This is a genomic window from Pseudomonas sp. 1 R 17, assembly GCF_900067035.1.
Classification (GTDB): domain Bacteria; phylum Pseudomonadota; class Gammaproteobacteria; order Pseudomonadales; family Pseudomonadaceae; genus Aquipseudomonas; species Aquipseudomonas marginalis.
The window spans coordinates 103,531-205,267 of record NZ_FKLB01000058.1; the positions used below are offsets into that span (position 1 = coordinate 103,531).

Here is a 101,737-nt window from a genome sequence, read left to right on the forward strand (position 1 = left end):
GGCCCAGGACGGCTAACCCGGCGTCCTGCCGGGTTACCCACGGATTCAAGCCTGCGTTCGGCCAGCGTGTTTGACGGGGCGCCTGAGATCAAGATCAAAAGCAGAGCCAGAGCAACAGCCAGAGCAACAGCAACAGCAACAGCAACAGCAACAGCAACAGCAACAGCAACAGCAACGCGATCCGTTGTGTAGCCCCCCACACCCCAAGCAACCACATGCGGCGTCATGCCACGGGCGAATGTTGATCGCGGTCAAGGGATAACTTCGTGGTAGTTCCCACACTGTGGCGAACTTTCTGGAGGACTGCGCCATGCCCCTGTCTCTTGCGCAATTGCGCCGCAACTACACCCTTTATGGCCTGCGTGATGACTTGGTGCAGGACGATCCCCTGGTGCTGTTCGGTCAGTGGCTGGATCAGGCGCGCAAAACCGAGGTGCCTCCGGCGGAGGCCAATAGCATGGCGCTGGCCACCGTGGACAGCCAGGGCCATGCGCATTGCCGCATCTTGCTGCTCAAGGGTTTCAGCGCCGAGGGTTTTTTCTTTTTCGGCCATTACCAGAGTGCCAAGGGCCAGGAGTTGGCGAGCAACCCTCATGCGGCCATGACGTTTTTCTGGCCGGGGCTGGAGCGTCAGGTGCGTATCGAAGGCCCGGTGGTGCGGGCGGATGCGCAGTTGTCGGACGATTATTTCGATGCGCGTCCGGCCGCCAGCCAGTTGGGCGCCTGGGCGTCGCCGCAAAGCCAGCCCCTTGGCCATCGCAGCGAGCTGGAAAGCCGCTTGCGAGAGGTCACCGAGCGTTTCGCCGGGCAGCAACCGCCACGCCCCGAGCATTGGGGCGGCTACCGCCTGCAGCCGCAGCGCATCGAGTTCTGGCAGGGCCGGCCCGACCGTCTGCATGACCGTCTTGACTACCGCCTGCACGCGGGCATTTGGCAGCGCACGCGCCTGGCCCCCTGAACGAGATACCTCCTTGGAGGAATAGGCCCTGCGCCCGTTGCGGCGCAGGCTGACGGCAACTTTCTTGACGCCTGGAGCCTTGATCATGGCCCATTTGAAACAACGCAATTTCGTGCCCCTGAACATCGCCGTGCTGACCATCAGTGACACCCGTACCCTCGACACCGACACCTCCGGCCAGACCCTGGTGGACCGCCTCGAAAGTGCCGGGCATGTGCTCATCGACCGTGGCCTGGTGATCGACGATATCTACCAGATTCGTGCGCAAGTCTCCCTATGGATCGCCGATCCCGAGGTGCAAGTAGTGCTGATGACCGGCGGTACCGGTTTCACCGCCCGTGACAACACGCCCCAGGCGGTGTTGCCGTTGCTGGACAAACATGTCGAAGGCTTCGGTGAGCTGTTCCGCCAGGTGTCCCTGGCCGAGATCGGCACTTCCACCGTGCAGTCCCGCGCGTTGGCCGGCATCAGCAACGGCGTGCTGGTGTGCTGCATGCCGGGCTCGCCGGGGGCGTGTCGCACCGGCTGGGACCAGATCCTGGCGGGGCAGTTGGACAGCCGCACCGGCCCGTGCAACTTCGTGCCGCACCTCAAGCCCCAGCCTGAGCAAACCCTGCAAGCCTGCGAGTCGCGTTCATGAGTGTCTCGGTGTGTGACAGCGGCCACCTGATGCCGGTGGACGAAGCCATCGCCACGCTGCTGGCCCAGGCGCCGCCGCCGCCGAGCAGCCAGGTGATTGGCCTGGAGCAGGCGCTGGGGCGGGTGGTCGCTGAAGAGCTGTTCTCGCCCCTGGATTTGCCCGGTTTCGACAACAGCGCCATGGACGGCTACGCCCTGCGCGCCGAGGACGTGCCGGCCGAAGGCGGCTACCTGATGCTCGCCGGGCGCATTGCGGCGGGGCAGCACAGCAAGGTGAGCGTGCAGGCCGGGCAGGCCGTGCGCATCTTTACCGGTGCGCCGCTACCGCCTGGCGCTGACACGGTGGTGGCCCAGGAGCGTTGCCGCCTGTACGGCCAGCGCATCTGGTGCCCGCCGGTACGTCTCGGCGAGCACGTGCGCAAGCAGGGTGAAGAGCTGCAGCGCGGGCAGACCCTGATCGCCGTCGGCAAGCGCCTGCGCGCCCAGGATATCGGCTTGCTCGCCTCGGCGGGCATTCCTCGGTTGAAAGTCTATCGCCCGTTGCGGGTGTGCCTGCTCAGCAGCGGCAACGAGTTGCGTGATCCGGGCGAGGCGCTGGTGCCGGGGCAGATCTACAACAGCAACCGCTATGCCCTGGCCGCGTTGTTGCGTGGCTGGGGCGTGGACGTGCACGACTACGGGGTGATGGCCGATGAGTTGGCCGCCAGCCGTGATGCCCTGGCCCTGGCCTCGTCCGAATGCGACCTGTTGCTGACCTCGGCGGGTGTGTCGGTGGGGGAGGAGGACCATCTCAAGCAGGCCATCGAAGCGCTCGGTCGCGTGGACTTCTGGCGCCTGGCGATCCAGCCCGGCAAACCCCTGGCATTTGGCGAAGTGGCGGGCAAGCCGTGGCTGGGCCTGCCCGGTAACCCGTCGGCGGCGCTGATCACCGCGCTGGTGGTGGTGCGTCCGTTCCTGCTGCGCGCCCAAGGGGTGGAGCGGGTGTTGCCGGTGCCGATCCAGGTGCCGGCCGCGTTCGAATGGCTCAAGCCCAACAAGCGCCGCCAGTACCTGCGTGCACGCCTGAGCCCTGGCGAGGACGGGCAATTGCGCGCCGTGCTGCACCCCCAGCAAAGCTCGGCGATGCTCACCGCCGCCTGTTGGGCCGATGGCCTGGTGATCGTCGAGCGTGAGCATCAGGTGCTCAAGGATGAACCGGTGCCGTTTGTGTCTTTCGCTGAATTTCTCTGAGGAGCCCCCATGCAACTGGTCTGCCCGGCAGGCAACCTGCCTGCGCTTAAAGCCGCTGTGCGTCAAGGCGCCGATGCGGTGTATGTCGGTTTTCGCGATGACACCAATGCCCGGCACTTTGCCGGGTTGAACATGGACGACAAACAGTTCGACGGTGCCGTCGCCTTTATTCGCCAGCACCAGCGCAAGCTGTACGTGGCGGTCAACACCTACCCGCAACCGAAGATCTGGGCGCGCTGGCAACGCGCCGTCGACCGCGCGGCGGACCACGGCGTGGACGCCCTGATCGCCGCCGACCCCGGCGTGCTCGACTACGCCAGCCGCCAGCATCCGCACATGGCCTTGCACCTCTCGGTACAGGGCTCGGCCACCCACGCGGCGGCGCTGAAGTTCTATGCCGAACGCTATGGCATTCGCCGCGCGGTATTGCCCCGTGTGCTGTCCCTGGCCCAGGTCAAGCAGGTGGCTGCGAGCAGCCCGGTGCCCATCGAAGTGTTCGGTTTTGGCAGCCTGTGCATCATGGCCGAGGGGCGTTGCCACCTGTCTTCCTATATCACCGGCGAGTCGCCGAACCTGTGCGGCGTGTGCTCGCCGGCCAAGGCGGTGCGCTGGAGCGAAGATGCCGAGGGCTTGAGTGCGCGCCTGAGCGAAGTACTGATCGACCGCTATACCGCCGACGAACCCGCCGGTTACCCGACCCTGTGCAAGGGCCGCTTCCTGGTCGGCGGCAAACGCTTCCATGCCCTCGAAGAACCCACCAGCCTCGACACCCTCGACCTGCTGCCGGAGCTCAGCGCCATCGGCGTCGAAGCGGTCAAGATCGAAGGCCGCCAACGCAGCCCGGCGTATGTGGAACAAGTCACCCGGGTCTGGCGCGCCGCGCTCGACGCCCACCGCAGCGCACCGGCCAGCTTTGTGGTCAAGGACCAATGGCGCCAGGTGCTGGCCGGGTTATCCGAAGGCAGCCAGACCACACTCGGCGCCTACCATCGTGCATGGCAGTGAGGAGACACAGATGAAACTCAGCCTGGGACCGGTGCTGTTTTATTGGGATAAGGAACACCTGGGGCGCTTCTACTCGGACATGGCCGGCTTGCCCCTGGACGTGATTTACCTGGGCGAAACCGTGTGTGCCAAGCGCCGCGCGTTTTCCCTGGACCGTTGGTTGGGCCTGGGGCGGGAGCTGCAGACCTGCAGCCCGGCGCAGATCGTGTTGTCGAGCCTGACCTTGATCGAAGCCGCCTCCGAACTGTCGAGCCTGCGCCGCCTGTGCGACAACGGCGAGTGGCTGGTGGAGGCCAACGACATGGGCGCGGTGCAGATGCTGATCGAACGCAAATTGCCCTTTGTCGGCGGCCCGGCGCTCAACCTCTACAACGGTCACGCCCTGGTGCAACTGCTCGACGCCGGCATGCAGCGCTGGGTGCCGCCGGTGGAGTGCTCCCAGGGCTTGATCGCCGACGTGCTGGAACAGGTGCGCGAATTGGGCCGGCCATTGCCCGACGTGGAGATCTTCGCCTACGGCCATTTGCCCCTGGCCTACTCGGCGCGTTGCTTCACCGCCCGCGCGGAAAACCGCCCCAAGGACGATTGCCAGTTCTGCTGCATCAACTACCCCGACGGCATGCCACTGACCAGCCAGGAAGGGCAGGCGCTGTTCACCTTGAATGGCATCCAGACCATGTCCGCCGACGTTACCAACCTGCTGGCCGATTACCCCGGCCTGGTGTCCAGCGGTGCCGATCTGTTGCGCCTGAGCCCACGGGCCGAGGGCATGGTCGAGGTGGTGCGTGCCTACGACCAGGTACGCCAGGGCGCTACGCCGCCGCTGTATGTCGAAGGCTGCAACGGCTACTGGCACGGCCAGGCGGGCATGTTGCGGGTTGAGGAGGTGGGCCTGTGCTGAGTCGTAAACCATGGCTGCTCAAGGGTGCCGACCGGTTGTTGCCATTGATTCGCCGTGTGCCGTTTGGCGTACAGCGCCTGGTCTTGCAGCAGGCCCTCAACCGCTGCCTGGCCGAACCCCTGCGCGACGGCGGGTTTGACCTGCTGCGCGGGCGTTGGCTGTGTTTGCGTATTCCTGACCTGGGGTTGTGCTGGTACCTGACCCTGGGGCGGGATGGGTTGCGGATTGCGCAAAAGGCTGAGGCGCAGGTCAGCATCAGTGGTAATTGGCGGGAGTTTCTGTTGCTGGCCAGCCGCCAGGAAGATCCGGATACGCTGTTCTTTCGCCGCCGATTGGTGATTGAGGGGGATACGGAATTGGGGTTGGGGTTGAAGAATCTGATCGACAGTTTGGACCCGGATGTGTTGCCGCCTTGGTTGTGGCGGAATCTGGAGCGGGCGGGGCGAGCGTCAGCGGGCCATAGCGGGCACTGATCAGCCGGCCTGATAGCCCATCAACTGTTCTTCGCAGAGGATTCGAATGGTGCGCCGCTGCACCTCGATCAACCCGCCTTCCACCAGCCGGTGCAGGATCCTTGAAAAGGTCTCCGGCTGGATCCCCAGCTTCGACGCCACCAGGCGCTTGGGCACTTGCAGCACCACCTCGCCACTCAGCGCATCGCGCTCCTGGAACAGGAAGTTGATCACCCGACGGCTGGCGTTGGCCAGGGTCAGGGTGTCGATGTCCTTGAGGCGCTGATGCAGGTGGATGCTCATGCTGGCCAGGATCGCCAGGCAGATTTTCGGCTGGTCCTCCAGGGCCCGGCGGTAGTGCTGGCCTTCGATGCTGACCAGCACGCTGTCCTTGAGCGCGGTGGCGCTCACCGGATAGGCCTTGGCCTGGGTGAACAGCAGCGCTTCGGCAAAGGTCTGGCCGGGCTGGATGACTTCCACCAGATGTTCCTGGCCTTCACCCGTGACCCGGTGCAGCTTGATCTGGCCGCTGACCAGCAGGAAAAAACGCTCGGCCGCGTCGCCCTGATGCATCAAGGGCGCATGGCCGGGCAGGCGCTTGAGATTGGCCAGGGTGCAGACGTCCTGGAAGGTTTTTTCCGGGAGCTGGCTGAACAGGTGATGGCGACGCAGGGTGAGCACGATGTGGGGATGGGTGAGCATGGTTGGGCCTCCGCAATGGGCTAGCGTAGAGGGCTTGGGGCGGGGTTGATATGCCTCTGTGGGGGTACCTCTTGCGGGGTTTGTGTAAACGATGTCTACGGTTCTACACCCCGATGAGCAAGGGTATCTACACAACTTTTCAGACCCAGACAAATCTCCCTGTGGTGAGCGGGCTTGTCCCGCGCTGGGCTGCGTAGCGGCCCCAAAACCAGTGTCTACAGAGTGTCTGATACACCGCATTCTTCTGGACTGGGGCTGCTACGCAGCCCAGCGCGGGACAAGCCCGCTCACCACAACAGCCCTATCTGCCGCGCGTTCAGCGTTAAACAGCCTCACCCCGCCTGCCGCAAATGCTCCATCGCCCAAACCGCCGCTTCCACCCGCGACCGCAACCCCAGCTTATGCAGCAAATTCTTCACATGCACCTTCACCGTGCCCTCGGTAATCCCCAGCTTATGCCCGATCACCTTGTTGCTGTGCCCACTGGCAATCGTCCTCAGCACCTGGCGTTCGCGCTCGGTCAATTCCACTGCCCCATGGGGCTGCGGCGAGCGCAGGGCCTGGGCCAGTACGCGGGTCAGGCCGGGGCTGATCACCAACGCGCCATGCAACGCATCACGGATGTACTGGATCAACAACTCCGGCTCCATGTCCTTGAGCAGATAGCCATTGGCATCCAGGCGCAACGCATCACGAATATCGTCTTCAGCGTCGGACACGGTAAACAGCAACACCTTGCCGCCATAGTTCATGGCGCGCAGGCGGCGCAGGGTTTCGAGGCCGTTCATGTGCGGCATGTTGTTGTCCAGCAGCACCAGGTCCGGTTGCAGGGTGTCGATCTTGTCCAGGGCTTCCTGGCCGTTGCCGGCTTCGCCGACCACTTGCAGGTCGTCTTCCAGTTCAAGCATCTGGCGCATGCCGTGGCGCATCATCGGGTGATCGTCGACCAGCAGGATACGGTGGCGGGTGAGGGTGTTCATGAGGCGGTGCCTTGTAGGGAGTGGCCGAGAAATTCCGGTTGGAAACGCAATTGCACGCGGGTGCCCTGGGGCTCGCGGGGGCTGATGTCGAGGCGGCCATGCAGGCTGCGGGCGCGCTCGTCCATGATGGTCAGGCCGTGGTGTTCGCGGGTGTCGACCTCACCGCAGAAGCCCCGGCCGTCGTCCTCGATGCTCAGGCTCACGGTCTCGCCTTCCTGGCGCAGTTGCAGCCAGGCGTTTTGCGCATGGGCATGGCGCAGGCAATTGGACAGGGCCTCGCGGGTGACCTGCAACAAGTGGATCTGTTCGCTGGCCGACAGTTGGAAGGCCAGGGCGTCCACATGCAGGTGCACCTGGAACTCGCCACGCCGCGAGAACTCTTCGGCGGTCTCCTGCAGTTCCTGCACCAGCCCGGCATCGTGGATTTGCAGGCGGAATGTGGTGAGCAATTCGCGCAGTTGGCGGTAGGCGTTGTTCAGGCCATCGCGCAGTTCGGCGGTGACGGTGGCCAGGGTTTCCACCGGTTCGCCACGGCGGATCAGGGTTTGCATGCGGCTGACTTGCAGCTTCATGTACGACAGCGCCTGGGCCAGGGAATCGTGCAGTTCGCGGGCGATGATGGTGCGTTCGTCGAGTAGCAGCAGGCGGTGGTCCTGTTCACGCTGGCGCTTGAGCGACAGCGAGGTGCCGATCAGGTTGGCCAGGGCCTGGATCAGTTGTTTTTCCCAATCCTGGGGGGGATGGCCATCGTCGAAGTGGGCCTTGAGTTCGCCCAGTTCCGAGCCCTGGTTGCTGATGCTGAATACCTGGGGGAGCGCCACTTTCTGTTTTTGGCACGTCGCGCAATCACCGATGGCGCAGACGTTGCGGCTATCCCCTCCATTCAGGGAGAGCATCTGCTGGGCCGGCGCCAGGAAGTGCCCTTGCAGGCACAGCGACAGGCGCAACCCCGGCAGGCGTTTCTGGAAGCGCCGGATCAGTTCATCCAGGCCCTCGGCGTTCGCCAGGCGCGTGGCCAGGCTGCGGCTGCTCTGGTAAAGCAGCTCCAGGGCGGCGTTGGCTTGTTGCAGGTTGAGGGTTTTCTGCCGCACCTGGCTCTCGAGGGTGCGGTGGGAGTGTTCAATGGTCTCGGCCATGGCGTTGAAGCTCAGGGCGAGTTGCCCCAACTCGTCTTCGGAGCGGTGATTGACCCGGGTCTTGAAGTCACCATCACGAAAGCGCCGGGTCGCGTGCACCAGTTCTTCCAGGGGGTTGACCACGCCGTACTGCAATTCGTACAGGCCGATCAGCAGGATGATCAGCGTGCTGAACAGTGCCAGGCCCTGGATGCCTTGCTGCCAGCCCTGTTTCTGTTCGCTGTGTTGTTGCAGGAGGCTGACGAATTGGTTCAGTTGCTCGACGAACTCCGGTGCGCTGGCCTGGAACAGCACCGCGTCGCCACGGGCCAGCGCCGGGCGCAGATCGGTGTCCCAGCGCTGCTGGATCTGTTGGTAGCTCTGCAGCAGGGCGCTGCGCGGGCCGTCTTCGAGCACCGCCTTGAGCGATTGGCTGTCGAGGCGCCCTTGCAGGCTGTGGGTGATGGCGTCGATCTCGTCGGCAGGGGCCCCGGCGGCGAGTTTCCAGCTGAGGTGGTAGGTCTCCATGCGCACCGAGCCGGCGGTGTTGATGGCGGCCGCGTCGCCCTGGCTGAACCAGGCGATCAAGCCGGCGCTCAAGGAGCTGGCGAGGGCGAGAATGGCGATCAGGATTACCGCCAGGCCGGCGCGAGCGGGCAGGGAGCTGCGCAGCCAGTTAAACATGGCGGCGTGATCGAAGGGGGTTGAGAGCCTGCATGGCGGCACCTGCAAAGGGAAAAGGGCTGAAAAACCGCAATCCCTGGCGCACTACCTCTAAAGAGTTGCCGGCCAACCCTCCCACGGGAAAACGCCGGCACAAGAGACCAATCCATTGATAAATAAAGACTTTCTCTTGTTGTTAGGACTACCTCCTTAGAGGTATGTGGGGCCAGCATAGCCCCATACCCCCCAGGCGGACGTTGACCTGGGTCAAGTTCCACGGGGGTGTCGCCCCTAACCTGCGCCCATGGAATCACTTTCTGGAGCGCATACCGTGACTCAACCCCGTATGAGACAAGGCCTGGTGCTGGGCATGAGCACACTCGCCTTCACCGTCTGCTTTATGGTGTGGATGATGTTCGCCGTGTTGGGCGTACCCATCAAAGAGCTGCTGCAACTCAACGAAACCCAGTTCGGCCTGTTGGCCGCCACGCCGGTGTTGACCGGCTCCCTGGTACGCCTGCCCCTGGGCCTGCTGACTGACCGCTTCGGCGGGCGCATCGTGTTCTTCCTGTTGATGCTCGCCTGTGTGCTGCCGCTGTACCTGATCACCTACGCCACCGCCTATTGGCAGTTCCTGGTGCTGGGCCTGTTCGTCGGCCTGGCCGGCGGTTCGTTTTCGGTGGGCATCGCCTACGTCGCCAAGTGGTTCGACAAAGAGAACCAGGGCTTTGCCATGGGCGTGTTCGGCGCCGGCAACGCGGGCGCCGCCGTCACCAAGTTTCTGGCCCCGGCGCTGATCGCCCTCGGCACCTGGCACCTGGTGCCCAAGGTGTTCGGCGCGATCCTGTTTATCACCGCGCTGCTGTTCTGGTTCCTCACCAGCGAGAACAAGACCCACCGCAGTGGCGGCGGCGCCAGCCTGCGCCAGCAGTTGCTGTGCCTGAAAGACCCGGCCGTGTGGCGCTACTGCCAGTACTACTCGATTGTATTCGGCGGCTATGTGGCCCTGGCGCTGTGGATGACCAAGTACTACGTGCAGGAATACGGCTTCAGCCTGCAAAGCGCCGCGCTGCTGGCCGCGTGTTTCTCCCTGCCCGGCGGCGTGCTGCGTGCGGTGGGCGGCTGGATGTCCGACCGCTGGGGCGCCCAGAGCGTGACCTGGTGGGTGCTGTGGGTGAGCTGGATCTGCCTGTTCCTGCTCAGCTACCCGCAGACCCAATTGCAGGTGCAGACCGTCAACGGTCCCCTGGATTTCCATATCGGCCTCAACGCCACCCTGTTCACCGTGCTGTTGTTTGTGATGGGCATCGCCTTCGCGTTCGGCAAGGCCTCGGTGTTTAAGTACATCGCCAATGACTACCCACAGAACATGGGCGCGGTGTCCGGCATCGTCGGCCTGGCCGGTGGCCTGGGCGGCTTTGTGCTGCCGATCCTGTTTGGCGCCCTGGTGGACCTCACCGGCGTGCGCTCGTCCTGCTTCATGTTGATGTACGGCGTGGTCTGGGTGTCCCTGACCTGGATGTACTTCAGCGAAATGCGCAAGCAACCGCTGTTGGGCAAAACCGCCCAACCTCTCCAAGGAGAATGAACATGTCCATCGCGCAAAAGCCCGGCTCGGGGCCGGTGATCCACGACTGGCGCCCTGAAGACCCGGCGTTCTGGGGCGCCAGCGGCAAGAAGACCGCGACCCGCAACCTGTGGATCTCGATTCCCGCGCTGTTGCTGGCCTTCGCCGTGTGGATGGTGTGGAGCACGGTGATCGTGCGCCTGAACGCCATCGGCTTTACGTTCACCACCGACCAGCTGTTCTGGCTGGCGGCGTTGCCGGGCCTGTCCGGTGCCACCTTGCGGGTGTTCTACTCGTTCATGGTGCCGATCTTCGGCGGCCGCCGCTGGACCGCCCTGAGCACCGCGTCGCTGCTGCTGCCGTCGCTGTGGATGGGCTTTGCGGTGCAAGACCCCAACACCCCCTACAGCGTGTTTGTACTGATCGCGCTGCTGTGCGGTTTCGGCGGCGGCAACTTCGCCTCGAGCATGTCCAACATCAGCTTCTTCTACCCCAAGTCGCAGCAAGGCACGGCCCTGGGCCTGAACGCCGGCCTCGGCAACCTGGGGGTGTCGGTGATGCAGTTCTGCGTGCCGCTGGTGATCACGTTCGGCGTGTTCGGCCTGGTGGGCGGTCAACCGCAGACCTTGGCGGATGGCAGTCAACTCTGGCTGCAGAACGCCGGTTTCATCTGGGTGCCGTTTATCCTCACCGTCACCGTGGCGGCCTGGTTCGGCATGAATGACCTGTCCAGCGCCCGCGCTTCGTTCAGCGAGCAGGCGGTGATCTTCAAGCGCAAGCACAACTGGCTGATGTGCTGGTTGTACCTGGCCACCTTCGGCTCATTCATCGGCTTTTCGGCGGCGTTCCCGCTGCTGATCAAGACCTCGTTCCCCGATGTGGTGGCGCTGAAATTCGCCTTCCTCGGCCCGCTGGTCGGTGCCCTGGTGCGCCCACTCGGCGGCTGGCTGGCGGACAAGCTGGGCGGCGCACGGGTGACCTTGTGGAACTTCGTGCTGATGATCGTGATGGTGTTCGGCGTGCTGCACTTTTTGCCGCAGAACGGGCAGGGCGGCAGCTTCTACGGTTTCCTCGGCATGTTCATGCTGCTGTTCATCACCACCGGCGTCGGCAACGGCTCCACCTTTCGCATGATCCCGGTGATCTTCCGCACCCAGCACGAGAAGGCCAGTGCCGGTAAATCCGCCGCCGATCGCGAGCAGGCGATCAAGGATGCCGGCAAGGAATCCGCCGCCGTGCTGGGCTTCAGCTCGGCCATGGGTGCCTTCGGTGCGTTCTTCATTCCCAAGTCCTTCGGCACATCCATGGCCGCCACCGGCAGCCCGGCGATGGCCTTCTACATGTTTGTCGGTTTCTACCTGAGCTGCATTGTCGTGACCTGGTGGTGGTACGCCCGCAAAGGCTGCGCCACACCCTGCTGATCGACCACGAATTCGCGGGGCAACGCACCCCACGGCACGCCTGATGAGGAAAGCATCATGAGTCACTTACTGGATCAACTGCGGTTCTTCAACCGCAAGCAAAACGAATTCTCCGACGGTCACGGCGAGACCCGTAAGGAGTCCCGCGACTGGGAGAACGTCTACCGCTCGCGCTGGCAGTACGACAAGATCGTGCGCTCCACCCACGGCGTTAACTGCACCGGCTCGTGCTCGTGGAAGATCTACGTGAAGAACGGCCTGATCACCTGGGAAACCCAGCAGACCGACTACCCGCGCACCCGCAACGACCTGCCCAACCATGAGCCACGCGGCTGCCCACGGGGTGCCAGCTACAGCTGGTACATCTACAGCGCCAACCGCCTCAAGTACCCGAAGATCCGCAAGCCGCTGCTCAAGCTGTGGCGTGACGCGCGCCAGACCCTGTCGCCGGTGGAGGCGTGGGCGAGCATCGTCGAGGACAAGGTCAAGGCCGACTCGTACAAGAGCAAGCGCGGCATGGGCGGTTTCATTCGCTCGAACTGGGAAGAGGTCAACGAGATCATCGCCGCCTCCAACGTCTACACCATCAAGCAATACGGCCCGGACCGCATCGTCGGCTTCTCGCCGATCCCGGCCATGTCCATGGTCAGCTACGCGGCGGGTTCGCGTTACCTGTCGCTGATCGGCGGCGTGTGCCTGAGCTTCTACGATTGGTACTGCGACCTGCCACCGGCCTCGCCGATGGTGTGGGGCGAGCAGACCGACGTGCCCGAATCGGCCGACTGGTACAACTCCAACTACATCATCGCCTGGGGTTCCAACGTTCCGCAGACCCGCACCCCGGACGCGCACTTCTTCACCGAGGTGCGCTACAAGGGCACCAAGACCGTGGCCATCACCCCCGACTACTCGGAAGTAGCCAAGCTCACCGACCTGTGGCTCAACCCCAAGCAGGGCACCGACGCCGCGTTGGCCCAGGCCTTCAACCATGTGATCTTCAAGGAATTTCACCTGGATAAACCGAGCGCCTACTTCACCGACTACGCCAAGCGCTTTACCGACTTGCCGGTGCTGGTGATGCTCAAGCCGATGACCGGGTTCGCGCCCGGCGCCGGCTTCCAGCCCGACCGCTTCTTGCGCGCCTCGGACCTCACCGGCAACCTCGGCCAGGACAACAACCCGGAATGGAAAACCATCGCCCTCGACGAGAGCGGTGAACTGGTGTCGCCACAAGGCTCCATCGGCTACCGCTGGGGCGAGAAAGGCAAGTGGAACATCCTTGCCAAGGAGGGCGGTGAAGGCCGCGCCATCGACCTCAAGCTCAGCCTGATCGGTGACGACGTCGCCGAAGTGGCCTTCCCGTATTTTGCCGGCGAAGCCCACGAGCACTTCCAGCACGTGGCCGGCGATGCCGTGCAGTTCCGCCGCGTGCCGGTGCACAGCGTGACCCTGGCCGACGGCAGCGTGGCCAAAGTGGCGACGGTGTTCGACTTGTCCGCCGCCAACCTGGCCATCGACCGTGGCCTGGGCGGCCACAACGTGGCCAAGGACTACGACGACGCCAGCGTGCCGGGCACCCCTGCGTGGCAGGAAGCGATCACCGGCGTCAGCCGCGAGAAAGCCATCCAGATCGCCCGTGAGTTCGCCGACAACGCCGACAAGACCAAGGGCCGTTCGATGATCATCGTCGGCGCGGCGATGAACCACTGGTACCACATGGACATGAACTACCGCGGGCTGATCAATATGCTCATGCTCTGCGGTTGCGTCGGCCAGACCGGCGGCGGCTGGGCCCACTACGTCGGCCAGGAAAAACTGCGCCCGCAATGCGGCTGGCTGCCCCTGGCCTTCGGCCTCGACTGGAACCGCCCGCCACGCCAGATGAACGGCACCAGCTTCTTCTACGGCCACAGCTCGCAATGGCGCCACGAGAAGATGAGCATGCACGACGTGCTCTCGCCCCTGGCCGACAAGTCGCAGTTCCCGGAACACGCCCTGGACTACAACATCCGCGCCGAACGCGCCGGCTGGTTGCCGAGTGCGCCACAGCTCAACACCAACCCGCTGCACATCTGCCGTGATGCGGCTGCCGCCGGCATGACGCCGAAAGACTACGTGGTCAAGTCCTGGCAGGACGGCAGCCTGCGCTTCGCCTGCGAACAGCCGGACAGCCCGGTGAACTTCCCGCGCAACATGTTTATCTGGCGCTCCAACCTGCTCGGTTCCTCGGGCAAGGGCCATGAGTACATGCTCAAGTACCTGTTGGGCACCAAGAACGGCGTGATGAACGAAGACATCGGCCACAGCACCGAATGCAAGCCCACCGAGGCCGAATGGGTCGAAGACGGCGCCATCGGCAAGCTCGACCTGGTGACCACCCTGGACTTCCGCATGTCCTCCACCTGCGTGTATTCCGACATCGTCTTGCCGACTGCCACCTGGTACGAAAAAGACGATATGAACACCTCGGACATGCACCCGTTCATCCACCCGTTGTCGGCGGCCATCGACCCGGCGTGGGAGTCGCGCTCCGACTGGGAAATCTACAAGGGCATCGCCAAGGCGTTCTCGGCCATGTCGGTCGGCCACCTGGGCGTGGAGCAAGACCTGGTCACCGTGCCGTTGATGCACGACAGCGTCGGCGAACTGGCCCAGCCGTTTGGCGGCACCGACTGGAAAAGCGCCGGTGTGACGCCGGTTCCTGGCAAGAACGCGCCGAACATGGCGGTGGTGGAGCGGGACTACCCGAACATCTACAAGCAGTTCTCGTCCCTGGGTCCGATGCTGGAAAAACTCGGCAACGGCGGCAAGGGCATCAACTGGAACACCGATGAAGAAGTCGAGTTCCTCGGCGAGCTGAACCATCACGAAAGCGCTGCGGGCATCAGCCACGGCCGGCCGAAAATCGACACGGCCATCGACGCCGCCGAAGTGATCCTGTCCCTGGCCCCGGAAACCAACGGCAAGGTCGCCTTGAAAGCCTGGGCCGCGCTGTCGGAATTCACCGGCATCGACCACAGCCACCTGGCGATCTCCAAGGCCCACGAAGCGATTCGCTTCCGCGACATCCAGGCGCAGCCGCGCAAGATCATCTCCAGCCCGACCTGGTCAGGCCTGGAAGACGAGCACGTGAGCTACAACGCCGGCTACACCAACGTGCATGAAAACATCCCATGGCGCACCATCACCGGCCGCCAGCAGTTCTACCAGGATCACCCGTGGATGCAGGCGTTCGGCGAGCAGTTGATGAGCTACCGGCCACCGGTCAACACCCGCACCATCGAAGGGGTGAAGGGCAAGCGCAGCAATGGCGAGACCGAGATTGTGCTGAACTGGATCACCCCGCACCAGAAGTGGGGCATCCACAGCACCTACAGCGACAACCTGCTGATGCTCACCCTGAGCCGTGGCGGACCGATCGTGTGGCTCTCGGAAATCGACGCCAAGCGTGCCGGCATCGAAGACAACGACTGGATCGAATGCTTCAACGTCAACGGTGCATTGACCGCCCGTGCGGTGGTCAGCCAGCGCGTCAAGGAAGGCATGGTGATGATGTACCACGCCCAGGAACGCATCGTGAACGTGCCGGGTTCGGAAACCACCAAGACCCGTGGCGGCCACCACAACTCGGTAACCCGCGTGGTGCTCAAGCCGACCCACATGATCGGCGGCTATGCCCAGCAGGCCTACGGTTTCAACTACTACGGCACGGTCGGTTGCAACCGCGATGAGTTTGTCGTGGTGCGCAAGATGGCCAAGGTCGACTGGCTCGATGGCTCCAGCGGCGATGATTTGCCGCGCCCATTGCCGACTGACATCGAGGAGAACTGAGATGAAAATTCGCTCACAGATCGGCATGGTCCTCAACCTGGACAAATGCATCGGCTGCCACACCTGTTCGATCACCTGCAAGAACGTGTGGACCAGCCGTGAAGGCATGGAATACGCCTGGTTCAACAACGTCGAGTCCAAGCCCGGCATCGGCTACCCCAAAGAGTGGGAAAACCAGGACAAGTGGAAGGGCGGCTGGGTGCGCAACGCCAACGGCTCGATCAACCCACGCATCGGCGGCAAGTTCCGTGTGTTGGCGAACATCTTTGCCAACCCCGACCTGCCGAGCCTGGACGACTACTACGAGCCGTTCGACTTCGACTATCAGCACCTGCACACCGCGCCATTGGGCGAGCACCAGCCGACCGCACGCCCGCGTTCGCTGGTGTCCGGCAAGCGCATGGAAAAGATCGAGTGGGGCCCGAACTGGGAGGAAATCCTCGGTACCGAATTCGCCAAGCGCCGCAAGGACAAAAACTTCGACCAGATCCAGGCCGACATTTATGGCGAGTACGAAAACACCTTCATGATGTACCTGCCGCGCCTGTGCGAGCACTGCCTCAACCCGGCGTGTGCGGCATCCTGCCCGAGCGGTGCGATCTACAAGCGTGAAGAAGACGGCATCGTGCTGATCGACCAGGAGAAGTGCCGGGGCTGGCGCATGTGCATCAGCGGCTGCCCGTACAAGAAAATCTACTTCAACTGGAAGAGCGGCAAGTCCGAGAAGTGCATCTTCTGCTACCCGCGTATCGAAGCCGGTATGCCGACCGTGTGCGCCGAAACCTGCGTGGGTCGGATTCGCTACCTCGGTGTGCTGCTGTACGACGCCGACCGCATCAGCGAAGTGGCCAGCACCGCCAACGAGCAGGACCTGTACGAGAAGCAACTGGAAATCTTCCTCGACCCGAATGACCCGGCGGTGATTCGTCAGGCCCTGGCCGATGGCGTGCCGCAGTCGGTGATCGACTCGGCCCAGCGTTCGCCGGTGTACAAAATGGCCGTCGACTGGAAGTTGGCACTGCCGCTGCACCCGGAATACCGCACCTTGCCGATGGTCTGGTACGTGCCGCCGCTGTCACCGATCCAGAACGCCGCCGCGGCCGGCACCGTGGGCATGAACGGGGTGATCCCGGATGTGGACAGCCTGCGTATTCCGCTGCGCTACTTGGCGAACATGCTCACCGCCGGCGATGAAAAACCGGTCAAGCGTGCACTCAAGCGCTTGTTGGCGATGCGCGCCTACAAACGCTCCCAGCAAGTCGATGGCGTACAGGACCTGCAAGTGCTCGAAGACGTCGGCCTGAGCGTGGAGCAGGTGGAAGAGATGTACCGCTACCTGGCCATCGCCAACTACGAAGACCGCTTCGTGGTACCGAGCGCCCACCGTGAAGACGCCATGAGCGACGCGTTCGCCGAACGCTCCGGCTGTGGTTTCAGCTTCGGCAGCGGTTGCAGCGGCAGCTCCGACACCAACATGTTCGGCGCCAAGAAAGCCAACCGCCGTGACGTGCTGAAAACCGTCCAGATCTGGGAGGACTGAGCCATGCGCATTCTTAAAGTGATTTCGTTGCTGCTGGACTACCCCACTGAAACCTTGGTGAACGGTCGCGATGAACTGGAGCAGGCGATTCTCGAATCCCGGGAAATCAGCCCCAAGCAGCGCGGTGCGTTGTTCGAGCTGCTGGAACTGATCTGCGCCAATGACCTGATGGACGGCCAGGAACACTACGGCGCGCTGTTTGGCCGGGGCCGTTCGCTGTCGCTGTTGTTGTTCGAACACGTGCACGGCGAGTCCCGCGACCGCGGCCAGGCCATGGTCGACATGATGGCCCAGTACGAAGAAGCCGGGTTTGCCATCGGCGTCAAGGAGCTGCCGGACTACATCCCGTTGTACCTGGAGTTCCTGTCCACCCGCGAAGACATCGAGGCCCGTGAGGGCCTGGCGGATGTGGCGCACCTGCTGGCCTTGCTCGCTGCGCGTCTGGACGAGCGTGAGAGCGGCTATGCCAGTTGCTTCCGTGCGTTGTTGCAGATTGCCGGCGCCGAGCCGCACCAGGCCGTGGCCGAACTGCGCGCCCAGGTCGCCGCCGAACCGCGGGACGACTCCCTCGAAGCCCTGGACAAAATCTGGGAAGAGGAGGCGGTGGACTTTATGCAGGCTGAGCAACAGGACCGCTGCGGCTCGATGCCAAGCGCCCCCGGCAAGGCCCGCGAAGAAAGCGCGGTGCCGTTGCATTGGGTGGATTTTCAGCAAGAAGGCCGGGCCGCAGCGCCCGCCGGGGAGGTGGGTAATGTCTAAGTGGAATTTGCTGGTATTCGGGGTGTACCCCTATGTGGCCCTGGCGATCTGCCTGTTGGGCAGTTGGGCGCGGTTCGACCTGTCGCAGTACACCTGGAAGGCCGGTTCCAGCCAGATGCTCAACAACCGGGGCATGCGCGTGGCGAGCAACTTTTTCCACATCGGCGTGCTGTTCGTGCTGGCCGGGCATTTTGTCGGCCTGCTGACCCCGGCGTCGGTTTACCACCATGTGATCAGCACTGAGAACAAGCAGTTGCTGGCGATGGTCTCGGGCGGCTTCTTCGGCCTGCTGTGCCTGGTGGGCCTGCTGATGCTGGTCAAGCGTCGCCTGGGCGATCCGCGCGTGCGGGCGACCTCGAGCCCGTCGGACATCCTGATCCTGTTGGTGCTGCTCGCGCAGTTGCTGCTGGGCTTGCTGACCATCGTCGCGTCCACCGGGCATATGGACGGCTCGGTGATGGTGATGCTCGCCGACTGGGCGCAGAACGTGGTGCTGTTGCGGCCGGTGGAAGCGGCCGAGTCGATTGCGCCGGTGTCGCTGATCTACAAGGCCCACGTGGCGCTGGGCTTGACCCTGTTTGTGCTGTTCCCGTTTACCCGCCTGGTGCACATGGTCAGCGCGCCGATCTGGTACCTGGGGCGTCGTTATCAAATCGTGCGGCAGAAGTACTGAGGAGAACGTCATGACTACAGGATGCGGATGTGGTGGCGGTAACGGCGGCAGCGGTGGTTGCGGCTCGTCGGCCAAGGAACCGGTGATGGCCCAGGCTTCTTTCGAGGAAATCAAGGCGCCGGAGTTAATCGCCAGCAGTGAACAGGAATGGCCGATCATCAGCGTCAACGGCGTGGCGGTCACGCCCGAGGCCATGGCCCTGGAGTTGCAATACCACCCGGCCGCCAGCCGCGAGGAAGCGGTGTACCTGGCCGCCCGCGCGCTGGTGATCCGCGAGCTGTTGCAACAGCGGATCGCCGAGCTGGGCCTGGCGGTGGAAATCGCCGCCGGCGAGAACGAAGAAGAAGCCGCCACGCGCCTGCTGCTGGAGCGTGAGGTGACGGTGCCCGACTGCGACGAAGCCACCTGCGTGCGCTACTTCGAGAACAACCGTGGGCGCTTTCACAGCGCGCCGTTGCTGGCGGTGCGGCACATCCTGCTCGAGTGCGCGCCGGACGACGCCGAGGCGCGCCACCTGGCGCACACCCAGGCTGAAGTCCTGCTGCTGAGCCTGGAAGAACATCCGGGCCAGTTTGCCGAACTGGCGCTCAAGTACTCGGCCTGCCCGTCCAAGGCCCAGGGCGGTTCGTTGGGCCAGGTGAGTAAGGGCCAGACCGTGCCCGAGCTGGAGCGCCAGCTGTTCACCCTGGCCCCAGGCCTGGCCGCCAAGCCGCTGGAGAGCCGTTATGGCTGGCACGTAATCAGCGTCGACCAGCGTATCGAAGGCCAGCCGCTGCCTTATGAAGCGGTCGCGGTCGCGATTCGCACCCAGTTGCAGCAAGGGGTGTGGCAGAAGGCATTGGTGCAGTACCTGCAAACCCTGATCGGCGCAGCGGACATCCTCGGCATCGCGCTGCAGGGTGCCGACTCACCGTTGGTGCAGTGACATGAGCCTGGTGGATGGGGTGGGCCGTTCGATCGATTACCTGCGCTTGTCGGTGACCGACCGTTGCGATTTTCGTTGTGTGTACTGCATGGCGAAAAACATGACATTCCTGCCGCGCCAGCAGGTGTTGACCCTGGAAGAACTGCAACGCCTGGCCGCGCTGTTCGTGGGGCAGGGCGTGCGCAAGATCCGCCTCACCGGGGGCGAGCCGCTGATTCGCCCGGGCATTGTCGGGCTGTGCCGCAACATCGCGGCACTGCCGGGCTTGCGTGAACTGGTGATGACCAGCAATGGCTCGCAGTTGGCGCGACTGGCGCGGCCGTTGGTGGAGGCGGGGGTCAAGCGCATGAACATCAGCCTCGACAGCCTGGATGCGCAACGCTTTCGTGGGATCACTCGCAACGGTGATCTGCGCCAGGTGCTGGACGGTATCGAGGCCGCGCGGGATGCGGGGTTCGAGCGGGTCAAGCTCAACTGCGTGGTAATGAAGGGGCGCAACTTTGACGAGGTCCCGGCGTTGGTGCGGTACGCCATCGACCAGGGGATCGACATCAGTTTTATCGAGGAAATGCCCCTGGGGGACGTGGGGCGATCGCGGGGGGAGACGTTCTGCTCCAGCGATGAAGTACGGGCGGTGATTGCCCGTGAGCATGGGCTGATCGATAGCACCGAGAACAGCGGCGGGCCGGCGCGGTATGTGCGATTGGCGGGGCATCCTGGGACGCGGGTGGGGTTTATTTCGCCTAATTCCCATAATTTCTGTGGCAGTTGTAATCGGGTACGGATGACGGTGGAAGGGCAGTTGCTGTTGTGCCTGGGGCAGGAGGATGCGCTGGATTTTCGCGCGTTGTTACGGCGCTATCCGTTGGAGGATGGACCGTTGGTCGAGGCGTTGCACAGGGGGTTGAAGGGCAAGCCGTTGCGGCATGATTTCAGTGGGGCGGGGGAGGTGCAGGTGGTGCGGTTTATGAATATGAGTGGGGGGTGAGGGGAGGTGTGGGGTGGTGTGGTACTGAGTACATATCCGTTTCTTCGGTAACGGCGGCTTAGGGTTCCGCTCTTACAGCGGGTCACTTTTGGAAGAGCGCCAAAAGTAACCAAAAACGCTTCGCCCCAACACTCGGCACCTCGCCTAGGCTCGGTGTGCCCGAACGAAGGCTTTGGAGCGTGGGCCGCCGCGATGGGCCATCCCTGGCCCAGCGCGGCTAACCCGGCGTCCTGCCGGGTTACCCACGCTCCAAAGCCTGCGTTCGGCCAGCGTGTTTGACGGGGCGATTTTAGATCAAGAGCCAAAGCGCGGCGGCCTTAGAGCCGACCGGAGTCGGGTCTGGTGTACTGGGTTAAAAATGTGGGAGGGGCGGTGCGACGATTCGACTTGCCCCCGATGAGGGTGGGTCAGTGATACTTGGGTTGACTGACTCACCGCTATCGGGGGCAAGCCCCCTCCCACATTTGGATCTCCATCCAGCAGGTAGACCTCAGCCTGCTTTTGCTCTGCTTTTGCTCTGGCTTTTGATCTTGATCCTAGGCGCCCCGTCAAACACGCTGGCCGAACGCAGGCTTGAATCCGTGGGTAACCCGGCAGGACGCCGGGTTAGCCGTCCTGGGCCAGGGATGGCCCATGACGGCGGCCCACGGATTCAAGCCGGAGTGAGGGCACACCGAGCCTAGGCGAGGTGCCGAGTGTTGGGGCAAGAGCCCTTTTGGTTACTTTTGGGGCTCTTTTCCAAAAGTGACCCGCCGTAAGGGCGGAACCCTAAGCCGCCGTTACCTAAATAACGGATATGTACCCAATCAAAAAAGCTTGACCCCGATCAAGGGACCCCCACCCCATTCTCCGTAACCTCACTGCATATTGTGTCTGTAAACCTAAAAATATCTACATGTAGTGCCTGGAGCCCGGAAAATGCAAAACACGCTCACCCCGCTGGTCAGCACCCGCCTACACAAACGCGACGGCAGCCTGGTCCCCTTCAACGCCGAAAAAATCCACCACGCCCTGACCGCCGCCGGTACCGCTACCGGCGAGTACCAGGAGGCCGACGTCGACCTGTTACTGGGCGCTGTCCTGGCCCGCCTGAGGGGCATCGAACGCCTGGACGTCGAACAAATCCAGGACAGCGTCGAACGCGTGCTGATGGACGCCGGCTACTTCCTCTCCATGCGCGCCTATATCGTCTACCGCGAACAACACGGCCGCCTGCGTCGCGACCGCAAGACCCTGGTGGAAGTCGCCACCTCGATGAACGAATACCTCGACCGCGAAGACTGGCGCGTGCAAGCCAATGCCAACCAGGGCTACTCCCTGGGGGGGCTGGTGTTGAACGTGTCGGGCAAGGTCACCGCCAATTACTGGCTCGACGAGGTCTACAGCCAGCAGATTGGCCGCGCGCACCGTGAGGCGGATTTGCATATCCATGACCTCGACATGCTCGCCGGGTATTGCGCCGGCTGGTCGCTGCGTTCGCTGCTGCACGAAGGCCTCAATGGCGTGCCGGGCCGTGTCGAAGCGGGGCCGCCCAAGCACTTGAGCAGCGCCCTGGGGCAGATGGTCAACTTCCTCGGCACCCTGCAAAACGAATGGGCCGGCGCCCAGGCGTTCAGCTCGTTCGATACCTACCTGGCGCCCTATGTGCGCAAGGGCCAACTGAGTTACGCCGAGGTGCGCCAGGCGGTGCAGGAGTTCATCTACAACCTCAACGTGCCGTCGCGCTGGGGCACTCAGACGCCGTTTACCAACCTGACCTTCGACTGGGTGTGCCCGGAGGATCTGCGCGAGCAGGTGCCGGTGATCGGTGGTGAGGAAATGCCGTTTGCCTATGGCGACCTGCAAGCGGAAATGGAGCTGATCAACCGCGCCTACATCGAAGTGATGCAGGCCGGCGATGCCAAGGGCCGGGTCTTCACCTTCCCGATTCCCACCTACAACATCACCCACGATTTCCCCTGGGACAGCGAGAACGCCGACCGCCTGTTCGAGATGACCGCGCGCTACGGCCTGCCGTATTTCCAGAACTTCCTCAATTCCGATATGCAACCCAACCAGGTGCGCTCGATGTGCTGCCGCCTGCAATTGGACGTGCGCGAGCTGCTCAAGCGCGGCGGTGGGTTGTTCGGTTCGGCGGAGCAGACCGGCAGCCTGGGCGTGGTGACGATCAACTGCGCGCGCCTCGGCTACCTGTTCAAGGGCGACACCTCGGGCCTGTTGCAACGCCTGGACAGCCTGATGGACATGGCCATGGAAAGCCTGGAGGTCAAGCGCAAGGTGATCCAGCACCATATGGACGCCGGTTTGTACCCGTACACCAAGCGTTACCTCGGCACCTTGCGCAATCACTTCTCCACCATCGGCCTCAACGGCATGCACGAGATGCTGCGCAATTTCACCGGCGACGAGCAGGGCATGCACACCGAGGAAGGCCGCGCATTTGCCCTCAAGCTGCTCGACCATGTGCGCGCTACGTTGCTGCGCTTCCAGGAAGACACCGGCCACCTCTACAACCTCGAAGCCACCCCGGCGGAAGGCACCACCTACCGCTTCGCCAAGGAAGACCGCAAGCGCTACCCGGACATCCTGCAGGCCGGCAGCGACGTCGCGCCGTACTACACCAACTCCTCGCAACTGCCGGTGGGCTTTACCCAAGACCCCTTCGAAGCCCTGGAGCTGCAAGACGAACTGCAATGCAAGTACACCGGCGGCACCGTGTTGCACCTGTACATGGCCGAGCAGATTTCCTCGACCCAGGCCTGCAAGCAACTGGTGCGCAAGGCGTTGGGGCGTTTCCGTTTGCCGTACCTGACGATCACCCCGACGTTCTCGATCTGCCCGGTGCACGGTTACCTCGCCGGTGAGCATGAGTTCTGTCCCAAGTGCGATGAAGTGCTGGCACTGGCCGCTGCGCACTGAACCGATCTTCCAACCCGCAAGGAGATTCACATGCAAGCATCCCAGCCACAACGTCAGCGCTGCGAAGTCTGGACCCGGGTGATGGGCTATCACCGGCCCGTGTCGGCGTTCAATCCCGGCAAACAATCCGAGCACAAGGAACGGGTGCATTTCACTGAAACGGCCGCCGTGGCCGGGCGCCAATGAGTCGAGCGCTACGGGTCGGGGGCCTGGTGCCCCTGACCACCCTCGACTACCCCGGCATGCTCGCCTGTGTGCTGTTTTGCCAGGGCTGTGCCTGGCGCTGTCGTTACTGCCACAACCCGGACCTGATCCCGCCGCGCGGTAGCACGGAGGTGGATTGGCGCCGGGTGTTGCTGTTTTTGCAGCGGCGCAAGGACTTGCTCGACGCCGTGGTGTTCAGCGGTGGCGAGCCGACCTTGCAGGAAGGCTTGCCGGCGGCCATGGATGAAGTGCGGGCGATGGGGTTTCGCGTCGGCCTGCACAGCGCCGGGATCAAGCCGGCAGGGTTTGCCAATGCGTTGCGGCATGCCGATTGGGTCGGCTTTGACGTCAAGGCGCTGGCCGAGGATTGCCAGTTGATTACCCAGGTCAAGCACAGCGGCGCCGCCAACTGGCGCAGCCTCGACACCCTGTTGGCCAGCGGCGTCGAGTACGAGTGCCGCACCACGGTGCATTGGCATTTGATCGACCCGCCTCGGTTGCTGTTGCTGGCCCAGCGTTTGCAAGCCAACGGCGTGCAACGCTTTGCGGTGCAAATGGTGCGCACGGCCAGCATGCTCGATGCGCAATTGTCGAGTTCTCCGGCACAGGCTGCCTTGCCGGAGTTATGGAGCCGATTGCGCGAGTTGTTTCCTGCTTTTGTATTGCGAGGGTGATCGGCGCCCTCAAGCGGATTTTTATAGATGCTGCCCATGACGGGCAGGTTTTCATCAGGGACTATCACAATGAAGCAATTAACCACGGCACAACGCATTGTCGTCGGCTTCGCGATTGCGCCGCTGGCGCTGGTCGGCTTGGTGTTTTACGCCCTTCACGACCTGGCAACCCTCAAGCAGCAGTCCGAACAGATCGTGCAGCAGGACTGGCCACGGATCGCGCCGATCATGGTGATAGCCACCGGTGTGCGCGATAACGGGCGCAACACCCGCGACCTGCTGATCGACCAGGATAACCAGCAGGCCCAGGCCTCCATCGGCACCACGCGCGAACGCATCACCCAGGCGTTCGCCATCCTTGAGCCGCTGCTCGACACCGCCGAAGGCAAGGCCGCCTATGCCACCTTGAAAACCCACCGTGAAACCTACGTGGCGGCCTTCACCCAGGTGCAGGCGCTAATCAGGCAGGGTGCCCGCGAGCAAGGCCTGGCCCAGCTCAAGCAACAGGTGATCCCGGCCGAGCTTGAGGTGTTCAAGAGCCTGGATGCGCTGATGGCCATGCAGGGGCGGCTGTTCGCCGAGCGTCAGCAGGCGGCGCAAACCCTGTATGACGAGGCGCGAGGCACCATGCTCGGGCTGTTCCTGTTGTGCCTGGCCCTGGTGGTGGCGGCGGCGGTGATCGTCACGCGCAGCGTCACCCGCCCGCTGGGCGGCGAGCCGGATGAGGTGGCGCGGGTGTTGAGTCATATCGCCGAGGGCGACCTGACCCTCGAGGTGCCGTTGGGCAACAGTATCGACGGCAGTGTGATGCGCAACCTGCACCAGATGCAGCAGAACCTTAACCAGATGGTCCGGCATATCGCCGCGTCGGTGGACGGCGTGGCCAGCTCGTCGGAAGAGTTGAGCGCGGTCAGCGGCCAGACCAGCAGCAGCCTGCAGTTGCAGGGCCAGGAAATCGAACAGGCCGCCACGGCGGTGAATGAAATGACCGCCGCCGTCGACGAAGTGGCACGCAATGCCGTGAGCACCAGCGAAGCTTCGCGCCTGTCGGAGCAGACCGCCCAGCGTGGACAGGCGCAGGTGCAGGAAACCGTGGCGTCGATCAATACCTTGGCCACCGGCGTGGTGGAAACCTCGGAGCGTATCCAGCAACTGGCCGGCCGCGTGCAAGACATCAGCAGCGTGCTCGAAGTGATCCGCAGCATTGCCGACCAGACCAACCTGCTGGCGTTGAACGCGGCCATCGAAGCGGCCCGCGCCGGGGAAGCCGGGCGCGGGTTTGCGGTGGTCGCCGATGAAGTGCGCGCGTTGGCCCATCGTACCCAGGTCTCGACCCAGGAGATCGAGCAGATGATCGGCAATATCCGCCAGGACACCGAACACGCCGTGGCCGCCATGCACAGCAGCAGCGAGCGGGTACAGGCGACCTTGAACGTGGCGCAACGCTCGGGAGAGGCGCTGGACGAGATCACCCGGTCGATCTCGCAGATCAACGAACGCAATATGATGATTGCCAGCGCCACCGAAGAACAGGCGCTGGTGGCGCGGGAAGTGGATCGCAACCTGGTGGGCATTCGCAACCTGTCCCAGCAGGTGTTGCAGGGCGCGATACATACCGAGACGGCAGGCCATGACCTGGCCGGAATGGCGGGGACGCTGCATCAGACGGTGGCGCGGTTCAAGGTGTAACTTCGGCTGGTGCGGTCAAAACTGTGGGAGGGGGCTTGTTTCCGTGGCGGCCTTCGGGTCGACCATGTCGTTGGATTTGATTGAGTACATATCCATTGCTGCGGTCACGGCCACTTAGGGTTCCGCTCTTACAGCGGGTCACTTTTGGAAGAGCGCCAAAAGTAACCAAAAACGCTTCGCCCCAACACTCGGCACCTCGCCTAGGCTCGGTGTGCCCGAACGAAGGCTTTGGAGCGTGGGCCGCCGCGATGGGCCATCCTTGGCCCAGCGCGGCTAACCCGGCGTCCTGCCGGGTTACCCACGCTCCAAAGCCTGCGTTCGGCCAGCGTGTTTGACGGGGCGATTTGAGATCAAAAGCCAAAGCGCGGCGGCCTTAGAGCCGACCGGAGTTGGGTCTGGTGTACTCGGTAAAAATTGTGGGAGGGGGCTTGCCCCCGATGAGGGAGTGTCAGTTGGTGGATTTGGTACTGAGCCACTGCAATCGGGGGCAAGTCGAATCGTCGCACCGCCCCTCCCACATTTGGATCTCCATATATCAGATGGACCTCGGTCTGCTTTTGCTCTGGCTTTTGATCTTGATCCTAGGCGCCCCGTTAACCACGCTGGCCGAACGCAGGCTTGAATCCGTGGGTAACCCGGCAGGACGCCGGGTTAGCCGTCCTGGGCCAGGGATGGCCCATGACGGCGGCCCACGGATTCAAGCCTGCGTTCGGGCATACCGAGCCTAGGCGAGGTACCGAGTGGTGGGGCGAGAGCCTTTTGGTTACTTTTGGGCTCTTTCCAAAAGTGACCCGCTGTAAGAGCGGAACCAATAGCAGCCGTTACCGCAGCAACGGATATGTACTCATTCCAACCGGTCAACTCCAACGACATGGTCGGCCCGAAGGCCGCCACGGGAGCAAGCGCCCGCGCCACAGATACCCATGCTCATCAGGGGCAAGCCCCCTCCCACATTTGGATCGGTGTGCATCAGCCAGCCCACCCCCAGAACTGCAACCACCAGCCATAGCCCACCAGCCCGTTGCTCAGCAGTACGCACAACCACCCCAGGCAGCGCGGTCGGGTTCCAAGCCCCTGGAGCTGCCGCCAGCCCAACCACAAGCACCAGCCAATCGCCGCGCTCAACACCAGTGCACGAGCCGGTTGCACCCACGTCAATGCCAACCCTTCATAGCGCAACAACTTCACCGTCGTCGCCGACAGCCCCAGGAACAGCCCTGCACCCCCCAGGGGCGTGAGTGTCAGTGCCAAGGGCCGAAACAGTGCGCGGTCGCCGGCCACAGACGCGGCCAGGCGCAGCAGCAGCCAGCAGCCACCGCCGAGCAGCAGTGCGCTGCCAGCCAGGTACAGCACGATGCACAGGCCATCGAGCCAACTGAAGCTGTCGTTGAGTGGCGGGTAGTGGGTGAGCAGCCACCAGGGCGCGTTGTCTTGCAGCAGCCATAGCCAGTCGCGGCTTACCAGCCATTCGGCGAGTGTTTGTTTGAGCGCGATAAACCACGGGCTTACGGTCCATTGGAACGCGCCCATGGCCAGGCCGATCACGCCAAACAGCAGCAGGCGCGCATCCCACGGTGAGCCGGGTTGATGGGGCGCGTGGAGAATCTCCTGATTGCATGAGCGGGCGATCAGTTGCACCGCGCCGCGTTGCCCGCTGCAACGGCCACAGGCGTGGCAGTCGCTGGCGCCTTGCAGGCGGCGGATGTCCAGGAGTGGCGCGCAGTTGGGCAGCGGCAGGCGTGGGGCGTCGTTGGCTTTCCAGCGTTGTTCATCCACGGCGAAATGCACCGGCGCCAGGCGGGCGAGCAGGGCGAACACGCCGCTCACCGGGCACAGGTAACGGCACCACACGCGCTTGCCGCGCACGAACAGCAGGCCGACCGCCACCGCCGCCAACGTCGAGCCGCCGAGGATCAGCAATGCTGCCTGGGCGTAGTCGTACACGCTGATCAACTGGCCGTAGAGCGTGGTGAGGCAAAAGCCCAGGGTCGGCCAGCCGCCCCAACGCAGCCAGCGCGGTATGCCGAGGCCGCGCCCGTGCTGGCTGGCCCATTCGCTCAGCGAACCCTCCGGGCACAGCACGCCGCACCACAGGCGCCCGAACAGCACCATCGACAGCAACACGAACGGCCACCAGATCCCCCAGAAGATAAATTGCGCGAGCAGCGTCAGGTTGTTCACCATGCGCGCTTGGCTATCGGGCAACGGCAGCACGGCGGGCAGCACCAGCAACACGGCGTAGACCAGCACCACCACCCATTGCGCAGCACGGATCAAGCGCCCATGGCGGCGCATGCCATCGCCCAGTTGCTGCAACCAGCTCATGCCGCGTGCCGGGCGCGACGCAGGCCGTTGCCCACCCATAGCCAGTAGCCGAGCAGTACCAACACGGTGATAAGGCTGGGGGCCGCGCGGTAGCCGGCAAAGTCGGCCAGCAGCGCGCCGAGGCCATGGCTGTCGCTGAGCAGCGCGCTGCTGTCCCAGCGGCTGTCACCGATTGCGGCGTAGACCCACTCGGGCATGTCCATGCCCAGCAGTTGCCCACTGATACGGTCCACGGCCGCGATCAGCAAGGCGCCGCCGAGCAGCAACAGCAGCGCCTCGCTGAGGGCGAAAAACAGTGACCAGGAGATAAAGCGCCGACTGCCGCGCAACAGCAGCACGGTGAGCCCCGCCAGTGCCAGGCCGAGCACACCGCCGACGGCGAACAGGCCTTGCGCCTCATCGTGCAGGCGCGCTCCGGCGCCATACAAAAACACCACGGTTTCACTGCCTTCGCGGCTCACCGCCAGCAGCGCCAGTAACAGCACGCCCCAGCCGCCCTGGCGCGCCAGGCGCTCGTCGGCCTCGCGTACCAGGCTGTGTTTGAGCGTGGCCGCGTTGCGGTGCATCCAGAACACCATCTGCACCATCAAGCCGCTGGCCAACAGGGTCAGCGCCGCTTGCAGCCACTCGCCCTGTGGGCCGGTCATGGTGTCACCGGCCCACAGCATCAAACCGGCCAGCCCGGCCGAACACAGCAACCCCAGCAGCACCCCGGTCCAGAGGAAGCGGGCCAGTTGCGCATGGCCGGCCTGGCGGCTGATCCAGGCCTGCAGGATACCGATCACCAGCAGGGCCTCGACGCTTTCACGCCAGACAATAAACATCGATTGATTCATCAACGGCTCCTATTCGGCGAGGATGCTGCCTTCGGGCAACTGTGGGTTGAACTCGTCGAAGAACGGGTACAACCCCGGCTTGAGCGGGTGGATCACCACAAAGGTGGTCACCCCCGCAGACAACACCTTCTCGACCCGCAACGGCGTGCTTTCGAATTCGGCCGGGCCTTGGCCGATGTTCTTGAGCACGATCTTGAAACGCTCATCGGCCTTGACCACCAGTTGTGGCGGGTCGAAGTGGCCGTCCTGCAGGCTCAACTCATAGGTGGGCAACGGCGCCGCCACTGCCGCACCGCTTAGCAGCAGGCCGCCGAGCAACAGGGCGCGGCGCATCAATAGCCGCCTTTTTTGCCGATGCCGGCGTAGACGAATTCGTAGTGCACTTCGCAGCGTTCGAACCACGGGGCGACCCCGGTTTCCTTGTCGGTATGACGGCCCAGGGAGTGGTGGCCGGTGGGCGGCAATACGCTGAAGGTGAGGGTGTATTTGCCCGGGCCTTGCAGCTTGACGTTATCGCCGTAGTGCGGCCCGTCGTTGGCGACCATGGCGTGGAAGTCGCCGCTGATGGGCGTGTCGCTGCCTTGTTTCTTCAGGGTGAAAGACAGGTTGAGGTAGGACACGAAACTGCCTTCCTGAAACCCTTGGGCGTTGTCCGCCGTGGCGCGTACATCGGCCTCCAGGTGCACATCGGAATCGGCCGTGGCGCGCATCATGCCGGCGGGTGCCATCTCGATCGGCTGGAGGTACACCGCGCCGATTTCCAGGCCCGGGCAGTGTTGCGGTTCGCCGATTGGATACTCCTTGGCAACTGCCACGGAGGTGCTCAGCAGCAGGGCAAGGCACAGCAAAGAAGGGGTACGCATGGAGGCTTCCTGATGGATGTGGAGAGAGAACCCGAGTCTAGGAAGATCAGCAGTAAATAATAATGATTCTTGTCAAGTTCCGAGGATATTTCATCTTGGCCAGGCTTGATGCCGGTCAAGGTTGTACAGGCTGTATGGGGGTAGGTTGCAGGGAGTGTTCGTCGCCAGGGAGTCGACTCATGGCCAAGCCTTTTCCGCTGCACCCCAAGCATCCCGAACGTATCTGTTGGGGCTGTGATCGCTACTGTGCTGCCACCGACCTGGCTTGCGGCAATGGCGCCGACCGCACCATGCACCCGGCCGAGATGATCGGGGATGACTGGTACGAGCATGGCGACTGGGGGCTTGCGCCCGAGCCGCCGGTGGCGGATGAGCCGTCAGCTGCCTGAGCGGGGTTTTTCCTTGTCGTCTTTAGGGGTGTCAGCCGGCCTGACGGGTTTGCTCGGCGGTTTGGCGGTGTCCTTGGTTTTTTTGTCGCTGTCCGAGGGGCTGCTGGGGTAGGTCCCCGGTGGCAGGGCGGTGCCGGCGGCGCTGTCGCCACTCAAGGCGTTGGCGGCAGGTTCCGGGTTATCGCCAAAGGCGGCGAGGGCGGGGCCGGAGAGCAGGGCTGACAGGCCGACGATAAGCACAATCCGTTGGGACGATCTGGTCTTCATGACGCTATCCCCTATCGTGTAGATGTATCAGGAGCCTGGATGAATGCCAGGCTCCGGTCCTGCCTCGATCAAGCCGCCATGGGCTTGCTTGATTGCGACTTTTTATGCGCCGCTTTCATGGCTTCCATTTCGGCGCCCAACTCTTCAAGCAGCGCCTTGCCGAGCAGTTTTTTGGCCTGAGGGAACATCTCGGTTTCCTCTTCTTCGATATGGTGCTCGAGCAATTCCTTGACCACCTTGACGCGGCCGGAAAACTCGGTGGTCGACGGTTCGGTCTGCTTCAGGTCGGGCAGCACCAGGGCGTCGACGGTGCGGTGCTCTTCCTTGGCCTCGTGGTACATGATGTCCTGTTCCTTGCCGCCGGCCTTTCTGAACGCCGGGTAGAGGATTTCTTCTTCCAGCCTGGTGTGCAGGCTGATTTCCGCTTCCAGCTTGGCCAGCAGCTCCGTGCGCTTTTTCACCCCGCGTTCGGTGGATTCACTCAATTGAGTCAACAGGGCCTTTACGCGTTCGTGGTCGGCTTTGAGCAGGTCAATGGCATTCATCGGTGACACCTCACGGGAAACTCAGGGCGCGTCGATATGCACGCCTCGTCCCGTGCAGTGGTGCATCAGGCGTACCAACTTGAGCGATTTTAAATTGGCCTTTTAATTCAATTGGTTGAAGAGGATTGGAGAGAGGGCCTGTCGTGCAGGTTGCATGGTCGGCCTGGGGGCCCGTTGCATTCCACCACCCAGGAAAATTTAAATGAACCCTCGCGGCCGATGCTTGAACTAACGCATACGACCTAGGAGGTGAAGCATGGAAATTCAATATATCTGGATTGCGTTGGCGGTAGTTCTGCTGCTTTTGGAATTGTGGGCGATCAATATCGTATTGCGCAGCACCAGTGGCTGGGAGACCAAGGGCTTATGGCTGGTGATCCTGATCTTCGTACCGCTGGTGGGCCTGATTGCGTGGGCTATGTTCGGGCCCAAGCGGGAGATGCCGGAGCAGCGTAAAAGCTGAGTGGCAGGGGTAAAGCAAAACAGGCGCCGAAAGGCGCCTGTTTGCGTTCAACGTTGGCGGTTCAACCAGCGACAGCCTGGGCAATCGACTCGTTGAAAGCAGGCAGATCGTCCGGTGTACGCGAGGTGATCAAGGTCCAGCCATTGGCCTGGCATTGCTTGACTTCGGTATCGACCCACCCGGCCGCGCCAGCGTTTTCCAGGTCGATGCGCACGCTTTTATACGAGGTCAGGGTCTTGCCCTTGATCACGCCGGCGTCGATCAGCGTCCATGGGCCGTGACAGATCGCCGCGATGGTTTTACCGGCTTGGGCAAAGTCCTTGATCAGGCGCAGCGCCGCCGCGTCCTGGCGCAGGGTATCGGCATTGACGGTACCGCCAGGGATCACAAGGGCGTCAAAGTCGCTGCTGGCCACGTCCGACAGTTGCACGTCGGATTCCACGGTTTTGTCCTTTTCGGTGTCGCCGACAAAGGTCTGGGTGGAGCCGCCTTTGCTGGACGCGTGGGTCACCGTGGCGCCATAGCCACGCAGTGCTTCCAGGGGCTTGAGCAGTTCGTCGCGCTCGATGCCGGTGTTGGAGGTGATGACCAGAATCTTCTTGCCGTTGAGTTGCGAACTCATGATCGAATGTCTCCTTGAGTCAGGAATGAATTAATGGTCGTGCTTGGCTTGCAGCTCCTTGGCCATTTTCAAATGGGCTTCAAGGGTTGGCAGCGTCTTGGTGGCGAAGGCTTTCAGCTCGGCATTGTCCGAGGAAGCAGCTTCCTTCTTGAACAGCTCGACGGTTTTTTCATGGGCGTCGACCTGGTTGTTGGCGTAGGCCTTGTCAAATGATTCGTCGCGCAGTTCCAGGATGGCTTTCTTGGCCTTGTCAGTCAGGGCCGCGTCATCCGGCACTTCGATGTCGAGTTTTTTTGCCAGGGCCATCAGTTCCTGATTGGCCTTGGTATGGTCGGTGACCATGTGCTGGGCAAACGTCTTCACGTCGGCCGAGCTGCTTTTTTCGAGGGCCAGTTTGCCGGCTTCCACCTCGGTGATACCGCCTTGGGCTGCGTCATCGACGAAGCTGTTGGAGGTGGCGGCCATGGCGTTGGATATTGCGCCCGCAACCAGTACGAAAGTCAGGCCCATTTGTTTCATCAGCAGAGTGGTCATGATGGAGCTCCTTGAAAGTGGCGGGATGCCGTTACCTGACTGTTGAGCCGAGGCCGGGGCAAAAGGTTTAAATTTTTTTGTTCCTGTTTGTCCGCGGCAATTTCCTTGAACTATCGACATTCACAGGCCTCTGCTGCGTAAGTGCCCGCCGCTTTCGCGAGCCTTCAACTGCCAGGAGATTTCACTGTGACTGCCGATAAAACCCCAGACCCGATCAGTTCCGAACAGGCGCAAAAAGGTACTGATAAAGCCGCCAAGGACCAGCCACTGGAACGCCCGAATCCCAGCACCGAAACCGTCGACAAAGTGCTGACACCCACCTCGATCAAGGACACCGAACGCCAGGCCGACGCCATCAACGAACGGGCGGATGATGCCGAGCGCAAGCTGGGGCACTGAGCATGGCCAAGTCTATTTCAGCGGCTGAACTGGGCATCGATCTCAAGCCTGGGGATGACGCCAGCCTGTTCAAGTGGCTTGTCGCCAGCTTCCTGATGGGCAAGCGCATCCAGGCGCCGATTGCGGCGCAGGCCTACAAGGTGATCGTTGAGGAAGAGGGGCGCGATACGGCGCGCAAGCTGCAACATTGCACCTCCAAGGAATTGGTGGCGATGTTGGGGCGTGGCCACTACGTGCGGTACGACGAAAGCACCGCACAGCGCCTGCTGGACCTGAGTGCCAAGCTGAACGCCGAGTACGCCGGCAAGATCAGCCACATCCGCAGTGCCAGCGAAAACCGCCAGGCGTTCGAACAGCGCCTGGGTGAATTTGACGGCGTGGGGCCCAAGACCATCGAGATTTTCATGCGCGATGCGGCCAAGGTGCTGTCGTGGTGAGCAGGCTTGTTGTGGCTAGTGAGCTTGCTGTGGTGAGCAAGCTTTTTTGGGGTGAGTGAGCTTGTTGTGGTGAGCGGGCTTGCCCCGCGCTGGGCTGCGAAGCGGCCCTAAAACCAGTCACCGCGTTCAGGCAGGCAGGATAATGGCGGTGGCCTTATGAGGGGCCGCTACGCGCCCCAGCGCGGGGCAAGCCCGCTCACCACAAAAAAAGCCTGCCAGCCACACCGCCATTTGATGCCCTGTACCTACTCGACCTCGACCCGCAACACCTCCAACCCTAACTGCTCATACGCCTCCACACTCGGCACATGCCACTCCGTGATCAACGTGTGAATACGGTTGCACGGAGCCACCACAAACGGTTCAACCGCACCCAGTTTGTCGGCCATGGTCACCGCCACCACATGGGAGGCGCTGTCGAGCAGGGCCTGCTTGACCGCCACTTCATCAAAATGCAGCGAGCTGATGCCCACTTGCGGATGCAGTGCGCATACCCCGGTAAACAGCAGGTCGGCCTTGATGCCCTGGATCAGGCGCACCGCCTCGTGACCGCTGGTGGACAAGGTGGCCGGGTTAAGTTGGCCGCCGGCAAGTATCACTTTCACATCGCGGTGGTCGGCCAGGGCGATGGCGATCATCGGTGATGGCGTGACCACCGTGAGGCGGATCGAATGCGGCAATGACTGGGCGATCTGCAAGGTGGTGGAGCCGGAATCGAACAGCACGATCTGGCCGTCTTGCACCTGGTCGGCGGCGAGTTGCGCGAGTTGACGCTTGGCTTCATTGGTCTCGCCGACGCGGGTGAAGAAGTCCTTGCCGGTGTCCTTGGGCCGGGGCAGGGCGCCACCGTGCACGCGCTGCAACAGGCCGGCGGCGGCGAGTTCGCCGAGGTCGCGGCGGATGGTGTCCTGGGACACGGCGAAGTGCTCCACCAGCTCCGAGGCAGTGACTTTGCCGTCGCGTTCCAGCAATAACAGGATCTTTTGTTTTCGCAGGGAAGGCAGGTCGATGGCGTGATGGGTGTTGTGCATGTTTGTGCGCTTTTTTGCGGGTTTGTGCGAGATTAGTCTGCGGTCGATATAAACGCAATGGCTGGTTGCCCACCCGTGGGGCGGTTACTCTCTGCGCTCAGTTCAGGGAGAGGTGACCTAGATGTCGTTGATTACAACCATCGAAGATTTACGCAAGCTGGCGCAAAAGCGGGTGCCACGGATGTTCTACGATTACGCCGATTCCGGGTCCTGGACTGAAAGCACCTACCGCGCCAATGAAAGCGATTTTGCCCGGATCAAATTCCGCCAGCGCGTGGCGCGCAATATCGATGAACGTTCGATCCGCGCCACCATGCTCGGCCAGGACATGGCCATGCCCGTTGCCTTGGCCCCCACCGGTCTGGCGGGCATGCAACATGCCGATGGCGAGATTCTTACCGCCCGGGCCGCCGCCGCGTTTGGCCTGCGCTATACCTTGTCGACCATGAGTATCTGTTCGTTGGAGGACATCGCCGAACAGGTCGGCAAGCCGTTCTGGTTCCAGCTGTATGTGATGCGCGACCGTGGCTTTGTCGAGCAATTGATCGAACGTGCCAAGGCGGCCGGTGTGGACGCACTGGTGCTGACCCTGGACCTGCAGATCCTCGGGCAGCGTCACAAGGATTTGATCAACGGCCTGTCGGCACCGCCCAGGTTGACCTTGCCGAACCTCCTCAACATGGCCACCAGGCCGCGCTGGGTGATGGGTATGCTCGGTACCCGGCGGCGTGGCTTCGGCAATATCGTCGGGCATGTGAAGGGCGTCGCGGACATGGGTTCGCTGTCATCGTGGACCGCCCAGCAATTCGACCCGCGCCTGAGCTGGGACGATGTGGAATGGATCAAGCAGTGCTGGGGCGGCAAGCTGATCATCAAGGGCATCCTCGATGTGGAAGACGCGCGCCTGGCTGCCAATTCCGGGGCGGATGCACTGGTGGTGAGCAACCACGGTGGCCGCCAGTTGGATGGTGCGCCGTCGAGCATCAGCCAGTTGCCGGCGATTGTCGACGCGGTGGGCGAGCGCATTGAGGTGTGGCTGGACGGCGGCATTCGCTCCGGCCAGGACGTGCTCAAGGCGATGGCACTCGGCGCCAAGGGCACCATGATCGGTCGCCCGCATTTGTATGGTCTGGGCGCGATGGGCGAAGCAGGGGTGACCAAGGCGCTCGAGATCATCGCCCGTGAATTGGACGTGTCGATGGCGCTGTGTGGCTATAACGATATACGCGATGTGAATCGCGAGATTCTGCTGCCGGGTACATTTCCAAAAATCGTTTAATCAGCAAAAAAATCGTAAAAAAATAAAAAGAGTTGTCCACGAAAACCGTGGGTATCTCTGTGGATAACTTTGCGAACGCCCGGCAGGGTTGGCGATTTAACCAAAGGTTAATATTTGATCAACTGCCGGCGAGGGCCAGTATGGGCAGGGTTTGCGCTTGACAGCCAAGCGCGAACCCAGTGCCGAAAAACGGATTTATGACTCGTTGTCACGGCCGGTTGCGTGGGTGACAACCTGGGCGGGCATCTTCGCTTGCATCAGGTTGTCGAGTGCCTGGCGATAGCTGCGACCGGCCAGGCTCATGCTGTTGTTGTGGCTGGCACCCGGCACCAATAAGAGGCGTTTGGGTTGCCGGGCCGCTTCAAATAGTTGCTCGCTGAAGCGGGGCGGCACATAGCGATCATCCAGGCCATGCACCACCAGCAATGGCATATGGATATCGGCGATCTTGTCGATGGAGTCGAACTTCTGCGACAGCAACCAACGCACCGGCAGCGAAGTATTGGCCACCGCCGCGGCTACATCGGCCAGGGAGGTGAAGGTGGATTCGATGACCAGCCCACGTACCGGCAGTGGCATTTGCTTGCCCAGTTCGGCGGCCAGGTCGATGGCTACCGCGCCGCCGAGTGAGTGCCCGTAGATCAGGCGCTTGCCGGGGTCCGGTTGCAGCACCTGGAAGCGTTCCCAGGCGATGCGCGCGTCTTCGTAGACCGTGGTTTCCGAGGGCAGCTCGCCGTGGCTCTGGCCAAAACCGCGATAGTCGATGGCCAGCACCGAGTAACCCAGGGCGTGCAATTGCTCGATGCGAAACAGCTGCCCGGTGAGGTTCCAGCGCACGCCATGCAGGTAGAGGATCGCCGGCGCGTCCTTGTTGGCTGCCGGGTACCACCAGCCATGAATGTTCTGCCCCGATTTGAAACTGGCGGGCTTGAGCTCGAATTCCTGCACCGCCTTGGGTAAGCCGCTGTACCAACTGGCGGTGCCGGGCTCGATGCGAAACACCAGCTCGCGCTCCTTGTGTTGCAGCACCGCGCAGCCCACGGGCAGGCCGACGATCAACAGTGCCATGCACAGCAGGGGAAACCAGCGCAGGCTCAGGCGCGATAGAAAACGAGAGGGCATGAAGATTCCAGGGCAAAGGTGAAGTGGGGGTTTTACCAGATGGCCTACACAGGCAGGTATAAATTCGACGGCCGCCCACGGCGATTGCTTGCAAAGTGTTACAGCATTTGACGCCATTGATGCCAGCGCGACATGCTCGCGCTCTTTTGAGCAAAGGACTGACCATGGACAACAGCCCCGTTCGCATCACCGCCGAAGAAACCCTCTCGGACAACTGGTACCTGCTGAAAAAATACAGCTTCGACCTGCGTCGCCGCGACGGCAGTTGGCAAGCCCAGACCCGCGAGGTGTATGACCGCGGCAATGGCGCGACCATCCTGCTGTACAACCGCGAGCAACGCACCGTGTTGCTGATTCGCCAGTTCCGCATGCCCACCTTCGTCAATGACTATCCCGGTTACCTGATTGAAGCGGCGGCGGGGTTGCTGGACAACGCCAGCCCCGAAGAGCGCATTCGCCTGGAGGCGGAGGAGGAAACCGGTTATCGCGTCGGGCATGTGGAGAAGATCTATGCGGCGTTCATGAGCCCCGGGTCGGTCACTGAGCGGATTCACTTTTTCCTCGGCGAGTACCAGCCGGGGGACCGGGTCGGCCATGGCGGCGGCCTGGAAGAGGAGGGCGAGGACATCGAGGTGCTGGAGCTGGGTTTTGAGCGCGCGCTGGCCATGGTGCAGAGCGGCGAGATCGCCGACGGCAAGACCATCATGCTGTTGCAGCACCTGGAGTTGCGCATGCTGAAAGAAGGCTGGTGAGCCCTTTCCAGCCATCCCCCTCAAACAGCACGTACATGCAATTTTCCTGACGCTGTCCTCGGCAAACTCCCCTCATCGCTGAAATTTCAAGGCAGAGGGGCATACCATGGACCCAGCACCACAGACAGGGCCCGACGAAGTCGTCACCCTGGTCGTCAAACACCTGATCAAGGCCGGCCGCGAAGCCGACTACGAAGCCTGGCTACGCCGCACCGTGCGCATCGCCGGCGAGCGTCCCGGCCACCTCGGTGTCGACGTCGTGCGCAGCAAACAGAACGGCCTGGCGCTGTTCACCTGCGTATTGCGCTACCGCTCTACCGATGACCTGGAAACCTGGCTCAATTCCCCTGAGCGCAACACCTTGATCGCCGAAGCCACGCCGATGCTGGCCGACGGCGACAAGACCGAAATCGGTGCACTCAACGAATTCTGGTTCACGCCCCTGGCCGACAGCGCCGCCAAGCCGCCGCGCTGGAAGCAGGCGGTGGTCAGCCTGTTTGTAATTTTGCCGCAGACCTTGCTGTTGCCGTTTATCTGGGGGCCGATCCTGCGTCTGCACCCGTTCCTGTCCAACTACGTGGTCTCCACCTTCCTGGTCACCGTGACCATCGTCCTGCTGGTGGTCTACCTGCTGATGCCGGCCGCCACCCGCCTGTTCGCTCCCTGGCTTGAAGCCTCTGTAAAGGAAACCCTATGAACGCCGATCTGATTCTGTTCAATGGCCAGTTCCACACCGTGGACCGGGAAAACCCGCGGGCAACTGCCGTCGCCATCCGCGAGGGGCGCTTCGTTGCCGTCGGCACCGATGGCGAGGCCATGGCCCTGCGTGGCAGCGGCACCCAGGTCATCGACCTCAAGGGCCGTACCGTGATCCCTGGCCTCAATGACTCGCACCTGCACCTGATCCGTGGCGGGCTGAACTACAACCTCGAGCTGCGCTGGGAAGGCGTGCCGTCCCTGGCCGATGCCCTGCGCATGCTCAAGGAGCAGGCCGACCGAACCCCTACGCCGCAATGGGTGCGGGTGGTCGGTGGCTGGAACGAATTCCAGTTCGCCGAAAAACGCATGCCGACCCTGGAAGAACTCAACCAGGCCGCACCGGATACCCCGGTGTTCGTGCTGCACCTGTATGACCGTGCCTTGCTCAACCGCGCCGCCCTGCGCGTGGCCGGCTACACCAAGGACACGCCGAACCCGCCGGGCGGCGAGATCGTGCGCGACAGCCACGGCAACCCCACCGGCATGCTGGTGGCGCGGCCGAATGCGATGATCCTCTACTCGACCCTGGCCAAAGGCCCGAAACTGCCGCTGGAATACCAGGTCAACTCCACCCGCCAGTTCATGCGTGAACTCAATCGTCTCGGCCTGACCAGCGCCATCGATGCCGGCGGTGGTTTCCAGAACTACCCCGATGACTACGCGGTGATCGAGCAACTGGCCAAGGATGAGCAACTGACGGTACGCATCGCCTACAACCTGTTCACCCAGAAGCCCAAGGAAGAACTCAGCGACTTCAAGAACTGGACCGGCAGCGTCACCCTGCACCAGGGCGATGACTACCTGCGCCACAACGGTGCCGGTGAAATGCTGGTGTTCTCGGCGGCGGACTTTGAAGACTTCCTCGAACCCCGTCCCGACCTGCCGCTGACCATGGAGCAGGAGCTGGAACCGGTGGTGCGCCATCTGGTGGAGCAGCGCTGGCCGTTCCGCCTGCATGCCACCTATGACGAGTCCATCTCGCGCATGCTTGATGTGTTCGAGAAGGTCAACCGCGACATCCCGTTCAATGGCTTGCCGTGGTTCTTCGACCATGCCGAAACCATCACCCCGAAGAATATCGAGCGGGTCCGCGCCCTCGGTGGTGGTATCGCGATCCAGGACCGCATGGCGTTCCAGGGCGAATATTTTGTCGAGCGCTACGGCGCCAAGGCCGCCGAAGCCACGCCACCGATCAAGCGCATGCTGGCCGAAGGCGTGCCGGTAGGGGCGGGCACCGATGCCACGCGGGTCTCGAGCTACAACCCGTGGACTTCGCTGTACTGGATGGTCAGCGGCCGCACCGTCGGTGGCCTGGAGCTGCACGCCGAAGGCCTGCCGCGCCTGACCGCGCTGGAACTGTTCACCCATGGCAGCGCCTGGTTCTCGTCCGAGCAGGGCAAGAAAGGCCAGATCAAGGTCGGCCAATTGGCGGACGTGGCGGCGCTGTCGGCGGACTTTTTCAGCGTCGATGAAGAAGCCATCAAGTGGATCGAATCGGTGCTTACCGTGGTTGGCGGCAAGGTGGTCTACGGCGCCGGCGACTTCGAAGACTTTGCACCGCCGCGGGTGCCCGTGCTGCCGGACTGGTCGCCGGTGGTCAAGGTGCCGGGGCACTGGCGTCCGAGTTCGCCTGTGCAGGCTCAAGTTCACCAATGCAGCGGCCCGTGCGGCGTGCATTCCCACAGCCACGAAAAGGCGCGCCTTTCCAGCGTGCCGGTCAGCGACTTCCAGGGTTTCTGGGGGGCGTTTGGCTGCTCGTGCTTTGCGTTCTGATACCTAAACCCACAAAGGAGTTAACCCATGACTTACAAGCGCTTGAACAAAGATGACGCCGTGGTGCTGTTGGTGGATCACCAGACCGGCCTGATCTCCCTGGTGCAGGATTTCTCCCCCAACGAATTCAAGAACAACGTATTGGCCCTGGCCGATGTGGCGAAGTTCTTCAACCTGCCAACCATCCTGACCACCAGTTTTGAAGGCGGTCCCAACGGCCCACTGGTGCCGGAACTCAAGGCACTGTTCCCGGACGCGCCGTACATTGCCCGTCCTGGCCAGATCAACGCCTGGGACAACGAGGATTTCGTCAAGGCGGTCAAGGCTACCGGTCGTAAGCAGATCATCATTGCCGGTGTGGTGACGGACGTGTGCGTGGCGTTCCCGACCCTGTGCGCCCTCGACGAAGGCTTCGAGGTGTTCGTGGTCACCGACGCCTCCGGTACCTTCAACGAAACCGTGCAACAAGCCGCCTGGGCGCGTATGACCGCCGCCGGTGCGCAACTGGTGAACTGGTTCGCCGTGGCCTGCGAGCTGCAAGTGGACTGGCGCAACGACATGGAAGGCCTGGCCAACCTGCTGTCGCCGCGCATCCCCAACTACCGCAACCTGATGAACAGCTACTCGGCGTTTACGGCCAAGTAAGTTGTTCTCAGCCTCTAGGTGATCAATGTGGGAGGGGGCAAGCCCTAATGCCTAGTCAGTTAAGCGTACATCGCCTCCTGTAGGAGCGAGCTTGCTCGCGAAAAACGTCAACGATAACGCGTGCTTCCTGAATGAACGCGGCGCCTTTGAGTTTTTCGCGAGCAAGCTCGCTCCTACAAAAAGCCTTAACTGACTGGCATTAGGGCAAGCCCCCTTCCACATTTGATTTGTGGTGTTGCGACCATCCAGTTATAAAACAGCCCATCGTCTACCGAGAAGCGACAATGAACCCCTTCGAAGACATGCGCCTGTTCTGCCAGGTCATGGAATCCGGCAGCTTCACCGCCGCCGCCGAACAATTGGGCCTGTCCAAGCAATTCGTCAGCCGCCGCCTGATCCAGCTGGAAGATCGCCTCGGCGTGCGCCTGCTCAACCGCTCCACACGCCGCCTGGATGTCACGCCCCTGGGCCAGAGTTACTACGAGTCCGCCTTGCGCCTGCTCGGCGAAGTCGAGCAAGTGGAGCAGGGCATCGCCGGCCAGAACAGTGAACCGCGCGGCACCATTCGCCTGAGTGCGCCGTTGTCGTTCGCCATGGCGCACCTGGGTTGCCTGTTGCCGGTGTTCTTGCAGCGCCATCCCCAGGTCTCGGTGGAAGTTGACCTCAGCGACCGCCCGGTGGACCTCATCGGTGAGGGCTACGACCTGGTGCTGCGCATCGGCACCCTGGAAGATTCCACCCTCATCGCTCGCCGTATCGCCAGCATCGAGCGCGTGTATTGCGCCAGCCCCGAGTACCTGGCACTGCGCGGTACGCCGCTTAAACCCGAAGACCTCGCCGAACACGACTGCCTGCCCTACGGCCATGGCCGCCAGGTGCAATGGCGCTTCAAAGGCAAGCTGCAAGCACTGAATGTCACCGGCCGTATGCGCGTGAATAACGGCGAGTTGCTGCGCGATACCGCCGTCGCCGGCCTGGGCGTCACCTACCTGCCGACCTTCATCGTCGGCGACGCCTTGAAGGACGGCCGGCTGGTCACGCTCCTCGATGATTTTGCCCCCGAAGCCCTGACCCTGTCGGCGGTGTATCCCCAGCATCGGCAAAGCTCACGGCCGGTGCAGGCGCTGGTGGAGTTTCTGCGCGAACGCCTGGCTAGCGGCTGTTGAACAGCTGGCGGATCAGGTTCGGGGTGCTGCCGGTCCAGCGCTTGAATGAGCGCCGGAAATTCGCCGCATCGTTGAAGTTCAGGTACGCCGCCACTTCATCATTGCTGTAGCCCTTGACCTGGTACAGGTGCAACGCCACCTGCTTGCGCACTCGGTCCACCTGCTGTTGAAAACCGGTGTCGTGCTTGTGCAACTTGCGCTTGAGGGTCGCCGGGCTCATGGCGAAGGCCTGGGCCGCCTGTTCGAGGCTGGGCGGCTGGCGCACCTGGTCGCGCAGGTACTCGTAGAGGCAGTCGAGAAAGCTGCCGGCAAAGCCCAGCTGCTCGATCTGCTCGCGGGCTTGCCGACGTGCAACCTGGCCGGCCGTGGTCGAGGCGCCCGGCCAGGTGCGGGTGAGGTATTCGCGCGGGATCGTCATCATGTCCAGCGGGCGCTCGAAGCGCGTGTCTTCGCCCAGATGCACCCAGTACTGCTCGATATAACGCGGTTCGGCATGGCTGAAACTGCACGCCCACGGCAGGCGTTCGCCGCTGAGCCATTGGCTCATGGCAACCAGCGAGGTCATGCTGGCTTCCAGCAGGAAGCGCCAGTGTTCGCCGGCGCCGCAACTGTCCAGCCAGTACAGGTAGGCGTGGTGCTCATCCAGCTCCAGTTGCAGGGTGGCCAACGGGCTGAGCAGCACCTGTTGCTGGATCAGGATTTCCAGGGCCTGGTGCAGGTTCTGCGCATGCCCAAGGGCGTGGCTGGCGGCGCCGTAATAGCCCGGTAGCAGGCGCTGGCCAAACAGGAAGCTGCTGTCGTCGGCGTCCAGTAACTTGCGGCTGTTGCCGATCAAGCCGAAAAACTGCTGCGGGCTCAGGTGCGCGGTGCCGGCCAGGATGTCCTCGTGAAACAGCCCGGTGCCGCGCAGCAGGCGATGGCTGTCGATGTCGCGGGACAAGGCCAGGTCGATCAGCGTGGCGGGTTGGTAATGCCCTGGGATAAAGCGGCTGTCGGCTTCATACCAGCTGGTTTTCACGGCCATCTCAGGCACTTTTCGCAAGGGGTTGCTTGGCCCTGGCCAATGCCAGGTTCAGGCGCTTGAGCAAGTCCTGGGGCGGTTCTTCAAGGGCCATGACCACGGCGGTGGTCGCCGCCAGTTGCAGGCGTTCGCCCTGTTGCCGGGTCTTGTGGGCCAGGCCGCGCACCGCTTGCTGCAACTCCAGCGCCAGCTCCTTGGCCTGGCGCTCGCCGGTATTGGGCAGCAGCACCACAAAACGGTCGCCGGCCAGGCGGCACAGCAGGTCCTGGCGGCGCAGGTTGAGCAGCAGCAAATGGCTGAGGGCCTGCAACACCGCGTCGCCCTCGGCATGCCCGTAGGCCTGGTTGATCGCGGCGAAGTTGTCCAGGTCCAGGGCCAGCAGCGACAGCGGTTGTTGCTGCTCGCGGCTGTCCTGCAGGCTGTCGGCCAGTTGGCGCTTGAGGTAGTCGGCGCCGGCCAGCGGTGTGAGTTTGTCGAACAGCCGATGCTCACGGAACAGCCGCTCGCGTTTTTCCATCTGAGCGCTGATCGCCAGTTGTTCGCGGTGCCAGTGGTAGATGCCGATGGTCAGCAGGATCATGCCCACCGGCATCGGCCCGGACTCGAGCCAATGGTCCCAGGTGATGCTGTCGGGCAGGCGGATAAATTCGTCGAGGCTGTCGATCCACCAGGAGAAAAAGATGCACGACAGGCCCAGCGCCAGGTAATTGGTGACGCGCCCGGCGGGGCGGCTTTTGAGCACCAGGCCCAGCCATACCAGAGCGAGCAGGGCGGAACCGCCTTCGCCGAAGATATCCAGCCACACCCATTCGCTGACGCTTTTCAACTCGCCGCAGGCCAGGTGCAGGATCAGCCCGAGGTTGGCCGCGATCAGCAGCAACGAGAGTTTCCAGCGGTGGGGCTTGAGCACGGAAAACATGGCCGCAGGTCCTTGGGCAAATGAGTGGTGGGCGCCAGCACAGCAGATGGATGTGACCGTTGGATGACGGTGGAGGAGGGTCGAATCAGCTCAGCTCAAACACACGGGCGATCAAAAAATGTGGGAGGAGCTTGCTGTGGTGAGCGGGCTTGATGTGGTGAGCAGGCTTGCTGTGGTGAGCGGGCTTGCTGTGGTGAGCGGGCTTGCCCCGCGCCGGTCTGCGAAGCAGGCCCCCCGTATCCTCAGTGAACCCGTCGGGGGGATAAGCCTCCTCACCACAGCAAGCCCCCTCCCACAGGGGATCTACACAGGTCATATCAGCTCATTTGCACCTGCAGGACTGCTCTAAACCCGGGTTTACAGGCCTTCGCGCCGACCCCTGTCACAGAACCGTCATCCCCCACCCCTAGCGTGCCCTCCCAGTTGCCGGGCCCCTTGCCTGGCGCCAATGGATTCTTGGGGAGGATTGCATGTACAAGCGCACCGGGCTCGTCAGCTTTACGCTTACCGCCTTGGCCCTGGCGATGGCCAGTGAACGGTTGAGCGCCGCCGAAGCGAGCGCCACCGAGCACGTCGAGGTGGTCGGCCAGGCCGCCGCCATCGACCAGGCGCTCAAGGAGCAACGCAGCGCCGACAGCATCAAGAGCGTGGTGCATGCCGACGGCGTGGCCCAGTTGCCGGATCAGAACGTCGCCGAAGCGGCGCAGCGCCTGCCGGGCATCAGTGTGGAGCGCGACCAGGGCGAAGGGCGTTTTGTCAGCGTGCGCGGCCTGGGCCCGGACCTCAACAGCGTCACCATCAACGGCACCCTGGTGCCCGCCCCGGAAAGCGCGCGCCGCGCCGTGGCCCTCGATGTACTGCCTTCGGAACTGGTGCAATCGCTGTCGGTGATCAAGACCCTCACCCCGGACATGGACGCCAATTCCCTCGGCGGCACCGTCGATGTGCAAAGCCTCTCGGCCTTCGACCATAAAGGTTTGTTCTACACCGGCAGCAGCGAAGCCAGCTACGACAAGAACACCCACCAGACCAGCCCGAAATTCTCCGGCGCCGCCAGTAACCGTTTCAGCCTCGGCGACGGCATCGACAACTTCGGCGTCGCCGCAGCGCTGAGTTGGCAGAAACGCGACTTCGGTTCGGACAACGTCGAAACCGGCGGCGCCTGGGACTTCACCGACGGCGCCCGGCTCAACGAGTTCGAACAGCGCGACTACGACATCAGCCGCGAGCGTGCCGGCGGTGGCCTGAACTTCGACTACAAGCCCGACGACCTCAGCAGCTACTACCTGCGCACCCTCTACAGCCGCTACACCGACACCGAAACCCGCAACTCCACCAGCATCGAGTTTGCCGACCCCCAGGCCCCGGGCCAACTGGGTGATGCCGAGGGCAAGCGCAAGCTGAAAAACCGTGAGGAAACCCAGGAAATCCAATCCTATGTATTCGGCGGCGAACGCATGCTCGGCCTGTGGACCTTAAGCGGCCAGGCCGGCTACAGCCAGTCCAGCGAAGACAGCCCGGCGCATATCGCCGGCGCCACCTTCGACGGCGGCGACTTTGCAGGCAGCGGTTTCTACGACAAGGACAAACCCCGCCCGATCATCGGCAGCGGCTTCTACGACGCCAGCAACTTCAGCCTCGACAAGGTCGACTGGGAAAAACAGAACACCACGGACACCGAGAAAAACCTGCGCCTGGACCTGGCTCGCGACTATGACCTGAGCGGCTATGCGTCCCAGGTCAAGTTCGGCGGCAAGGTCAGCCGCCGCAACAAGGACAACGACCTGGAGGCCTGGGTCTACGAAGACTTCGACACCCTCGGCTTCAGTGCCGACCAACTCAACCTCAGCCGCTTCCAGAAGGGCAGCGTCGACTATCGCCTGGGCAACTACGGCCCCGGCATCAGCCCCGGTGCCATCAAGCAGCTGATTGGCAGCCTCAACCCGGCGGACTTCTATGACGAGACCGAATCGCGGGTCAACGACTTCACCATCCGCGAGGACATCAACGCCGGCTACCTGATGAACACCCTCGACGTTGACGACTGGCGCTTTATCGCCGGGCTGCGCTACGAAGGCACCGAGTTCGAAGCCAAGGGCACGGGTGCCACCGATGGCGTGTTCACGCCCACCGAGACCAAGCGCCGCTATCACCATTGGCTGCCGGGCCTGCATGCGCGCTACAAGATCGACAAGAACACCCAGGTGCGCGCGGCCTGGACCAAGTCGGTGGTGCGCCCGACGTTCGGCCAGCTGGCGCCGGGTTTTGTGATCGACGATGACGAAGCCACCTTCGGCAACCCGGACCTCAAGCCCCTGGAATCGAGCAACCTTGACCTGGGTATCGAGCACTTCATGGGCCGTGCCGGCACCGTGTCGGCGTTCGTGTTCTACAAGGACATCAAGAATTTCGTCTACAACACCGACCTCGCCGGCACCGGCGCCTGGACCAACTTCGCCGAGGCTCACACCTATGCCAACGGCGACAGCGCCAAGCTCTACGGCCTGGAACTGGCCTACTCACAGAAGTTCGACTGGCTGCCCGCACCGTGGAACGGTTTGCTGATCGGCGCCAACAGCACCTTCAGCCGCTCCAGCGCCGATATCGAAGGCTTCGACGCCGCCAGCGGCACGAATCGCAAGCGCAACATCAGCCTGCCCAACCAGTCGGACACCGTCGGCAACCTGATGCTCGGCTGGGAGGACGACAAGCTCAGCCTGCGCCTGTCGGCCAACTACAAGTCGGCCTACCTGTATGAACTGGCCTCGATCAACGACAAGGCCCACGACCTGCACGTCGACGCCCAGACCTTCGTCGACTTCAGCGCGCGCTACTCGCTGACCAAGAACCTGCAAGTCAGCTTCGAAGCCCAGAACCTCACCGATGAGTCGTACTTCGTCTACACCGGCCACCGCAGCTACAACGGCCAATACGAAGAGTACGGCCCGACCTACAAGGTGGGACTGACCTTCACTCATTTCTAACTCACACCTCGATTCCAATGTGGGAGGGGGCTTGCTCTCGATGAGGGGGGCCAGTTGTGCATCCTTCACTGATTGACCGCTATCGGGAGCAAGCCCCCTCCCACATTGGAACTCCATTGTTTTCGAAGGATTTGTTTGTACATGAGAATTTCCAAGCTGTACTTGCTGATATCGGTGTTGACCTGCACTCATGCACTGGCTGCCGATCTGACCCTGACGCCTTGGGCGCCATCCTTGAAGGCTGAAGCCGTGGCCTTCCTGCCCAACACCACCGAGCGCCTGGCCACCAGCACCCGCGACGGCCTGCAACTGCTCGACAGCCAGGGCGCCGAGCTGGCGCGATTCAAGGGTAACTTCAGCAGCCTCGACACCCGCGCCGCAGGTGCCCAGGTGCTGGTCGCCAGCCTCGACAACGAGCGCCAACAGGCGCTGCTGATCAGCCTGGACAGCGCCAGCAAAAGCTGGGGCAAACCGCTGTACCTGCCGACCCGCGACTACCCGGTAAATGGCTTGTGCCTGTACCGCGACGCCGCGGCCAATCTGTTTGTGTTCCTGGTGGGCGAAGAGGGCAAGGGCGAGCAATGGCTGGTGGGCAACGGCGCGACGCTGCTCACCGCCCCCCAGCGTGTACGGGGTCTGCCGCTGCCGCCGTCGGCGCAGTTCTGCCAGGTGGACGATGCCACCCAGCAGTTGCTGGTGAATGAAGAGAATGTCGGCTGGTGGGCCTACCCGGCGCACCCGGAAGCCGAGGTGAAACGCACGCCGGTGGCGCTGTTCGACACTCCCAAACGCGAAGCCGGGGCCATGGCGCTGGTACCCGGTGGTGTGGTTGCCCTGGACCCGAAGACCGCCCGGTTACACCTGTTCCAGCACACCGGCGAGCGCTGGGTGGAGCAACCGAGCCTGGGCCTGCCGGGCCTGAAAGAGCCGGAGCAATTGGCGCTCAATGGCCGCCAGCTGCTGGTGCGCGATGATGACAGCGGCACGCTCTACCAGGCCAGGCTCGACTGGCAGGCCACGCCCGTCGCAGCGGCGCCGGTGCTGCCGGAAGTCGCGGCCTTGCGCCAGAGCGACCCGGTCGGCCGCCAGGGCGATGCGGCGGATGACCCGGCGATCTGGATTCACCCGCAAACCCCGGCCAACAGCCGTGTGCTCGGCACCAACAAGAAACAGGGCCTGCTCGCCTACGACCTCGACGGCAAGCTGTTGCAGGAACTGGCGGTGGGCCGCCTGAATAACGTCGACGTACGCTCCAACTTCAAGCTTGGCGCGCAAACGGTGGACCTGGCGGTGGCGAGCAATCGCGATCACAACAGCCTGAGCCTGTTCAGCATCGACCGCCAGAGCGGCGAGCTGCGAGAGGCCGGTGAAGTGCCCACGCCGCTCAAGGAAATCTATGGCATTTGCCTGTTCCAGCCCGCCAGCGGCGAGATCTACGCGATTGCCAACGGCAAGGACGGCACCTTCCTGCAATACCGCCTCAGTGCGCCGGACGGCCGTGTGCATGGCGAGCTGGTGCGTCAGTTCAAGGTCGACAGCCAACCCGAAGGCTGTGTGGCCGACGACCAGCGCCAGCGCCTGTTTATCGGTGAGGAAGACGTCGGCGTGTGGGCGGTGGATGCGCGCGCCGATCAACCGGCGACGTTGACCAGCGTGATCAAGGTCGGCCCGCAATTGCATGCGGATGTCGAGGGCCTGGCGCTGTACCAAAGCGATAAACATGACTACCTGGTGATCTCCAGCCAAGGCAATGACAGCTACCTGGTGGTGGATGCCGAACCGCCGTTTGCCGTGCACGGCGGCTTTCGCGTCGGCTTGAACGCCGCCGCCGGTATCGACGGTGCGTCGGAAACCGATGGCCTGGAAGTCACCGCCATCAACCTCGGCGGGCCATGGAGCCAAGGCATGCTGGTGGTGCAGGACGGGCGCAAGCGCATGCCCGAGCAAACCCAGAACTTCAAGTTCGTGCCCTGGGCCGAGGTCACCCGTGCATTGAAATTGCCGTGAACCGTCATCAACCGGTCATTACTTTTTAATCGAATGGGAGATTCACCATGCACGCGACGATGGAACATATGACGATCTGGGGTTTGATCAGCGACGCCAGCCTGTTGGTCAAGGCTGTCATGCTCACCTTGCTGTTGGCGTCCTTGCTCAGCTGGTACCTGATTATCCAGCGCGGCAGTGTGCTGCGCCGCCTGGAGCGGCAGTTGAATACGTTTGTGCAGCGCTTTCGCGCCGCGCCGGATCTGCAGGCACTGTGCCGTGAGGTCCAGCTGGCGGGCGAGGGCGGCATTGCGCCGATCTTTATCGCCGGGGTCCAGGAATACCAGCACTTGCATAGCCATGACCCGGCGGTGCTCGAAGGCGTGGAGCGGGCCTTGCAGGTGGCGATCACCGAGCAGGAAATCGAGCTGGAAAAGGGCCTGCAATTTCTGGCGACCGTGGGTTCGGTCAGCCCGTACATCGGCCTGTTCGGCACGGTGTGGGGCATCATGAATTCGTTTATCGGCTTGTCCCAGGTGCAACAGGCGACGTTGTCCACCGTAGCGCCGGGCATTGCCGAAGCCTTGATCGCCACGGCCATCGGCCTGTTCGCGGCGATCCCGGCGGTAATCGCCTACAACCGCTTCGCGGCGCGCGGCCAGACCCTGCTCACCCGTTACTACGCGTTTGGCAATGAGCTGCAGGTACGCCTGCACCGCACCCTGCGCGGTACGTCGATCAACCTGGCCGTCGCCGCCTGAAAGGAGCAACTCCCATGTTAGTCAGGCCGCAACGCAAGCACGGGCCCAAGGCCGAGATGAACGTGGTGCCGTATATCGACGTGATGCTGGTGCTGCTGGTGATCTTCATGGTCACCGCGCCGATGCTGACCCAGGGCGTGAAGATCGACCTGCCCAAGGTCGCCGCCGAGGCGTTGGCCACCGACACCCGCCAGCAGATCCTCACGCTGTCGGTAAAGGCCGACGGTGGCTACTACTGGAACCTCGGCGGCGAACTCGATACCCAGCACCAGACCGACAGCGCCGTGAGCCTGGATGAAATGGGCGCCAAGGTCATGCAGGTGGTGGCGGCGCGCAGCGACACCCAAGTCTATATCCGCGCCGACGACAACGCCGGTTACGGCCGTGTGGTCGCGGCCATGGCGGTGTTGCAGAAGGGTGGTGTCAGCAACCTGGGGCTGGTGACCGAGGCCCCGCAATGACGGCGATGATCATGCACAGTCCCACCCTGACGATGGCGCCCCGGGATGCTTCGGGGTTTTGGAGAAACAGCCTCGCCGCCAGCCTGGCGGTGGCGCTGCACGTCGGCGTGCTGGCCGCGTTGATGCTGGGCTGGTCGACGCAAAAGCCCGTGGTGGATGCCCCTCGGGTGATGCACACGCAGTTGGTCATGCTGCCACCGGCGCCAGCGCCCGAGCCTGAACCGGTGGTGGCTGCCCCCGCACCGCCGGAACCGGTGGTGATACCGGTGCCGGTAAAGCCCGTGGTCGATCCACAGGTCCAGGCGCAAAAACTCGAGAAAGCCGCCTTGGCGCGCAAACGCGTCGAAGACAAGAAGATCGAGCAGCAGCAGGAACGCCTGGCCACCGAACAACGCAACCGCGAGCTGGAACAACAACGCCTCGATCAGCAACGCCTGGCCGCTGAAAAAGCCCGGGCAGCCACCCCCGCGCCAGCCCCTGCACCGGCCTTCGACAGCCGCCAATACCAACCCCTGAGCAAGGAGGCACCGGACTATCCCGAGCGCGCCCTGGACAAGAACATCGAGGGCGACTGCACCTTGGAGTACAGCGTCAACACCCAAGGCCGCGTGGAAAATCCCAAGGTGCTGGACGGCTGCCACCCGTTGTTTATCCGGCCTTCACTGGCGGCGGCGAACACTTTCCGCTACCAGCCGAGGATCGTTGATGGCAAGGCCGTGGCCGTACCGGCGGTGCGCAATACCTTCCATTACCGCATCAAGTAACGCACTCAGAGGTCATAGCGCACCGACAGCAACAGCGTGCGCGGATCGTTGACCGAGTAATAACGGGCGCCGCTGGACGGCACATAGCCCACCGATTGCGGGTAAGCGCGGTCCAGCAGGTTTTTCACCGCCAGGGTGGTGGTCCAGTGGCCGTCGCCGCTGATGTAGCGAGTGTTGGCGTTCCAGAAGGTTTGCTGCGGCACTTCCTGGATGTCGTCGTTCAGCGCGTTGGCGTAGGACTTGGTCTGGAACTGCGCATCCGTGCCCGCCAGCCAGGTGCCCGGCAGGCCTGCGGGAATGGTGTAGTTCAGGCCGACACTGGCGTTCCAGCGCGGCGAGAACACCAGTTGTTTGCCATTGGCATCGACCCCGGCACCGCTGGCGTTCTGGAAGTCGTCGTACTGGCTCTCCAGGTAGCCGAGGTTGGCGCTCAGTTGCAGGTCGCGGCTCAGGGCGGTGAGGGTTTCCAGCTCGACGCCGTAGGTGTGGGCCTGGCCGACGTTGGTGCGCAGGCTCACCCCCAGCGCCGGGTCGTAGGCGTTGGTCTGCAGGTCTTTGTAGTCGTTGTAGAACAGCGCGACGTTGGCCCGCAGGCGCTGGTCGAAGAAGTCGCCCTTGAAGCCGGTTTCCCAGGTGGTCACGTCTTCCGGCGAAAACGCCTGCTCGGCGGCGGCGCGGGTCGGCGCACGGTTGTCGTATCCGCCGGCCTTGAAGCCCTTGGCGACGTAGGCGTACTGGTTGAGGTGCGGCGTCCAGGCATATTCGAAGCCGATTTTCGGGCTGGTGGACTGCCAGGATTTGCTCGACTCGGCCGCGAAGTTGGTGCCGGTAATCTGCCTGTCGGTATTGATCGCGTAATTGGTGAACTCGAAGTTCTTGTGTTCGCGGGTAAAGCGCAGGCCGGCGATCAGCGACAGCTGCGGGGTGATCTTGTAGGTGCCCTGGCCATACAGCGCGTAGCTTTCGGTGTTGGTGGTGCTGTACTGACCCTGGCCGATCACCCGGTTGCGTGCGATGGAGTAGGTGAGGTTGTCGCGGTCGGCATCGAAGCGTTCGCGGTACAGGTACAGGCCGGTGCTGAAGCTGAAGTCGTCATAGTCGCCGTTGAGCTGGAATTCCTGGGTGGCGTAGTTTTGCTTGTAGAGGATCAGGTTGTTCTGGATCAGCGCGGCCTGGCCAGAGTTGTCGTAGTCCACCGGCTGGTTGAAGGACGACCATGCAGTGACCGATTTGACATTCAAGTGATCGTTGATCGCATAGATCGCGCGCAACACCGAACTGCCCTGGTCAAGGCGGTTTTTCGGGTCGAGGCTGCTGTAGCTCTTGAACTTGTCGAAACGGCCATTGGCGTCGAACGGCGAGTAGCTGGTGGTGTCGCCACGGTCAAAAGTGCCGGCCAGGGTCAACTGCACATCCCAAGGTGAATCCTCCGGCTTGTAGCGCAGCTTGCCGCGGTAGGACTGGATATCGACGTTGTTCACATCCTTGCCCCGGGTCGGGTTGGACACCGTGCCGTCGCGGCTCAGGCGGATCGCCGAAAAGCTGCCGAACAACGCGTTGTCCACCAGCGGGCCGCTGATCAGGAAACGGCCGTTCTGCGCATTGTAGTTGCCGGCACCGAGCTCGACGAAACCACGGGTTTCCTGGTTGGGGTCGCGGGTGATCACACGGATCGCCCCCGCGCTGCTGTTGCGCCCGTACAGGGTGCCCTGGGGGCCGCGCAGCACTTCGACGCGCTCGACGTCATTGAAGTCGAGCATCGAGGAAATCGCCCGTGGGATGTACAAGTCGTCGGCGTACACCGCCACGGCGGCTTCCTGGATCGGGTCGGTTTCACCGATGCCGCGAATGCCATAGGTCTGGGCGCTGTAGGAGATCGACTGGCGGCTGAGAGTCAGGTTCGGCACCTGGCCCGACAGGTCGCGCACGCTGCGGATCTGCTTGTCGTCGAGGCTCTTCTCGTCGAAGGCGGAAATCGCCAGCGGGGTTTTCTGCAAGTCTTCACTGCGGTGCTCGGCCGTGACATTGACCACCGGCAGCGCGGCGTCATCGGCGTGGGCGTACGCGCCGAACAGGGCGAGGGAGACAGCAAGGGTGAGGCGATTGGGCGCGGCGATGTGGCTCATGGTAGGACCCTGAGAAAGTGGTGGTTCAGGCAAGGCCTCCACCTGGTCAGGGGTCGGTGCTGGACATAACAATATGGATAGGAAAGGCGTCCGTAAAAGTCCGTTTTGTTATATGTTAATTATTAAAAATATGCAGTTAATATTTGTTTATGATGCGTATATCTGATGATGTTTTTCGCCTGGTCGTATAACCAAATGTGGGAGGGGCGGTGCGACGATTCGACTTGCTCCCGATGGCGGCCTTCGGGCCGACCATGTCGTTGGATTTGACCGAGTACATATCCGTTGCTGCGGTAACGGCTGCTTAGGGTTCCGCTCTTACAGCGGGTCACTTTTGGAAGAGCGCCAAAAGTAACCAAAAACGCTTCGCCCCAACACTCGGCACCTCGCTTAGGCTCGGTGTGCCCTCACTCCGGCTTTGGAGCGTGGGCCGCCGCAATGGGCCATCCATGGCCCAGTGCGGCTAACCCGGCGTCCTGCCGGGTTACCCACGCTCCAAAGCCTGCGTTCGGCCAGCGTGTTTGACGGGGCGATTTGAGATCAAGAGCCAAAGCGCGGCGGCCTTAGAGCCGACCGGAGTTGGGTCTGGTGTACTGGGTTAAAAATGTGGGAGGGGGCTTGCCCCCGATGAGCATGGGTATCTACACAACTTCCAGTGAATACGGAATCTATGGCAATTAGGCTTCTGTGGTGAGCGGGCTTGCCCCGCGCTGGGTTGCGAAGCAGCCCCAAAACCTTCACCTCGATTGATTCTGGCACTCTGCGGTGACCTTATTGGGGCCGCTTCGCAGCCCAGCGCGGGCGGTGCGACGATTCGACAAGCCCGCTCACCACAGAGTTATGTGTCAGCCTTTAAGAGTTGTGCAGATACCTATGCCCCGATGAGGGAGTGTCAGTTGGTGGATTTGGTACTGACCCACTGCAATCGGGAGCAAGTCGAATCGTCGCACCGCCCCTCCCACATTTTTGAACGGCATCAGGCGTTAGCCAGATTCGCCAGTGCGATCCCTGAAACGTAGCGCTCCAGATTCGCCAAAAACGTATCGGCAATCTCGTTGCGGCTATTGGTCGAAATCGCCGACGTATGCGGCGACAACCGCACCCGTGGGTGGCTGTACAGCGGGTGCCCATCCGGCAAGGGCTCCGGCTCGGTCACGTCAAGCGATGCCAGGCCGATCCGGCCGTTATCCAGCGCCTCCAGCAACGCCTCCTGATCGAGCAAGCCGCCGCGCGCGATGTTGATCAGGTGCAGTCCCGGCTTGGCGCTGCCCAGCACATCGCGGTTGATGATATGCCGCGTGGCGTCGGTCAGTGGCGCGGCCACTACCAGATGGTCGGCGCGGGCGAACAGGTCGTGGATGTCGTTGGCGGCCTGCACTCCTGCGCCGAACGGTGCCTGGCTCTGACGCAGGGCCACAACGTTGATGCCCAGGCCCAGGGCTTTTTGCGCCAGGCTTTCACCAATCGCACCAAAGCCGAGGATGCCCAGGGTGATGCCCTTGAGTGGGCGCAGGGCGGTGAAATTCCATTGCGAGTCCTTCACCCAGATGTCCGGTAAATGCTTGGCCGCGGCAAAGATCGCCGCCAGGGCGAACTCGGCGAGGTTGTCGGCGGCGCTGCCCCGGGAGGTGGTCACCGGCGGGCCGTTGAACAGCCATTGCGGGTAGAAGTCGATGCCCGATGAGACCAAATGCACCCATTGCGCGCCGTAGGGCCAGCCCGGTGGCGGGGTGTCCGGGGCGGTGTAGCCGCGCACGTTGATCGGGCGCAGCAGCAGGATATTCGCCTGGGGCGGCAGGTCGCTCGGCACGCCCGCCGGCACGCCGATCACCTGGGCTCCGGGGTGGATCGCAGTGAGGCGTGCGCGGATCACCTCGTTGTAGTCTTCGTCCAACTGGCTGGCAATAATCACCTGAGTCATGTGCGTTCCTTCTGGCGTTGGGCGAACACGGCTTTACCGACACCTTGCAGCACCGCATCGTTCTGCGGGGTATGTACGCGACTGCACAGCACATCGCGGTAGTGGCGTTGCAGCGGGCTATGGCGTGACAGACCGGGGTTGCCGGAGGCCTCGATGGCCAGTTCCACGGCGCGGATCGCGTTGTGGGTGACCAGGTACTTCAACTGCGCGGCGTTGGCGGCCGGGGTGTGGCCGTCGGCGGCGGCGTCGAGCAGGCTGCGGTTGGCGAACAGCAGGGTGTCGATATGGCCGACGGTTTCCTGGAAACGCGGCAATGTCGACAACGCCGCACCGAGGTTGGACGGCGTGCGTTCTTCCAGCCAGTTCACCAGCCAGTCCCGCGCGGCCTGGGCCACGGCGTCATACACCGAGGACAGCAACACTGACATCCACAGGAAGCCGTCGGCATCCAGTTCCGGTTGCGGCGCGCTCCAGGGGCTGACGCTGACGGCGTGGTCCAGCGGCACCAGTACGTTGTCGAGCAGCACTTCATGGCTGCAGGTGGCGCGCATGCCGAGGTGGTCCCAGGTGTCGATGATGCTCACGCCGGGGCTGTCCTTGGGCACCAGCCAGGCGCCCACCAGCGGGTCGGTGTCATCGCTGCGCGCCCATACGCTGAACCAGCTCAGGCCATGGCTGCCGGTGGAGTAGATCTTGCGCCCGCTGATGCGCCAACCCTCGGCAGTGCGCACGGCGGTGGTCGCCGGCAGCCCGCCACGGGCCGGGGTGCCGAGGTCGGGTTCGACGCGCAGGGCGTTGATCAATGCGCCGTTGCGCACCGCGTCCTCGGCCACTTGTGTACGCAGATGGGGCGGCCAGGTCTTGCTGTCTTGCAGGCGGGTATGTTGCAGGTATTGCATCACCAGGATCAGTGCGGTGGACGGTTCGCCCTTGGCAATTGCACTGATCGCCTTGCGCGCCTGCGGCAGGCTGGCACCGCCGCCACCGAGGGCTTTGGGCACGGTGAGGGCGACCAGGCCGTGGTCATGCAGCCGCTGGAAGTTGGCATGGGGGAAGGCGCCGCTCTCGTCATACAGGTGCGCGGTGCCGGCCAGCTCGGTGCTGAGGCGTTCGAGCAGGGCGTCGAAGTTGGCGACTTCCACGGAGCGTAGAGACGGTTGGGTCATGGGGTGATCACCCGTAATTTTGTAGGAGCGAGCTTGCTCGCGAAAAACCGGAGAGCGCCGAGGGGAGTCAGATGTCCCGCGTTATCGTTAACGATCTTCGCGAGCAAGCTCGCTCCTACAGTGAGGGATTCGCTCATGCCAGCGCCTCCTGCGGTTCTTCCACCTCGATGCTGTAACGATTGACCGGTACGGCCAGGCCAAGGTTGTCGCGCAGGGTGTGGCCGGTGTATTCGCTACGGAACAGGCCACGCTGTTGCAGCACCGGCACCACCAGTTCGGTGAAATACTGCAAGCCGTCCGGCAGCACCGAGTTGATGATGAAACCATCGCTGGCACCGCGTTCGAACCAGGTCTGGATCGCGTCGGCGACTTGCTCCGGGGTGCCGACAAAATCACGCTTGGGCCGCGAGAAGCGCAGCGCCACTTCGCGCAGGGTCAGGCCTTCGTCCCTGGCCAGTTGCTTGATGCGGTCGGAGCCGCCTTTCTGGCTGTTGGCGCCCAGGTCGCCGAGTTCCGGGAACGGGGCGTCCAGCGGGTACTGGCTGAAGTCATGGTCGTTGAACGGGCGGCCGAGGGCGACGATGGCGTCTTCCACGGTGACCAGCTCCACGGCCTGCTGGTAGCGGCTTTCCACTTCGGCCTCGTCGCGGCCGACAATCGGGCGGATGCCCGGCAGGATCGACAGGCTGTCGGCGTCACGGCCAAAGCCTTTGGCGCGGCGTTTGAGGTCCTGGGTATACGCCAGGCCTTCTTCGATGCTTTCCACATGCACGAAGATGGCGTCCGAGTTCTGCGCCGCAAAGTTACGCCCGTCTTCGGACGTGCCCGCCTGGAAAATCACCGGTTGGCCCTGGCGCGAGCGCGCAATGTTCAGCGGGCCTTTGACCGAGAAAAACTCGCCTTTGTGGTTCAGCGCATGCAGCTTGCCCGGGGTAAAGAATTCGCCGCTTTGCTTGTTGTAGGCAAAGGCGTCGTCTTCCCAGGAATCCCACAGGCCCTTGACCGTGTTCAGGTGTTCCTTGGCGATGCGGTAGCGCACGGCGTGGGGTGGGTGTTCGGCCTTACCGAAGTTGTCGGCGGTGCCGCTGAGCCACGAGGTCACCACGTTCCAGCCGGCGCGACCGCCGCTGATATGGTCCAGGGACGCGAACTGGCGCGCCACCTGGTAGGGCTCGGTGTAGCTGACGGTCACGGTGGCCACCAGGCCGATATGGCTGGTGAGTGCGGCCAGGGCCGAGAGGATGGTCAGCGGCTCGAAGCGGTTGAGGTAATGCGGGCTGGATTTGGCATGGATGTGCAGGCTGTCGGCGATGAACACGAAGTCGAACTTGGCCGCTTCGGCGAGTTCGGTCTGCTGTTTGTAGAAGCCGAAATTCGTACTGGCATTCGGTTGCGCCTGCGGATGGCGCCATTCGCCCCAGCCGTGTCCGACACCGTGGACCATGGCGCCCAATTTCAAATGGCGGGGTTTCAATTGATGTGGCGTGCTCATGTTCTGCTCCTTCAGCGTGATGCTTGGTTGTTGGGGACGCGCTTGGCGTTAAAGCTCGTGTCGAAGCCCTGGGACACGTCGATGTGCCGGGGCAGCAGGCCTTCTTGCTGGTAGGTGTCGGCGGTGGCCTGCAGGCCACTGATCACGCTGTCGTCAATCAGCACCGGGCTCAGGCGGGTTTCCTTGGCCACGGCCACATGCACGGCCAGCGGCAGCCCGGTGATTTTGGCCTGGGCGGCGGCGTACTCGTCGGGGTGGGTATTGGCCCAGGCGTAGGCGCGGTCGACGCGGGCGACAAAGTCGTCCAGCTGCGTGCGCTTGTCGGCGATGGCCTGGCGGGTGGCGGCGAGGTACAGGTGATTGCTCAACAGCGTGTTGCCGCTGGCCAGGATCCGCGCCTGGCTTTGGGACGTGACGACGGTGGTGTAGGGGTCCCAGGTCGACCAGGCGTCGACAGTGCCGTTATCCAGCACCAGGCGCGACTCGCTGGGCAGCAGGAAAATGAACTGCACATCCTTTGTGGTCAGGCCGGCCGTGGCCAGCGCCTTGATCGCCAGGTAATGGCCGATGGACCCACGCCCGGTGACGATTTTCTTGCCCTTGAGGTCGGCCACCGTCTTGATCGGCGAATCCTTGGGCACCAGCAGGGCGGTGGTGTTACGCCCTTCGGCGTGGATGATGCTGACCACCTTTAGCGAGGCGCCGGCGCCAAGGGCAAACACGTAGGGCGCGTCGCCCAGGGCACCAATGTCCACGGCTCCGGCATTCAAGGCTTCGCCCAGGGGCGAGGCGGACGGGAATTCCGACCACTGGATTTCATAGGGCACGTTTTTCGTTTCGCCGGAGACTTCCAGCAGCGTCTTGATCGTCGATTTCTGATTGGCCACCCGCAGCGGTTGCAGGTCGGCGGCGTGGGCGCAGGTGGCCAGGCCAAGGGCCAGGGCAGTGCCCAGGAGCAGGCGTTTGAACGGAGTGGAAAAGACCATGGGATGCTGGCTCCAGGCAGATCGTGAAAGGGTTCGGCTACCTCCGCCTGGAGAAGGGGTCGGTGAGGAGTTCACGTTATGCTCATAAAAACCTTCTGTGAAGGTCTTTTTGGTTATATGTTAATTATTAAAAATATTAAGATAATTGGTTATCTAATATGCGGTTTATGTATTTTTCGAATAGGTAATTGCGGCTGAGGTGCCTGGGTGTCCAAGGGGGCGGCGCCAATCGCTCTCAGCGCAGGTTTGCATAGAGCGAAGTGGTCTAGGCCACTGTCATTCTTCACAGGTGTTCAGGCGTTGCGCCGGGCAGAAAATGGCAGCACGCAGCCAAGTCAGCTGCGAATAAACGATGGGGGTATTTTTACTCTCTCAGCGAACCAGTGAGGATTCGTCATGTTCAAATTATTGGCAACCACATGCGTCATGTTCAGCCTGCTGTTCGGCACCCAGTTCAGCGTGGCCTCGCAAATAGAGGCGGGTGTCCACGCCATGCAGTCTCAGTTGAGCGGTAGCTCGGAGACGGTTTCTTGCACCGACACAGAAGAAAAAAAGTAACGCAGTACCCCCGCCCCATGCATGGGGCAGCGCCTGTTCCCGCAATGGGGGCAGGCGTGCCTGGGGTCAAATGACGTAAAACCCATGGGTCCCATCGCGGGCCAGTTGCTCCACCAGACCGAACTCCCAATCCAGGTAGGCCTGCATGGCTTCCTTGGGGTTGTCGGTGCCTTCGTACGGCCGGCGGTAGCGGTCGATACGCAGCGAGGCCAGGTGGGTTTCGCCTTCTTCCAGTGGCAGTTGCGCGTTGATCCAGGCGGCGGTGCCGTCTTGCAGCAGGAACACTTGCTTGCCGGTGATCGCTTCGACTTCAGCCACCGCCAGGCGCGCCAGTTGGCTGCTGCCGCAGGTCAGCACATAACGCTGGCCGGCGGGTACCTTGGCCAGGGCCTGGGGCAGTTGTGCGCGCAATACCCACCAGGCGCCGGGGATATGGCGCTTGACGTAGTTGGCGCTGGCGGTGAAATCCAGCACCACGGTGTCACCATGGGTGAGCCATTCGGCGAGGGTGTGCGGGCTGATCAGTTCGGCCTGGGGCGGCGCGGGGACTGGAGCGACCCAGGCGCCTTTTTCGCTGAAGTGCGCCGCTTGCAGGTCATCCAGCACATGCACGTCCCAGCCCAGTTGGGCCAGCCACGACGCAGACATGTTCGCCCGCACGCCATCGTCATCCGCCAGCACCAGGCGCGCACCGCGCACGCTGGCGACATGGTCGGTTTCCTGCACCAGTTGGCCGCCCGGGGTCGAGCGCGCGCCGGGCAGGTGGCCGGCTTCGAATTCTTCCGGGGTGCGCACATCGAACAGGTAGGTGGTGCGGTTGGTTTCCTGCTGCCAGGCGTGCAGGTCGGCGAGGGTGGCGCGACCGACGCGGGCCTTGTCGGCGACGCGGCGTGCATCGACGGCGGCGATCTGGCGATGCTCTTCCGAGGTTGGCGCAAAGCGCCGCGACTGGCCGTGGGCGAGCTTCTGCCCGGCCAGGGTCCAGCCGATGGTGCCATTGCGCAGCGCAGACACCGGGTTGGCCACGCCGGCGTTGATCAGCGACTGGGTGCCGATAATGCTGCGGGTACGCCCGGCGCAGTTGACGATGATGCGGGTGGCCGGGTCGGGCGCCAGTTCCCGCGCACGCAACACCAGCTCGGCACCGGGCACGCTGATGCCGGTGGGGATGCTCATGGTCTGGTATTCGTCGAAACGGCGGGCGTCGAGCACCACCACATCGGCCTGGCTGTCGAGCAGCGCCTGCACTTCTTCAGCGGCGAGGGACGGCGTGTGGCGCTCGCTCTCCACCAACTCGCCAAAGGCCTTGCTCGGCACGTTCACATCGATAAACAGCTCGCCACCGGCCCGGCGCCAACCGTCCAGGCCACCTTCCAGCAGGCTGACCTGGGTGTAGCCCAGCGCAACCAGGCGTTCGGCGGCACGGGCAGCCAGGCCTTCACCGTTGTCGTAGACGGTGACCTGGGTATCGCGGCGTGGAATGCGCGAATACACCTCCAGTTCCAGCTTGGACAGCGGGATATTCGCCGCGAACAGCGGGTGGGATTCGGCAAACGGCGCTTCTTCGCGCACGTCCACCAGGGCGAGTTCTTCACGGTCCAACAGGGCCTGGCGAATCCGGGCAAAGCTACGGGTCGGTACGGTGGTCATAGGGCAGGGCTCTTTTCTTTGGACAAATCCCAGATATTCGGGAGGAAGGCGTTGGAATAACCGGAGATAAACAGTTTCTCGCTGCCGTCGGGCTGGTACACCGCACGGCGCACCGCGCCGATATTGGCGCCGTACACATGAATGCTGATCGACACCTGGTCGCTGTGGGCATTGCTCACCTGATGGATGTCGCCGACCTTGGGCGACACCGCCTCGACCTGGCCCGGCACCAATTGAATCGGCTGGCCTTCGGCGATCAGGCTGCCGTCGGGCGCGCGTTCGAAGCCTTGGGAGAACTCTGCGCCGCGCAGCATGCCGATCAGCCCCCACACCCGATGGTCGTGGATCGGCGTGCTTTGCCCCGGCCCCCAGACAAAGCTGACGATGCTGAAACGCTGGCGCGAATCGGCATGCAGCAAGAACTGCTGGTAGCGCTCGGGATCGGGTTGGGCAAATTCATCGGGGAGCCAGTCGTCATGGCTGACCAGTTGCGCCAGCAGCTTGCCGCCACGGTGCAACAGGTCGCCTTCGCGTGGATTGCCGTCGATCAATTCCGCCAGGGCGCCTATGAAGGCTCTGAGTCTCTCGGGGTGTCGGGCCTGGGTCATGGCACTTCCATCGTGTGGTCGCAGGGATGGGTTTATCTAAGCATAATGTTTATAGTTAATATGCTATTTTTTAATGATTAGCTTATAGCTGAAGGTAATTTAGAACCGGTCTGAATAGCGTTAGACGTTATCGATTGCAGCACGGGCTATTCACGCCACGTTCCTGCAACTATGCTTCACACACATCTTAATGACTGTTCTCTATGTGCGGCCCAAATGAAAATTGACGATATCGATGCCTTTGTCGAAGTGATTCGTTGCCAGTCCATCAGCCATGCCGCCGAGTCGTTGCAATTGACCCAGCCGGCCATTACCCGCCGCGTGCAGAACTTCGAGCAGGCGCTGGGCGTGGAGCTGTTCGACCGCAACACCAAACCCCTCAAGCCGACATTGATCGGCACCCGCGTCTATGAGCAGTGCCGGTTGATCCTGCGCGAGATGGATGCCCTGCGCGAGCTGGTGGCCACCGACGCACCGCCCACCGGCCTGCTGCGCCTGGGTGTGCCGCAGACCATCGGCGACGTGGTGCTGCTGGACGCGCTCAAGCACCTGCGCAGCGAATACCCCGACTTGCGTGCCCAGGTCGCCACCGGCTGGGGCAGCCAGTTGGTGGGCAAGATCGAACGCGGCGAACTGGACGCGGCGGCGGCGCTGTTCCCGGCAGGCAAGATCTTCCCGGACAACATCGTCGGCGAGTCCATCGGCAAGATGGAACTGGTGGTGGTCTGCGCCAAGGCCCAACTGCCGAAGAAACCCTGCAAGCTGGCCGATGTGTACCAGAACGGCTGGGTCCTCAACCCGGACGGCTGCGGCTTCCGTGCCGGGTTGCAGCGCACCTTGTCCGATCAGGGCCTGGCCCTGCGGGTCAACCTGGAGACCTTCGGCACCGAACTGCAACTGGGCCTGGTGGCCGACGGCCTGGGCTTGGGCCTGGTGCCACGGCCGTTGCTGGAACGCAGTGCGCACCGCGAGCAACTGGCGGTGATGCCGCTCAAGGATTTCAAGCCGGTGATGGATTTGTGGCTGATCTATCCGCACTTCCTGGGCAACCTGCAGGGGCCGGTGGATGCGTTTGGCAAGCGGGTGGCGGCGTCGCTGCATAAAGTCCGCGACGCCGCGTAAGCCTGTGGGAGGGGGCTTGCCCCCGATGACGGCCTCTGGGCCGACCATTTTTTTGGATTGGACCGGGTACATATCCATTGCCGCGGTAACGGCGGCTTAGGGTTCCGCCCTGACGGCGGCTCACTTTGGAAAAGCCCCAAAGTAAGCAAAGGGCTCTTGCCCCACCACTCGGCACCTCGCCTAGGCTCGGTGTGCCCGTAATCCGACAGTGATGTGGGGGGCCGCCGCCACGCGCCATCCATGGCGCGGGGCGGCTAAACCGGCATCCCTGCCGGTTTACCCCCCCCAAATCACTATCGGATTCCGGCCAGCGTGGTTAACGGGGCGCCTGAGATCAAGATCTAAAGCAAGATCAAGGGCGGCTCGCTTCGCATCGGTGTTAGCGTTGCGGGAGATACTCATGGCCATCGGGGGCAAGCCCCCTCTTATCAAACTTAAAATAACTGAATGATTTTAGGGGGTTAAAATTTCACCCTGAAGTCTTGAGTCTTGCCTGAACAATTTCAGGCGACCGCATTCTTGTGGCAAGCCCGCTCGCCACAGTTTGCTGCGCGACAGCGCTGCGTCGAAGAGGTTGTGGGATCTCCCACATTTGCCCTGTATTATTGGTACGATTTATATGAAAAAAAATAATAATTAGCTTAGATTAAAATGTGCTTTTTATTATTTTCGGCCATCCCCTAGGCTTGCCTGGAAGTCCTTAAGGCCATCCAGGAAGTTTTGCCATGAGCAGCGTCACCTCGATCACCAATCTCACCAGCAATGTTCGCCAGCGCGTTACCCCGCAAGAGTGGGAGGTGCGCGTCAAACTGGCCGCCGCTTATCGCCTGGCTGCCTTGTACAAGTGGACCGACCACATCTATACCCATTTCTCCGCCCGTGTACCGGGGCCGGAGGAGCATTTCCTGATCAACGCCTTCGGGTTGTTGTTCGATGAAATCAGTGCGTCCAACCTGGTCAAGGTCGACCTCGACGGCACTATCGTCGATGACCCTACCGGCCTGGGCATCAACTACGCCGGCTATGTGATTCACAGCGCGATCCACGGCGCACGTCATGACCTGCAGGCGGTGCTGCACACCCACACCCGCGACGGCATTGCGGTGTCGGCGCAGAAGGACGGCCTGCTGCCGATCTCCCAGCACTCCATTGGTTTTTCCGGACGCGTGGCGTACCACGGGTATGAAGGCGTGGCCCTCGACCTGGACGAACGTGAGCGCCTCGTCGCGGACCTGGGTGACAAGAGCGTGATGATCCTGCGCAACCATGGCTTGTTGACCGCCGGTGTCAGCGTTGAACATGCGTTTGTGCAGCTGCAACAGTTGGAGCGCGCCTGCAATATCCAGGTCGCGGCGCAGGCAGCGGGGAATGCGGAGTTGATCTTCCCGCCGGCCGAAGTGGTGGAGAAAGTCGAACAACAGGCCAAGGTGTTTGCCAGTGGCGAAGGACCGGGGGTGGCGCGGCATTGGAATGCGCTGATTCGGCAGTTGGAGCGGACTGATACGGACTACAAGAACTGATTTCGAGCCAGGTGAAGATCAAAATGTGGGAGAGGGGTTGCCCCCTCCCACATGGGTTTTGTGGTGTTCTTGCTTACGCGACCTGTTTGGCCTGCTCGCGTTCAGCAATCAGCTGCCGGGTCAGGGGGATCAACCGCTTGCCATAGTCGATCGCATCATTGAGCGGATCAAACCCACGGATCAGGAAGGTGGTGATACCGAGGTCGTAATAATCGACCAATGCCTCTGCCACCTGTTCGGCGGTCCCCACCAACGAGGTGGAGTTGCCCTGCGCCCCCAGCAACCCCGCAATCCCCGTCCACAGGCGCTTGTCCAGCCGCGAGCCCTGCTCCGCCGCCGCCAGCAACCGGCGCGAGCCTTCATTCGGCGGTTCACGCCGCACAAAGCCATTCTTCTCTGCCAACTCGGTGGCCTGTTGCAGGATGCTGTCGGCACGCGCCCACGCCAGTTCTTCGGTCTCGGCGAGGATCGGTCGCAGCGACAGGCTGAAGCGAATCGTACGCCCATGCCTGGCCGCTTCGGCGCGCACCTGGGTCACGATCTCGCGTACCTGCTCATAGGTTTCGCCCCACAGCGCGTACACATCGGCATGCTTGCCCGCCACTTCAATCGCGGCCTTGGAAGAGCCGCCAAAATACAGCGGGATATGCGGCTGCTGCGGCGACTTCACCGCGGAGTGCGCGCCTTCGACCTGGTAGTAGGTGCCGGCAAAGTCGAAGGGCTGATCGCTGGTCCATTCCTGGCGGACCACGCTCAGGTATTCATCGGTGCGCGCATAGCGTTCGTCCTTGCCGATATGGCTGCCATCGGCGCGCAGTTCGCGGTCGTCGCCGCCGGTGATGATATGCACGGCGGTGCGCCCGCCATTGAACACATCAAGGGTGGCGAACTGGCGGGCGGCCAGGGTGGGTTGGGCGAAGCCCGGACGGTGGGCGATCAGGAACTGCAGTTTTTTCGTCACGCTGGCGGCATGGGCGGCGATCAGCGTGCTGTCCGGGCTGTTGGAATGGAACGCCACCAGCGCGCGGTCGAAACCGGCGTCTTCGTGGGCGCGGGCCACGGTTTCCACGTAGTCCGGTTGCAGGGCAGGGCCGCTGCGTGGGTGGATCTCGGAAGCGTGGTGACCGCCGATATAGCCGATGAATTCAATGCTCATGGTCTGTCCTTGTCGAGTAGGGAGTGAGTACCTCCGCCGGGCAGGGGGTCGGTCATGCTCGTCCACGGTAGGGGCCGCGACAGCCTGTGTAAAATGCCGTTTGGTTCTAACCTAATTATTAAAATACAGAATCATATCTGTATGTAGTAATCAGTAAATTGCATTTTGCAGGTGTTGCTGACGCTAGATAACGTTGTGTTTTTTTTGGGCCTGAGGTCTGATGAGCGCCGAAAACGGCACCTCGAAGGTTAAGCAGTGATGCGGGCAGAACTTGCGCAATATGGCGGCATTACCGTCATGATTCCGGCCGCACTGATGATTGCTGTCTGGTTAAGGTATTCCACGCCGTGGGCATTGCGGGCCTGGATAATAACGCTGGGTATTACTTATTCGATCGTGGCGGCCAGCAAGTTGCTGTTTAAAGGTTGGGGCTTATCCTTCCAGCACTTGGATATTGCTGTAATAAGTGGCCATGCCATGAACACCTGTTTGATGGTCACGGTGGCAACGAGTTTGCTGGCCCGCCAGTTCAACCTGGCCTGGCGCTGGCCGGCGGCGTTGGTGGGGTTAGTGATAAGTATCGGGTTCAGTGCTTATTGTGTCGCGCCTTATATACATCCGCTGAATGAAGCCCTGGCCGGTGCCGCACTGGGTGCGACAGCGGCCAGTGTGTTCCTGTGGCGTATTGATGCCGCGCCCATCAAGGTATCCCCCGTGTTCATCGGCGGCGGGCTGGTGTTTTTGCTGGTCTGTGGGCTGGTGCCCAAGTACAACGCGGAGTGGCTGCTCAACCGCGTCGCAGTGACCCTCTCAGGTGCCGACCAGGCCCATCAGGAGCCTGCCTGGCGCCTGGAAACCGCGCACAGGAAGGCCGAGTAGGTCGCCAGGTCCAGCGCCAGGTTGCTTTCCACCATCAGCGCCAGCAGGGTGGTCTGCGCGTTGAACCGTTGCGCATTGCCACGGCGCCGCGCGCGTTTCATCTGCTGGAACAGCGCATGGGTGATCTGCTGGGGGGAGCTGCCGCGCAACAGGTCCAGCCAATGGCCGATGGCCCGGGTGTTGCGCTGGTACTGCGCGCCCTGCACCGGTTCGGCAAACCCCTCGAACATCCCCGTCAGCCTGCGCAACGCATAGCCGCGTCTCAAGCCCGCCCACAGGCTCATGGCCGCTCCTCGGTGCCGCAGATATTGGCCAGCAGTTCGGCCGTCTTGACCTGCATGAACTGGCTGTCGCCGCGACTTTCCACGCACAGGCACACCGACAACGGGTCACTGACCTGCAACTTGAAGCGCCAGTCGGCGAACACCATGGAAAACCCGGCGCCGGACGCGTCGCTGTCCAGTGAGTTATCCGCATACAGCACCTGCAGGCGTTCGACGACATGGGTTGAATCATGCACTTCCACATGAATATTTCCCGAAGAAGGAAATAGGCCAATACGCTCTACCAATAACTTTGACGTGTTCATGGCCGTCCCCTGTCTGGTGCATTCAAATCGCACTTTATTATGGGGCGGTGCAAAAATACCGGAATGTTAGTTTTAGTCGGTCAATACCGGGATTGTTATTTTTTGTCTTGCGCGATAGATGGTCTCGGTTTGTAGGCTGTGGTCATAATTACTCGGTCGTTAGTTGCAGCTCATTAAATAAGGTCGTCCCTTTTGCCGAAGAATAAGTGTGCGGTGCGTGGGAGGTTGCCTTGTTCAAAAAGATATTGATTGTGTGCATCGGCAACATCTGCCGCAGCCCCACGGCGGAACACTTGCTGGGTGCTGCGCTTGCACCTTCCGGGATCCAGGTGAGTTCGGCGGGCCTGGCGGCCTTGCGTGACCATCCGCTGGAGCCCCTGGCCGGGCAGGTGCTGGCGGAGCACGGGCATGTGCCCCAGGTGCACAGGGCCCGGCAACTCGACGCCGGCGCCGTGAGTGAGGCCGACCTGATCCTGGTGATGGAACAACGGCACATCGACGGCGTGCTCGACCTCGCCCCCGAGGCACGGGGCAAGGTGTTCCTGTTGGGCAAGTGGCAGCACGATCGCGAGATCACCGACCCCTATCGCCAGGGCAAGCCCGCCTTTGTGCAGGCCTATGCCTTGATCGAACAGGCCGCACAGGCCTGGGCCCAGCGCCTGGCGCGCTGACGCTCCCTCTTTAAACGATTGCAAGGACGAAGACGCGATTTATGTATTCACCCCAGAACGCTTCCCCTGAAAGCCCTCACCGTGACGAGATCGATGTGCTCGGCATGCTCGGCAACCTGATCGATCACAAATGGCTGATCGCCGGGATCACCGGCACCTGCATGCTGATCGGTGCCGCCTACGCCATTCTGTCGGCGCCGGTGTTCCAGGCGAATGCGTTGATCCAGGTGGAGCCGAAGAAGAACGACATGCTCGGTTTCTCCGACGTCAGCAGCCTGCTGGGCAAGGAATCGCCGGCGGTGACCGAGATCGAGCTGATCAAGTCGCGCACCATCATTGGCAAGACCGTCGATACCCTGGCGTTGGACATCACTGTCACGCCGCAGCATTTTCCGTTGATCGGTGGCTTCCTCGCGCGGCGTTATGCGCCTGAACACAAGGGCGATATTGCGCCGCCGCTGTTCGGTTTCAGCCGCTGGTCGGCAGGGGGCGAGGCCCTGGTGCTGAGCCGCTTGAACCTGCCGACGGCGTTGCTCGGGACCACCCTGGTACTGGTGGCCGGCGAGGCCCAGGCCTACACGTTATTTGATGAGGACGGCGTCGAGATCGCCGCAGGAAGCGTCGGCGTGCCGTTTGCCGCCGAGGGCGTCGAGGTGCTGGTCAAGGAGCTGCGGGCCAATCCGGGCGCGCATTTCAAGATCGTGCGCAAGCCGCGCCTGGACGCGGTGGCCGACTATCAGGACCTGCTGACGGTCATTGAGCGCGGCAAGGAGTCGGGCATCATCAGCCTGTCCCTGGAGAGCACGCGCCCGGCCCTGGCGGTGCGGACGCTGAATGAAATCGCCAACCTGTATGTGAAGCAGAACGTCGACCGCACCTCGGCCGAAGCGGCGCAGAGCCTGTCGTTCCTCAATGACCAGTTGCCCCAGGTGCGGCGCGACCTGGAGAAGGCTGAGAACGCCTTGAACCGCTTCCAGACCCGCAGCAAATCCATCGACATCAGCCTCGAAGCCAAGGCCGTGCTCGACCAGGTGGTGGCCCTGGATACCGGCATCTCCGAACTCAAGCTGCAACAGGCTGAGATGGACCGTAAGTTCACCCCCCAGCACCCGGCTTATCGTGCCTTGATCGCCAAGTTGGCGGAACTCAACGCCAAGCAGGCGCAGATGACCAAGCGCGTCGAAGGCTTGCCCACGACCCAGCAGGAATTACTCAGCCTGACTCGCGACGTGCAAGTGGGCACCGAGATCTACACCCAGTTGCTCAACCGCTCCCAGGAACTCGACGTGATGCGCGCCGGCACCGTGGGCAACGTGCGCCTGATCGACAGTGCCGACGTCAACCTGGCCAAGCCTGTGGCGCCGCGCAAGGTCATCGTGGTGCTGCTGGCGATGCTGCTCGGCGGCATGCTCTCGGTAGGCATCGTGCTGGTACGCAGCCTGCTCAACCGTGGCCTGGAAAGCCCGGATGAGATCGAGAAACTCGGCCTGCCGGTGTACGCCTCGATCCCCTTCAGCCTGTTGCAAAAGGCCGAGGAAACCAACGCGGCCAAGGGGCGTTCCGTCGCGCCGTCGCTGCTGGCGGTCAATCACCCCCATGACCTGGTGATGGAAGCCATGCGCAGCCTGCGCACCAGCCTGCACTTCGCCATACTCGAGGCCAGGAACAACCGCCTGATGATCACCGGCCCGAGCCCCGAGGTGGGCAAGACGTTTGTCTCGGCCAACCTGGCGGCGATTGTCGCGCAGTCGGGCCAGCGCGTGCTGCTGATCGATGCCGACATGCGCAAGGGCTACTTGCACAAGATGCTCGGCAAGGCGGTGGAGGCGGGGTTGTCCGACCTGCTCGCCAAGCGCTGTGATCTGCAGGAAGCGATTCACCCGACCGCCGTGGAGCGCTTCGATTTCATAGGCCGTGGGCAGATCCCGCCCAACCCGTCTGAACTGCTGATGCACCCCAACTTCGCCGCGTTGCTGGCCGAAGTCAGCGAGCGCTATGACCTGGTGATCATCGACACGCCGCCATTGCTGGCGGTGACCGACGCCGCGATTGTCGGGCGCCAGGCCGGCACCAGCCTGATGGTCACCCGTTTTGGCGTGAACTCGGCGAAGGAGATCGAGTTGACCCTGCGCCGCTTCCATCAGAACGGCATCGAGCTCAAGGGTGCGATCTTCAATGGTGTGGAAAAACGCCGGTCCGCCAGCTACGGCTATGGCGACTACGGCTACTACAGCTACGCCTATCAGTCCGACAAGGCCTGATGACCATGAGCAAAGTGCTTGAAATGCCGCGCTCGTTGTCGCGACGGTTTCGCCTCAACGTGCTGAGCTACGGCTACACCCAACTGGTGACGCTGGCGGCGCAACTGGTGTTGGTGCCGTTCTTCCTGCACGCCTGGGGCACCGGGCGCTATGCCGATTGGCTGGTGCTCACCGGCATTCCGTCGATGCTCAGCCTGCTGGACCTGGGGGTGGCCCAGGCGTCGGCCACCAGCGCCACGCTGCGTGCGAGCCAGGGCGATGTGCCGGGGGCGCGACGCAGTGTGCAGACCGCGCTGGCCTTTACCCTGGCGGTGGTGGCGCTGGTGCTGGTATTCGCCCTGACATTGGGCCAGTGGCTCGACTGGGTGTCACTGCTCGGGCTCAAGACCTTGACCGCCGAGCAAGCCGGCCTGGTGGTGTTGTTCATGTCCGGCTACCTGTGCACGCGCTTGCTGGGTGGGCCGATCGACGCCTGGTTTCGCACCATCGACAGAACCGTCGGCGGCGTCTTCATCATGGCCAACCGCAGGACCCTGGACATTGTGCTGTCCATCGTCGTACTGCTGCTGGGTGGCTCCGAACTGCAATTGGCCCAGGGCATGTTTTTCAGCCAGGTGCTGTTCCTGGTGCTGGTGACCCTGTTTGTGCGGCGGATTTCACCCTGGCCGCTGCTGGGGCTGGCGTCGGCGTCCTGGGCCGAGTTCCGTGGTATCTGGAAACCGGCGCTGGGCAGCGCGGCGATCCCGCTGGCGCAGGCGATCACCCTGCAAGGCGGCCTGCAAGTGCTCAACCAGATCGCCGGCCCGGCGGTGGTGGTGGGTTACACCATGGCGCGCACCTTGATGCGGCTGATCATCCAGTTGGGCATCACCTGCAGCAACGCCCTGACCCCGGAGATCTCACGGCTGGCCGGGCGCGGCGAGTTCGAACAGGCACGACGCTTTACCCAGCGCGCCAGCTCCCTGGTACTGGGCCTGTGCCTGCTGGTGTATGTCGCCGGGATCTGGGCCGGGCCGCAGGTCATCCTGCTGTGGAGCCATGGCCTGGTGCAGGTCGATCGCCTGTCATTGGCGCTGATCGGCTCCCATACGATTTTGAATGTGGCCTGGTTCATCCTCGCGGCGATGCTGATTTCCACCAATCGCCACACCCTCACCTCAGTGATCTATGCCGTAAGCAGCGTGATGGCCTTGCTGCTGTGGCTGGCATGCAAGGAGCGCATCGATCCGCTGCTGGGCGCGTCGCTGTTGCTGTCGCTGCCGGAACTGGTGGTGTTGGTGTACCTGCGGGTGATTCGCGTGGGGGAGGTCGGCCCATGATGCTGTCCCAGGCGCGCCTGACCCTCTACCTGCCGCTGACGTTCTTCGCCTTGCCCCTGGCGCTGAGCAACAACCTCTCGCAACCGGTGGCGCTGCTGCTGTTGCTGCCGTTCGTGGTGTACGCGGCGCGTGGCTTTACCCGCGCGCTGCCATTGCTGGCGCTGGTGGTCGCGTCCAGTGTGTTGCAGGTATTGGTTAGCAGTGGGGCGAAGATCTCGCTGTACCAGTTCCTGCGTTCCGGCATTCCGTTTTTCTATTTTGTGCTGCTGCTGGCCGGGTACAGCTATGTGTTGGCCAATGTGGAAAAAATCGCGCTGGCCCATAGCGTCAACTACCGGCGCATCCTCGAACGCATCATCTACATCTTCGCCCTTGGCCAGTTGCTGCAGGTCAGCCTGTATGGCGTGGGCATCGACCTGACCAACGCCGCGTCCAAGTCCAGCGACGAAGTCGGGCGGATCATGTTGTTTCCCACCAGCTCGGCGGTGCTGCTGTTTTTCTATGCCTGTTGCCAGCGCAGGGTCGGCTTGATGCTGATCCTCGCGGTCACGTTGCTGGCGGCCGGGTCCAAGACCATCCTCGCGGCGATGGCGGTGATGATCCTGTTGTCGGCGATTACCCAGCGCAAGCTCAAGTCGTTGGCGGTGCTGGTGGTGGCCATCGGCGCGCTGGGCACGCTGACGTTCTATGCCAGCCCCTTGGCGGTGTCGCGCTTTGCCACTTACCTGTTCGAGGAGAAGGGCGAGGACGTAACCCGTGCGTTCGAGATCGCGCATGCCAAGGAGTCGTTTCTCGACAACCCGGCCACGGTGTTCCTGGGCAATGGCCTGGCCAAGCAATTGACCCCCGGCGTGCCCACCAATGACGAGCGCTGGTTCGAGAACTCCAAGTTCGATATCGAGAACGGCTACTGGGGCGTGACCGCCAAGCTGGGGGTGCTCGGCGTGGCGCTGTTTTGCCTGCTGTTCAGCGGTTTGCCGCGCAGCCCGGTATCCCTGGCCATGGTGGCGATCCTGCTGATTTTCTCGTTCAAGACCAGCTACCAGTTCTTCACCACGTTCGATGGCAGCTACCTGCTGGTGTGGTCGATGTTCATCGGCCTGCTCAACAAGGCTGCGCCTGCACGCCAGGCGGTTTACCCCAATTACTTACTGAAACAGGCTGGATCATGAACGCACCTGCTAGCCCCATCAGGGCCGGGATACTGACGTACCACTTCAGCGAAAACTTCGGCGCGGTGCTGCAAGCCTATGCCTTGCAGCGCTGGTTGCAGCAACAGGGCTTGCAGGTAAGCCTGATCAACTACCACCCGGCCTACGTGGAGGATGGCAGCGAGATCCGCCAGCTGTTCAACCCGCGCCAGCTCAAGGCCAACCTCAAGGCCCTGTACCTCAAGGCCCTGGCGTTGAAAACCCGGGTGCTGGGGCCGAATGCCCAGTCGCGCCAGTTCCACGCGTTCAAGACGCGCTTCCTGAATATCCAGGCGCCGCGCTACGCCCACGCCCACCAGCTCAACCAGGCGGTGGCCGGCCAGCAGTTGCTGGTGGCCGGCAGTGACCAGATCTGGAACCCCTCGGGCCAGACCGGCCTCGACCCGGCGTACTTCCTGGCCTTCGACTGCGACAAGGCGATCCGGCGCATTTCCTACGCCGCGAGTTTCGGCAAGGAATACCTGGAGCCGCAGTACCACGCCGAAGCCGAGGGCCTGCTCAAGCAACTGTCGGCGATCAGTGTGCGCGAGGAGAGCGGGGTGAGCATCGTGCACCAGGTCTCGGGGCTGGCTGCCCACTGCGTGCCGGACCCGACGCTGCTGCACCGCGACTATTCGGCGCTGCTCGCCACGTCCACCCAGACCCGCACCGGCCACGTGTTCTGCTATGCGCTGCGCACCGGCGTGGGCGTGCGCGAAGTGGCCCAGGCGCTGTCGCGTCAGGTGGCCGGGCCGATTGTCTCGCCGTATAACGCGCACCGGCGCTGGCGGCAGATCGGCGAGACCGTGCAGGTGGGCCCACAGGATTGGCTCAAGTTGCTCAAGGAGAGCGCCTACGTGGTGACCAACTCCTTCCACGCCACGGTGTTCGCGATCATTTTCGAGAAGCCGTTTATCGCCGTGGGGTTACCGGGCAACAAGGCCTCGCTGAACGCCCGTGTGCGCAACCTGCTGGAGAAGCTGGAGCTGTCGCAACGCTTCCTGCCGGCAGACGATGCCGACCAGGTGCACGCCTTGATCGCGGCGCCCATCGACTGGTTGGCGGTGCGGGCCCGGCGCCAGGCCCTGCAACAGGTGGGCGAGCGCTACCTGTTGGAACAACTGGCGGCGATCCGGCCATGAGCGACTTCGCGCAACTCAAGTACGTCGACACCCTGCCGCGGAGCAACAAGGCGCGCCGGCTGTTGTGGGGCATGGTCTATCAGTTGCTGTTTCGTCCTACGCCGCGCTGGATGCTGCACAACTGGCGGCGTTGGTTGCTGCGCTGCTTTGGCGCCAAGGTCGGCGTGGGCTGCCGCATCGCGCCCACGTGCAGCATCTGGGCGCCGTGGAACCTGGAGATCGGCGACTACACCGCCATCGGCGATGGGGTCGATGTGTACGCCATGGCCAAAATCACGCTGGGCTCCAAAGTCACCATCAGCCAACGCAGCTTCCTGTGCACCGGCAGCCACGACACCCGCAGCCTGCTGCGGCCCTTGGTGACTCGCGAGATCGTGATCAAGGACCACGTGTGGGTCGCCGCCGAGGCCTTTATCCACCCCGGTTGTGTGTTGGAGGAGGGCTGCGTGGTCGGCGCGCGCTCGGTGGTCACGGCCAGCCAGCCGGCCTGGATGATTTGCGTCGGTGCGCCGTGCCGCCCCCTCAAAACGAGAGACATCGCACTATGAAACAGGTGAAACCCATGATGGATAAGGCATGGAAGTTGATGTATTTCGTCAGCGAGTTCTTTCGCGACATGCTCACGTTTATTCGCCACAACGGTTACTCGCCGTTGGAAAGCCGCAACAAGAAGCTGTTCTACAAAATCCTCATCGAAACCCACACCGTGGAAAAGGGCCTGTCCCTCAAGGAACCCAAGCCGCTGTTCGGCAAGGACAAGATCAACGGCATCATCCATATGCTCAACGAATACGACCGCACGTATTCGGCGCTGCCGGTGGAGATGGCCCTCGGCGCGTTCCAGGGTTACCTCGAGCTGCACCGCACCCTCGGCATCAGCGACGACTTCGTGTTTTACCTGGATGCTTATGTGGAGCACCTCAAGCGCGACGGCACCGCCGGCAGCGGTGGTATCAAGCGTGCAGCGCCGTGGCTGGGCAATGGCGGGCTGGATGCCAAGGCGTTCCTGCAATCGCGCTCCAGTTGCCGCATGTTCCAGGCCGGCAAGATCGACAGTGGCCTGCTGACGTCCCTGGTGGAGCTGGCGCAGTCGTCACCCTCGCAATGCAACCGGCAGTCGTCGCGGGTGCATGTGTATCAGGACCGCGCGGTGATCGCGCAGCTGCTGGAGCTGCAAGGCGGCTCGCGCGGGTTTGCGCAGTCGGTGGACAACCTGTTTGTGGTCACGTCCGAAGTCACCGCCTGGGGCGGCGCGGGGCAGCGCAACCAGCTTTACGTCGACGGTGCGTTGTTTTCCATGGGCCTGCTGCTGGCCTGCCACGCCAATGGCCTGGGCGCGTGCCCGCTGAACCTGGCGATCCTCAATTCGGTGGAAAAGAAGATCCGTGGCATCGGCGCCATCCCGGCCAGCGAGCGGTTGATCATGATGATCGCCGTGGGGCTGCCCCTGGAAAGCCACTTCCGGGCCGCGCGTTCACCGCGCCGGCTCACCACCGAAGTCCTGCAGATGCACGGTGGCTGATATGAAGCGCGAAACCGTCAGTGTGATCATCCTCACCTACAACGAAAGCCTGCATATCGCCCGGGCCATCGAGTCGGTACGGGCCTTCAGCGACGAAGTGCTGGTGGTCGATTCGTTTTCCACCGACGACACCTGCGACATCGCCCGGCGCCATGGCGCGCTGGTGGTGCAGCACGCCTTCGTCAACCAGGCCAAGCAGTTCCAGTGGGCGCTGGATCACCTGCCGATTACCGGCAACTGGACGATGCGCCTGGACGCCGACGAAATCATCGAGGCCGACCTTGCCGCCGCGATCAATACCCGGCTGCCGACCCTGGCCCGCGACATCACCGGCATCAACTTCAAGCGCAAGCATATCTTCATGGGGCGCTGGGTGCGCCATGGTGGCCGCTACCCGTTGAAGATGCTGCGGCTGTGGCGCACCGGCCAGGGGCGCATGGAGGACCGTTGGATGGACGAGCACATCTCGGTCGCCGAGGGCCGCACCATCACCCTCGACGGCGGGTTTGCCGACCATAACCTGCATGACTTGACCTTCTTCACCCACAAGCACAACCAGTACGCCACCCGCGAAGCGATTGAAGTGCTTAACGCGCGGCTGGGGCTGTTTGCGATACGCGATGAACTGCATGCCGGGCAGAGTTCGTTCCAGGCCAAGGCCAAGCGCCTGGTCAAGAACCGCGTGTACAACCGCGTGCCGTTCACCCTCAGTTCCACCGCGTATTTCCTGTGGCGCTACATCATCCAGCTGGGGTTTCTCGATGGCCGCAGTGGCCTGGTCTATCACCTGCTCCAGGGCTATTGGTACCGCTTTCTGGTGGGCGCCAAAGTGCTCGAACTGGAAACCGCGATTGCGCACTTAAACGATAAGGAAGCCATTGTCCGGGAACTCTCAAAGTTGACCGGCCATAACTTGAACCTGCCCACACCGAAGTAACTGAGCGTTTTTAACAAACACCCAAGTTTGGGTGTCGGCCTTCGCTCGCCTATCAATTGGGAGACAGACATGAATAAAGTCGCGCTTATTACCGGGATCACCGGTCAGGATGGCTCGTACCTGGCCGAGCTGCTGCTGGAAAAAGGCTATACCGTGCACGGCCTCAAGCGACGTTCTTCGTCGTTCAATACCCAGCGTATCGATCATATTTACCAAGACCCGCAGGCCCTGCGTAAAAACCTGGTCCTGCACTATGGCGACCTGGCGGATTCGTCGAACCTGACACGTATCATCCAGCAGATCCAGCCCGATGAAATCTACAACCTCGGCGCCCAATCCCATGTGGCGGTGAGCTTCGATTCGCCGGAATACACCGCCGATGTGGATGCCCTCGGTACCTTGCGCATCCTCGAGGCGATCCGCCTGCTGGGCCTGGAAAAGAAGACCCGCTTCTACCAGGCCTCGACCTCCGAGCTGTACGGGCTGGTGCAGGAAACCCCGCAGAAGGAAACCACGCCGTTCTACCCGCGCTCGCCCTATGCGGTGGCCAAGCTGTACGCCTACTGGATCACCGTGAACTTCCGCGAAGCCTATGGGCTGTATGCGTGCAACGGCATCCTGTTCAACCACGAGTCGCCGCGTCGCGGTGAAACCTTCGTGACCCGCAAGATCACCCGCGCTCTGAGCAACATCGCCCTGGGCCTGGAACAGTGCCTGTACATGGGCAACATGGATGCACTGCGCGACTGGGGCCACGCCAAGGACTACGTCCGCATGCAGTGGATGATGCTGCAACAGGAACACCCCGAGGACTTTGTCATCGCCACCGGTGTGCAGTATTCGGTGCGCGACTTTATTCGCTGGTCGGCGGCGGAACTGGGGCTGCATCTGCGCTTTGTCGGCGAGGGCGTGGAAGAGGTGGCGGTGGTCGAGCGGATCGACGGCGACCTGGCGCCGGGCATCCTGGTGGGCGATGTGATTGTGCGCGTCGACCCACGTTACTTCCGCCCGGCCGAAGTCGAGACGCTGTTGGGCGACCCGTCCAAGGCCAAGCGCCTGCTCGGCTGGGTGCCGGAAATCAGCGCCCAGGAAATGTGCGCGGAGATGGTTCGCGAAGACCTCAAGGTCGCCCAGCGCCACGCCTTGTTGCGCCTGCACGGGCATGACGCACCGATTGCCGTGGAGAACTGAGCATGGCACGTGACTTCGATGCGCGAATCTTCGTGGCCGGCCATCGCGGCATGGTCGGCTCGGCCATCGTGCGGCGCCTGTGGGCCTTGGGCTACACACAGTTGCTTACGGCCGGCCGTGACGAGCTCGACCTACTCGACCCGGCGGCGGTGCAGGCGTACTTCGCCAGGCACCGTGTGGACCAGGTGTACCTGGCGGCCGCCAAGGTCGGCGGGATTCACGCCAACGCAACGTACCCGGCCGATTTCATCTACCAGAACCTGATGATCCAGGCCAACGTGATCCACGCCGCCCACAGCCATGGCGTGGAGAAGCTGTTGTTCCTCGGCTCGTCATGCATCTACCCGGTGCATGCCCCGCAACCGATGATCGAAGCGGTGTTGCTCGACGGCGCGCTGGAACCCACCAACGAACCCTACGCGGTGGCCAAGATCGCCGGGATCAAGCTGTGCGAAAGCTACAACCGCCAGCATGGCCGCGATTACCGCAGCGTGATGCCCACCAACCTGTACGGGCCGGGCGACAACTACCACCCGCAGAACAGCCATGTGATCGCCGCCTTGCTGCGGCGCTTCCATGAGGCGACGCAGCGCGGCGATGAGGAAGTGGTGATCTGGGGCAGTGGCAAACCACGGCGCGAGTTCCTGCATGTGGATGACATGGCGGCGGCCAGCGTGCATGTGATGGAGCTCAGCCAGGAACGCTACCGCGAGCAGACCCAGCCGATGCGTTCGCATTTGAACGTCGGTACCGGGGTGGATTGCACCATCGCCGAACTGGCCCAGGCGCTGGTGCGGGTCACCGGCTTCAAGGGGCAGTTGCGCTTCGACGCCAGCAAGCCCGACGGCGCACCGCGCAAGCTGCTGGATGTGAGCCGGATCAACGCCCTCGGCTGGGAAGCCTATGTGCCGCTGGAAGAGGGGCTGCGTGACGCCTACAACGCCTATCTCGCGGCCCTCGAACAGCCTCGGGGCCACTGATGAAGATCCTCCTGTACGGCATCAACTACAGCCCGGAGCTCACCGGCATCGGCAAGTACAGCGGTGAACAGGCGCGCTGGCTGGCAGGCCAGGGCCATGAGGTGCGAGTGGTGACGGCGCCGCCGTATTACCCGCAGTGGCAGGTGGGCGAGGGCTATTCGCCGTGGCGCTTTCGCACCGAGCAGGACGACGGCGTGACGGTGATTCGCTGCCCGCTGTATGTGCCACGCCAGCCCACGGCGTTGACGCGCCTGCTGCACCTGATGAGCTTTTCCGCCAGTTCGTTTTTGGCGGTCATGGGGCAGTGGCGCTGGAAACCGGACCTGGTGATCCTGGTGGTGCCCACGCTGTTTTGTGCGCCCCAGGCACTGTTGTTGGCCAAGCTCAGTGGCGCGCGCTCGGTGCTGCATATCCAGGATTACGAAGTGGACGCGATGTTCGGCCTCGGCATCGGTGGCGGCTCCCTTGTGCGGCGCCTGGCGTTTGGGCTTGAACGCTGGCTGTTGCGGCGTTTTGACCGGGTCTCGACGATTTCCAGCGGCATGCTCGACAAGGCCCGGGGCAAAGGCGTGAACGGCAAGCGCCTGCTGTTCTTTCCCAATTGGTCGGAAACCGCCCGCTTTCGCCAGGTGCCCCGCAGCCCCGGGCTGCTGCAGCGCCTGGGTGTGGCGCCAGGCCAAAGGGTGTTGTTGTACGCCGGCAATATCGGCGAGAAGCAGGGCCTGGAACTGATCCTTGACGCCGCCCAGGCCTATGCCGATCGCCCGGAGCTGGTGTTCCTGATCGTCGGCCAGGGCACCGGCAAGGCCCGCTTGTTCGAGCGTGTGCAGCGCGATGGCCTGCGCAACGTGCTGTTTGCGCCGTTGCAGCCCTACGAGGATTTGCCGGTGCTGCTGGCCTCGGCCGACGTGCACCTGGTGATCCAGAAGCGCGGGGTGGCGGACGCGGTGCTGCCTTCCAAGTTGACCAATATCCTGGCGGTGGGCGGCCACGCCATCATCACCGCCGACCCCGGCACCACCCTCGGCCGCCTGTGCGAGGAACACCCGGGCATTGCGGTGCTGGCTGAACCGGAGTCCGTCGCCGCGCTGAACATAGGGATCGAGCGGGCACTGGCATTGCCCGCGCACAATGAGGTGGCGCTGAACTACGCCAAGGAGTTCCTCGACAAGGAACGTATTCTGCAACGCTTTATGGCACAGGTCTGATGGGTATGTGGCTTGATTTACCGACCTTCAATACGGTCGTGGCATCGACGCCGCTGGTGGCGATCGACCTGGTGGTGAGAAACACCCGTGGCGAGGTCCTGCTGGGCCTGCGCGTCAATCGGCCGGCTTATGGTTTCTGGTTCGTGCCCGGCGGGCGTATCCAGAAAAACGAACACCTCGACAACGCCTTCCGGCGCATCACCCGCGACGAACTGGGACACCCGTTCGAGCGCGCCCAGGCGCGGCTGCTGGGGGTGTACGAGCACTTCTACGACGACAGCGTGTTCGCCAACGCCGGGGCCGGGCCGAACACCCATTATGTGGTGCTCGGCTATTGCCTGGACCTGGCGGAAGGCCAGACCCTTCAGCCGCCCACGGAGCAACACCAGCATTACCGCTGGTGGCCCGAGGACGAACTGCGCATCAGCCCGCGGGTGCATGAACACACTCGCGCCTATTTCTGACTCTCTCTCCCGAGGACGCTCTCATGTTGTTACCGGTGATCATGGCAGGCGGTTCGGGGTCGCGCCTGTGGCCGCTTTCGCGGCAACTGAACCCCAAGCAGTTCCTGCGCCTGACCGACGCGCACCTGTCGATGCTGCAGCAGACCATCACGCGGCTGGAAGGCGCCAACGTCGCGCTGCCGCAGTTGATCTGCAATGAGCAGCATCGCTTCCTGGTGGCCGAGCAATTGCGCCAGTTGGGCCTGGAACAGGCCAGCATCCTGTTGGAACCGGTGGGGCGCAACACGGCGCCGGCCATCGCGCTGGCGGCGTGCAAGGCGCTGGCCGAGCACCAGGACCCGATCCTGCTGGTGCTGGCGGCGGACCATTTGATCGAAGACGTCCCGGCGTTTCATGCCAGCCTGGAAGTGGCGCTGCCGCTGGCCCGCGACGGCAAGCTGGTGACCTTCGGTATCACGCCCACTTGCGCCCATACCGGCTACGGCTATATCGAACAAGGCGCGGCGGCGGGCGAGGGCGGTTATCGGGTCAAGCGCTTTGTCGAGAAGCCCGACGCCGTCACCGCTGCGGCGTATGTGGCCGACGGTGGGTATTACTGGAACAGCGGCATGTTCATGTTCCGCGCCAGTCGTTACCTGGAGGAGCTGGAACGCTTCCAGCCGGCTATCCTCGAGGCTTGTCGCGTGGCGCTGGAAGGCGGCAGCCAGGATCAACCCTTCACCCGCGTGCATGCCGCGACCTTTGCCGCGTGCCCGGACGACTCCATCGACTACGCGGTGATGGAAAACACCCATGACGCGGTGATGGTGCCGTTGCAGGCCGGCTGGAGTGATATCGGCTCGTGGTCGGCGTTGTGGGAGGCCAGCGAAAAAGATGCCAGCGGCAATGTGATACGCGGCGACGGGCTGAGCCTGGACACCCGTGACACCTACGTCCACGCCGACAGTCGGCTGGTGGCCACGGTGGGGGTGCAGGACCTGATCATTGTCGAGACCAAGGACGCGGTATTGGTGGCCCACAAGGACCAGGTGCAGCAGGTCAAGGCCATCGTCGACCTGCTCAAGCAGGCCGGGCGCCATGAGCATCTCAACCACCGCGAGGTGTATCGGCCATGGGGCATGTACGACTCGGTGGACAACGGCCAGCGCTATCAGGTCAAGCGCATCACGGTGAAGCCGGGGGCCAAGTTGTCGGTGCAGATGCACCACCATCGCGCCGAGCACTGGATCGTGGTCAGCGGTACGGCGCGGGTGACCAATGGCGAACAGACTTACCTGGTGTCGGAAAACCAGTCGACCTATATCCCCATCGGCCAGGTGCACGCCCTGGAAAACCCGGGGGTGATTCCGCTGGAGTTGATCGAAGTGCAGTCGGGCTCTTATCTGGGCGAGGACGATATTGTGCGCTTCGAAGACAAGTACGGCAGGGCCTGAGGTTTTCCGACAATTAATAACGTTTTTAATAACTTCGCCGGGCGCAATGCATTGAAGGCCGGGGCTTGCCGGGAAAACGTTATTTTCAACTAGGTCGGCTGAATATTATCTGTCTGGTGTGCTGTTTAGTTGAATGGCACTATCGGTTTGCCTGCTCACTGATGATAAGGAGTCTGAAATGAGAAAATCACTGGCTATTCTGGTACTCAGTGTCTTGAGTACTTCGGCGATGGCCGACGAGTTACCGTTGGGGCTTGATACCACAGTGGCCGGAACCGTTACGGTGGGGCAAACGTTGTTGGTCGGCACTGCCCTGGTTGCCGGTGTTGCCGCTGTTTCCAACAGCGGCGGCAGCTCCAATGGCGGCACCACCACGGGTACTACCGGCACCACCGGCACTACGGGTACCAGCAACTAGTCGTACACCTTCCGCTTTTAAGACCGCTTGGAATCCCCGCCCAAGTGGTCTTTTTTTCTTGTCGTCTATCGCGAGTGTCCTAGCACTATGATGCGTATTTTTTCTATTGCAGCCGTGGCCGCTGCATTATTGCAAGGCTGCATGTTTTCCCCGGGTCAATATATGGATACGGCCGCCCTGACCGAAGAGGGCGGGCCTGAAAACAGTCGCGTGGATTTAATTCCGATTACGCCAAAGTTATTGGCCATGGACGCGGCAAGTCATGTGCCTTATTCCATTCCAGCAGAACTCTTGAGTTATAAACCCGGGCCGTATTTGATCGGCGCCAATGACGCGCTGTATATCACGGTGTGGGATCACCCTGAACTTACCGCGCCGTCCGGCCCGCAGCAGCAGATCGATGCCAACGGTCGCTTGGTCAGCCCCGAGGGCAACCTGTTTTATCCCTACGTCGGCGAGGTGGTTGCCAAGGGTCGCAGCATTGAAGCGCTGCGCAGCGAGATCACCGACAAGCTGCGCCAGTACATCGACAGCCCCCAGGTGGATGTCAGCGTGTTGCGTTTTGCCAGCCAGAAAGTGGTGATCAGCGGCGCGGTGATCAAGGCCGGGCCGGTGCCCCTCACCACGATTGCGATGAACGTCAGCGAGGCCCTCGGCGCCGCCGGGATCGACCCGATCAACGCCGACCTGTCGAACCTCACCCTCACCCGTGGCGGCAAGCGCTACACCCTGGACCTCGACACGCTCAACCTTGAGCAGTCGCGCCTGAATGACATCTACCTCAAGGACGGCGACCAGCTGTACCTGGCCTACAACGATCGCAAGCGCATCTACGTGATGGGCGAGGTGATGCAACCCCGCGCGCTGAGTTTCAAGACCCGCAGCATGAACCTCTCCGACGTGCTGGGTTCAGTGGGCGGGGTCAACCAGAACACCTCCAACGCCGATGCCATCTACGTGATTCGCGGCGCGCAGAACATCGATGTGGAACCGGCCAAGGTGTTCCAGCTGGAAGCCGGCTCCCCCTCGGCCATGGCCCTGGCCACGCGTTTTGATGTGCAGCCCCAGGACGTGGTGTTTGTCGGCCCGGCGAATATCACGCGCTGGAACCGCTTTATCAGCCAACTGGTGCCGTCCGCGTCGATCATCGGCATTGGTGCATCCACCCAGAACAACCTGAGCGAAGCCAGCAGCCGATAGGGTGGTACCTGCGTGAACAATCTGAAAATCGGTACGTACGCAGGGTTGGCGTGGCTGTTGGCTGGCTGCAATCCGCTGATGCAGGCCTCGCTGGATACCTTCAAGGCTGCCGTCGGCGGCCCGCCGCCGTTGGTGTTGAGCCAGGCCCAGGTGGATGCGGTGCCGTTCCCCCAGATCAAGGTCACCACGGTGTCCGGCGCTGGGGTGATGGCGTTGATTCGCCAGCGTGACGACCTGCAGTTCTGGGTGGCGTCCGGCAAACAGGTGCTGCTGCTGCGCGATGGTCTGGTGGTGCGCACGGTGGGCCTGGGCACTGACCTGGATGGCACGCGCTGGCAGGGTCGGTCACCGTTCCAGCAAGGGTTGCATCGTGTCCCGGACGGCTATCGCAGCACGCGCCAGATCGACATGGTGGACGGCTATCGCCTGGGCATTACGGTCAACAGCCGCATGACGCGCCAGGGACTGGAGAGCGTCGAGATTCTCGACAAATCCTATGCCTTGCTGCGGGTGGATGAAGACATCGAGGCCGCCGGCTTTCACGCGCGTAACCGTTACTGGGTCGACCCCGGCGACGGTTTTATCGTGCAGAGCGAGCAGCACCTGACGCCCGACCTGACGCTCACCATTACCCAACTGCAACCGACTCGCAAGGATGCCCCATGATGCTGCGAAAATTGGCCGCGCTGGTGCTGTTGTGCAGTGGCGCCAGTGTGTCCCAGGCGGCGATGACCGTCAGCGGCGAGGTGCGCAATCCGGGGCCGATCCCCTTGGCGCCCGAGGCGCGCTTGCTGGATGTGATCACGGCGTCGCAACCGGATGCCCAGGGCTATTGGCTCGGTGCGGCCTGGCTGCGCCAACCCTTGCTGGCACAGCAGGCACGGCTCAAGGCCGGTGTGCTGTTTGACCTGCAAACCCTGCAGCGTGCGGCGTTGGCGGCCGGTCGCGAAGGTCGCGCGCATGCGGCGGCTCGGCTCTATCAACAGGTGCAGGCCTTGCCGGTGACCGGCCGCCAACAGGCGATGCTGGATCCGGTGGCGGTGGAAGTCGGCTTTGCGCCGAACCCGCTGGTCAGTGAGGGCGACAGCCTGGTTTATCCGCCGAGGCCGGACAGCGTGCGTGTCGTGGGTGCCGTCGCCGTGGCCTGCACGTTGGCATTCCAGCCGATGCAGCGGCCCCTCGATTACCTCCACGCCTGTCCGGCCCTGGCGGAAGCGGACCGCGATTACCTGTGGCTGATCCAGCCCGACGGCCATGTCACCCGCCTGGGTATCGCGGCATGGAATCGCGAGGAGGGCACGCCTCCCGCGCCGGGCAGCACGTTGCTGGTGCCGATCCGCAGCGACGACCTGGACCCGCTCACCCCCGAACTCAATCAGCAACTGGCCGAGTTTCTTGCCACCCAACCCCTGGCCGAGGTCACGCCTTGAAATTATGTATTGCAGCCGTGCTGCTGGTGCCCTGTGGCGTCGCCCATGGCGATCCCCGTTACACCCAAAGCGATTTCGGTGGCGTCGGGCTGCTGCAAACCCCCACCGCCCGCATGGCGCCCGCCGGCGAACTCAGCGTGAATGCCAACCGCACCGAACCCTACAGCCGCTACAGTTTTTCGGCGCAACCCCTGGACTGGCTGGAGGGCACCTTTCGCTACACCGCGATCACCAACCGCCCCTATGGCGCCGAGTCCTTCAGCGGCGGCCAGAGCTATAAGGACAAGGCCGTCGACGCCAAAGTGCGCCTGTATCAGGAAAGCCACTGGCTGCCCGAGGTGGCGCTGGGGTTCATGGACCTGGGTGGCACCGGGTTGTTTTCCAGCGAGTACCTGGTGGCCAACAAGCGCTACGGTGATGTGGATTTCAGTGCCGGCATCGCCTGGGGGTACCTGGGCAGTCGCGGTGATTTCGGCAACCCGTTGGGCGCCTTGGATGATCGTTTCAACCAGCGGCCCACCGCCGAAGGCTCCGGCAGTTTTTCCAACGGCTACTTTCGCGGCCGGCCGGCGTTGTTCGGCGGGATTGCCTATCAGACACCCTGGGCACCGCTGAGCCTCAAGCTGGAATACGAGGGCAACGACTATCAGAACGAACCCCGCGACAACAACCAGCGCCAGGACTCGCCCATCAACCTGGGCCTGGTCTACAAGCTGGCCGACTCCATCGATGTGAGTGCCGCCTGGGAACGTGGCAACACCGCCATGTTCGGCATCACCCTGCACACCAATTTCGTCAGCCGCAAGGCCCCGGTAAAAACCTACGACCCGCCGGCCCCCAAGTTGCCTGCCAAGGCCCCGACCACGCCGATGGACCAGGTGGATTGGGCCGCCGTCTCCCGGCGCCTGCACGATAATGCCGGCTACAACGTGCAGCGCATTACCCAGCGCGGGCCGGAGTTGTTGGTGTACGGCGAACAGCAGCGCTATTTCTACAGCGCCAAGGCGGTGGGCCGCGCCAGTCGGATTCTGGATGGCAGCGTGAATGACCAGATCGATTGGTTCACCCTGGTGAGCGAGCGTTATGCGCTGCCGATCGAAGAAACCAGCGTGCCGCGCGAGACCTTTCGCGAGGTGGTCAACCACCGCGAGGACCTGCAGAACCTGCATCGCCAGGTCGAGGTCAATCGTGCCAGCAACCGCAGCCAGACAGTGCTGTACACCCAGCCGCCCAAACCCTTCACCTATGGGGTGGGGCTGGGCTACAAGCAGAACGTCGGCGGGCCGGATGGCTTGCTCTACCAGGTGTCCGCCGACCTCGACGGCGAGTATCGTTTCACCCGCAATACCTGGTGGAGCGGCCTGCTCAGCGTCAACCTGCTGAACAACTACGACGGGTTTACCTACGATGCGCCCAGTGGCTTGCCCCGGGTGCGGACCGACCTGCGCCGGTACATGACCACCTCCGATGTGACCCTGCCGACCTTCCAGCTCAACCATGCGCAGCAGTTGGACCAGGACCTCTACGGTATGGTCTACGGTGGTTTGCTGGAGTCGATGTACGCCGGTGTCGGCAGCGAAGTGCTGTACCGCCCGATGGGCCAACGCTGGGCATTGGGGGCCGACCTGAACTACGTGCGTCAGCGTGGTTTCGAGCAGGATTTCAGCTTGCGCGATTACCGCACCCTCACCGGACATATCACCGGCTACACCGATCTGCCGTTCAACATTCAGGGCGCCTTGAGTGTCGGCCGCTACCTGGCCAGGGACTGGGGCGCGACCCTGGACCTGTCGCGGGAATTCAACAATGGCGTGCGGATTGGCGCGTGGATCACCCGCACCACCGCATCCAGTGAACAGTACGGCGAAGGCAGCTTCGACAAAGGCCTGTACCTGTCCATTCCGTTCGATGAGTTGATGAGCCTGTCGACGATGCGTCGCGCCAACCTGGTATGGGCGCCACTGACCCGCGATGGCGGCGCTCGCTTGAACCGCGCCTACTCACTGCATTCGATGACCGATGGGCGCGACAGTGAGCTGTTCTACAAGAACATCGACAAGATCACCGAATAAATGCACCCACACAGATATTGTCTCATCCAACACCGCTCAAATCCGTAGCAGCTGCCGAGCCCCGGCGAGGCAGCGTTTACGGTCGTCCTGGCACACCGCTGACGCAGCCTCGCTTGCGCTACGGGGGTGAGGTGGTGATGGGGATTGGCACTCGTAGCAGCTGTCGAGCCCCGGCGAGGCTGCGTTTACGGTCTGCCAGGCACACCGCTGACGCAGCCTCGCTTGCGCTCGGCAGCTGCTACGGGGGTGAGGTGGTGATGGGGATTGGCACTCGTAGCAGCTGTCGAGCCCCGGCGAGGCTGCGTTTACGGCCTGCCAGGCACACCGCTGACGCAGCCTTGCTACGCAGGGGGTCAGTAGATGTCCTTGGACAGCAGCGTAAACGGCGTCTTCAACAGGATCTTGATGTCCAGCCACAGCGACCAGGTATTGATGTAGCGCAGGTCGATATCGACGCGCTGTTGCATCTTCTCCAGGGTCTCGGTCTCGCCCCGGCAGCCATTGACCTGCGCCAGGCCGGTGATGCCGGGTTTGATCCGATGGCGGGCCATGTAGGCGCGGATTTTCCCCGAGTAGTAGTCGTTGTGTGCAATCGCATGGGGGCGTGGGCCGACCAGGGCCATGTGCCCTTGCAGCACGTTGAACAGCTGCGGCAATTCATCGATGGAGGTACGCCGGATAAACCGGCCCACCGGCGTAATGCGTGAATCGTTGCGACTGGCCTGGCGTACCTCATGGTCGTCATGCACACGCATGGAGCGGAATTTCCACACCTTGATCACCTCGCCATTCCAGCCGTGGCGGTCCTGCTTGAAGATCACCGGGCCGGGGGAGGTGAGCTTGATCAGCAGGGCGACCAGCAACAGCAGCGGGCTCAGCACGATGATCGCCAGAGCAGCCAGGCTCTTGTCCAGCAGCGACTTGCTCAGTGCAGCGGTGGGGCGGCTGGTCAGCGGGCTTTCGTTGAGGTAGATCGCCGGCAGCCCATCCACTTCGGCCACGCAATGGTTGAGCAGCAGCATGTTATTGAGGTCGGGCACCCAGATCACATCCACGCTGATCTCCAGCAGGTTGAGGTACAACGCCTCAATGTGGGTGGCGTCCTGCAATGAATGGGTGATGTAGAGCCGGCGGATGCCGTGTTGCCGGATCAATTGGGGCAGTTGCGGCAACTCGCCGAGGATCTGCGCTTGCGCATCCTCGGTCGCCTCGGCACGGCTGCCGACCAGACCCACCAGAGGCGAGCGTTTTTGCCGTGAGAGGGTCCTGGCCAGGTCCACCGCAAGCTTGCCAGTGCCCACGATCAATGATTTTTGGCGTTCGTGAAGTTGGCGGTGGTAATACCGGGACAGGCTGTGCAGCGGTATGTAACACAGTGCCAATAACGGGTAACTGACCGCCGCCCAGAGTAATAAGGTTTCCACAGGGAACAGTGCGCTGGCATGACAGGCTACGCCCACGGCAAACAATATACCCATGGTTAACAGCCAGCCCATGAACAAGCGTCCAAGGCCCACGGCATAATCATCTTTCTTGCTGTAGACATCGCACAAGGTATACGCCGGGAGAGAGGCCAATATCGTAAAGGCGGCTAGGACGCGGTAGTAATACTCCAGTTGGCCAGTCTTCAAGATAACCAGCGTAAATAACAGTGCAACAACTAAGCTCGATGCGAGTGTCCATTGTCCCCAGAACGTCAAACCCCTGGGGGTCAGGTTGCGATGCATTCTAGTGTTATTAAGCATAGTTCTGCTCCCGGTGATGACCGCGCACGTGGTGGCAGGCGTTAAGGGTTAACGGTTAACTTTTATAAACGACAGGCACGCGCAGGCGTGTGCCCATTGATAGTAATGAACGGCAGGGGGCGGTGGCTGACGACTTATAACAAGGTCAGGAGGGTCTGGCGAAGTGGATGTTATAAAAGGGCAGGTAGAAGAGTTTTTAATAGGCAGGGTGAATTAAAAAGTCTGGGTTGTTTTTATTTTTGTTAACGGCGTGGCTGACTAAGCTCGAGCGGCTTTTTGATTTTTTGCGTCAGGCAATAACCACGGTTTCTTACCGCACGAAACAAGCGTTCACCGTCGTTGACCCGCTTGAACTTTTCCTGCAAACGACTCAGGCACATTTCCAATCCGCGGTATAAATCGGGTTCACGACCTATATTACGGATCAACTCTTCTTTGCTGACCACGCGTTCTTCATGGTGCAGCATCTTTTTAATCAGCGCCGATTCAATAGTGGTCAATGAAATGCGCAGGCCGCCCTTGACCAGTGCTCGATCATGTTGGGTGAGCAGCCAGAAATCCTGTGGATACAGTGGCGTTCGTTCGGCGCTGATCTCTTGAGTACGCGTATGGTTATTCGGTGCGCTGTCAGGGGCCTTGGCGGTTGGCATTCTGGATTCTTGCCGCTTGGGGTTAAACGATTGTGAGGGCAAGTTGAGGGTGTGGGTAATAATGTAGGTATTAAAATGCGGGGTGATCTGTGGTTGGGAAAACGCCGGATTTGTATCGGCGGGGTCCGTGGTCGCCGGGGCGTTTACATCGTAATAGAAGAACTCTGCGTTGGGCGTGAAGTCCTGCAGTGCGATAGACGCAAGTGTTGGAGCGAAGGCGTGTTTCTTGAAAGAACTCATAGGGTCCACCCATATCAGGAAGATGCAGTTGTTAAAGGCAGTCAGCGGGGGAGTAATAGCCGCCCTGAAAGTATTCGAACGGCAAGTTTTTAGCCAGCATGGCGCTGTCGGCAAACTCGACCTGATCGGCGATGAAGCAGACCCTGCAGGCACTGATCAGTTCCAGCATGTGATCGTAAAGCCGGTCGAACAGGTCCGAACGCGTATTGAGGCTGAGCCTGAGGGCAGAATCCGGAAAGGGCATTTTTATATAGTCGTAGAGCTCTAGGTCGACCAGCAGGTCTGCCGGCTTTGTATCGAGTCTGTAGTTGTTGTAGGCCAACGTGATACCGCTATGGTCTTTCAACTTATACAACTGACGCACCATCGCCCGGCGTTCTACCGGACCGGGCAGGGCGTCCAGTGGGTTGTCGAGACTGAGGGTGAAGGGGTGTTTGTGGTATTCCAATGCCTGCGCGGCCTGAATGATCGCCTTGAGGATGTCCTCGTTCATCAGGGCCGATTGACCCATGCGCAGAAGCGTATGACTCGTCGCCGGGCTGACCGCCTTAGGCGTTTTGCGCGGTGGGTGGATATGGCGCAAGGCCTCAGTGCAGGCACTTTCAAGTTGTTCGGGATCAACGCCATCCGCTACGCTGATTTCGCTGCCCCACCAGGCATGACCGCGATCAACGATGGCTTGCCTGATGATCTTGAAGTGCGGGGTATGTACAGGGGGCGTTTTTTCACTATTCACGGCTCGGCCCCTCCTTAGTGGGGTGGAAATGGCTGGCGCAAATAAGACCCCGGCTGAGTTTATAACCATAACCGCGAATATTTTGGATGATGTTTTCACCGTAGTGCGCCTTGATTTTACTGCGCAAACGGCTGATGGATTTTTCCAGTGCGCGGGAGTCGTAGTACTTGGTATTAAGTCCCATGACACGGGCGATCTCATTATGACTGAGCAGTCGGTTCTGAATAAGCGCTTCCAGTACTTTCATTTCGACGAAGGATATTTCCAACTTTTTCCCGTCGCCATACAGGCACATGCGGTCCTGGTCGAGAATCAGGTCGCACTGATTGAGTCGAGCGCTTTCACTGAGAAAAGCATCAAACAGATTCAACTTTTTTTCGGGTGAAGTTTCGATCGCCTTGATGCAGTAATCGGCGCCAGCCAGATAGTATTTTGTTTTGCTCAGGGTCGACGCAAAGGTGATCACGACGAATATCGTGCAGTCGGGGTTTTCAGTTCGCGCTTTTTTTATTATGTCCAGGCTCAGATTGCTGGCGGAGGGTGTATCAATTTCTATAATGATGGCACGGTAATGTACGTGGCTTTCCTGGGTGTCAATTAGTTGACCGTAGCAACGTGTATCGACTTTTAAATTATTCGCTACAGTGCGAACTAAAAGCGCCCGAAAGTCCTCTGATTTCGATTGAGTCCGTGCAATAGCGAGGACGTTGGAAAAATGCATCACCTACTCCCTTTTCCGGCATGCAAGGCCGTCAGTTCAATCGCTGCTAGCGTTTAGATACTAATCGAATTGATTCCGCTAAAACGTGACAAATTTTAACATTCACCACTTGGTTTTTACGAGCGCAGGGGGTAATAGGGGGATATTTCATGGGAGGTTGTACCGACTTACACATATCCTAGTGCAAACTCTTAATGCTCGATAAGTATTTTAGTTCCAACGATTTTTTTGACGGGTGCAGGTTTAAGCGTTGACCTTCTCAGACCGGAAAAACGCCTGCAGAGCGCCCCGAAGGTTGGCGGCCGGCCCCTCGGATGGGCTCAACGGCGCAACTGCACTTCGGCCTCGATGCACGCCACCAGAAACTCCATGACCACCTTCACGGACGGCGAGCGGCGCATGTCGGGGTACACCGTGAGCCAGATATCACGTAAAGGGCCTTCGACCGCAGTGGGCAGCCTGACCAGCAGCGGGTCGTGATCGCCCACCAGGGTCGGCAACACCACCGCGCCGACCTGGGCCCTGGCCGCCATTTGCTGGGTGGCCAGGTCGCTTGCGGCAAACGCGATCTCACGGCCGCCGCGCAGTTGGTGCATCCAGGCTTGCTGGGGCAGGTGGTCACGGCTGCTGTCGTAGGCGATGAACGTCCACTGCGCAGCCGGCAATTGCTGGAACGTCGGCGGGCCATACAGCCCGAAGCGCACCACGCCGACTTTCCTGCGTACCAGGGCTTCCTCATCGGGACGCACCGTGCGCAGGGCAATATCCGCTTCACCTTTGTCCAGCGCGGCCAGTTGGGTTGACGGCATCAGCACCAGGTTCAACTGCGGGTATTGGGCGCGCAGCCGCGCTATATGGGGCGCAATGCAATAGTGGGCGATAGACGGCGGGCAACTGACCCGCACCGTGCCGGCCATTTCGATCGACGCGACCCGCGACAGGCGCATCACCTGCGTCGCCATTTCGTCCATGCCCGCCGCCAACTCCGCCAATGCCAGGCCTTGCGCGGTCAGCGGGCGGCTGCGCGGCAGGCGGTCCACCAGTTTGACGCCGAGGGCTTTTTCCAGCGCATCGACGCGGCGCCCGACGGTGGCGTGCTCCACCTGCAACTCGCGGGCGGCCGCCGACAACGACTGGCTACGTGCCAGTACCGTGAAGTAATACAGGTCCTGCCAATCGAACATCGGGTTATTTCCGCACGGAGGTTGGGAAGCTTTGGGGAATTTTCCTACTGAGAGCGTCCTTTTACCATGGCCGCTTCCCAGTGCACACGGAGTTGTCCCCGATGAAAGCCATTACCTTGCAAACCTACGGCGGCCCTGAAGTCGCCCAATTGCGCCATGACGTCCCCAAACCCCAGGTGTTGGCCGGGCATGTGCTGGTCAAGGTGGCGTGCGCCGGGATCAACTTCATGGATATCCATACCCGCCAGGGCAAATATGCGCAGTCGTCGACCTATCCGGTGCGCCTGCCCTGTACCTTGGGTATGGAGGGCGCCGGCGTGGTGGTGGAAGTCGGCGCAGGCATCAGCCATTTGGCCGTCGGCGACCGGGTGGCGTGGTGCATTGCCTGGGGCGCCTTCGCCGAGTACGCCCTGGTGCCCGCAGCCAGGGTGGCGCAGATTCCCGGTGCCATCGCCTTCGATCAGGCGGCTGCGGCGATGTTTCAAGGCTGTACCGCCCACTACTTGATCGAGGATGTCGCCAGGTTGCAGGCCGGCAGCACCTGCCTGGTCCACGCTGCGTGCGGCAGCATCGGCCAGTTGCTGGTACAGATGGCCCGGCGCTCAGGCGCCACGGTGTTCGCCACCGGCAGCACCGCTGAACGATGCGCCATTGCTCACGAGCGCGGGGCCCACCAGGCCTGGGTCTATGACGGCGGCCGATTTGCCGAGCGGGTGTTGGAGGCCACAGGCGGGGAGGGGGTGGATGTGGTCTTCGATTCGCTCGGCAAAAGCACCCTGCGTAACAGCTTCCGCGCCTGCCGCACGCGCGGCCTGATCGTGAACTACGGCAATGTCTCGGGTTCGTTGACCGATCTCGACCCGATGGAACTGGGAGAGGCGGGCTCGCTGTTTTTGACGCGCCCCCGGCTGGCCGACCATATGGCCGACGGCGCGACCGTACAACGGCGTGCCAACGCGGTATTTGCGGCGATGCTCGAAGGTACGTTGACGGTGGCTATCGAAGGGCATTACACGCTGGAAACGCTGCATCAGGTACATGAGCGCATCGAAGCGCGGCAACAGATCGGCAAGGCTGTGGTGTGGGTGGACCGCGACCTGCATTAATCGAAGACGAAAAAAAACCGGCTGATCAGGCCGGTTTGGGGTGCCCCGCGAACAGTGCGGGATTAAGCGTGGTTGTCCAGCAGGCGATCGGCACCGCCTTCAACAATACCGCGTTGCTGCAAACGATCGGCACCGCCTTCGGCCAGGCCACGTTCCTGCAAGCGATCAGCGCCACCTTCGGCAGCGCGGTTGCCTTGCAGGCGATCGGCACCATCTTCGGCAACGCGGTTGCCTTGCAGGCGGTCGGCGCCATCTTCGGCGACGCGGTTGCCTTGCAGGCGATCAGCGCCACCTTCAACAATACCGCGTTGCTGCAAGCGATCAGCACCACCTTCGGCAACACGACGTTCCAGCAAGCGATCCGAGCCACCTTCGGCAACACGACGTTCCAGCAGGCGATCCGAGCCACCTTCAGCAACACGGCTTTCGATCAGGCGATCCGCGCCGCCTTCAGCAACAACAGGGTGGGCAAATGCGTTTGCAGCGAGTACCGAGAAAGCGAGGCTAAGCAAGATTTGGCGTTTCATGAGGGTGTGCTCCGAGTGTTTTAGTTGGGTGTTGCCTGGTATGGGTTTGATGTTACGCGTTGCATTTTTTAAGAGAACTTCATTGGGCTGATGGTGACTATCGATGCCAGCGATGGCCCGTTTCAAAGGGCCATCGCCGAGCCGGTCACGGCATCTGTGGCCGTTCCTGGGGGCGCAGGTCGAACACCAGCACCTCGGCATCCTGGCCCTGGCTCAGGCGGATTTGCCGCTCATCGCGCACTCGGGCACCGTCGCCTTCCTGCAAGCGCTGGCCGTTGATGTCCACGCTGCCCCGAGCCACATGGATGTACACGTGGCGATCCGGCGGCAGGTCGAGGGTCGCGGCTTCGTCGCCGTTGAACAGCCCGGCGTACACCCTGGCGTCCTGGCGCACGGTCAGGGAGCCGTCGCTGCCGTCCGGCGAGATGATCAGTTGCAGGCGCCCTTGTTTCTGCGCCGCGCTGAAGTGCTCCTGTTGATAGCGCGGCTCGGCACCGGCCACGGCGGGCACGATCCAGATTTGCAGGAAGTGCACGCCACGGGTCTGGCTGTGGTTGAACTCGCTGTGGGCCACGCCGCTGCCGGCGCTCATCAGTTGCACATCGCCGGGGCGAATCACCGAGCCGGTGCCCAGGGTGTCCTTGTGTTCCAGGGCGCCTTCAAGCACATAGGAGAAAATCTCCATGTCGCGGTGCGGGTGTTGGCCGAAGCCTTTGCCGGCCGCGACGCGGTCGTCGTTGATCACCAGCAGGTCGGAAAAACCCTGTTCATCGGGGTTCCAATAGTTGGCGAACGAGAAGGTGTGGAACGACTTCAACCAACCGTGATTGGCGGCGCCGCGTTCGGAAGCTTTGCGAAGGGTCAGCATGGTCTTGTCCTCAAGTGAGCGCGGGCTGCGAGATGCAGGGCGCTTGCGTTGAGAAGAAGGTTACTGGCAACCTGAAAATTCATTAAGAAGCTGAAATTTGAATAACTGTCTCCTTGAGATTGACAGTAAAAGCCATGCCATAATGCCTTTCGCTTTCTTCCCCTCGATGGATGCTTCCCGTATGAAAACCGTGGCCATGGCGCTGTTCCCGGACTTCCTCCTGCTTGACATGGCCGGGCCGCTCGAAGTGTTTTCCATTGCCAACCGCTACCTGCCGGCGGCGGAGCATTACCAGATCCTCACCCTGGGTACCGAGCCCGGTCCGTTGCGCGCCTCCAATGGGGTGCTGGTCCAGACTGACCTGCTGCTGGACCAGGCCCGGGCGGCTTATGACCTGCTGCTGGTGCCCGGCGGCCCGGGTGCCTATAACGAATGCCATCCGGCGCTGCTGCCCTGGCTCAAGGCGGCGGCGCCACGGGCGCGGCGCTTCGGCTCGATCTGCACCGGCGCCTTTGTGCTGGGCCACGCCGGGCTGCTCGACGAACGCCGCGTGACCACCCACTGGCACTACACCGAGCGCCTGATCAAGGCCTTCCCCAAGGCCATCGTCGAGACGGATCGCATCTACCTGCAGGACGGGCGGTTGATTACCTCGGGCGGGGTCACCGCCGGTATCGACCTGGCGCTGTCGATCGTCGCCCAGGACCATGGCAAGCAAGTAGCGGTGGATGTGGCCAAGGTGCTGCTGGTGGTGATGAAGCGCCAGGGCGGCCAGGCCCAGTTCAGCCCGATGACCGCGTCCGTGGCACCCCAGGAAACCGCGATCACCCGGGTGCAGAACCATGTGCTCGCCCATCTGGACCAGCCCTTTACCATCGAGTCCATGGCCGAGCTGGCCGGCATGAGCCCGCGCCACTTTGCCCGGTTGTTCGCCAAGGACGTGCAGATGACGCCCATGGCCTTCCTGCAGGGCGCGCGCATCGACCGCGCCCGGCAACTGCTGGAAACCACCGACCTGCCGCTCAAGACCGTGGCGTTCCACGCAGGCTTCGGCAGCGTGCGGCACATGCGCTTTCTATTCAGTGAAAAACTCGGCCTCAACCCGACCCAATATCGCCAGCAGTTCAGTTAACGACAGGATGTCCGTCTCGCGCACCCGATTGTCCGTATCGCTCCCTGTGCCAGCATTGCCCTGTTACAGGTAGCTGGCAAGATAAGGTCGAGCCCATGGAAAAGGATGCGCGGAAGCCCAAGATCGGGCGTTTCAGCGCGATTGCAGACATGAATATGCCTCAGGCGATTGACGCGGATAGCACGGTGCGCTTCGGTGACTATGCCTTTCATCGGCAGCAGCGGCTGGTGAGCAAGGCGGGTTGGCCGGTGCCGTTGGGCGGGCGGGCTTTGGATATTCTGGCGGTGCTGCTGGAGTCGCCAGGGCAATTTATCAGCAAGGCCACCCTGATCGAGCGGGTCTGGCCGTGCAGCGTGGTGGAAGAGAACAACCTGCGGGTGCACATCGCCGCACTGCGCCGTGCCCTTGACGGGCAACGCTTGATTATCAACGACCCCCAGCGCGGTTACTGCTTCGCCGCCCCCGTGCGGGTCGCGGCTGCCGCGGTGCTGCCCCGGCATAACCTTGCCCCCCGGCTCAGCCCGCTGATCGGTCGCGATGAACTGCTGGGCGTGCTGGTGCGGCGGGTGTCCGGGCAGCGCCTGATGACCCTGACCGGGTGCGCCGGCGTGGGCAAGAGCACCTTGGCCCTGGCCCTGGCCGAGCGCGTGTTGCCGCGCTACCGCGACGGTGTGTGGTGGGTCGACCTGGCCACGGTGGAGGCGCCGCTGATGATGCTGCGCCACCTGGCCACGATCCTGCATCTGGAACCCGACGGCAGTGTCACGCAGTTGTGCCGCCAGTTGGTCTCCCGGCAATTGCTGCTGGTACTCGACGGCGCCGACCTGCTGCTCGGTGCCTGTCGACATCTTTTGCGGGCGCTGCGCGAAAATGCGCCCCAGGTCAGCGTGCTGGTCAGCAGTCGCGAAGCGTTGCAGGCCCCAGGCGAATGGGTGCTGCGCGTGCCCCCGCTGGGCGTGCTGGCGCCGTCGGCGCTGGGCAGTGTTGAACAGGCCATGGCGTTCCCCGCCGTGCAACTGTTCGTCGCCCGGGCGTGTGCCGGCCAACAGGGCTTTGTGTTGCGCCGACAGGACCTGGCGCCGTTGCGGGACATCTGCCGGCGCCTCGACGGTATTCCCCTGGCCCTTGAACTGGCGGCCGCCCAAGTGGACGCGCTGGGCGTGCGCGGTCTACAGGCGCAGTTGCACAGTGGATTGCACGTACTGACCCGGGGCCGCCGCACAGCGGTGGAGCGCCACCAATCCCTGACCGCCGCCCTGGACTGGACCTACGAGCGCCTGAGCCTGCCGGAGCGCTGGCTGTTCCTGCAACTGAGCCTGTTCAAGATGGCTGTGACCTTGCCCACCCTGGGTAAGCTGGTGGCCGGCACCGAGCTGGAACACGCCGATTTGTCGTACCTGCTCGGGCGGCTGGTCGGCACCTCGCTGCTGAGCCTCGAACCCGGTCCGGGTTATCCGCGCTATCGTCTGCTCAACAGCGTGCGCAGCTATGGCCTGGCACTCCTGCGTAACCCGCAGCAGGTGGCGCGTTTGCAGCAGGGTTATGGGCATTACCTGGGAGCGTTTTCAGGCCGGCCGTTTGTCCTGCAACTCGTCGAGCAGGCGGCGTACGCGGACTAGGTCCTGGGTGGCGAAGCCTTCGCTGAATCGCGCGTAGACCGAACCCAGCAGGTCGCGAGCAGCCTGCACACGACCCTGCTGTTGCCACAGCCGCGCCAAGGAGTCCGCACAGCGCAGTTCCCAGGCCAACGCGCCTTGCTGGTGTGCCAGGCCCAGGGCTTCGAGCAGCAGCGCCTCGGCCCCGTGGGGATCGGCCATGGCCTCGGCGCGCACGCGCAGGATCTCCGGGCTGCACCAGCCGGCCGCACCGCTCCGGGCGCGTTCGAACAAGGCCTCATCCACTGCACGGGCGTTGAAGGTCACCAGGATGTCTGCGACCAGCCCCAATCCCTGCACATCGGCGATCTGCGCCGTGCCTTCGTAGCATTGCGCCCAGGTGTGGAACAACTGCACTGAATGCTTTTGCGCCTGTTGCAGGAGGAGGTCCAAGCGGTCGCGGGCTGCAAGGGTGTCGCCGTTGCAATGGGCGATGACCACCCCGGCCAGGGCCAGGGTGTAGCAAATCGACGTGCCGTGGTTGATCTGCAACGCCAGCTCCAGCGCCTGGCTGGCGGTGCGCCACGCACGTTCGGGAAAACCGCGCAGCCACAGGATGCGCGCGAGGATGGTCAACGAGGCCACGCTCTGGTCGTACTGCACGCCAAAGCCGTGGGTAAACCGATTGAGATGGCCGCTCTGGGCCATGCGCTGGATCACCTGTTCGGCATTCTGCTGCGCCAGTATCTGATTGCCGGCGAAGTGCTGCGCCAGCACCCTCAGGCGTTGGGCGCTGAGGGCCAGCAACGGTTCTGCCTGTGGCCCCAACCGGTCGAAATGCAGGCTTTGCTCCAGGGCCTCGCGGTAGTTGCCGCCACACAGGCTGACCGCCATTTGCCCCGACACCGCGCGCAGTTGGCCGACCAGGTTGCTGTCGGCTTCGGCCAGGCGCCGTGCATGGGCAAAGGCTTCGATGGTCTGCGGCGTACCGCCCTGGGTGTGGTAGGAAAAACTGCCGAAGGCCAACTGCAGGGCCATGTTCAAGTGCGGGCTCGGCGTGCTCGATTGCCCCAGCCGCGCCAGTGCCTTGCCCACATACAGGCCGTGTTCGCGCAGCAGCGACAGCTCCTGCCACAACGGCATGGCGCTGACGGTGAGACGAATGCCCAGCAGGTGCACGCCCTGGTCGCCCAGGCCCCAGTCGAGGGCGGCACGAATGTCTTCGCGCAGCGGCGCATAGCGGTCGATCCAGGTTTGGGTGGCGGTCTGTTCCCAATCGTCCTGCGCCTGGTTCATCAGCACCAGGCAGCGCCTGGCGTGGTGTTCACGGGTGGCGTCGAGTTCATTGGCAACGCTGAGTTTTTCCAGGGCATAGGTGCGGGTGATGTCCAGCAGGCGATAGATCACCTCGTCATCCCCGGCCTCCACATTGAGCAAGGATTTCGCCACCAACTGGGTGATCGAACCCAGCACCTCGGCCGGTGCAACCTGTTGCCCGGCGATTACCGCCGCCGCACTGGCCAGGCTGAAACCACCGCGGAACACCGCGAGGCGACGCAGACAGATCTGCTCGCAGCCGGTGAGCAATTCGAAGCTCCAGTCCAGGGTGGCACGCAAGGTTTGATGGCGGGGCAGGGCGCTGCGTCGGCCACGGGTGAGCAGGCGAAAGTTGTCTTCCATCTGCACCAGCAGGCCGGGCAGGCCGAAGCGCTCGATCTGCGCGGCCACCAACTCGATTGCCAGGGGAATGCCGTCCAGGCGTTGGCAGATATCAATGGCCAGGGGCAGTTCGGCTTCGCTCAGTTCAAAGCTGTCCTGATGGGACATGGCCCGCTCGATCAGCAGTTGCAGGGCTGGATAACCCAGGGCCTGAGCGCGGTTACCGGTGGCGGGCGGGCAGGCCAGGGGTTCCAGGCGCTGCACCGACTCGCCCTCGGCGCGCAAGGCCTCGCGGCTGGTGGCGAGGATGTGCAATTGGGGCGCGTGGCGCAGCAGGGCCTCGCTGATCAGCGCGATGTCGTCCAGCAGGTGTTCGCAGTTGTCGATCACCAGCAGCAACTGGTGCTCCTGCAGGCGGCGTGCAAACACGGGCAACGGTTCGTGCTCGGTGTGGGTGAGGTCGAGGAGCGCGGCGAGATTGGGCAGGATCATCGACGGCGCGCTGAGAGGCGCCAGGTCCAGCAGGCGAATACCGTCGCGGTAATGGCCGATCAACAATTCCGCCACGCGCAAGGCGACGGTGGTCTTGCCGATGCCGCCAGCGCCGGTCAGGGTGATAAAGCGCTGCTCGGGCAGCTGCTGTACCAGGCTGTCGATCAGGGCCTGGCGGCCAAGCATGCGCGTGCGTCGCAGCGGCAGGTTGTGGCTCGGGCGTTGGGGGGCGCCTTCGGTCGGTAGGCTCATCGGCTCGATGCTCAGTGGCGCCACAAAACTGTAGCCACGTTGGGCCACCGTAACGATATAGCGCTGCCCGGCCTGGCCATCGCCCAGGGCCTTGCGCAGCGCCGCCATGTGCACCCGCAGGTTGCCGTCTTCCACCACGCTTTTGGGCCAGACCCGGGCGATCAGTTCCTGCTTGCTCACCACCGTGCCGGCCTGCTCCAGCAGGATCAGCAGGATGTCCACGGCCCGCCGTCCCAAGCGCAATGGGCGACCGGCCTCCAGCACCAGGCGCTGGTGCGGGTGGATACGGTAAGGGCCGAAATGCACGGCCTGGTCGCGTGGGGCACTCATGGGTGGCCATGCTCTGGGAAAAGTAAGCGGCCAGCATATTCCAGGTGCATGCAGACCACTAGGCAGCGATCTCTTGAGGCTTGTGACGCAGTTGGTGATTTCGCCAGGTCATCGGGTTGACGCCCTCGCTGCGCGTGAACATATGGCAGAAATGCGCCTGGTCGCAAAACCCGCACTCCAGGCTGATTTGCGTGAGGCTCAAGGAGGAGCCGGTGATCAGTTCCTTGGCCCGCTGGATGCGTTGCTGGCGTATCCATTCCTGGGGCGACAGCCCGGTGGTGCACTTGAATGCGCGGGAAAAATGGCTGCGCGACAGGGCGCAGGCCTGGGCCAGGTCGGCAATCGCCAGGCTTTCCCCGAGGTTGGCGAGGATCAATTGCTTGGCGATCCGCTCGCGCCGGGGGCACAGGCCGCCGGTGGCGGATAAGCGAGGAGTACAGTACGCAGGTCGGGCCATGACGAATATCCGCAGTCGATGGGAGCGTTCCCGGTGAATGGATGCAGTGTAGACCGGCTCATTTTTGGCGCCCCACCGTCTGGCTGGCGAGTTAATCGTTGTTAATTTCGCCAGGTTCGGTCACGAAAAAGACAGCACAGGCATGCAATCCAGGCAGTGTTTTTCCTGCTTAGCTGGCAGCCTGCTAACCGTTTGGATACCGCCATGAACCGCAACGACCTGCGCCGCGTCGACATGAACCTGTTGGTGATTTTCGAAGCGCTGATGTTCGAGAAGAACCTGACTCGGGTCGCCGAAAAGCTCTTCATGGGCCAACCGGCGGTGAGTGCGGCATTGGGCCGGCTGCGAGATTTGTTCGACGACCCGTTGCTGCTGCGCAACGGCCGGGGCATGGAGCCCACGCCACGCGCCGTGGCGATACTCAAGGAGCTGCAACCGGCCATGGACACCATTTCAGGCGCAGTCAGCCGCGCCAAGGATTTCGACCCTTCCACCAGCTGTGCGGTGTTCCGCATCGGCCTGTCCGACGACGCCGAGTTCGGCCTGTTCCCGCCGTTGCTCAGCCAACTGCGCGAAGAAGCGCCGGGCATTATCGTGGTGGTACGCCGCGCCAATTACCTGCTGATGTCCGCATTACTGGCCAGTGGCGAGATCTCGGTGGGCGTGAGCTACACCACTGAACTGCCGGCGAATGCCAAGCGCAGGAAACTGCGGGACATTCCCTGCAAGGTGCTGCGCGGGGATGACGGCGTCGAACCGCTGACCCTCGACGATTATTGCGCACGGCCCCATGCGATGGTGTCGTTCTCGGGGGACTTGAGCGGCAATATCGACCTGGACCTGGCCCGTATCGGCCGTGCCCGGCGGGTGGTGCTGGCGGTACCGCAGTTCAGTGGCTTGCGGGCGCTGCTGGCCGGTACGCAGATTATTGCCACGGTGCCGGACTATGCGGCGTGTGCGTTGACCGAGGGCACGGCGCTGCGGGCAGAGGATCCGCCGTTTGCGATCGATGCGGCGGAGTTGTCGATGGTGTGGAGTGGGGTGCATGACAATGACCCGGCGGAGCGGTGGTTGAGGGGCAGGATTGCGCAGCATATGGCGGGAGGGGGGTGAGCTTGGTGGCCTCTGGACCGACCGGAGTTGTTCCGGGTGTACTCGGTAGAAATGTGGAAGGGGCTTGCCCCCGATGAGCATAAGTATCTACACAACTTCTTTCAGCGGTCTGTGGCGAGGGAGGCCGCCCAGCCTGTAAACAGGCTGCGCTTTCGCGCAGAGAACATGCCGATAAATCGGCAAATAATTTATTTTTAAAATTAATGAGATAAATTTTGTTCTATAAGAGCTTGCTCCCGTGGCGGCCTTCGGGCCGACCGTTTTTTTGGAGTTTTAGCGAGTACATATCCGTTGCTGCGGTAACGGCGGCTTAGGGTTCCGCCCTTACGGCGGCTCACTTTTGGAGGGACCCAAAAGTAAAAAGGTCCTCGCCCCACCACTCGGCACCTCGCCTAGGCTCGGTGTGCCCTCACTCCGGCTTTGGAGCGTGGGCCGCCACGACGGGCCATCCCTGGCCCAGCGCGGCTAACCCGGCGTCCTGCCGGGTTACCCACGCTCCAAAGCCTGCGTTCGGCCAGCGTGTTTGACGGGGCGATTTGAGATCAAAAGCCAAAGCGCGGCGGCCTTAGAGCCGACCGGAGTTGGGTCTGGTGTACTGGGTTAAAAATGTGGGAGGGGCGGTGCGACGATTCGACTTGCCCCCGATTGCAGTGGGTCAGTACCAAATCCATCAACTGACACTCCCTCATCGGGGGCAAGCCCCCTCCCACATTTGGATCTCCATCCAGCAGGTAGACCTCAGCCTGCTTTTGCTCTGCTTTTGCTCTGGCTTTTGATCTTG

The 101,737-nt window shown here is 62.5% G+C and carries 92 protein-coding genes and 2 pseudogenes; 58 read left to right on the top strand and 36 right to left on the bottom strand.

The window, feature by feature from the left end:
* Positions 1 to 94: 94 nt before the first annotated feature.
* Entirely contained in the window at positions 95 to 217 is a 123-nt protein-coding gene (locus BFP99_RS33725) for a hypothetical protein (RefSeq protein ID WP_256098196.1), read from the bottom strand.
* Between the two features lie 93 nt (positions 218 to 310).
* On the opposite strand from BFP99_RS33725, the gene pdxH reads away from it, so the two are divergent.
* From pdxH to BFP99_RS21480, 6 genes are all read left to right on the top strand, one after another.
* Positions 311 to 958, top strand: coding sequence for a pyridoxamine 5'-phosphate oxidase (pdxH, locus tag BFP99_RS21455; protein WP_065948134.1), 648 nt, complete (start codon positions 311 to 313; stop codon positions 956 to 958).
* Between the two features lie 85 nt (positions 959 to 1,043).
* A complete protein-coding gene (gene moaB, locus BFP99_RS21460) occupies positions 1,044 to 1,598 on the top strand; it encodes a molybdenum cofactor biosynthesis protein B (RefSeq protein ID WP_065924644.1) in 555 nt (184 codons plus the stop codon).
* Positions 1,595 to 2,827, top strand: coding sequence for a molybdopterin molybdotransferase MoeA (gene glp / locus BFP99_RS21465; protein WP_065948135.1), 1,233 nt, complete (start codon positions 1,595 to 1,597; stop codon positions 2,825 to 2,827). Before moaB ends, glp begins: the two co-directional genes overlap by 4 nt.
* Positions 2,828 to 2,836: 9 nt before the next feature.
* Complete coding sequence (locus BFP99_RS21470; protein ID WP_065948136.1) at positions 2,837 to 3,832, top strand: ubiquinone anaerobic biosynthesis protein UbiU; 996 nt, start codon at positions 2,837 to 2,839, stop codon at positions 3,830 to 3,832.
* A gap of 10 nt (positions 3,833 to 3,842) precedes the next feature.
* Positions 3,843 to 4,733: a U32 family peptidase gene (locus tag BFP99_RS21475; protein WP_065948137.1), complete on the top strand. Its 891-nt coding sequence runs from the start codon at positions 3,843 to 3,845 to the stop codon at positions 4,731 to 4,733.
* Positions 4,727 to 5,206, top strand: coding sequence for a ubiquinone anaerobic biosynthesis accessory factor UbiT (locus BFP99_RS21480; RefSeq protein WP_065924647.1), 480 nt, complete (start codon positions 4,727 to 4,729; stop codon positions 5,204 to 5,206). Before BFP99_RS21475 ends, BFP99_RS21480 begins: the two co-directional genes overlap by 7 nt.
* Here BFP99_RS21480 and BFP99_RS21485 read toward each other — a convergent pair whose 3' ends face one another.
* From BFP99_RS21485 to BFP99_RS21495, 3 genes are all read right to left on the bottom strand, one after another.
* Complete coding sequence (locus BFP99_RS21485) at positions 5,207 to 5,887, bottom strand: Crp/Fnr family transcriptional regulator (RefSeq protein ID WP_065924648.1); 681 nt, start codon at positions 5,885 to 5,887, stop codon at positions 5,207 to 5,209.
* Positions 5,888 to 6,219: 332 nt separating this feature from the next.
* Positions 6,220 to 6,867 carry a two-component system response regulator NarL gene (narL, locus tag BFP99_RS21490; protein WP_065948138.1) on the bottom strand — a complete coding sequence of 216 codons (648 nt, stop codon included), beginning with the start codon at positions 6,865 to 6,867 and terminating at the stop codon, positions 6,220 to 6,222.
* The gene (locus BFP99_RS21495; RefSeq protein WP_065948139.1) at positions 6,864 to 8,666 is read right to left on the bottom strand and encodes a HAMP domain-containing protein; all 1,803 of its coding nucleotides are present in this window, start codon (positions 8,664 to 8,666) and stop codon (positions 6,864 to 6,866) included. Before BFP99_RS21495 ends, narL begins: the two co-directional genes overlap by 4 nt.
* 310 nt (positions 8,667 to 8,976) lie before the next feature.
* On the opposite strand from BFP99_RS21495, the gene BFP99_RS21500 reads away from it, so the two are divergent.
* The 11 genes and pseudogenes from BFP99_RS21500 to BFP99_RS21555 all read left to right on the top strand — a co-directional run bounded on the left by BFP99_RS21500 (position 8,977) and on the right by BFP99_RS21555 (position 25,835).
* Positions 8,977 to 10,233 carry an MFS transporter gene (locus BFP99_RS21500; protein ID WP_141690804.1) on the top strand — a complete coding sequence of 419 codons (1,257 nt, stop codon included), beginning with the start codon at positions 8,977 to 8,979 and terminating at the stop codon, positions 10,231 to 10,233.
* Positions 10,234 to 10,235: 2 nt separating this feature from the next.
* A complete protein-coding gene (locus BFP99_RS21505; protein WP_065948141.1) occupies positions 10,236 to 11,633 on the top strand; it encodes a NarK family nitrate/nitrite MFS transporter in 1,398 nt (465 codons plus the stop codon).
* 57 nt (positions 11,634 to 11,690) lie between these two features.
* A complete protein-coding gene (locus tag BFP99_RS21510; RefSeq protein ID WP_065948142.1) occupies positions 11,691 to 15,464 on the top strand; it encodes a nitrate reductase subunit alpha in 3,774 nt (1,257 codons plus the stop codon).
* A 1-nt stretch (position 15,465) separates the two neighbouring features.
* Positions 15,466 to 17,004: a nitrate reductase subunit beta gene (gene narH / locus BFP99_RS21515; RefSeq protein ID WP_027607174.1), complete on the top strand. Its 1,539-nt coding sequence runs from the start codon at positions 15,466 to 15,468 to the stop codon at positions 17,002 to 17,004.
* Positions 17,005 to 17,007: 3 nt separating this feature from the next.
* Positions 17,008 to 17,763, top strand: a complete 756-nt coding sequence (gene narJ / locus BFP99_RS21520; RefSeq protein ID WP_065948143.1) for a nitrate reductase molybdenum cofactor assembly chaperone — start codon at positions 17,008 to 17,010, stop codon at positions 17,761 to 17,763.
* Complete coding sequence (gene narI / locus BFP99_RS21525; protein ID WP_065948144.1) at positions 17,756 to 18,436, top strand: respiratory nitrate reductase subunit gamma; 681 nt, start codon at positions 17,756 to 17,758, stop codon at positions 18,434 to 18,436. Before narJ ends, narI begins: the two co-directional genes overlap by 8 nt.
* A gap of 10 nt (positions 18,437 to 18,446) precedes the next feature.
* Positions 18,447 to 19,361 carry a peptidylprolyl isomerase gene (locus BFP99_RS21530; RefSeq protein ID WP_065948145.1) on the top strand — a complete coding sequence of 305 codons (915 nt, stop codon included), beginning with the start codon at positions 18,447 to 18,449 and terminating at the stop codon, positions 19,359 to 19,361.
* Between the two features lies 1 nt (position 19,362).
* Positions 19,363 to 20,349, top strand: a complete 987-nt coding sequence (moaA, locus tag BFP99_RS21535; protein WP_065924657.1) for a GTP 3',8-cyclase MoaA — start codon at positions 19,363 to 19,365, stop codon at positions 20,347 to 20,349.
* A gap of 918 nt (positions 20,350 to 21,267) precedes the next feature.
* Positions 21,268 to 23,451, top strand: a pseudogene (locus tag BFP99_RS21540) (ribonucleoside triphosphate reductase); the annotation flags it as partial.
* Complete coding sequence (locus BFP99_RS21550) at positions 23,451 to 24,146, top strand: anaerobic ribonucleoside-triphosphate reductase activating protein (RefSeq protein ID WP_065927214.1); 696 nt, start codon at positions 23,451 to 23,453, stop codon at positions 24,144 to 24,146. The pseudogene BFP99_RS21540 and the gene BFP99_RS21550, both read left to right, overlap by 1 nt.
* 69 nt (positions 24,147 to 24,215) lie before the next feature.
* Positions 24,216 to 25,835 (top strand): methyl-accepting chemotaxis protein, encoded by a 1,620-nt coding sequence (locus BFP99_RS21555; RefSeq protein WP_065948147.1) that lies wholly within the window; start codon positions 24,216 to 24,218, stop codon positions 25,833 to 25,835.
* A gap of 969 nt (positions 25,836 to 26,804) precedes the next feature.
* Here BFP99_RS21555 and BFP99_RS21560 read toward each other — a convergent pair.
* The 4 genes from BFP99_RS21560 to BFP99_RS21575 are packed head-to-tail and all read right to left on the bottom strand — an operon-like array spanning position 26,805 to position 29,859.
* Positions 26,805 to 28,160, bottom strand: a complete 1,356-nt coding sequence (locus BFP99_RS21560) for a 4Fe-4S binding protein (protein ID WP_065948148.1) — start codon at positions 28,158 to 28,160, stop codon at positions 26,805 to 26,807.
* On the bottom strand, positions 28,157 to 28,996 hold the full coding sequence (locus tag BFP99_RS21565; protein WP_065948149.1) for an FTR1 family iron permease: 840 nt from the start codon (positions 28,994 to 28,996) through the stop codon (positions 28,157 to 28,159). The genes BFP99_RS21560 and BFP99_RS21565 overlap by 4 nt, the downstream gene beginning before the upstream one ends.
* Before the next feature lie 9 nt (positions 28,997 to 29,005).
* Entirely contained in the window at positions 29,006 to 29,329 is a 324-nt protein-coding gene (locus tag BFP99_RS21570; protein WP_065948150.1) for a cupredoxin domain-containing protein, read from the bottom strand.
* The gene (locus BFP99_RS21575; RefSeq protein WP_065948151.1) at positions 29,329 to 29,859 is read right to left on the bottom strand and encodes an iron transporter; all 531 of its coding nucleotides are present in this window, start codon (positions 29,857 to 29,859) and stop codon (positions 29,329 to 29,331) included. Before BFP99_RS21575 ends, BFP99_RS21570 begins: the two co-directional genes overlap by 1 nt.
* 179 nt (positions 29,860 to 30,038) lie before the next feature.
* Between BFP99_RS21575 and BFP99_RS21580 the strand changes: the two genes are divergently transcribed.
* Positions 30,039 to 30,248 carry a DUF3079 domain-containing protein gene (locus BFP99_RS21580; protein ID WP_053130271.1) on the top strand — a complete coding sequence of 70 codons (210 nt, stop codon included), beginning with the start codon at positions 30,039 to 30,041 and terminating at the stop codon, positions 30,246 to 30,248.
* Here the strand turns inward: BFP99_RS21580 and BFP99_RS21585 are convergent.
* Positions 30,237 to 30,515: a hypothetical protein gene (locus tag BFP99_RS21585; protein WP_065927208.1), complete on the bottom strand. Its 279-nt coding sequence runs from the start codon at positions 30,513 to 30,515 to the stop codon at positions 30,237 to 30,239. The two genes, BFP99_RS21580 and BFP99_RS21585, sit on opposite strands and share 12 nt — an antisense overlap.
* A gap of 68 nt (positions 30,516 to 30,583) precedes the next feature.
* Entirely contained in the window at positions 30,584 to 31,060 is a 477-nt protein-coding gene (locus tag BFP99_RS21590; RefSeq protein ID WP_027607159.1) for a hemerythrin domain-containing protein, read from the bottom strand.
* A 256-nt stretch (positions 31,061 to 31,316) separates the two neighbouring features.
* On the opposite strand from BFP99_RS21590, the gene BFP99_RS21595 reads away from it, so the two are divergent.
* A complete protein-coding gene (locus BFP99_RS21595) occupies positions 31,317 to 31,523 on the top strand; it encodes a PLD nuclease N-terminal domain-containing protein (protein ID WP_065927207.1) in 207 nt (68 codons plus the stop codon).
* Positions 31,524 to 31,584: 61 nt separating this feature from the next.
* Here BFP99_RS21595 and BFP99_RS21600 read toward each other — a convergent pair whose 3' ends face one another.
* Together BFP99_RS21600 and BFP99_RS21605 are read right to left on the bottom strand one after the other, a co-directional pair.
* Positions 31,585 to 32,145 carry a type 1 glutamine amidotransferase domain-containing protein gene (locus BFP99_RS21600; protein ID WP_065948152.1) on the bottom strand — a complete coding sequence of 187 codons (561 nt, stop codon included), beginning with the start codon at positions 32,143 to 32,145 and terminating at the stop codon, positions 31,585 to 31,587.
* Positions 32,146 to 32,175: 30 nt separating this feature from the next.
* Complete coding sequence (locus tag BFP99_RS21605) at positions 32,176 to 32,679, bottom strand: DUF4142 domain-containing protein (RefSeq protein ID WP_065927205.1); 504 nt, start codon at positions 32,677 to 32,679, stop codon at positions 32,176 to 32,178.
* Between the two features lie 186 nt (positions 32,680 to 32,865).
* Between BFP99_RS21605 and BFP99_RS21610 the strand changes: the two genes are divergently transcribed.
* On the top strand, positions 32,866 to 33,078 hold the full coding sequence (locus BFP99_RS21610; protein ID WP_065927204.1) for a hypothetical protein: 213 nt from the start codon (positions 32,866 to 32,868) through the stop codon (positions 33,076 to 33,078).
* Between the two features lie 2 nt (positions 33,079 to 33,080).
* Complete coding sequence (locus BFP99_RS21615; RefSeq protein ID WP_065927203.1) at positions 33,081 to 33,515, top strand: DNA methylase; 435 nt, start codon at positions 33,081 to 33,083, stop codon at positions 33,513 to 33,515.
* Positions 33,516 to 33,760: 245 nt separating this feature from the next.
* On the opposite strand, the gene BFP99_RS21620 is transcribed toward BFP99_RS21615, so the two are convergent.
* On the bottom strand, positions 33,761 to 34,546 hold the full coding sequence (locus BFP99_RS21620; RefSeq protein ID WP_065927202.1) for a DeoR/GlpR family DNA-binding transcription regulator: 786 nt from the start codon (positions 34,544 to 34,546) through the stop codon (positions 33,761 to 33,763).
* Positions 34,547 to 34,667: 121 nt separating this feature from the next.
* On the opposite strand from BFP99_RS21620, the gene BFP99_RS21625 reads away from it, so the two are divergent.
* Positions 34,668 to 35,825 carry an alpha-hydroxy acid oxidase gene (locus tag BFP99_RS21625; RefSeq protein WP_065927201.1) on the top strand — a complete coding sequence of 386 codons (1,158 nt, stop codon included), beginning with the start codon at positions 34,668 to 34,670 and terminating at the stop codon, positions 35,823 to 35,825.
* Positions 35,826 to 36,020: 195 nt separating this feature from the next.
* On the opposite strand, the gene BFP99_RS21630 is transcribed toward BFP99_RS21625, so the two are convergent.
* Complete coding sequence (locus BFP99_RS21630; protein ID WP_065948153.1) at positions 36,021 to 36,947, bottom strand: alpha/beta hydrolase; 927 nt, start codon at positions 36,945 to 36,947, stop codon at positions 36,021 to 36,023.
* Positions 36,948 to 37,111: 164 nt separating this feature from the next.
* Between BFP99_RS21630 and BFP99_RS21635 the strand changes: the two genes are divergently transcribed.
* From BFP99_RS21635 to BFP99_RS21655, 5 genes are all read left to right on the top strand, one after another.
* Positions 37,112 to 37,699: an NUDIX domain-containing protein gene (locus BFP99_RS21635; protein WP_065948154.1), complete on the top strand. Its 588-nt coding sequence runs from the start codon at positions 37,112 to 37,114 to the stop codon at positions 37,697 to 37,699.
* A gap of 106 nt (positions 37,700 to 37,805) precedes the next feature.
* Positions 37,806 to 38,396, top strand: coding sequence for an antibiotic biosynthesis monooxygenase (locus tag BFP99_RS21640; protein ID WP_065927199.1), 591 nt, complete (start codon positions 37,806 to 37,808; stop codon positions 38,394 to 38,396).
* On the top strand, positions 38,393 to 40,231 hold the full coding sequence (locus tag BFP99_RS21645) for an amidohydrolase (RefSeq protein WP_027607150.1): 1,839 nt from the start codon (positions 38,393 to 38,395) through the stop codon (positions 40,229 to 40,231). Before BFP99_RS21640 ends, BFP99_RS21645 begins: the two co-directional genes overlap by 4 nt.
* Positions 40,232 to 40,258: 27 nt before the next feature.
* On the top strand, positions 40,259 to 40,876 hold the full coding sequence (ycaC, locus tag BFP99_RS21650; protein WP_027607149.1) for an isochorismate family cysteine hydrolase YcaC: 618 nt from the start codon (positions 40,259 to 40,261) through the stop codon (positions 40,874 to 40,876).
* 284 nt (positions 40,877 to 41,160) lie between these two features.
* Positions 41,161 to 42,042 carry a LysR family transcriptional regulator gene (locus BFP99_RS21655; RefSeq protein WP_065927198.1) on the top strand — a complete coding sequence of 294 codons (882 nt, stop codon included), beginning with the start codon at positions 41,161 to 41,163 and terminating at the stop codon, positions 42,040 to 42,042.
* Here BFP99_RS21655 and BFP99_RS21660 read toward each other — a convergent pair.
* A complete protein-coding gene (locus tag BFP99_RS21660; protein ID WP_065948155.1) occupies positions 42,029 to 43,066 on the bottom strand; it encodes an AraC family transcriptional regulator in 1,038 nt (345 codons plus the stop codon). The genes BFP99_RS21655 and BFP99_RS21660 overlap by 14 nt on opposite strands.
* A gap of 1 nt (position 43,067) precedes the next feature.
* Positions 43,068 to 43,982, bottom strand: a complete 915-nt coding sequence (locus BFP99_RS21665) for a GGDEF domain-containing protein (RefSeq protein ID WP_024074876.1) — start codon at positions 43,980 to 43,982, stop codon at positions 43,068 to 43,070.
* Positions 43,983 to 44,452: 470 nt separating this feature from the next.
* On the opposite strand from BFP99_RS21665, the gene BFP99_RS21675 reads away from it, so the two are divergent.
* The 5 genes from BFP99_RS21675 to BFP99_RS21695 all read left to right on the top strand — a co-directional run bounded on the left by BFP99_RS21675 (position 44,453) and on the right by BFP99_RS21695 (position 50,938).
* The gene (locus tag BFP99_RS21675) at positions 44,453 to 46,966 is read left to right on the top strand and encodes a TonB-dependent receptor (protein WP_065948157.1); all 2,514 of its coding nucleotides are present in this window, start codon (positions 44,453 to 44,455) and stop codon (positions 46,964 to 46,966) included.
* Between the two features lie 141 nt (positions 46,967 to 47,107).
* Positions 47,108 to 48,973, top strand: coding sequence for a phytase (locus BFP99_RS21680; protein ID WP_065948158.1), 1,866 nt, complete (start codon positions 47,108 to 47,110; stop codon positions 48,971 to 48,973).
* Positions 48,974 to 49,020: 47 nt separating this feature from the next.
* A complete protein-coding gene (gene tolQ / locus BFP99_RS21685; protein WP_065948159.1) occupies positions 49,021 to 49,713 on the top strand; it encodes a protein TolQ in 693 nt (230 codons plus the stop codon).
* Between the two features lie 14 nt (positions 49,714 to 49,727).
* A complete protein-coding gene (gene tolR / locus BFP99_RS21690) occupies positions 49,728 to 50,174 on the top strand; it encodes a protein TolR (RefSeq protein ID WP_027607142.1) in 447 nt (148 codons plus the stop codon).
* Positions 50,171 to 50,938, top strand: coding sequence for an energy transducer TonB (locus tag BFP99_RS21695; protein WP_065927193.1), 768 nt, complete (start codon positions 50,171 to 50,173; stop codon positions 50,936 to 50,938). The genes tolR and BFP99_RS21695 overlap by 4 nt, the downstream gene beginning before the upstream one ends.
* Positions 50,939 to 50,943: 5 nt before the next feature.
* On the opposite strand, the gene BFP99_RS21700 is transcribed toward BFP99_RS21695, so the two are convergent.
* The 6 genes and pseudogenes from BFP99_RS21700 to BFP99_RS21720 all read right to left on the bottom strand — a co-directional run bounded on the left by BFP99_RS21700 (position 50,944) and on the right by BFP99_RS21720 (position 58,629).
* The gene (locus BFP99_RS21700) at positions 50,944 to 53,064 is read right to left on the bottom strand and encodes a TonB-dependent receptor (protein WP_053130326.1); all 2,121 of its coding nucleotides are present in this window, start codon (positions 53,062 to 53,064) and stop codon (positions 50,944 to 50,946) included.
* A 976-nt stretch (positions 53,065 to 54,040) separates the two neighbouring features.
* The gene (locus tag BFP99_RS21705; protein WP_065948160.1) at positions 54,041 to 54,985 is read right to left on the bottom strand and encodes a D-isomer specific 2-hydroxyacid dehydrogenase family protein; all 945 of its coding nucleotides are present in this window, start codon (positions 54,983 to 54,985) and stop codon (positions 54,041 to 54,043) included.
* Positions 54,982 to 56,151: an acyl-CoA dehydrogenase family protein gene (locus BFP99_RS21710; RefSeq protein WP_065948161.1), complete on the bottom strand. Its 1,170-nt coding sequence runs from the start codon at positions 56,149 to 56,151 to the stop codon at positions 54,982 to 54,984. Before BFP99_RS21710 ends, BFP99_RS21705 begins: the two co-directional genes overlap by 4 nt.
* A 20-nt stretch (positions 56,152 to 56,171) precedes the next feature.
* Positions 56,172 to 56,288: pseudogene (locus BFP99_RS33730) on the bottom strand (outer membrane lipoprotein carrier protein LolA); the annotation flags it as partial.
* A complete protein-coding gene (locus tag BFP99_RS21715) occupies positions 56,285 to 57,643 on the bottom strand; it encodes an LLM class flavin-dependent oxidoreductase (RefSeq protein WP_065948162.1) in 1,359 nt (452 codons plus the stop codon). The gene BFP99_RS21715 and the pseudogene BFP99_RS33730, both read right to left, overlap by 4 nt.
* Before the next feature lie 11 nt (positions 57,644 to 57,654).
* Entirely contained in the window at positions 57,655 to 58,629 is a 975-nt protein-coding gene (locus BFP99_RS21720; RefSeq protein ID WP_065948163.1) for an ABC transporter substrate-binding protein, read from the bottom strand.
* A 396-nt stretch (positions 58,630 to 59,025) separates the two neighbouring features.
* On the opposite strand from BFP99_RS21720, the gene BFP99_RS33335 reads away from it, so the two are divergent.
* Positions 59,026 to 59,187 (top strand): hypothetical protein, encoded by a 162-nt coding sequence (locus BFP99_RS33335; RefSeq protein ID WP_176719701.1) that lies wholly within the window; start codon positions 59,026 to 59,028, stop codon positions 59,185 to 59,187.
* A gap of 66 nt (positions 59,188 to 59,253) precedes the next feature.
* On the opposite strand, the gene BFP99_RS21725 is transcribed toward BFP99_RS33335, so the two are convergent.
* Positions 59,254 to 60,837 (bottom strand): rhodanese-related sulfurtransferase, encoded by a 1,584-nt coding sequence (locus BFP99_RS21725; protein ID WP_065948164.1) that lies wholly within the window; start codon positions 60,835 to 60,837, stop codon positions 59,254 to 59,256.
* Complete coding sequence (locus tag BFP99_RS21730) at positions 60,834 to 61,445, bottom strand: cysteine dioxygenase family protein (protein WP_065948165.1); 612 nt, start codon at positions 61,443 to 61,445, stop codon at positions 60,834 to 60,836. The genes BFP99_RS21725 and BFP99_RS21730 overlap by 4 nt, the downstream gene beginning before the upstream one ends.
* Before the next feature lie 216 nt (positions 61,446 to 61,661).
* On the opposite strand from BFP99_RS21730, the gene BFP99_RS21735 reads away from it, so the two are divergent.
* Both BFP99_RS21735 and BFP99_RS21740 read left to right on the top strand, forming a co-directional pair.
* Positions 61,662 to 62,567, top strand: a complete 906-nt coding sequence (locus BFP99_RS21735; RefSeq protein ID WP_027608694.1) for a LysR family transcriptional regulator — start codon at positions 61,662 to 61,664, stop codon at positions 62,565 to 62,567.
* Positions 62,568 to 63,292: 725 nt separating this feature from the next.
* Entirely contained in the window at positions 63,293 to 64,087 is a 795-nt protein-coding gene (locus tag BFP99_RS21740; RefSeq protein ID WP_065948166.1) for a class II aldolase/adducin family protein, read from the top strand.
* Between the two features lie 73 nt (positions 64,088 to 64,160).
* Here the strand turns inward: BFP99_RS21740 and BFP99_RS21745 are convergent, their stop codons facing one another.
* Positions 64,161 to 65,243: an LLM class flavin-dependent oxidoreductase gene (locus BFP99_RS21745; protein ID WP_065948167.1), complete on the bottom strand. Its 1,083-nt coding sequence runs from the start codon at positions 65,241 to 65,243 to the stop codon at positions 64,161 to 64,163.
* A gap of 255 nt (positions 65,244 to 65,498) precedes the next feature.
* Here BFP99_RS21745 and BFP99_RS21750 point away from each other — a divergent pair, with 255 nt between their 5' ends.
* Positions 65,499 to 66,122, top strand: a complete 624-nt coding sequence (locus tag BFP99_RS21750) for a hypothetical protein (protein WP_065925154.1) — start codon at positions 65,499 to 65,501, stop codon at positions 66,120 to 66,122.
* Here BFP99_RS21750 and BFP99_RS21755 read toward each other — a convergent pair.
* The gene (locus BFP99_RS21755) at positions 66,074 to 66,406 is read right to left on the bottom strand and encodes a hypothetical protein (RefSeq protein WP_065925155.1); all 333 of its coding nucleotides are present in this window, start codon (positions 66,404 to 66,406) and stop codon (positions 66,074 to 66,076) included. The genes BFP99_RS21750 and BFP99_RS21755 overlap by 49 nt on opposite strands.
* Positions 66,403 to 66,711, bottom strand: a complete 309-nt coding sequence (locus BFP99_RS33735; RefSeq protein WP_235865593.1) for a phosphomannomutase — start codon at positions 66,709 to 66,711, stop codon at positions 66,403 to 66,405. The genes BFP99_RS21755 and BFP99_RS33735 overlap by 4 nt, the downstream gene beginning before the upstream one ends.
* 230 nt (positions 66,712 to 66,941) lie before the next feature.
* On the opposite strand from BFP99_RS33735, the gene BFP99_RS21765 reads away from it, so the two are divergent.
* The 18 genes from BFP99_RS21765 (at position 66,942) to BFP99_RS21850 (ending at position 86,149) form a co-directional block, all read left to right on the top strand.
* Complete coding sequence (locus tag BFP99_RS21765) at positions 66,942 to 67,382, top strand: low molecular weight protein-tyrosine-phosphatase (RefSeq protein WP_065925156.1); 441 nt, start codon at positions 66,942 to 66,944, stop codon at positions 67,380 to 67,382.
* Positions 67,383 to 67,423: 41 nt separating this feature from the next.
* Positions 67,424 to 69,643: a polysaccharide biosynthesis tyrosine autokinase gene (locus tag BFP99_RS21770; protein WP_065948168.1), complete on the top strand. Its 2,220-nt coding sequence runs from the start codon at positions 67,424 to 67,426 to the stop codon at positions 69,641 to 69,643.
* 5 nt (positions 69,644 to 69,648) lie between these two features.
* Positions 69,649 to 70,962: a lipopolysaccharide biosynthesis protein gene (locus BFP99_RS21775; protein WP_065925158.1), complete on the top strand. Its 1,314-nt coding sequence runs from the start codon at positions 69,649 to 69,651 to the stop codon at positions 70,960 to 70,962.
* Positions 70,959 to 72,134, top strand: coding sequence for an O-antigen ligase family protein (locus BFP99_RS21780; RefSeq protein ID WP_065948169.1), 1,176 nt, complete (start codon positions 70,959 to 70,961; stop codon positions 72,132 to 72,134). The genes BFP99_RS21775 and BFP99_RS21780 overlap by 4 nt, the downstream gene beginning before the upstream one ends.
* Complete coding sequence (locus BFP99_RS21785; RefSeq protein ID WP_065948170.1) at positions 72,131 to 73,294, top strand: polysaccharide pyruvyl transferase family protein; 1,164 nt, start codon at positions 72,131 to 72,133, stop codon at positions 73,292 to 73,294. The genes BFP99_RS21780 and BFP99_RS21785 overlap by 4 nt, the downstream gene beginning before the upstream one ends.
* Positions 73,291 to 73,842, top strand: a complete 552-nt coding sequence (locus BFP99_RS21790; protein ID WP_065925161.1) for an acetyltransferase — start codon at positions 73,291 to 73,293, stop codon at positions 73,840 to 73,842. Before BFP99_RS21785 ends, BFP99_RS21790 begins: the two co-directional genes overlap by 4 nt.
* A 14-nt stretch (positions 73,843 to 73,856) precedes the next feature.
* Positions 73,857 to 74,816, top strand: coding sequence for a nitroreductase family protein (locus tag BFP99_RS21795; protein WP_159440249.1), 960 nt, complete (start codon positions 73,857 to 73,859; stop codon positions 74,814 to 74,816).
* A 1-nt stretch (position 74,817) separates the two neighbouring features.
* Positions 74,818 to 75,753, top strand: a complete 936-nt coding sequence (locus BFP99_RS21800) for a glycosyltransferase family 2 protein (protein ID WP_027608682.1) — start codon at positions 74,818 to 74,820, stop codon at positions 75,751 to 75,753.
* A gap of 69 nt (positions 75,754 to 75,822) precedes the next feature.
* On the top strand, positions 75,823 to 76,944 hold the full coding sequence (gmd, locus tag BFP99_RS21805; protein WP_065925163.1) for a GDP-mannose 4,6-dehydratase: 1,122 nt from the start codon (positions 75,823 to 75,825) through the stop codon (positions 76,942 to 76,944).
* Positions 76,945 to 76,946: 2 nt separating this feature from the next.
* Positions 76,947 to 77,924: a GDP-L-fucose synthase gene (locus BFP99_RS21810; RefSeq protein ID WP_065925164.1), complete on the top strand. Its 978-nt coding sequence runs from the start codon at positions 76,947 to 76,949 to the stop codon at positions 77,922 to 77,924.
* Positions 77,924 to 79,132, top strand: a complete 1,209-nt coding sequence (locus BFP99_RS21815; protein WP_065948171.1) for a glycosyltransferase WbuB — start codon at positions 77,924 to 77,926, stop codon at positions 79,130 to 79,132. The genes BFP99_RS21810 and BFP99_RS21815 overlap by 1 nt, the downstream gene beginning before the upstream one ends.
* Before the next feature lie 5 nt (positions 79,133 to 79,137).
* Positions 79,138 to 79,596, top strand: coding sequence for a GDP-mannose mannosyl hydrolase (locus BFP99_RS21820; RefSeq protein ID WP_065925180.1), 459 nt, complete (start codon positions 79,138 to 79,140; stop codon positions 79,594 to 79,596).
* 23 nt (positions 79,597 to 79,619) lie between these two features.
* A complete protein-coding gene (locus BFP99_RS21825; RefSeq protein WP_065925166.1) occupies positions 79,620 to 81,029 on the top strand; it encodes a mannose-1-phosphate guanylyltransferase/mannose-6-phosphate isomerase in 1,410 nt (469 codons plus the stop codon).
* Positions 81,030 to 81,207: 178 nt separating this feature from the next.
* Positions 81,208 to 81,447 carry a hypothetical protein gene (locus BFP99_RS21830; RefSeq protein ID WP_027608676.1) on the top strand — a complete coding sequence of 80 codons (240 nt, stop codon included), beginning with the start codon at positions 81,208 to 81,210 and terminating at the stop codon, positions 81,445 to 81,447.
* 87 nt (positions 81,448 to 81,534) lie between these two features.
* Positions 81,535 to 82,647 carry a polysaccharide biosynthesis/export family protein gene (locus BFP99_RS21835; protein WP_065925167.1) on the top strand — a complete coding sequence of 371 codons (1,113 nt, stop codon included), beginning with the start codon at positions 81,535 to 81,537 and terminating at the stop codon, positions 82,645 to 82,647.
* Positions 82,648 to 82,659: 12 nt separating this feature from the next.
* Positions 82,660 to 83,313 (top strand): YjbF family lipoprotein, encoded by a 654-nt coding sequence (locus BFP99_RS21840; protein WP_370737671.1) that lies wholly within the window; start codon positions 82,660 to 82,662, stop codon positions 83,311 to 83,313.
* Positions 83,310 to 84,077: a capsule biosynthesis GfcC family protein gene (locus BFP99_RS21845; RefSeq protein ID WP_065948173.1), complete on the top strand. Its 768-nt coding sequence runs from the start codon at positions 83,310 to 83,312 to the stop codon at positions 84,075 to 84,077. The genes BFP99_RS21840 and BFP99_RS21845 overlap by 4 nt, the downstream gene beginning before the upstream one ends.
* Complete coding sequence (locus BFP99_RS21850; protein ID WP_065948174.1) at positions 84,074 to 86,149, top strand: YjbH domain-containing protein; 2,076 nt, start codon at positions 84,074 to 84,076, stop codon at positions 86,147 to 86,149. The genes BFP99_RS21845 and BFP99_RS21850 overlap by 4 nt, the downstream gene beginning before the upstream one ends.
* 353 nt (positions 86,150 to 86,502) lie before the next feature.
* On the opposite strand, the gene BFP99_RS21855 is transcribed toward BFP99_RS21850, so the two are convergent.
* The 5 genes from BFP99_RS21855 to BFP99_RS21875 form a co-directional block, all read right to left on the bottom strand.
* Positions 86,503 to 87,894: an undecaprenyl-phosphate glucose phosphotransferase gene (locus BFP99_RS21855; protein ID WP_065925170.1), complete on the bottom strand. Its 1,392-nt coding sequence runs from the start codon at positions 87,892 to 87,894 to the stop codon at positions 86,503 to 86,505.
* 242 nt (positions 87,895 to 88,136) lie between these two features.
* Complete coding sequence (locus BFP99_RS21860; protein WP_065925171.1) at positions 88,137 to 88,784, bottom strand: winged helix-turn-helix domain-containing protein; 648 nt, start codon at positions 88,782 to 88,784, stop codon at positions 88,137 to 88,139.
* 31 nt (positions 88,785 to 88,815) lie between these two features.
* The gene (locus tag BFP99_RS21865; RefSeq protein ID WP_065948175.1) at positions 88,816 to 89,520 is read right to left on the bottom strand and encodes a hypothetical protein; all 705 of its coding nucleotides are present in this window, start codon (positions 89,518 to 89,520) and stop codon (positions 88,816 to 88,818) included.
* Positions 89,513 to 90,241, bottom strand: coding sequence for a winged helix-turn-helix domain-containing protein (locus BFP99_RS21870; RefSeq protein WP_065948176.1), 729 nt, complete (start codon positions 90,239 to 90,241; stop codon positions 89,513 to 89,515). The genes BFP99_RS21865 and BFP99_RS21870 overlap by 8 nt, the downstream gene beginning before the upstream one ends.
* 320 nt (positions 90,242 to 90,561) lie before the next feature.
* Complete coding sequence (locus tag BFP99_RS21875; protein ID WP_065925174.1) at positions 90,562 to 91,425, bottom strand: LysR family transcriptional regulator; 864 nt, start codon at positions 91,423 to 91,425, stop codon at positions 90,562 to 90,564.
* A 101-nt stretch (positions 91,426 to 91,526) separates the two neighbouring features.
* Here BFP99_RS21875 and BFP99_RS21880 point away from each other — a divergent pair, with 101 nt between their 5' ends.
* Entirely contained in the window at positions 91,527 to 92,531 is a 1,005-nt protein-coding gene (locus tag BFP99_RS21880) for a quinone oxidoreductase family protein (RefSeq protein ID WP_065948177.1), read from the top strand.
* 62 nt (positions 92,532 to 92,593) lie between these two features.
* Here BFP99_RS21880 and BFP99_RS32350 read toward each other — a convergent pair whose 3' ends face one another.
* Both BFP99_RS32350 and BFP99_RS21890 read right to left on the bottom strand, forming a co-directional pair.
* On the bottom strand, positions 92,594 to 93,058 hold the full coding sequence (locus BFP99_RS32350) for a phage infection protein (protein WP_083221235.1): 465 nt from the start codon (positions 93,056 to 93,058) through the stop codon (positions 92,594 to 92,596).
* Between the two features lie 145 nt (positions 93,059 to 93,203).
* Positions 93,204 to 93,926, bottom strand: coding sequence for a pirin family protein (locus BFP99_RS21890; RefSeq protein ID WP_027608665.1), 723 nt, complete (start codon positions 93,924 to 93,926; stop codon positions 93,204 to 93,206).
* Positions 93,927 to 94,107: 181 nt separating this feature from the next.
* Between BFP99_RS21890 and BFP99_RS21895 the strand changes: the two genes are divergently transcribed.
* The gene (locus tag BFP99_RS21895; RefSeq protein WP_065948178.1) at positions 94,108 to 95,058 is read left to right on the top strand and encodes a GlxA family transcriptional regulator; all 951 of its coding nucleotides are present in this window, start codon (positions 94,108 to 94,110) and stop codon (positions 95,056 to 95,058) included.
* A gap of 95 nt (positions 95,059 to 95,153) precedes the next feature.
* Positions 95,154 to 96,677 (top strand): winged helix-turn-helix domain-containing protein, encoded by a 1,524-nt coding sequence (locus BFP99_RS21900; protein WP_065948179.1) that lies wholly within the window; start codon positions 95,154 to 95,156, stop codon positions 96,675 to 96,677.
* On the opposite strand, the gene BFP99_RS21905 is transcribed toward BFP99_RS21900, so the two are convergent.
* The gene (locus BFP99_RS21905; RefSeq protein ID WP_065948180.1) at positions 96,624 to 99,386 is read right to left on the bottom strand and encodes an ATP-binding protein; all 2,763 of its coding nucleotides are present in this window, start codon (positions 99,384 to 99,386) and stop codon (positions 96,624 to 96,626) included. The genes BFP99_RS21900 and BFP99_RS21905 overlap by 54 nt on opposite strands.
* A gap of 58 nt (positions 99,387 to 99,444) precedes the next feature.
* Entirely contained in the window at positions 99,445 to 99,843 is a 399-nt protein-coding gene (locus BFP99_RS21910; RefSeq protein ID WP_065925179.1) for a helix-turn-helix domain-containing protein, read from the bottom strand.
* A gap of 204 nt (positions 99,844 to 100,047) precedes the next feature.
* On the opposite strand from BFP99_RS21910, the gene BFP99_RS21915 reads away from it, so the two are divergent.
* Positions 100,048 to 100,956 (top strand): LysR family transcriptional regulator, encoded by a 909-nt coding sequence (locus BFP99_RS21915; protein WP_027608660.1) that lies wholly within the window; start codon positions 100,048 to 100,050, stop codon positions 100,954 to 100,956.
* Positions 100,957 to 101,737 lie beyond the last annotated feature (781 nt).

Excerpts from the sequence above, each read along its gene's own strand:
- BFP99_RS21735 (WP_027608694.1), top strand. The coding sequence starts at position 61,662 with ATGAAAATTGACGATATCGATGCCTTTGTCGAAGTGATTCGTTGCCAG.
- ycaC (WP_027607149.1), top strand. The coding sequence starts at position 40,259 with ATGACTTACAAGCGCTTGAACAAAGATGACGCCGTGGTGCTGTTGGTG.
- tolR (WP_027607142.1), top strand. The coding sequence starts at position 49,728 with ATGTTAGTCAGGCCGCAACGCAAGCACGGGCCCAAGGCCGAGATGAAC.
- BFP99_RS21590 (WP_027607159.1), bottom strand. The coding sequence starts at position 31,060 with ATGAATGCCATTGACCTGCTCAAAGCCGACCACGAACGCGTAAAGGCC.
- BFP99_RS21615 (WP_065927203.1), top strand. The coding sequence starts at position 33,081 with ATGGCCAAGTCTATTTCAGCGGCTGAACTGGGCATCGATCTCAAGCCT.
- BFP99_RS21580 (WP_053130271.1), top strand. The coding sequence starts at position 30,039 with ATGGCCAAGCCTTTTCCGCTGCACCCCAAGCATCCCGAACGTATCTGT.
- BFP99_RS21565 (WP_065948149.1), bottom strand. The coding sequence starts at position 28,996 with ATGAATCAATCGATGTTTATTGTCTGGCGTGAAAGCGTCGAGGCCCTG.
- moaA (WP_065924657.1), top strand. The coding sequence starts at position 19,363 with ATGAGCCTGGTGGATGGGGTGGGCCGTTCGATCGATTACCTGCGCTTG.
- BFP99_RS21605 (WP_065927205.1), bottom strand. The coding sequence starts at position 32,679 with ATGACCACTCTGCTGATGAAACAAATGGGCCTGACTTTCGTACTGGTT.
- BFP99_RS21705 (WP_065948160.1), bottom strand. The coding sequence starts at position 54,985 with ATGACTCAGGTGATTATTGCCAGCCAGTTGGACGAAGACTACAACGAG.
- BFP99_RS21820 (WP_065925180.1), top strand. The coding sequence starts at position 79,138 with ATGTGGCTTGATTTACCGACCTTCAATACGGTCGTGGCATCGACGCCG.
- BFP99_RS21675 (WP_065948157.1), top strand. The coding sequence starts at position 44,453 with ATGTACAAGCGCACCGGGCTCGTCAGCTTTACGCTTACCGCCTTGGCC.
- BFP99_RS21575 (WP_065948151.1), bottom strand. The coding sequence starts at position 29,859 with ATGCGTACCCCTTCTTTGCTGTGCCTTGCCCTGCTGCTGAGCACCTCC.
- BFP99_RS21770 (WP_065948168.1), top strand. The coding sequence starts at position 67,424 with ATGTATTCACCCCAGAACGCTTCCCCTGAAAGCCCTCACCGTGACGAG.
- BFP99_RS21855 (WP_065925170.1), bottom strand. The coding sequence starts at position 87,894 with ATGCTTAATAACACTAGAATGCATCGCAACCTGACCCCCAGGGGTTTG.
- BFP99_RS21715 (WP_065948162.1), bottom strand. The coding sequence starts at position 57,643 with ATGAGCACGCCACATCAATTGAAACCCCGCCATTTGAAATTGGGCGCC.
- BFP99_RS21725 (WP_065948164.1), bottom strand. The coding sequence starts at position 60,837 with ATGACCACCGTACCGACCCGTAGCTTTGCCCGGATTCGCCAGGCCCTG.
- BFP99_RS21555 (WP_065948147.1), top strand. The coding sequence starts at position 24,216 with ATGAAGCAATTAACCACGGCACAACGCATTGTCGTCGGCTTCGCGATT.
- BFP99_RS21875 (WP_065925174.1), bottom strand. The coding sequence starts at position 91,425 with ATGTTCGATTGGCAGGACCTGTATTACTTCACGGTACTGGCACGTAGC.
- BFP99_RS21810 (WP_065925164.1), top strand. The coding sequence starts at position 76,947 with ATGGCACGTGACTTCGATGCGCGAATCTTCGTGGCCGGCCATCGCGGC.
- BFP99_RS21550 (WP_065927214.1), top strand. The coding sequence starts at position 23,451 with ATGAGTCGAGCGCTACGGGTCGGGGGCCTGGTGCCCCTGACCACCCTC.
- BFP99_RS21645 (WP_027607150.1), top strand. The coding sequence starts at position 38,393 with ATGAACGCCGATCTGATTCTGTTCAATGGCCAGTTCCACACCGTGGAC.
- BFP99_RS21825 (WP_065925166.1), top strand. The coding sequence starts at position 79,620 with ATGTTGTTACCGGTGATCATGGCAGGCGGTTCGGGGTCGCGCCTGTGG.
- pdxH (WP_065948134.1), top strand. The coding sequence starts at position 311 with ATGCCCCTGTCTCTTGCGCAATTGCGCCGCAACTACACCCTTTATGGC.
- BFP99_RS21600 (WP_065948152.1), bottom strand. The coding sequence starts at position 32,145 with ATGAGTTCGCAACTCAACGGCAAGAAGATTCTGGTCATCACCTCCAAC.
- BFP99_RS21755 (WP_065925155.1), bottom strand. The coding sequence starts at position 66,406 with ATGAGCCTGTGGGCGGGCTTGAGACGCGGCTATGCGTTGCGCAGGCTG.
- BFP99_RS21620 (WP_065927202.1), bottom strand. The coding sequence starts at position 34,546 with ATGCACAACACCCATCACGCCATCGACCTGCCTTCCCTGCGAAAACAA.
- BFP99_RS33725 (WP_256098196.1), bottom strand. The coding sequence starts at position 217 with ATGTGGTTGCTTGGGGTGTGGGGGGCTACACAACGGATCGCGTTGCTG.
- BFP99_RS21910 (WP_065925179.1), bottom strand. The coding sequence starts at position 99,843 with ATGGCCCGACCTGCGTACTGTACTCCTCGCTTATCCGCCACCGGCGGC.
- BFP99_RS21485 (WP_065924648.1), bottom strand. The coding sequence starts at position 5,887 with ATGCTCACCCATCCCCACATCGTGCTCACCCTGCGTCGCCATCACCTG.
- BFP99_RS21510 (WP_065948142.1), top strand. The coding sequence starts at position 11,691 with ATGAGTCACTTACTGGATCAACTGCGGTTCTTCAACCGCAAGCAAAAC.
- moaB (WP_065924644.1), top strand. The coding sequence starts at position 1,044 with ATGGCCCATTTGAAACAACGCAATTTCGTGCCCCTGAACATCGCCGTG.
- tolQ (WP_065948159.1), top strand. The coding sequence starts at position 49,021 with ATGCACGCGACGATGGAACATATGACGATCTGGGGTTTGATCAGCGAC.
- BFP99_RS21845 (WP_065948173.1), top strand. The coding sequence starts at position 83,310 with ATGATGCTGCGAAAATTGGCCGCGCTGGTGCTGTTGTGCAGTGGCGCC.
- BFP99_RS21710 (WP_065948161.1), bottom strand. The coding sequence starts at position 56,151 with ATGACCCAACCGTCTCTACGCTCCGTGGAAGTCGCCAACTTCGACGCC.
- narI (WP_065948144.1), top strand. The coding sequence starts at position 17,756 with ATGTCTAAGTGGAATTTGCTGGTATTCGGGGTGTACCCCTATGTGGCC.
- BFP99_RS33335 (WP_176719701.1), top strand. The coding sequence starts at position 59,026 with ATGTTCAAATTATTGGCAACCACATGCGTCATGTTCAGCCTGCTGTTC.
- BFP99_RS21800 (WP_027608682.1), top strand. The coding sequence starts at position 74,818 with ATGAAGCGCGAAACCGTCAGTGTGATCATCCTCACCTACAACGAAAGC.
- narL (WP_065948138.1), bottom strand. The coding sequence starts at position 6,867 with ATGAACACCCTCACCCGCCACCGTATCCTGCTGGTCGACGATCACCCG.
- BFP99_RS21905 (WP_065948180.1), bottom strand. The coding sequence starts at position 99,386 with ATGAGTGCCCCACGCGACCAGGCCGTGCATTTCGGCCCTTACCGTATC.
- BFP99_RS33735 (WP_235865593.1), bottom strand. The coding sequence starts at position 66,711 with ATGAACACGTCAAAGTTATTGGTAGAGCGTATTGGCCTATTTCCTTCT.
- BFP99_RS21530 (WP_065948145.1), top strand. The coding sequence starts at position 18,447 with ATGACTACAGGATGCGGATGTGGTGGCGGTAACGGCGGCAGCGGTGGT.
- BFP99_RS21895 (WP_065948178.1), top strand. The coding sequence starts at position 94,108 with ATGAAAACCGTGGCCATGGCGCTGTTCCCGGACTTCCTCCTGCTTGAC.
- BFP99_RS21815 (WP_065948171.1), top strand. The coding sequence starts at position 77,924 with ATGAAGATCCTCCTGTACGGCATCAACTACAGCCCGGAGCTCACCGGC.
- BFP99_RS21585 (WP_065927208.1), bottom strand. The coding sequence starts at position 30,515 with ATGAAGACCAGATCGTCCCAACGGATTGTGCTTATCGTCGGCCTGTCA.
- BFP99_RS21695 (WP_065927193.1), top strand. The coding sequence starts at position 50,171 with ATGACGGCGATGATCATGCACAGTCCCACCCTGACGATGGCGCCCCGG.
- BFP99_RS21730 (WP_065948165.1), bottom strand. The coding sequence starts at position 61,445 with ATGACCCAGGCCCGACACCCCGAGAGACTCAGAGCCTTCATAGGCGCC.
- BFP99_RS21780 (WP_065948169.1), top strand. The coding sequence starts at position 70,959 with ATGATGCTGTCCCAGGCGCGCCTGACCCTCTACCTGCCGCTGACGTTC.
- BFP99_RS21860 (WP_065925171.1), bottom strand. The coding sequence starts at position 88,784 with ATGAGTTCTTTCAAGAAACACGCCTTCGCTCCAACACTTGCGTCTATC.
- BFP99_RS21570 (WP_065948150.1), bottom strand. The coding sequence starts at position 29,329 with ATGCGCCGCGCCCTGTTGCTCGGCGGCCTGCTGCTAAGCGGTGCGGCA.
- BFP99_RS21915 (WP_027608660.1), top strand. The coding sequence starts at position 100,048 with ATGAACCGCAACGACCTGCGCCGCGTCGACATGAACCTGTTGGTGATT.
- BFP99_RS21470 (WP_065948136.1), top strand. The coding sequence starts at position 2,837 with ATGCAACTGGTCTGCCCGGCAGGCAACCTGCCTGCGCTTAAAGCCGCT.
- gmd (WP_065925163.1), top strand. The coding sequence starts at position 75,823 with ATGAATAAAGTCGCGCTTATTACCGGGATCACCGGTCAGGATGGCTCG.
- BFP99_RS21785 (WP_065948170.1), top strand. The coding sequence starts at position 72,131 with ATGAACGCACCTGCTAGCCCCATCAGGGCCGGGATACTGACGTACCAC.
- narH (WP_027607174.1), top strand. The coding sequence starts at position 15,466 with ATGAAAATTCGCTCACAGATCGGCATGGTCCTCAACCTGGACAAATGC.
- BFP99_RS21625 (WP_065927201.1), top strand. The coding sequence starts at position 34,668 with ATGTCGTTGATTACAACCATCGAAGATTTACGCAAGCTGGCGCAAAAG.
- BFP99_RS21630 (WP_065948153.1), bottom strand. The coding sequence starts at position 36,947 with ATGCCCTCTCGTTTTCTATCGCGCCTGAGCCTGCGCTGGTTTCCCCTG.
- BFP99_RS21505 (WP_065948141.1), top strand. The coding sequence starts at position 10,236 with ATGTCCATCGCGCAAAAGCCCGGCTCGGGGCCGGTGATCCACGACTGG.
- BFP99_RS21635 (WP_065948154.1), top strand. The coding sequence starts at position 37,112 with ATGGACAACAGCCCCGTTCGCATCACCGCCGAAGAAACCCTCTCGGAC.
- BFP99_RS21775 (WP_065925158.1), top strand. The coding sequence starts at position 69,649 with ATGAGCAAAGTGCTTGAAATGCCGCGCTCGTTGTCGCGACGGTTTCGC.
- BFP99_RS32350 (WP_083221235.1), bottom strand. The coding sequence starts at position 93,058 with ATGAAACGCCAAATCTTGCTTAGCCTCGCTTTCTCGGTACTCGCTGCA.
- BFP99_RS21720 (WP_065948163.1), bottom strand. The coding sequence starts at position 58,629 with ATGGTCTTTTCCACTCCGTTCAAACGCCTGCTCCTGGGCACTGCCCTG.
- BFP99_RS21745 (WP_065948167.1), bottom strand. The coding sequence starts at position 65,243 with ATGAGCATTGAATTCATCGGCTATATCGGCGGTCACCACGCTTCCGAG.
- narJ (WP_065948143.1), top strand. The coding sequence starts at position 17,008 with ATGCGCATTCTTAAAGTGATTTCGTTGCTGCTGGACTACCCCACTGAA.
- BFP99_RS21795 (WP_159440249.1), top strand. The coding sequence starts at position 73,857 with ATGATGGATAAGGCATGGAAGTTGATGTATTTCGTCAGCGAGTTCTTT.
- BFP99_RS21640 (WP_065927199.1), top strand. The coding sequence starts at position 37,806 with ATGGACCCAGCACCACAGACAGGGCCCGACGAAGTCGTCACCCTGGTC.
- BFP99_RS21870 (WP_065948176.1), bottom strand. The coding sequence starts at position 90,241 with ATGCATTTTTCCAACGTCCTCGCTATTGCACGGACTCAATCGAAATCA.
- BFP99_RS21835 (WP_065925167.1), top strand. The coding sequence starts at position 81,535 with ATGATGCGTATTTTTTCTATTGCAGCCGTGGCCGCTGCATTATTGCAA.
- BFP99_RS21595 (WP_065927207.1), top strand. The coding sequence starts at position 31,317 with ATGGAAATTCAATATATCTGGATTGCGTTGGCGGTAGTTCTGCTGCTT.
- BFP99_RS21495 (WP_065948139.1), bottom strand. The coding sequence starts at position 8,666 with ATGTTTAACTGGCTGCGCAGCTCCCTGCCCGCTCGCGCCGGCCTGGCG.
- BFP99_RS21560 (WP_065948148.1), bottom strand. The coding sequence starts at position 28,160 with ATGAGCTGGTTGCAGCAACTGGGCGATGGCATGCGCCGCCATGGGCGC.
- BFP99_RS21790 (WP_065925161.1), top strand. The coding sequence starts at position 73,291 with ATGAGCGACTTCGCGCAACTCAAGTACGTCGACACCCTGCCGCGGAGC.
- glp (WP_065948135.1), top strand. The coding sequence starts at position 1,595 with ATGAGTGTCTCGGTGTGTGACAGCGGCCACCTGATGCCGGTGGACGAA.
- BFP99_RS21655 (WP_065927198.1), top strand. The coding sequence starts at position 41,161 with ATGAACCCCTTCGAAGACATGCGCCTGTTCTGCCAGGTCATGGAATCC.
- BFP99_RS21475 (WP_065948137.1), top strand. The coding sequence starts at position 3,843 with ATGAAACTCAGCCTGGGACCGGTGCTGTTTTATTGGGATAAGGAACAC.
- BFP99_RS21880 (WP_065948177.1), top strand. The coding sequence starts at position 91,527 with ATGAAAGCCATTACCTTGCAAACCTACGGCGGCCCTGAAGTCGCCCAA.
- BFP99_RS21740 (WP_065948166.1), top strand. The coding sequence starts at position 63,293 with ATGAGCAGCGTCACCTCGATCACCAATCTCACCAGCAATGTTCGCCAG.
- BFP99_RS21665 (WP_024074876.1), bottom strand. The coding sequence starts at position 43,982 with ATGTTTTCCGTGCTCAAGCCCCACCGCTGGAAACTCTCGTTGCTGCTG.
- BFP99_RS21660 (WP_065948155.1), bottom strand. The coding sequence starts at position 43,066 with ATGGCCGTGAAAACCAGCTGGTATGAAGCCGACAGCCGCTTTATCCCA.
- BFP99_RS21700 (WP_053130326.1), bottom strand. The coding sequence starts at position 53,064 with ATGAGCCACATCGCCGCGCCCAATCGCCTCACCCTTGCTGTCTCCCTC.
- BFP99_RS21900 (WP_065948179.1), top strand. The coding sequence starts at position 95,154 with ATGGAAAAGGATGCGCGGAAGCCCAAGATCGGGCGTTTCAGCGCGATT.
- BFP99_RS21680 (WP_065948158.1), top strand. The coding sequence starts at position 47,108 with ATGAGAATTTCCAAGCTGTACTTGCTGATATCGGTGTTGACCTGCACT.
- BFP99_RS21890 (WP_027608665.1), bottom strand. The coding sequence starts at position 93,926 with ATGCTGACCCTTCGCAAAGCTTCCGAACGCGGCGCCGCCAATCACGGT.
- BFP99_RS21830 (WP_027608676.1), top strand. The coding sequence starts at position 81,208 with ATGAGAAAATCACTGGCTATTCTGGTACTCAGTGTCTTGAGTACTTCG.